The organism is Micromonospora sp. WMMD729 (genome assembly GCF_049315225.1).
In the GTDB taxonomy this organism is placed as follows: Bacteria; Actinomycetota; Actinomycetes; order Mycobacteriales; family Micromonosporaceae; genus Micromonospora.
In genome coordinates, this window is sequence record NZ_CP186059.1 from 6,177,945 (window position 1) to 6,293,287 (window position 115,343).

Sequence of the window (115,343 nt, forward strand, 5' to 3'; positions counted from 1 at the left end):
CACGGCCAGGTCCCGGTTGGGGTCGTAGACCACCACCTGGCCGTCGTACCGCTCCCCGCCCAGCTCCACGGCCACCGAACGGGTACCGGCGACCACGTGGGCGTTGGTCATCACCCGGTCGTCGGCGTACACGAAGCCGGAGCCCTCGATGCGGCGCGAACAGCTCGGCGCGGAGCCGAGCACCTTGACCACCGAACGCTGACCGTTGACCACCACCTGGGAGCCCGCCAGCGCCGGGTCGGGCGGCTCGACCTGCCGGGCCCGGGTGGGCGCGAGGCCACCGAAGACGTCCGGGAAACCGTCGGTGTCGACGGTGTCCTCCAACGCGGTCGAGAGCCGGTGTGCCTCCTCCGGCAGGATCCCGTTCACCACGCTGATCAGCGCGCTGTTGCGCACCGAGGCGGCGAGCCAGGGCACCGACGACGACCCGAGCGGTACGGCGACCAGCCAGGCCAGCAGGAGCACCGCGAACAGGGAGACGAAGGCGCCACCGATGTCGTCGACCCGCCGGCCCACGTCGCTGGTGATCGTCTTGCGGAGGTGCGACCCGAGCCAGCCGGCGAGCGCCTGCCCGATCACCGCCAGACCGAAGATCGCCACCAGTGAGATCAGCACCCGGGTGCCGGCGTCGACGAACTGTCGGGCGAACAGCGGCCCGAGTTGCAGGCCGAGCAGGAGACCCAGGAAGAAGCCGGACAGCGAGGTGATGCCGATGACAAAACCCTGGCGGTATCCGCTGATCGCGAACACGAGCATGAGCAGCAGCAGGACGAGATCCACGACGGACACGGGGTCCAGCGTACGGGCACCGCGCCCGGCGGATGACCATCGCTTGCGGAAGGTGACCGCGTGGTCAGCGCAGGGCGGTCTCGTCGACGTCGTCGGTGCCGGCCGAGGGAGCCGGCGTGGCACCGGTGGGCGGCAGGTCGACGAGCCGGCCCGGCGACCACGGGCGGGCCCAGCCACCCATCTCGAGCAGGGCCGCCAGCACCCCGGCGGTGAAGCCCCAGACGAGCATGCCGCGCGACGAGAACGCCGGTCCCACCCAGCCGCTGGGATGGCGGACCCGCAGCCGGTTGGCCGGGTCGACCAGTTCGCGGATCGGCAGGCGGGCCACGTGCGCCACCTCGGCGGGCTCCCGGGGGTGCACCGGATGCGGGTGGTGCCACCAGGCCAGCACCGGGGTGACCACGAAGTCGCTGACCGGTATCCACAGCTTCGGCAGCTCGGCCAGCACGGTCACGCTGGCCGGGTCGAGACCGACCTCCTCGTTGGCCTCGCGCAACGCGGTGGCGCGGGCGTCGGCGTCCTCCGGGTCGGCCGCTCCACCGGGAAAGGCCGGCTGGCCGGCGTGGTTACGCAGGGTGGCGGCCCGTTGCAGGATCAGCACGTCCGGCCCGGTGTCGGGCTGCTCGCCGAGCAGCACCAGCACGGCGCTCTCCCGGCCACCCTCGGCGGGGGTGGTGAGCCGGGTGAAGTCCTCGACGCGGGCCGTGCCCAGCCGGCTCAGCAGCGGGTCGATCCAGCCGGGAGGTCGACGGGTCACGCCGGCACCGCCACGCCCAGGTGCTCGCGCACCAGCGTGCTGAGCTGGGCGTCGTCGAGGGCCCCGGTGGCGTCGACGTGCCGGATCCGGCCCGCCGCGTCGACGAAGAGGGTCAGCGGGAAGGCGTTGCGCCGCAGCTCCCGTTGCAGCGCGTCGCCCTGGTCGACGAGGACCGGAAACCGTACGCCGAAGTCCTCGCCGATCGACTGGGCGCCGCTGCGGCTGTCCCGCGTGTTGACCCCGACCACCTGGAGCCGGCCGGCGGTCCGCTCACTGAGCCGCTGGAAGGCCGGCAGCTCCTTGCGGCACGGCCCGCACCAGGAGGCCCACACGTTGATCACGGCTGGCCCGGCCACGTCCCGCAGCGCGACCGGCGCACCGCCGGTGAAACAGGGCAGGGTCAATGCCGGTAGCTCCGGCCCACCCGCGGCGGGCGAGGCGGAGACGGCCCCGGGGCTGGGCGTCCCGGCCGTGGGGGCCGTGCTCAACGCGGCGCAGTCCCGGAAGGGCGACGGCCGTTCGGCGACGGCGGTCCGCTTGGGCGCGGGGTCGTCGGCCGGGTTGCCGGTGCAACCGGCGACGAACAGCGTGAGCGGCACGGCGAGCAGGGCGAGCCGCCGCGTGACGGCACCCGTGAGCAGGTGGTTCACGGCACCTCCGCGGCGACCGCCTGCGGCGGCACCAGCTCCGGGTCGACCCCGGCCGCCACGGCCAGCTCACGCGCCCGGGGACCCTTGAGCAGCTTGGCGGCGGCGGCCGGCTCGGTCGGCCCGGCGCCGTACGAGGGGCAGAGCTTCGCGAGCGTGCACGCCCCGCAGGCCGGTTTGCGGGCGTGGCAGACCCGCCGCCCGTGGAAGATGATCCGGTGCGACAGCATGGTCCAGTCGCGCTTGGGATACAGCGCGCCGATCGCGTGCTCGATCTTGACCGGGTCGGTCTCGGTGGTCAGCCGCCACCGGTGCACCAGTCGCTGGAAGTGCGTGTCGACGGTGATGCCGGGGACGTCGAAGGCGTTGCCGAGGATGACGTTGGCGGTCTTGCGGCCGATCCCGGGGAGCGTCACCAGGTCGGCGAGCCGGCCGGGGACCTGACCGTCGTACCGGTCGACGAGGGCCTGCCCGAGCTTGAGCAACGAGTCCGTCTTGTTGCGGTAGAACCCGGTGGGTCGGATCAGCTCCTCCATCTCGCCCCGGTCGGCACCGGCGTACGCGGCGGCGTCCGGGTAGCGGGCGAAGAGCTTCGGGGTGACCTCGTTGACCTTCTTGTCGGTGCACTGGGCCGACAGGATGGTGGCGACGGACAGCTCCAACGCGTTGGAGTGGTCCAGCTCGCAGTGCGCGTCGGGGTGCGTCTCGGTCAGCACCCGGCCGATCTTGCGGGCGCGGCGGGTGCGCCCGAGGTCGGTCTCGCTGGCGCCGGGAGGGCTACTGGTCACGACGGCCAGCCTACGTCGCACCCCGGACGTTCCTGCTCGGTCAACCGCCGGTCGGCGCGGTGATCCTGCCCTGCCCGTCGAACCGGGCCCCGGCCTTGGGGAAGTCGGTACGGCTCAGCTCGGTGACGAGCCCCAGGCCCCGGTCGTCCGGATCCATGGTCGGCTTGCCGGTCGAGTTCATGTACGTCGAGGTGAACGAGCCGCCGGCCCAGCTCCCGTCGGGCTTGAGCGACACCTTCAGCACCCCGCCCCAGCCCAGCCGCCCGGCGTTGCTCAGCGAGTTGCCGCCGCCGGCGAAGTTACCCAGGCTGTACGCGATCAGCCGCCCCTTGTAGAACTCCATGCCGCGCAGCACGTGCGGCCCGTGTCCGACGATCAGGTCCGCGCCCGCGTCGATCATGGCGTGCGAGAACTTGACCGGATCGCCCCGGTTCTCGCCCAGGAACAGCTCGGTGCCCGGCTTCACCCGGGTCTTGTCCGCTCCCTCACCGCCCATGTGCACCTGCACCACGACGAGGTCGGCCATGGTGGCCGCCTTGGCGACCACCGTCTTGGCCTTGGGGATGTCGACCAGGCTGTTGGACCAGACGTACGAGGAGAAGCCGACCACCGCGACCTTGACACCCTTGACGTCGACCACGGTGATCTCGTCCGGTGCGCCGGTGTGCTCCAGGTCGTACTTCTGCAACGCCCGCTGCGTGTTCTCGTAGCCCTTGGGCCCGTAGTCGTACCCGTGGTTGTTCGCCTGGTTGAGCACCCGGAAGCCAGCGTCGCGCAGGTGCGCCGCGTACTCGGGCGGGGCCCGGAACTGGAAGCAGCGGGTGGAGTTGGCCCCGCACTTGCCGGTGCCGGTGTCCACCGTCAGCGGCTCCTCCAGGTTGCCCATGACCAGGTCGGCCTTGAGCGCGGCGGTGACCGAGTCGAAGAATCCCTTCCCGCCGGCGGCGGGCAGCCGACCGGGCGCGTTGCCCATGATGATGTCGCCGGTCGCGGAGAGGGAGATGGCACCGCCCCCGTCGGCGGCCGTCGCGCCGCCGCTGGCCTTCGGGCCGGCCGTGTTCACGGGCGCGCCCGTGCCACCACCACCGGCGCCGGGTTGCCACGTCGGGGCCTCCCCGCTGTCGGCGCAGCCGGCCACGAGCAGGGCGGCCAGCAGCGCCGCCAGGCCGACGGCGACGCGGCGGAACGGGCGGGGCGCGGAAGGGGCGGTAGCGTACATCGCCCGCGACCCTACCGACCCCGAAACGCGCCGACGAGGGCCGATCGGTCGGAAGTTCAGCCGGTCAGCCGGTCTGACCAGGGCACGACCGGCCGTTCGCCGCCCGCGCGCACGGCGGCGTGCACGGCTCGGGCCAACGGGGCGCCCCACGTCGAGCGCGGTCCGCCGTACGCGGCCTCCGGCCCGTCCACCGGGCAGAGCACGGTGACCGCGTCGGTGGGCGTGCCCGTCCCCGGCAGTCCCAGCTCGCCGATGGCCTGGGTCTTCGCCTCGGTGGCGGTGGCGACGGCGTTGACGAGGGCCGAGTCGGCGAGCCGGGCCGGCACGTACACCACGATGTTGACCGTGCCCACCCGCTGGCTGAGCGCGCCCGCGGCCGGCGCGGCGGCGGGCACCGGCGTGCCGAGCCCGACGGTCGCCCAGGCCCGCACCCCGGTGTCCGTCCGGGTCACCACCTCGGTCACGTCGACGCCGGTCAGCAGACCCACCCCGGGCCCGTCCAGGGCCAGGTCCGCGGCGAGTGCGGCCAAGTGGGCGGCGGGGTCGTCCCGGTCGTACGACATGGGCACGGTCGCGTTCAGCACCCACCGCCGGAGGCCGACGCCGCCGCCCAGCGGGCCGCTGCTGGCCGCCCGCAGGGGGCCGTCGGCACGCCAGACGAGCAGCGGTACGGGCCGCCCGCCCTCGACGCGGCTGGTCAGAATCGGGTCCCTCAGCACGTCGGGCAGGTTACGCCCACCGATCAAGATTCCAGGGGCGACCTCTGATTCGTGCTCACGTGCGCCTAGACTTGGCGGCGCGCGAGGGGATCAGCGGACGGCGGCCCCGGCCGACGGACGGCACGCGCAACCGGAGGTGCGCGATGGATGAGGTACTGGCCCGCAGCGGGATCTTCCAGGGTGTGGACCCGGAAGCTGCCGAGGCGCTCGCCAAGGAGATGGAGACGATCGAGGTCCGCAAGGGCGAGATCGTCTTCAATGAGGGCGAGCCCGGTGACAGCCTCTATATCCTGCTGTCCGGGAAGATCAAGGTCGGCCGCCGGGCGGCGGACGGCCGGCAGAACCTGATCGCGGTGATGGGGCCGTCGGACATGGTCGGTGAGCTGTCGCTCTTCGACCCTGGTCCGCGTACGGCGACCGCCACCGCGGTGACCGACACCCGGCTGGTACGGCTGCGCAAGCAGGCGCTGCGCCCGTGGCTGAACAACCGGCCGGAGATCGCCGAGCAGCTGCTCCGCGTGCTCGCCCGGCGGTTGCGCCGGACCAACGACTCGCTCGCCGACCTGATCTTCACGGACGTGCCGGGCCGGGTCGCCAAGAACCTGCTCCAGATGGCTGGACGGTTCGGCACCCGCGACGGCGGCGTCCTGCGGGTGACCCACGACCTCACCCAGGAGGAGATCGCCCAGCTCGTCGGCGCCTCCCGGGAGACCGTCAACAAGGCCCTGGCCGACTTCGCCTCGCGCGGATGGCTGCGGCTGGACGGCAAGAGCATCATCATCCTGGACCCGGAGCGCCTGGCCCGTCGCGCCCGCGTCTGAGACATCGGTACGTCCCCGCCTCTCCGTCACCGACGGCGAGGCGGGAACGTCGTTGTCTGCCCGGGTTGTCTGCCCGGCGCAGAATCGCTGGCTCGGGGCGACTGTCGGGCCGAGAGTGGGGCAATGCTGAACCGGGTCGCCGTGCTCTCCGACATCCATGGCGTACTGCCCGCGCTAGAGGCCGTGCTGGCCGAGCCGGACGTCGCCGCCGCCGACCTCATCGTGCTGACCGGCGACATCGCGGCCGGTCCGCAGCCGGTCGAGGTGCTGGATCTGCTCGCCGACCTCGGTGACCGGGTCTGCTGGGTGGGCGGCAACTGTGAACGTGAGCTGGTCGAGGCCCGCGCGGGCCGACCCGCCTCGATCGAGGTGTCGAACTGGGCGGCCGGGCAACTCCGGGACGATCAGGTCGCCCGGCTGGCCGCGCTGCCCGCGACCGTGACGCTGGAGATCGACGGCCTGGGCCCGACACTGTTCTGCCACGCGACACCCCGAGACGACGAGGAGATGGTGCTCGTCGACTCGCGGATGGAGCGCTGGGCCGAGGTGTTCGCGGGTCTGCCGGCCGAGGTCCGCACGGTGGTCTGCGGCCACACCCACATGCCCTTCACCCGGCTGGTCGATCGCCGGCTGGTCGTCAACCCGGGCAGCGTCGGCATGCCGTACGGGGGCGCGGGCGCATGGTGGGCCCTTCTCGGACCGGGCGTCCAGCTGCGCCGCACTGCCTTCGACGTGGACGCGGCGTGCGCCCGGGTGGCGGCGGAATCGGGCTATCCGGACGCCGCCGCGTGGGCCGACGAGTACCTGCGCTCCCGCCACAGCGACGCCGACGCGCTCGCCGTCTTCGCTCCCCGAGACGGCCGCTGACCTGCACGGATCCGCCCAACGCGCACGCTTTGACCAGCCAGCCCTCGCCCCGGGGCACGGCCGGGCGGAAGTGGCGAGCAGGACCGCGGAGTAGGTGGCCGGGTCCTGTCGAGCTGCCCCGGATCTGGAGCAGACGATTCGGGACTCGACTCGCCGCCCCATTCCTGGGGCAGCTCGACAGGGCCCGAGGAGAGCAGGTGGGGCCGCCCGGCAGACCGCAAGGAGACCGGGTAAGGCCACCCGGCAGACCGCAAGGAGACCGGGCGGGGACGGCGCCGGGCCACTGCCCCGTCGTCCGGCCCATAAAAAGTCAGTCTTGACTGTTTGTTTCTCAGGCCACAGGCTGTTCGCGTGCCTCCCGCATCGACCCCCGCCGCATCGACCCCTGCGCCATCGACGCGTGTCCCCCAACAGGAGCGCAGTCGCGCCACCCAGGCCCGCCTGCTGGAAGCCACCGTCGACTGTCTCATCGAGCACGGGTGGTCGGGCACCACGACCACCGTGGTGGCCGCCCGGGCCGGCGTCTCGCGGGGCGCCCAGTTGCACCACTACCCCACGAAGGCCGCGCTGGTCACGGCCGCCGTGGCGCACCTGGCCGAACGCCGGGCCCAGGAGCTACGCACCGAGGCCGAGGCGTTGCCGGCCGGGCCGCAGCGCCTCGACCGGGTGATCGACCTGCTCGGCGTGGCGTTCACCGGTCCGCTTTTCGTGGCCGCGCTCGAACTGTGGGTGGCCGCCCGCACCGACCGCGAGCTGCGCGACGCCCTGGTGCCGTTGGAGGCGACCGTCGGCCGGGAGATGCACCGGCTCACCGTCGCGCTGCTCGGTGTCGACGAGCGCCGGCCCGGCGTCCGCGAGGCGGTGCAGGCCACCCTCGACCTGATGCGCGGGCTCGGGGTGGCCAACCTGCTCAGCGACGACTCGACCCGTCGTACCGCCCTGCTCGTCACCTGGAAACGCCAGCTCGCCACCCTGCTCACGCCCTGACCCCGGCCATCGGGGCCCGCACCGACCGGAGGCACCATGGTCGACCTCAGTGACCTGCTCACAGATCTGGCCGACGAGTCCGCCGACCTGGACGCGCTGGTCACGCCGCTGTCCGTGGCCGACTGGGCCCGCCCGACCCCGGCGGCAGGCTGGACCGTCGCGCACCAGATCGCCCACCTGGCCTGGACCGACCACATGGCGCTGCTGGCCGCCACCGACGCCGAGGCGTTCTACGCGACGGTGATCGCCGCGCCGGACGTGACCCGGCTGGTGGACGCCGGGGTCGACGAGTTCCTGGCGCCACCGGTCGACCTGCTGGCCCGCTGGCGGGCCGGCCGGGCCGCGCTCGCCGACGCGCTGGCCGCCGTTCCGGCCGGTGAGAAGGTGCCCTGGTACGGCACCCGGATGTCGGCCACCTCAATGGCCACCGCGCGGATGATGGAGACCTGGGCGCACGGTGAGGACGTGGCCGACGCCCTCGGTGTCGTCCGCCCGGCCACCGGCCGCCTCCGCCACGTGGCGCACCTCGGTGTGCGTACCCTCGGGCACGGGTTCACCGCCCACGGCCGTCCCGCGCCGGCGTCGCCGGTCCGGGTCGAGCTGGCCGCGCCCGACGGCGACACCTGGGCCTGGGGCCCGGCGGACGCCGCCGACCGGTTGAGCGGTCCGGCCCGGGACTTCTGTCTCCTGGTCACCCAGCGCCGGCACCGGGCGGACCTCGCCCTGCGGCCGACCGGCCCGGTCGCCGACGAATGGCTCGACGTGGCCCAGGCCTTCGCCGGGCCGCCGGGCGACGGCCGGACGCCGGCCGGCGGAAACGGGGTACGCCCGTGATCCGCATCGGCAACGCCTCCGGCTTCTACGGTGACCGGTTCACCGCCTGGCGGGAGATGCTCGACGGCGGCGAGCTGGACGTGCTGACCGGTGACTACCTGGCCGAGTTGACCATGCTGATCCTCGGTCGGGACCGGCTGCGCGACCCCGACCTGGGCTACGCGAAGACGTTCCTGCGCCAGGCGGAGACGTGCCTCGGCACGGCCCTCGACCGGGGGGTACGGCTCGTGACCAACGCCGGCGGACTGAACCCGGCCGGCCTGGCGGCCGCCATCGAGGCGCTCGCCGGGCGGCTGGGCCTGGCGGTGCGGGTCGGGTACGTCGAGGGCGACGCGCTCCCGCGAGCCGACGCGCTCACCGCGAACGCGTACCTGGGCGCGTTCGGGATCGCCGCCTGCCTCGACGCCGGGGCCGACGTGGTGGTGACCGGCCGGGTCACCGACGCGTCGCTGGTGGTAGGCCCGGCCATCGCACGCTACGGGTGGCGCCGGGACGACCTCGACGAGCTGGCCGGGGCGACCGTCGCAGGACACCTCGTGGAGTGCGGCGCGCAGGTCACCGGGGGTAACTTCAGCTTCTTCACCGAACTGCCCGACGGCGGGCACCGGCCCGGCTTCCCGATCGCCGAGGTGCACCCCGACGGTTCCGCCGTGCTCACCAAGCATCCGGGCACCGGTGGCGCGGTCACCGTGGAGACCGTCACCGCCCAACTGTTGTACGAGATCGGCGGGCCGGCGTACCTGGGGCCGGACGTGGTCACCCGCCTGGACACGGTGACCCTGCACCCCGACGGACCGGACCGGGTGCGGGTCTCGGGTGTACGGGGCACCCCGCCGCCGCCCACGCTCAAGGTGGGCGTCAACAACCTCGGCGGCTTCCGGAACTCGATGACGTTCGTCCTGTGCGGCCTCGACATCGAGGCGAAGGCCGCCCTGGTACGCGGGCAGATCGAGGAGGCGGTGGGCACGGACGGGCTGGAGTTCACCCTCGCCCGTACCGATCACCCGGACGCCGCGGACACCGAGGCGGCCAGCGCCCTGCTGCACGTACACCTGCGGGACAGCGACCGGACGCGGGCCGGGCGGGCCTTCTCGGCCGCCGCCGTGGAGCTGACGTTGGCCTCGTACCCGGGTTGCACGCTGACGACGCTGCCCGGCGACGCCACCCCGTACGGCGTCTTCACCGCCGACACCGTGCCGCAGGACGAGGTCGCCCAGGTGGCGGTCCTGCCCGGCGGCGAGCGGGTGCCGATCCCCCCGCCGATCCGCACGGCTCCCGTGACGCCGGACGAGACAGCCCCGGGTGGCGACGCGCCGGTCACCGGCCCGACCCGGCGCGGCGCGCTCGGTGAACTGGTCGGCGCGCGCTCCGGGGACAAGGGTGGGGACGCCAACCTCGGCGTCTGGGCGCGCTCCGAGGACGGGTACGCGTGGCTGCGCGCCTGGTTGACCGTCGAACGCCTGGCCGAGTTGCTGCCCGAGACGGCGGCGCTGACCGTCCGGCGGTACGAGCTGCCGAACCTGCGCGCGGTGAACTTCGTGATCGAGGGTCTGCTCGGGGCCGGGGTCGCCGCGTCCACCCGGTTCGATCCGCAGGCCAAGGCGCTGGGTGAGCTGCTCCGCGCACGGATCGTCGACCTGCCGGCGGAGGTTGCCCGATGAGCATCGTGGACACCCCGGAGCGCCGACAGCTCCGCGAGTTGACCCGCGCGTTCGTCACCCGGGAGGTGCTGCCGCACCTGGACGACTGGGAGCGGGCCGGCGAGGTTCCCCGGGCGCTGCACGCCACCGCCGCGAAGCTCGGCCTGCTCGGTATCGGCTTTCCCGAGTCGGTCGGCGGCAGCGGCGGCGACCTGCTCGACTCGATCATCGTCACCGAGGAACTGATCCGCGCCGGTGGGTCGTCCGGGCTGGTGGCGGCCCTGTTCACGCACGGCATCGCGCTGCCGCACATGGTCGCCGCGGCCGGTGCCCGTACCGGTGGATCGCTGGGTGGCCGGCTCACCGGCGTCCCGTCCCCGGGTGACGACGGCCTGATCGAGCGGTACGTCCGACCCACCCTGGCCGGCACGATGATCGGCGCCCTGGCGATCACCGAGCCGGACGGCGGTTCGGACGTGGCCGGCATCCGCACGACCGCCGTCCGGGACGGCGACCACTACGTGGTGAACGGGTCGAAGACCTACATCACCAGCGGTCACCGGGCCGACTTCGTGACCACCGCCGTGTGCACCGACTTCCCGGGCAGCGGCGCGCTGACCCTGCTCGTGATCGACAAGGACTCGCCGGGGTTCACCGTGGGACGCCGGTTGGAGAAGTTGGGCTGGCACTGCTCGGACACCGCCGAGCTGTCCTTCCTGGACGTGCGCGTGCCGGTGACCAACCGGATCGGCGCGGAGAACACCGGCTTCCTGGCGATCATGCAGCACTTCGCGGCCGAGCGGCTCTCGCTGGCGACCCAGGCGTACGCGACCGCGCAGCGCTGCGTGGAGCTGGCGATGCGCTGGTGCCGGGACCGGGAGACCTTCGGGCGTCCGCTGGTCGGCCGGCAGGTGGTCCGGCACCGGCTGGCCGAGATGCACACCCGGGCCGAGGCGGCCCGGTCGTACGTGCACGAGGTGGCCGCCCGGGTGGCGGCGGGCGAGCCCGTGGTGACCGAGGTGGCCATGGCGAAGAACGTGGCCGTGGCCGCCTGCGACCACGTCGTCGACCAGGCGCTGCAACTGCACGGCGGCTTCGGCTACCTGCGCGACGCCGAGGTGGAGCGGCACTACCGCGACGCGCGGATCCTCGGCATCGGCGGCGGCACCACCGAGATCATGAACGAGATCATCGCGAAGGGCATGGGCCTATGAGCATCCTGGACAGCGCGATCGACCCGACCGCGCCCGGGTACGCGGCGAACCGGGCGGCCCTGGTGGAGCGGCTGGCCGAGTTGGACGCCGCACTCGACCAGGCGCGGGCGGGCGGGGGCGAGAAGTACGTCTCGCGGCACCACGCGCGCGGCAAGCTGCTGCCCCGGGAGCGGATCGAGCTGCTCATCGACGCGGACAGCCCGTTCCTCGAACTGTCGCCGGTCGCCGCGTATGGCACGGACTTCCCGGTCGGCGCCAGCGTGGTCACCGGCATCGGCGTGGTCGAGGGCGTGGAGTGCCTGATCGTCGCCAACGATCCGACGGTACGCGGCGGCGCGGTCAACCCGTGGTCCCTCGCGAAGACCCGGCGGGCCGGCGAGATCGCCCTCGCCAACCGGTTGCCCATGGTCAACCTGGTCGAGTCGGCCGGGGCGGACCTGCCCACCCAGGCGGAGATCTTCATCCCCGGCGGTCGGGTGTTCCGGGACCTGACCCGGCTGTCGGCGGCCGGCATCCCCACGGTCAGCGTGGTCTTCGGCAACGCGACGGCCGGTGGCGCGTACGTGCCGGGGATGTCCGATCACGTGATCATGATTCGGGACCGGTCGCAGGTGTACCTGGCCGGGCCGCCGCTGGTGAAGATGGCGACCGGCGAGGTCACCGACGACGAGTCGCTGGGCGGCGCGGCGATGCACGCCGGCACGTCCGGGTTGGCGGACTACCTGGCCGAGGACGAGCGCGACGGCATCCGCCTGGCCCGTCAGTGCGTACGCCGGCTGAACTGGCGCAAGCAGGGTCCCGCGCCACGGACGGCGGTGCCGCAGCCGCCGAAGTACGACCCGGAAGAGCTGCTGGGTATCGTCAGCTCCGATCTGAAGGTGCCGTTCGACCCGCGTGCGGTGCTGGCCCGGATCCTGGACGGCAGTGACTTCGACGAGTTCAAGCCGGCGTACGGGGACTCGCTGGTCACCGGCTGGGGTGAGCTGCACGGCTATCCGGTGGGTGTGCTGGCCAACGCGCGCGGGGTGCTGTTCAGCGCGGAGGCGCAGAAGGCGGCCCAGTTCATCCAGCTCGCCAACGCCTCCGACACGCCGTTGGTCTTCCTGCAGAACACCACCGGCTACATGGTCGGCACCGAGTACGAGCAGCGCGGCATCATCAAGCACGGCGCCTTGATGATCAACGCGGTGTCCAACTCGACGGTGCCGCACCTCACGGTGAACCTCGGGGCCTCGTACGGGGCCGGCAACTACGGCATGTGCGGCCGGGCGTACGAGCCGAGGTTCCTGTTCACCTGGCCGAACGCCAAGTCGGCGGTGATGGGCCCGGCGCAGCTCGCCGGGGTGCTGTCGATCGTGGCCCGGCAGGCCGCCGCCGCCCGGGGGCGGGACTACGACGAGGAGTCCGACGCGGCGATGCGGATGATGGTCGAGCAGCAGATCGAGTCGCAGTCGGGCGCGCTGTTCCTCTCCGGCCGGCTCTACGACGACGGGGTGATCGATCCTCGGGACACGCGTACCGTCCTCGGGCTCTGCCTCTCGGCGATCCACAACGGACCGGTCAGGGGCGCCGACGGCTTCGGCGTCTTCCGGCACTGAAGGGCTGACATGATCACCAGACTTCTCGTGGCCAACCGGGGCGAGATCACCCGCCGGGTCTTCGCCACCTGCCGGGCGATGGGCGTACAGACCGTCGCCGTGCACTCGGACGCGGACGCCCACGCGCCCTTCGTCGCCGAGGCCGACCAGGCGGTGCGGCTGCCCGGGGACACGCCGGCCGAGACGTACCTGCGGGTGGATCTCATCCTGGACGCGGCCCGGCGCAGCGGCGCGGACGCCGTCCACCCCGGTTACGGGTTCCTCGCCGAGAACGCCGAGTTCGCGGCGGCGGTCGCCGACGCGGGCCTGACCTGGGTCGGCCCGCCGGCCAAGGTGATCGCCGCGATGGGCGACAAGCTGGCCGCGAAGGCGCTGCTCGCCGAGGCGGGCGTACCGATGCTGCCGAGTTGGACAGACGCCGACCAGGTCACCGACTTCCCGGTGCTGGTCAAGGCGTCCGCCGGCGGTGGCGGGCGGGGCATGCGGATCGTCCGGGACGCCACCGGGCTCGCCGAGGCCGTCGCCTCCGCGCGCCGCGAGGCCGCCGCGGCGTTCGGCGACGGCACGGTCTTCATCGAGCGGTACGTCGAGCGCGGCCGGCACGTCGAGGTGCAGATCCTCGGCGACACCCACGGAACCGTGCAGGTGCTCGGCGTCCGGGAGTGCTCGATCCAGCGCCGGCATCAGAAGATCATCGAAGAGGCGCCCGGTCTCGTGCCGGCCGAGGTGCGGGAACGGCTGCACGAGGCGGCCGAGGCCGCCGGGCGGGCGGTCGACTACGTGGGCGCGGGCACCGTCGAGTTCCTGCTGACGCCCGACGGGGCGGTCCACTTCCTGGAGATGAACACCCGACTCCAGGTGGAGCACCCCGTCACCGAACTGGTCACCCCGGACGGACTGGACCTGGTCCGGATGCAGCTGCTGGTGGCCGAGGGTGAGCCGCTGCCCGCGCAGCACCACGCCCCCGCCACCCGCGGCCACGCGATCGAGGTGCGGCTCTGTGCCGAGGAGCCGGCGCAGGACTGGCGGCCCGCCACCGGCACGCTGCACCGCTTCGACGTGCCCGGGGTGGACCGCGAGTTCGGCGGGGTCGACCGGTCCGGCCTGCGGCTCGACTCGGGTGTGGTGGCGGGCTCGGTGGTGGGCGTGCACTACGACTCGCTGCTCGCCAAGCTCATCGCCGTCGCGCCGACCCGCGCGGAGGCGATCCGCGCACTGGCCGGCGCGCTGGCCCGGGCCGAGATCCACGGCGTCACCACCAACCGGGATCTGCTGGTGCGGGTGCTGCGCAGCCCCGAGTTCGGAGCCGGCGAGATCGACACCGGCTTCCTGGACCGGCATCCGGAGGTCTTCGCCCCGCTGCTCCCCGCCGACCAACTTCCGGTCACCGCGCTCGCCGCCGCGCTGGCGGCTGCCGCACACCGACGGGCGAGCGCGCCGGTGCTCGCCGGGCTTCCGTCCGGCTGGCGCAACGTGCCGGCCGTTCCGCAGGTCACCCGGTTCGCCGGCCCGCAGGGCGAGCTGGAGGTCCGTTACCGACTGGACCGTACCGGCGGCCTCGCCGAGTGGTCCGTCGCGCACCACACCGTCGCGGACCACGGCGACCCGGGCGACACCGACGAGCGCCGCGCCGCCGGCCTACCCGGTGCCGCTGACGACAGCGCCGAGCGGCAGGTGGTCGAGCTGGTCGAGGCCACACCCGACCGGGTGGTGCTCGACGTCGACGGGGTGCGGCGGTCGTACCGCGTACACCGGGTGGGGTCGGAGTTCTTCGTGGACGGCCCGGACGGGGCGGCGAGCCTGGCCGAGCTGCCGCGTCTCCCCCTGCCGACGGCGGAGCTGGCCGCCGGGTCGCTGCTCGCGCCGCTGCCCGGCGCGGTGACCCGGGTGCACGTCGAGGTCGGCCAACGGGTCTCGGCCGGCGATCCGCTGCTCACCCTGGAAGCGATGAAGCTGGAACATCCCGTGCTCGCCCCGACCGACGGCGTGGTCACCGAGCTGCCGGTGCCGGCCGGCGGTCAGGTGCGCACGGGCGCCGTGCTGGCCGTTATCGGAAAGGACCACTGATGACCTTCGACCTCACCTCCGAACAGGACCAGTTGCGCGACGCGGTGCGGGCGCTCGGCCGCCGGTACGGGCACGGCTACTTCGTCGAGAAGGCGAAGGCCGGGGAACACACCACCGAGCTGTGGGCGGAGGCCGGCCGGCTGGGCTACCTGGGGGTCAACATCCCCACCGAGTACGGCGGCGGGGGCGGCGGCATCACCGAGCTGGCCATCGTCTGCGAGGAGCTGGCGGCGGCCGGCTGCCCGCTGCTGCTGCTGGTGGTCTCCCCCGCCATCGCGGCCACCGTGATCGCCCGGCACGGCACGGAGGAGCAACGCAAACGGCACCTGCCCGGTCTCGCCGACGGGTCGGCGAAGATCGTCTTCGCGATCACCGAGCCGGAGGCCGGTTCCAACTTCCACCGCCTCGGCACGGTGGCCCGCCGCGACGCTGACGACTGGGTGCTCAACGGCCGCAAGTGCTACATCTCCGGGGTCGACGAGGCCGGTCACGTGCTCGTGGTCGCGCGGACCGAGGACTCCGCCACCGGCAAGCTCAAGCCTGCCCTGTTCATCGTGCCGACCGACGCGGCCGGGCTGACCCGGTCCAAGCTGGACATGGAGATCGTGTCCCCGGAGAACCAGTTCCTGCTCTACCTCGACGACGTCCGGGTGCCCGCCGACGCGCTGGTCGGCGAGTCGCTGGACGCCGGGCTGCCGGCGCTGTTCAGCGGGCTGAACCCGGAACGGATCACGGTGGCCGCGATGGGCGCCGGCACCGGCCGGTACGCCATCGAACGGGCCAGCGAGTACACCGCCACCCGCAAGGTCTGGGGTGGCCGGAGCATCGGCTCGCACCAGGGGGTGTCGCACCCGCTAGCGCACGCGGCCGTGCAGGTGGAGCTGGCCCGCCTCATGATCCAGAAGGCGGCCACGCTGTACGACGCGGGCCGCGACCTGGAGGCCGGGGTGGCCGGGAACATGGCCAAGTACGCGGCCGGCGAGGCCGCCGCGCTCGCCGTGGACACCGCCGTGCAGGTTCTCGGCGGGGCCGGCATGACCACCGAGTACGGGGTGGCGACGCTGCTCGGCGCGGTACGGGCCGGCCGGATCGCCCCGGTCAGCCGGGAGATGATCCTCAACTTCGTGGCCCAGCACGTCCTGGGTCAGGAGAAGTCCTACTGAGTGGTGTCGCGGGGTCCGCCGGGCGCGCGGCAGGCGGCGTCGATGCGGTGCACCGGGCGGACGCGGCGGCCCAACCCCTCCAGCAGCGAGTCCTCGACGTGGAAGTCGTGGATGCGCAGCCGGTGCCGGGGCAACTCCTCCTCGCTCGGGCAGAGCACCTGCGCCCGGACCAGGCCGACGGGCACGTAGCGGACCCCACCCCGTTCCTGCAGGATCACCATGTTGACGTCGTCGGTGGTGACCACGTGCCCCCGTACGTCCTCGGTCGGACCGTTCTCGACGCCCACCGTGGTGACGGTGAGCGGCAGCACCGGTGTGCTGATCACCGGCAGCGCGGCCCAGACCAGCATGACCAGGACCGCCACCTCGGTCACCGACGCCAGGGGACGGATCACCATGCCGGGCAGCGGCCCGGCGATGAACAGCGCCAGCACCGGTGGAACCACCAGCAGCGCCAGCACCAACAGCTCGCCCTGCGCGCCGGCCTCGCGCAGCGTGGGCACCATCAGCCACCCGTACCCGGCGAGCAGCGCGACGAGCGCCAGCAACCGGGGTACGACCCATTCGTGCAACCGCTCCGGCCGGAGTTGGAACGCGGCCGCGAACGCCGGCAGCAGCAGCGGCAGGTAGAGCAGCGGCCAGGTGAGCAGGGCGAGCAGGAAGCTGGCCAGCACGAACCAGGCCGGGGTGAGGTCCGCCCAGCGGGCGAAGAGCGGGCGGCGTCGGGTGCCCGGCGGCAGGCGATCCACGCTCACCGCCAGCACCGCGCCGAGCGCGAAGACGGCGACCAGCCCGGTGGAGAGCAGTCGGGCGGCGGTGGTCAGGAAACCCGCCAGCAGGTTGACCGTCCCGACGTTCGCGACCAGCAACAGCGTGGTCTGTAGCTCGCCGCCCGCCTCCACGCCGAGCCGGAGCACCGAGAAGATCGCCGGTACGCCCACGACGGCGGTCCAGAACGACTGGCTGGCCCGTGCCCGCCGCTCCGCCGGGTCCCATCGTGCCGGCGCGACGTCGGCGACCTGCTCCGCGTCGGCTGCCGGTTCGGTGGGTTCGGCGCTCGGCGTCTCGTCGGCGTCGACCTCGACGTGGTCGGTCGGTACGGCCGCGCGCGGCGTCGGCACCGGGCCGTCGGCGCCCGTGTCACCGGTCGCCGTCCGCGCCGCGCTCACCGCCGGGGCGCCTTGTCGTCGAAGTCGACGAGCTTCGGAACCTCAAGCGGCTGCGGCTGACTCTTCTCGATCCGCAGCCACGGGCCCAGGGTCCGGTTGTACGCGGTCTGCCACGGACTGGACTGCCCGTCGCGCCCCTGCAGGTAGCTCTTCTGCAGGAAGAACGCGACCAGGTCCCGCAGGGCCGGGTCGCCGATCGGCACACCGATGCCCAACAGCTCACTCGTCCCGAAGGGCAGGTCGACGATCTCGAACTCCTTCGGGTACGTGGCGAGGAAGCCCGCGAGGATCGTCTCGTCCGAGCTGACGGCGTCGTACCGGCCGGCGCGAATGCCGTCCACGCAGTCCCAGACGTCCTTCACCACCAGTGCCTTGACCTGGCGCTTCTCCAACTCGACCTCGGTGGTCGAGCCACCGCTGGTGCAGATCTTGTACTTGGGGTTCCGCAGGTCCTCGATGGTGCGGATCTCATCCTTCAACCGGACCGGCACCAGCACCTCCTGGGTGGTGACGAAGTACGGGCCGGCGAAGCTGACCAGCTTCTTGCGCTCCTCCGTCATCGAGAAGCTGGACACCACCAGGTCGACGGTGCCGCCCTGCAGGTACGGAATCCGGTCCTCGGTGGCCACCGAGACGAACTCCAGCTGCTGCTCGCCCTGGTAGCCGAGGGAGGCGGCGATGTACCGGCCGATCTCGACGTCGAAGCCCACATGCTGGCCGTTCTGCAGGTCGCCCATCAGCGGCTCGTTGGTGGCGACACCGATGCGCAGCTTGGACTGGCCGTAGATGTGCGACTCGCGCATCTTCTCCTGCACGGACGGCAGGTCGGGCTCCTTGCGGCTGTCGCATCCGGCGGCAGCGGCCAGGGTGAGGGTCAGGGCAACCGCCAGCGTCGTCGCGACCGAGCGGAGCCGGGACTGCGGAGTGCGTACGTTCATGGGTGACCTCGCTGACGGAGCAGCCTGCGGAACACCGAGAGTAGCGACAGCGGTCCATTGCGTACGCATGCCGATCGGTCAGGTCGATCCAACCGTTCGATCAACGCCGATCGGCGTGGCGGATCGCCTCTGCGGTTGACAGCGAGCCGGGCGACGACATGCTGGAAGGGTGACTCGACTGTCCAGGATCGATGCGCGGATGGTGGCGGCGGTCGCGGCGCCGGGAGCCCTCGCGCTGCTGATCCTGCTGGTCGTCCTCCGCCGGCAGGACCTCGTCGGGGTGATTCTCGCGCTGCTGTGCGTGCTGCTGGTCATGGTCACCGCGGTCGCCGTGTCGGCCGCCCGTCAGCGTGACGAACCGGAGCCGGCGGAGCAGCCGCACCTGACCGGCCCGCCGGAGTTGATGCCGTACGGCATCGACGCGGACACTCTCGACGCGCTGGACAGTCGGGACGCGTTGCGTGCGGTGCGTGACCGGCGACGCACGCGCGGCGGGTTCAACGACCGGTGAGAGTGGGGGCGGTGAGCGCGTCGACGCCCCGTCCCGCCAGGCACCGGTAGACGCGGTCGACGTTGCCGTCGACGGGCGGCAGCACCGCCAGGTGCCAGCCGGTCGGCTCGGTGATCTCGGTGGTCAGCCGGAACGTGTCGTCGCTGCACACCTGCCGTACCTGCTCGGCGGCGATCACCTCGTCGTAGTCCGCGCCGACCAGCGGCACCGGCAGGATGCCCTCGGCGTACGTCTCCCAGGTGTGCCGGCCGTCGCAGGGGACCCGCGCCGCCTCCGCGCGTTGACCACGGATGCGCACCGGACCGAAGCACTCCAACTCGGGCAGGCAGCGGGCGCCACCGGGCAGTGCGCTCGGCGCTCCGGCGCCCGTGGCACAGCCGGGCAGTGGTCCGGTCGCCGGCGCCGCGACCCGGGTCACCGAGGGGGACGGGCCCGGTGGCCCGTCGCTGCTGGCCACCCATGCGCCGGTGGTGGCCGAGGCGGCGAGCGCCAGCACGCCGGCACCGCCGAGGAACCAGCGCCGCCGCCAGCGCCGGCCGCCGGGCACCCCGGGACGGGTGTCCTCGACCGAGGAACGAGGGCTCGGCTGGCCGGTGCCGTACAGGCCGGAGCGGGTCGAGCCGCCGCCGATCGGGGTGCCGCCGCCGATCGGGGCGCCACTCACCGGGGCGGTCGGCGCGCCGAATGGCAGGTTGGCGAGCAGTTCGTGCAGTTCGAGAGCGGAGGGTCGCTCATCCGGATCGTTCGCCATGCCGAGCCGCAGCACGTCGATCAGCTCGTCCGGCACCCCCGGCAGGGCGGGGATCGGCTGGTTGAACATCTCCAGCACGGTCACCAGGCTGGGGTTGCGCTCGGACTGCCACCGCGGCGGTCGGCCGTGCATCACCGCGTAGAGGGTGGCGCACAGCGCGTACACGTCGACGGCCGGCGACGGCGGGCTGTGGCTGAACATCTCCGGTGGCGCGTACGCCGGGGTGAGCACTTCCAGGGTGACCGAGGCGTCCCGGGCCTCGGCCAGCACGGCGAGCCCGAAGTCGGCCAGCACCGCCGAGTTGAAGTGCGAGTAGAGGATGTTCGCGGGCTTCACGTCCCGGTGCAGCACCCCGGCGCCGTGCGAGTGGGCCAACGCGTCCGCGATCTTGAGGCCGAGGTCGCGGGCCTCCACCGGGTCGAGCGGCGAGTTGCGCATCCGCTCGGCGTACGACCCGTCGCAGAGCTCCATGATCAGGTACGGGTGCTGGTCGACGGTGACGCCGACGTCGAAGAGGTCCACGACGTGCGGGTGGGACGACATCCGCCCGGCCGCCCGCGCCTCGCGCAGGAAACGGGCCTGGTCGCGTTCGCTGTCCAGGGTGCGGTTCTCGACCTTGACGGCGACCTCGCGGCCGACCGAGATCTGGGTGGCCTGGTAGACGGTGGCGTAACCGCCCCGGGCAAAGACCCGCAAATCAGTCAGACCGGGCACGATCGGCACCGGCAGGCCGCCGCTCGGGGTGTCGGTCACCGCTTGAAAATACCCAACCCTGCCGGTGGCTCAGCGCGCCGCGTCCGCCGAAGCGGTTGGCGCGGGGGCGGCGGGGACGGCCGGCGCGCCCCGGCGGGCGTCCACCCGCAGGCCGATCGCGGTGGCCACCGCGCCGAGCCCTTCCCACGCGGCCACACCGAAGAACCGCTCGGGAGCGATGTCGGCCAGCACGGCGATGGTGAACACGGTGAAGGTGACCAACCGGAACACCACCGTGAACCGGTAGAACGCCCGCCACTCGGTGACCGTCGCGAGCAGGTAGTAGACGCCCATGTTGAACGCCGCCATCGAGGACGCCAGCAGGAAGGTGCCGGTGTAGTCGCCGGGTGAACGCGTCGCCGGCACCTCGAAGCCGAGCATGCGCAACTGCGCCTCCGGCCAGAGGATGCCGACGGCGCCCATCACGAGCGCCAAGACGCCGAAGACCGCGATGGTCCAGCCGGCGACGGAACGCGGCAGCTTCATGGTGAGCCTCCCCCAGGCACGGCGACGGTCACCACTGTGGACCACCGCGCGGTGGTGACACGCTACGCCGCTCCCCGGGACAACCACATCCCCCCACTGCGTTGATCATGAAGTTATTGCCACCGACATCGGCGTGTCGGCGCAATAACTTCATGATCAACGGGCCGGGGCGGGGTGGGACCCCGTGGGGGCCAGGCGCTCTTGGAGGGCCTTGGCGGCTGCTCGTTCGCTGCGTTGTTCCGTCGCGTACGCCAGGCGGACGGCCTCGTCGGCGCAGGACCTGGCCTCGTCCGGGTAGCCGCAGGCCGCCAACGCCTCGGCGAGCACGCTCGCCGCGATCACCTGACTGCGCACGTCCTCGGCCGGGGCGGCGACCGCCCGTCGGGCCCAGTCCAGCGCCTGCTCCCGCTGACCGTGCGCGAGCAGCGCCGACGCGTACCGGGCCATGGTCTGGCGGCGGGACAACAGCAGGGAGGGCGCGGTCGCGGCGGCCGTCGCCACCGGGGCGAGCAACCCGACCGCGGTCGCCGGGTCACCGGCCGCCAGTCGGGCGGTGGCCAGCAGCACCCGGGGCGCGACCTGCGCCGGCGCCTGCGGGTTGTGCGGCTCGACGGCGGTCAGCACCGCCCGGGCCGCCTGCTCGGCGGTCTCGTGGTCGCCCATGTCCAGCGCCACGGAACCGCGCAGCGTGCCGGCCATCCCGGTGAGCAGCGGGTGGGACGTCTGTTCGGCGTACGCCAGCGCGTCGGTGAGCAGGTCGGCCGCGTGTTCCGGCTCGCCCAGTCCGCGCGCCACGACGGCCCGAACCACCAGCGCGAACCCGCGCCCCCAGTCGTCCGAGGCGGCGGCGAACTCGCGGTACGCACGGCGGGCCTCCCGGTCCGCCTCGGCCAGGTCGCCCAACTCCGCGGTGGCGAACGCCGCGACCGCGCGCAGCGTACCCACCGCCCACGCCTCGCCGACGCGTTCGCCGAAGGGCAGGAAGACCTGCGCCAGACGGCACGCCTCCCGCAGCCGGCCGGCCAGCAGCCGGGCGAACGCGGTGGTGCCGCGCAGCCACGCCCGCCCGTACGGGTCCTTCAGCTCGGCGAAGAGCCGGGCGGCCCGGCCGAGCACCGCGTCGGTGCCGGCGAAGTCACCGCGGGTGGTGGTCACCCACGCCAGGTTCTGGAGCGACCACGCCTGCCCGCGCCGGTCCTGCGCGGCGAGGCTGACCTGGTACGCGGCGGCCAGCCGGCTGCTCGCCTGGCCCAGCCGACCGGCCACGAAGTCAGCCATGCCGAGCCGGCGCATGGCGGACGCGCGCAGCGTGGGCAACCCTTCGGCGGTGGCCACCTGCAACGCCTCCTGCCAGGCGGCCTCCGCCCGACCCTGGTCGCCGAGGGTCTGCTGGGCCTGCCCGGCGAGCAGCAGGGCGCTGGCCCGGGTGGCGTCGTCCCCCGCGTTCGCGGCGATCTTCTCGGCGAAGGCCAGCGCGTCCCCCACCCGACCGATCTGCAACAGCGCGCGGGCGTGCACCACCCGGTCGCTCGCCGGTACCCCGTCGCGGGCCAGTTCGCTGGCGCGTTCGGCGTACTCGACGGCGAGGGCGGGCTCCCCGGCGGACAGCGACCGGCGGGCGGCCCGGCCGAGCGCGGCGATCCCGAGCGGGACCACGGTGCGGGCCGGCGCGTCCGGTCGTAGTTTCACCGCGTCGGCGAGGGTGGCGGCCCGCTGCACGTGGGCGGCGACGAAGTCGTCGCGGTCCTCCTCGGTGAAACCGCCCGTCGTGACACCCTCGGCCGGCGCGGCCCAGCGAGCCAGCGCGGCGTGCCGCTCGGCCAACTCCGCCTTGCTCACCCCGGCGTACGCGGCCTCCCGCATGAGCGGGGTGGCGAACGCGTAGCCGGAGCGGGTGCGGTGCAGCATGCGGCGTTGCAGCAACTCCTCGACGGCCCGGTCGAACTCGACGGCGACCACCGCGGACGGTCGCCCGTCCCGGCCGGCCCGCTGCTCGCGCAGCGCCTCCAGTGCGCCGGCCGGCACGGTGTCGCCGACCACGGCGGCGTCGCGCAGCACGGACCGGGCATCCGGGGGCAGCGCGTCGATCCGGGCGGCGAGCACGGCCGCGAGGTCCCGGGAGAGCAGCCGGCTGCCCAGCGAGCCGGGCACCAGCCGCCAACCGGACCCGTCCTGGTCCCGCGTGCCGGCGGCGGTGGTCAACGCGCCGCGCTCGATCAGCAGGGTGACCAGCTCGGCCAGGTAGAACGGGTTGCCCTGGGCGGTGGCGAGCAGCCGGTCGGCGTCGGCCGGCGGCAACTTCCCGCCACCGAGATAGCTGGTGAGCAGACGGGCGGCGTCGGCGCCGCGAAGTGGCGGCAGGGAGTGCACCTCGGCGTCCGCGACGCGGGTCAACGCGCCGGCGGTGCGGACCAGCTCGGGGCGGCCGAGCAGCAGGACGAGCACCGGGCCGGTGAGTCGGGACAGGGTCGACCCGAGCGCGCTGATGGTCTCGGCGGTCGCGTCGTGCAGGTCGTCCACCACGATCACCAGCGGCGCCTCCGAGGCGAGCCCGCTGAGCAGGTCGGCCACGGCGTTCGGCACCGCCTCGGCGTCGGCGGGCGCCGCTCCCGCGGCGCCCCACTCACCGTTGTCGGTGCCGCCGTGCACGGGCAGTTCGGCGTAGCCGAGCAGGGCGAGCAGTTGGTCGTTGGCGATCGGGGGCGTCTCGCCGGAGCGGGCCAGCCGCTGGGCGAGTCGACGTAGCCGTTCCTCGACGGCGGGCCGGGTCAGCGCGGTGGCCGCGTCGGTGGGGAGACCGACGGCGGCACGGACCAGGTCGGCCAGGGGCGCTAGTCGACGCCGCTCACCGAAGGCGGCGCAGCGCACCGAGAGCACCCGCGCGCCGGTGTGCGCCGCGTACCGGCCGGCACCCACGTCGTACCCGGCCGCGAGGCGTTCGACCTCGGCGGCGAACCGGGACTTGCCGATGCCCGCCTCGGCGGTCATCAGCAGCACCCGCGGGTCACCCTGGTCGATCACCTCGGCGAGTCGACCGGCGACCCGCCCGATCTCGGTCTCCCGGCCCACGTAGGGCGCCTCGTCACCGAGACCCGAGCGGGTGCCCGGCGCGTCCAGGAGGCCCAGCAGCTCGTACGCCTCGACCGGCTCCCGCTTGCCCTTGAGCCGCAGCGGGCGCAGCGCCCGCCAGGAGGCGACGTGCCGGGTGGCGGCGGCGGTACGCGCGCCCGCGTAGACCGCGCCGACGGCGGCGGCGTCGGCCAGCCGGGCGGCGGTGTTCACCGTGTCGCCGATGACCGTGTACTCGATGGCGGCCTGGATGCCCGCGATGACGTCGCCGGTGTTCAGCCCGACCCGCAGGCCCAGCGGCGCGCCACCGCCCCGCTCGTCGTCGAGCACCCGACGCACCGCCCGCTGCATCGACAGGGCGGCCCGCACGGCCCGTTCGGCGTCGTCCTCGTGCGCCACCGGAGCGCCGAAGACCGCCATGATCCCGTCGCCGGTCAGCTTGTCGACGTGCCCGCCGAAGGTCTTGACGGCACCGGCCAGGGCGGCGAGCACCCGATCGGTGACCGCGCCGACGCGTTCCGGGTCGAGGTCCTCCGACCAGGAGGTGAATTCGGAGAGGTCACCGAAGAGAACGGTGACGACCCGGCGCTCGGCCGCCGGCAACGTGGCGGCCGCCGGGAGCGCGGCACCACAGTTGTGGCAGAACCGTGCGCCGGGGACGGCGACGGTTCCGCACACCGGGCAGGTCACATGTGCTCCAACCCACTGACCCCCGGCGCAGATTCCCCGGTGTCGACGCCCAGATACTCCAACTGGGCACGGACCGACCATTCCGCCGCCCACCAGAGCGAGCGGTCCACGTCCGCGTAGACCGCCGCGACCACGTCGGCGGGCGTCCGGGCGCCCGCGTCGACCGCCGACCGGACCTGGTCGAGCCGGGCCCGCCGGTGGGCGAGGTAGAACTCGGCGGCGGCGGCGCAGTCGGCCAGCGCCGGGCCGTGGCCCGGCAGCGCCGCGATCCCGGTGTACGCGGAGAGCAGCTCGAGGCTGTTCAGGTAGTCGCCGAGGTGCCCGTCCGGGTGGGCGACCACGGTGGTGCCCCGGCCCAGGATGGTGTCGCCGGTGAGCACCACCCGCTCGTCGCCGTACTCGACGAGGAAGCAGACCGAGTCGGCCGTGTGGCCGGGGGTGTGCAGCAGGCGGATGCCGAGGGTCTCGTCGAGCGCGGTGTCGGCGCTCAGTGGCGTACCGCCGATGGTGTGTGCCGGGTCGGCGGCGAGGACCGGCGCACCGACCAGTTCACGCAGCCGGGCGGCGCCCTCGGTGTGGTCGGGGTGGCCGTGGGTGATGAGGATCAGGCCGATCGGACCGTGCTCGGCGATCCGCTTGAGGTGCCCCTCGTCGGCCGGCCCCGGGTCGACCACGACGGCGTACCCGGCACCCGGTGCGCGCAGCACCCAGGTGTTGGTCCCGTCGAGGGTCATCGGCCCCGGGTTGGGCGCGCGCAGCAACGAAACCCAGCTCGGCAGCTCGCCAGCCAACGCCGCCACGGCCCCCGTCACGTGCCCGCTCATGGCTGCGATCGTACGACCCCGCCCGCCACTCCCCGCGATCTTGCACTTCCTGCTGTTGCTTCATACCTGTTCACGGCATTCGTCGGGGCAGAAAGTGCAAGATCGCGGGGTTCAGAGCGGGGGTCAGGCGACCTCGACGATCAGTTCGATCTCCACCGGGGCGTCCAGGGGGAGTTCGGCCACGCCTACCGCGCTCCTCGCGTGACGGCCCGCTTCGCCGAAGACGGTGCCGAACAGGTCGGAGGCACCGTTGATCACGGCGGGCTGGCCGATGAACCCGGGGGCCGAAGCCACGAAGCCGGTCACCTTGACCACCTTGACCACGTTCTCCAGCCCGACCAGCGAGTCGACCGCCGCCAGCGCGTTGAGCGCGCACCGCTCGGCGAGATCCTTGGCCTGCTCGGCGGAGATCCCGGCGCCGACCTTGCCGGTCGCCAGGAGCTTGCCCTCGGCGATGGGCAACTGGCCGGAGACGTACACGTGCTGCCCGGACTGCACCGCCGGCACGTAGCTGGCCACCGGCGGCACCACGTCGGGCAGTTCGAGGCCCAGCTCGGCGAGCTTCGCGTGGGGACCGTTGCTCATCGGGTCACCTCGTTGTTCGCGATCGCGGAGCCTCGCCGGGCCGACGTCCCGGCGCTCACGCCTTGGGCCGCTTCAGGTACGCCACGAGCTGATCCGGGTTCGGGCCGGGGACCACGGCGACGAGTTCCCACCCGTCCTCACCCCAGTTGTCGAGGATCTGCTTGGTCGCGTGGACCAGCAGAGGGACCGTGGAATATTCCCACTTCTGCATCGCTGGAGGGCTCCCTCGTGGTGCGGATTTCGTCGAGGCACAGCCTACGGTCCGCTGGCCGGGCGAGGCGCGGGACGTTGCTCCGGCGTGGCCGGCACCTCGCCGCAGGGCCCCTCGTGGCCGTACCCCTGGGGGCAGCGCGAGCGGTCGGGCAGCAACAGGTCGCAGAAGACTCGGTGCCGGTTGTTCTGGTCGTCCGCGTTCGACACGGTTGTCTCGCCCGCGTCCAACTCCGGCAGGAAGCCCAACGACACCGCGACCCGCCCGGCCAGCGCGGTCGCCGACGCCAGGTCGGGCACCCGGATCGGCAGGTGGATGACGAAACCCGGCTCGTCGTCGTCCCGCAGCCGCTCGACCGGCCGGTGCGACGCCCGGACGCTCTCCGGCGGCTCCGGAACCCGACGGTACGACCGCTCGTTGATGGGCAGGTTGCCGACCAGCCCGCCGACCACCTCACCCACGGACCCGGGCCGCCGTTGCCGGTCGTTCGTCGGAAACTGGGTGCGAGGGATGTTGTCCGCATCGCGCATGAACTGCCTCCGGTCGTACCTCTCGGATCACGCTTCCGGTCCGGTTCACTCAACCGTTCCGGCCCCCGCACCGGGACGAAGGTAGGCCCGCGGAGGCGGTCTCGCCAACAGGGCGCGCACGATCAGTCACCCAGAGTCACATATGTGACAGAGTGGCGGCAGGAATCCCGACTGCCTCGGATGTCACCATGCGCTTCTCCGGGTCGAGAGGTGACGTACGGCGCGGTAGGGGCGACACCGAACCGCCGGCCGGCCGCTACCCTCTCGGTCGGACGGTCGCGCAGCGCCCGGCCGCCCGCTCGATCTCGCTCGGCGCCAGGGGTGGCGGCCGGGCGCCGCACCCCCGGGGGAACGAGATGACCCAACCGCCCAGCGGCGACCAGGCCGGCCCGCGCGCTCTTCCGCCGGCCCAGCCGGACCCCGCCGGCCAGCCCGAGGCCGCGGCCAGCCCCGCACCCTACGACCCGGCGTCCTCCGCCGGGGATCCCGGCGCGTCGTCCGCACCGGGTCAGCCGGTCATTCCCACCCAGCCCGGTCCGTCGACCCAGCCCGACCCGTCGACCCAGCCCGGCCAGCCGGCGCTGCCCCACCAGAGCGCCGCCGGGCCCGGTCAAGCCGCCCCCGGTGGACAGCCCGCCCTGCCCAGTCAGCCCGTCTCCGGTCAGCCCGTCTCCGCGCAGCCTGTTTCTGCTGGTCAGCTCGGGGCCGGAGCGTTCCCCGCGCAGCCCGGAACGCCCACCACGCCCGCCCCACCCGGTGGCGTGCCGCAGCCCGCAGGCCCGACCGACACGCCGCCGCCGGTCTCCCCGGCCGCGATCCCGCCGCCCCCGCCCGGCTATCCGCCGTACGCCGGCGCCGCCGAGCCGAAGAAGAAGCGCGGCCTGCTGATCGCGCTCATCGCGCTGGGCGTGATCATGGTGCTCTGCGTGGGCGGCGGCGTCGTGACGTTCCTGACCCTGCGCAACGCCGAGTCCGGCGAGGGCGCGAAGGAGCCGGCGGTCGCCGTCGACGAGTTCCTCACCGCCGTCTACAAGGACCGGGACGCCGGCAAGGCCGCGGACCACGTCTGCGCCGCCTCGCGCGACGACAAGAAGATCGCCGCCAAGGTGGCCGAGGTGGAGAAGTACGCCGCCTCCTACCAGAACCCCCGGTTCAAGTGGACCACCCCCAAGGTCGACAACCAGACCGGGGACCGGGCCACCGTCTCCACCCGGATCACCATGACCACGGCCGACGAGAAGGTGGCCGACCAGGACCTGCGCTTCACCGTGGTGCAGAAGACGGGTTGGTGGGTCTGCGAGGTCGCATGACCCGTCGCCCTGGATAGGCTCGACAGGTGCGTGCACCTGAGCGGCCGTCCGACCCGGCCGGTAGCGGATGGTCGGCCCGCCTCCACGTCGTGACCGGCAAGGGCGGCACCGGCAAGACCAGCGTGGCGGCGGCGCTGGCCCTGGCGCTGGCCGCCGGTGGTCGGCGCACCCTGCTGGTGGAGGTGGAGGGCCGGCAGGGCATCGCCCAGCTCTTCGGGCTCGACCCGCTGCCGTACGAGGAGCGGCACCTCACCGACGCGCCGGACGGCGGCGAGGTACGGGCGCTCGCGGTGGACGCCGAGGAGGCGCTGCTCGAGTACCTGGACATGTTCTACAAACTGGGGGCGGCGGGTCGGGCGCTGCGCAAGCTGGGGGCCATCGACTTCGCCACCACCATCGCTCCGGGCCTGCGGGACGTGCTGCTCACCGGCAAGGTGAAGGAGGCCACCACCCGCACCTCGGGGCAGCGGCGCGCGTACGACGCGGTGGTGCTGGACGCGCCGCCCACCGGTCGGATCGGTCGCTTCCTCAACGTGACGGCCGAGACGGCCCGGCTGGCCAAGGTCGGCCCGATCAAGACCCAGAGCGAGGGGGTCTCCGCGCTGCTGCGCTCCCCGATGACCGCCGTGCACGTGGTCACCCTGCTGGAGGAGATGCCGGTGCAGGAGACGGTGGATGCCATCGCCGACCTGACCGCCCTCGGCTTCGGCATCGGGAAGGTGATCGTCAACGGCGCCCGGCCCGCGCTGCCGGCCGGCCCGGCGGTCACCGCCGCGGACCTGCGGCGGGGTCTGGTCGCCGCGGGTCTGCCCGCCGACCGGGACATCGTGGCCGGGTTGCACGACGAGGCACGGGACCAGCTCATCCGGCGCGAACTGGAGGATTCTCTCCGCGCCGACCTGGTGGAGCTGGGGCTGCCGATGGTCGAGCTGCCGTTGCTGCCCGACGGGGTGGATCGGGCGGGCCTCGCGACCCTGGCCCAGGCCCTCGTCCGCGCCGATTGACTCACACCTGAGCTCAGCACGGGCGCATGGACCGACGCGGCCCGATACGCTCGATTGGTGCCTTCCGAAGACGCGGCGCCGCAGCTGGACGTCGACCAGATCCTCGCCGACCCGGGCGTACGGATCGTGGTGTGCTGCGGTGCCGGCGGGGTGGGTAAGACCACCACGGCCGCCGCCCTGGCGCTGCGGGCCGCCGAGCAGCACGGCCGCCGCACGGTGGTGCTCACCATCGACCCGGCCCGCCGGCTCGCCCAGTCGCTGGGCCTGACCGAGCTGGACAACACGCCCCGGCAGGTCAAGGGGATCGACGTCGAGTCCAGCGGCGGTGAGCTGCACGCCATGATGCTGGACATGAAGCGCACCTTCGACGACGTGGTGCTCCAGCACACCGATCCGGCGAAGGCCGCGGAGATCTTCGCGAACCCGTTCTACCAGGCCATGAGCTCGACGTTCGCCGGCACGCAGGAGTACATGGCGATGGAGAAGCTGGGCCAGTTGCACGCCCGGGGCGAGTGGGACCTGATCGTGGTGGACACCCCGCCGTCCCGCTCGGCGCTGGACTTCCTGGACGCGCCGGCCCGACTCTCGCGCTTCCTCGACGGCCGGATGCTGCGTCTGCTGCTGGCCCCGGCGCGCAGTGGTGGGCGGAGCATGTTCAGTCTGGTCACGGCGTCGTTCGGCATGTTCTCCAAGGTGGTGCAGAAGGTGCTCGGCGCGCAGCTGCTCACCGACCTGTCCGGCTTCGTGGCCGCGCTCGACTCGATGTTCGGCGGCTTCCGGCAGCGGGCCGAGCAGACGTACCGCATCCTGCAGGCGCGGGAGACGGCCTTCGTGCTGGTCGCGGCGCCCGAGCCGGACGCGGTCCGGGAGGCCGCCTACTTCGCCGGCCGGCTGCGCGAGGAGAAGATGCCGCTGGCCGGCCTGGTGCTCAACCGGGTGCACCGCCCGGTGGTTCCGGAGTTGGACGCCGAGCGGAGTCAGGCCGCCGCGGAGCGGCTGTCCGAGCTGGGTGGGCACGAGGGCGCCGCCGACGTGCTGCGGGCGCACGCGGCGCTGGCGCGTCAGGCGGTACGTGAGCAGCAGGTCGCCGCGCGGTTCACCGAGGCGTTCCCGGCGGTGCCGGCGGTGTCGGTGACGGCACAGCCCGCCGACGTGCACGACGTCGACGGGCTACGGACGATCGGCGCGGCGATCAGCCGGGCGTGACCGGCGTCAGTTTGCCGCGGTGACCAGGATCTTGTCCTTGCCGGCCTTGTCCTTGCTGTTCTTCTTCATCGCCGCCTCGAACATCTTGCGCCAGCTCGTCACCTGGGGGTGACGACGCAGCAACGCCCGGCGTTCGCGTTCGGTCATACCGCCCCACACACCGAACTCGATCCGGTTGTCCAGCGCGTCGGCCAGGCACTCGTACCGAACTGGGCAGCTCCGGCAGATCCGCTTGGCCACGTTCTGTTCGGCGCCCTGTACGAACAACGCGTCCGGGTCCCCGTTCTGACATGCCGCCAGTGACGGCCAGTCAGTGATCATGCCCATGTGTACTCGTCCCCCCTTGCAGTGCCTACCGACCTCGTTGCACGGCAGCCGGCAATTTCCCCCCGATCGCCCGGCTCGCCTTCCCCAAGGCGGCGCGGACGACATGTGGCGCTGTCGCCGCCATCATCATGCTCTGTAGTCGACCGATTACGCAACGTTGTCGGCGAAATCCATCATTCCGGACACTCCCGGCTTCCCGGGCTCTCGACCGCCGGTTACCCCGCCGAGGTCCACGAAAACGCTGCGCGGCCTCCACCGATCGGAGGAGACTCGCGCCAGTCACACGCAACCTCGTACCGGGGGTCATGCGTTTAGCACAACGAGGGCAGCGCGCGCAGGAAATGGGGAAAGACGCCCAGGCGCCCCTCGTTCCCTACTCGCGTACCATGCCGAGGTGACCTGGATGCGGAAACGTGACCACAATGTGCTGACCAACGCCGCATCGCTGCTCATATGTGGCCTGCTGGCCGGCGTGGTGGTCGCTGCGGCGGCCTTCCCCGCGGTGGCGATGTCCGGACTGGCGGCGAAGGCCGGCGCCGAGACATTCGGCAACCTGCCCACGGAGCTGACGGTGGCCCGCGCGCCACAGATCAGCTACCTGCTGGCGTCGGACGGCAAGACGCCGCTGGCGACGATGTACGACGAGAACCGCCGCGACGTGAAGCTCGCCGACATCTCGCCGTACATGATCAAGGCCATCATCGCGGCCGAGGATCACGACTTCTACAAGCACAACGGCGTCGACATCAACGGTGTCGCCCGCGCGTTCGTCAACAACCAGAACGAGGGCGCCGGCCGCCAGGGCGCCTCGACGCTGACCATGCAGTACGTCCGACTGGCGATCGCCTACTCGGCGACCCACCCGGCCGACGTCGTCGCGGCGACCGAGGACACCAGCGCCCGCAAGCTCCGCGAGATGCGACTGGCCCTGCAGGTCGACAAGGAGTTCTCCAAGGACGAGATCCTGACCCGCTACCTCAACCTCGCCTCGTTCGGCAACGGCGCGTACGGCATCTACGCCGCCAGCCAGGTCTACTTCGGCAAGCCGCCGAGCAAGCTGAAGATCGAGGAAGCGGCGCTGCTGGCCGGAATGGTCAAGGCCCCGACGACGAACGACCCGACCACCAAGAGCGGCTACCCGCTGGCGCTGGACCGGCGCAACTACGTCATCCAGAACATGGTCGACACCAAGGCGATCACCCAGCAGGAGGCTGACGCCGCCAAGGCGGTCAAGCTGAAGGTGCAGGACAAGCGCACCCCGAACGGCTGCGTCGCGACCAACGTCAACGAGTGGGGCTTCTTCTGCGACTACTTCTACCGCTGGTGGATGCAGCAGGAGACGTTCGGCTCGACGTCGTACGACCGTGAGCGGCGGCTCAAGAGCGGCGGTTACACCGTCGTCACGTCGATCGACGTCCAGGCGCAGAAGGGCGCGGACAAGGCGGTCCGCAAGGCCAAGAGCGTGAACAGCAAGGAAGCCGCCATGGTCGCCGTGGTCGAGCCGGGCACCGGCCGGGTGCGGGCGCTGGCGGTCAACCGGCAGTTCAAGCTGGACGACCCGAAGAACCCGAAGAACAAGATCTCCAGCGATCCGGCGAAGAGTAAGCGGGGCATCAAGGGCAACTACCCGGCGACGGTGAACCCGCTGCTCACCGGCGGCGACGGCATCGCCGGCTACCAGGCGGGCTCGACCTTCAAGATCTTCACGATCGTGGCGGCCCTGGAGAAGGGCATCCCGCTCAGCTACTCGATGAACGCGCCGCAGCAGTTCAAGTCGGAGTACATCATCGACAGCAGCAGCCCCGCGGCCTGCCCCGGCACCCACTTCTACTGCCCGACCAACTCCGGCAAGAAGGCCGGTGGCGTGCAGAACATGTGGACCGCGTTCGCCCAGTCGGTCAACACCTACTTCGTGCCGCTTCAGCAGCAGGTCGGCGCGGAGAACGTGGTCGACGTGGCCAAGCGGGCCGGCATCCAGTTCCGGGCCAGCAACGACGCCAAGTTCGCCGCCACCAAGGACGCGGCCCACCAGTGGGGTGCCTTCACCCTGGGCGTCTCCGCCACCACGCCGCTGGACCTGGCCAACGCGTACGCGACCCTCGCGGCGGACGGCAAGTACTGCGAGCCGATCCCGGTGCAGGAGATCCGCGACCCGGAGGGCAAGAAGCTGGACATCGCCAACCCGCGCTGCGAGAAGCGGTTCAGCACCGACGTGGCCCGCGCCGCCGTCGACGCCGCCCGCTGCCCGGTCGGCGACAACTCCAAGACCAGCAAGTGCGGCAGCAGCCGTACGGCCGCCGTGGTGAAGGGCATCGTCGACGCGCCGGTGGCCGGCAAGTCCGGCACCACCGACTCCGAGAAGACCGCCGCGCTGGTCGCGATGACCAAGCAGTACGCGGTGGCCGGCATCATGGCCGACCCGGACTGGCCGCAGACGAACGTCAAGATGAAGCACGCCGAGAAGGACGGCATCAACCCGCCGGTGTACGAGACGCTGCGGGACGCCATGAAGGGCAAACCGCGGATCAACTTCGAGCCCCCGGGCCAGAAGATCTCCGAGGGTGACCAGCGCAGCATTCCCGACGTGAAGTGCCAGCCGCTGGACACCGCGAAGTCCCGGATCAAGGGCGCCGGCTTCGAGCCGGTCGTCTCCGACGCGAAGGTGGCGTCCAACTGCCCGGCGGGCACCGCCGCCGGCACCAGCCCGGACGGGCGCACCATCAAGGGCGGTGTGGTCACCATCCAGGTCAGCACCGGCGCCGGCGGCACTCCGCCGGACAGCAACAAGCCGGGGCAGCCCGGCAACCCGCCCGGCCGACCCGGTAACCGTCCGGGCGGCTGAGCCGCAGCGACACACGCGAACGGGCGGGCACCCTCTCCGGGGGTGCCCGCCCGTACTCGTTGAGTCGAACCGGAGCCGCGTGGGTGGATCAGAGGCCGAGCTGTCGTCGTACCTCGGCAGCCACCCGACCGCCCTCGGCCTGGCCGGCCACCGCGGCCTGGGCCGCTTTCATGGCCGGGCCCATCTGGGCCTTGCCGGTGAAGCCGCCCGCGGCGAGCGCCCCCGAGACCAGCTCGGTCAGCTCGGCGTCCGAGAGCTGCTTGGGCAGGTAGCGGTCCAGCACCTCGCCCTCGGCGGTCTCCTTCGCGGCCTGCTCGGCGCGGCCCGCGTCGGCGAAGGCGGTGGCCGCCTCCCGGCGCTTCTTGGCCTCCTTGGTCAACACCGCGAGCACCTCGTCGTCGGTGAGCTCGCGCTTGGCCTTGCCGGCCACCTCGGCGTTGCCGACGGCGGCCAGGGCCATCCGCAGCGTGGAGGTCGTCAGCTCGTCGCGCGCCTTGAGCGCGGAACGCATGTCGGCGGTGAGGCGGTCCTTCAGCGTGCTCATGGACGGTCAAACTACCCTGAACGCCATGCGAAAGCGCACACTATTCCGCCTCGCCGCCGGAACCGCAGCGGTCGGAGCGACCACCCTCGCCTACGCGTCGCTCGTCGAGCGCAACCTGTTCACCCTGCGGCGGTACGACGTGCCGGTGCTGCCGGCCGACGCGGAGCCGCTGCGCGTGCTGCACCTGTCGGATCTGCACATGATGCCCAACCAGGCCCGCAAACAGCGCTGGGTGGCGTCGCTGGCCGCGCTGGACCCCGACCTGGTGGTGGTGACCGGCGACAACATGGCGCACCCCGAGGCGGTACCGGGCGTGCTGCGGGCGCTGCAACCGCTGCTGGACTATCCGGGCGCGTTCGTGTTCGGCTCCAACGACTACACCGGGCCGGTGCTGAAGAACCCGTTCACCTACTTCCGGCCCGACCGGGAGTACACCGAGGGCGTCGAGCTGCCCTACGAGGAGCTGCGCCAGGTTTTCACCGGCGCCGGCTGGGCGGACCTGAACAACGCCCGGACGAGCCTCAAGGCCGGCGGCCGGGAGCTGGACCTGGTCGGCGTCGACGATCCCCACATCGACCGGGACGACTACCCGTCCGTGTCGGGCCGGGTGGCCTCCACCGCCGACCTGTCCATCGCCGTGACGCACTCCCCCGAACCGCGGGTGCTCGACCAGATGGCCGCCGACGGCTTCGGCCTCCTGCTGGCCGGGCACACCCACGGCGGGCAGGTCTGCGTCCCCGGGTACGGGGCGCTGGTGACCAACTGCGGCCTGCCCCGCTCGATGGCGAGCGGACTGCACCGGTGGCCGGGCTCGGACTCCTGGCTGCACGTCTCCGCCGGCCTCGGCACCCACCCGACCGCCCCGATCCGCTTCGCCTGCCCACCCGAGGCGAGCATCCTCACCCTCATCCCGCGCTGAGGCTTGATCGACTCGACTTCCTGCAAACCGGCCCATCCGCCCGGGCCGGACACCGCACCTTCAAGGAAGGCGAGTCGATCGTCGTCGGGACGGGCCGGGCGGCGGGGGTACCGAGTTTGACCATCGGGGCGGGTGGGCTACTATTTGTCGGCACGCCTCGGGGTGTGGCGCAGCTTGGTAGCGCGCTTCGTTCGGGACGAAGAGGTCGTCGGTTCGAATCCGGCCACCCCGACCAGAGGTAAGAGGGCACATCCGATTGATCGGATGTGCCCTCTTCGCGTTGCCGGCCCAGGCCGGCCCGCCCGTCAGTCGTGCCGTTCGGTGCGTTCGATCTCGGCGAACGCGGCGGCCAGGTAGCCGTCCAGCGGCGCACCCGTCACCGCCAGCAGGTCGGCCACCAGCAGCGGGGCGTGCCCCGCCAGGGCGGACGCGTTCGGCGGCGCGTCGTCGCCCTCCGGGTCGTACACCCCGAGTGCGCCGGCCAGCAGGACGAGCACCACGTGCGGGTCGACCTCCGGACGCCAGCGTGTCGCGCCCTGCACGCAGCGGGTCAACACCTGGCGGACGTCGTCGCCGTCCAACCCGTCCGGGTGGCTCTCCTCCAGCAGGAGGCGGACCACCGTCCCGAGCACCAGCCCGGACCGCTCGTCGGTCGCCAGGTCGTCCACCGCCTCGTCGTACGCCTGCGCGTCGCGTTCCCGGGCGGCGGCGACGGCTGCGGTGGCGGTCACCGCGATGGCGCGGGCGGGCGCGGGGAGATGTCGCCAGGTGCTGGTCATCGGGCCAGCATCGCAGACCCGCCCGACACCGGCCGTCGCCGTGGCGTTGGTCACCGCGAGCCCGAACTCCGCCCAAAACGGTTCGCCTGACGTCACACCCAACGCACAGAATGCCGGACATGCTGCGCCGTGCTCTACCTCGCCGTCCAGAAGCCCGCCGGATCCTCGTCGGCACCGTGCTGTCGGCGATCGGGCGCGGCCTCACCCTGCCGTTCCTGTTCATCTACCTGACCGACGTACGCGGACTCACCGACGCCCGGGCCGGGCTCGTGATCGGCTGGTACGGCGCGGTCACCCTGGCCCTGTCGCCGCTGGGCGGGACGCTGATCGACCGGTTCGGCGCACGTCGGGTGGTGCTGCCGTGCCTGCTTATCGAGGCGGTCGGCACCGGTTCGCTGGCGCTTGTCGACTCGGCCGGCTCGGCCCTGCTGGTGATGACCGTGATCGCCGTCGGCAGCTCGGCGATCTGGTCCGGGCAGAACACCATCCTCGCCTCGCTGACCGACGACGGTGAGCGGCAACGCGTCTTCGGGCTGAACTTCGCCCTGCTCAACCTGGGCATCGGCATCGGTGGCATGACGTCCGGCGCGATCGTCGACACCACCCGCCTGGGCACCTTCCAGACGATCTACCTGCTGGACGCGGTGACCTACCTGCTGCCCGCGATCATCCTGCTCACCCTGCCCGGGGTGGGCCACCGGCTCGGCAGACGTGCGGGCGGCGACGAACCGTCGACCGGCGGTTACCTGACCGTGCTCCGCGACCGTCCGTTCCGACGGCTGGTGATCTTCGGCCTGATCCTCACCACCTGCGGATACGCGCAGATCGAGGTGGGCTTCGCCGCGTACGCGGTGCGGGTCGCCGAGGTGCACACCCGGGTGGTGGCGTGGGCGCTCGCCGCCAACACCGTGATGATCGTGCTCGCCCAACTGGTGGTGATCCGCCGGATCGAGGGACGCAGCCGTACCCGCGCGCTGGCCCTGGTGGGTGCCGTGTTCGCCACCGCCTGGCTGGTGCTCGGCGCGGCCGGCCTGACCAGCGGTGAGAACGCCCTGTTGGCCGCCGCGTGCGTGGTGGCCTGCTCGGCGATCTTCGGCTTCGGCGAGACGATGCTGTCACCGGTCATGCCCGCGTTGACCAACGCGCTGGCCACCGACGAGCTGCGCGGCCGGTACAACGCGATGAGTTCGATGATCTTCGGTATCAGCGGTGTCATCGGCCCGGTGACCGCCGGACCGTTGATCGGTGCCGCCGACGGGAAGGTCTGGGTGGCGACGGTGGTCGGCGGCTGCCTGGTCGCCTCCCTGGTCGCGCTCTCGCTGCGCCGGCTGCTCAGCGCCGGTCAGGACGGCCGGCTGACGCCAGTCCCCACCTCCCTCGACCCCACCCCCACCCCCGCCTGACACCCCACAAGCCCCGCGCCCGACAAGCCCGACGCGCGCGGCGCCCGACGTCCGGCGCCCCGCGTCCCGCGCCCGGCGTCCCGCGCCCGGCACCCGGCGCCCCGCGCCCCGCGCCCGGCGTCCGGGGCGCAAGATCCGCGCAAGTTCCCTGATGTTGCTGTCTCGGGGGCGCGGGAGGCAGCAACATCCCCGATGTTGCGCGGATCTTGCTCGCGGATCCGCCGATGCCGCAAGATCGCGCTCGATCCTGGATCGAGTGGCATCCGCGCGCCCGGAGGCCACTACTTCCAGGTTCGAGCGTGATCATGTGACCGCCAGCAACAGGGATGGGAACGCGTCGGGCCCCGGAGCGGGTGCTCCGGGGCCCGATCGTCGCGGGGTCGGCCGTCAGGCGGCGGGGACCTCGGCGGTGGTGCGGATGCGGTCGAGCGTCGGGGCGGAGACCGGCGACTGCGCGGTCAGGTACGCCACGAACGCGTCCAGGTCGATCTGGCCGGTGACCTGGTTGGTGCCGCCGGTGAGGGCGCTGAAGCCGTCGCCGCCGCCGGCCAGGAAGTTGTTCACCGTCACCCGGTAGGTGGCGGCGGTGTCGACGGCGGTGCCACCGATGGTGAGGCTGCCCCGGACCACGCGGGTGCCGGCGCACGGGTCGGCTGCGGTGCCGGTGGTGCCGGCCGGGTCGACCACGTAGCCGACGGTCGACGACGGGTACAGCGTCCGGCCGGTGACGAACTGCTGCTCCAGTACGCAGTAGAGCTGCGCACCGATCAGGTCGAGGGTCACCAGGTTGTTGGCGAACGGCTGCACCGTGAACGCCTCCTCGTAGGTGACCGGCCCGGCGTTGAGGTCGGCCCGGACACCGCCCGGGTTCATGAAGGCGGCCACCGCGTTCTGTTCGTCGTCGGTGGCGGCGAGCTGCGCGTCGGCGATCAGGTTGCCCAGCGGGGATTCACCAAGGGTCGTACCGAAGAGGGTTTCCTGGGTCTTGGTGATGGCCTCGGTGGTCTCGCCGACCTGGCGGTCGGCGACCGGGCCGAGCACGGTCTTGTAGCGGTCGATCAGGGCCGTCTGCTTCGGGTCCTTGGCGACGTCCCGGGTGACGACGACGTTGTTCGCGGCGGCGGAGACCACGTCACCGCTGCGGCGGTCGATCTTCAGGTCGATGTCGGTGACCAGGCGGCCGAACGAGCTGGCGCTGGTGACCAGCTTGCCGTTGATGTTGCAGTTGTACGCCTGGTGGGTGTGGCCGCTGACCACCACGTCGATCGACGGGTCCATCCGGTTGGCGATGTCCACGATGGGCCCGGTCATGCCGACGCAGTCGTTGATGCCGCCGGTCGCCGCCTGGGCGCCGCCCTCGTGCAGCAGCACGACGATGGCCTGTACGCCCTTGTGGCGCAACTCGCGGGCGTACCGGTTGGCGGTCTCCGCCTCGTCGGTGAAGGTGAGGCCGGCGACGCCCTGCTGGCTGACGATCTGCGGGGTGCCCTCCAGGGTCATCCCGATGAAGCCGACCTTGACGCCCTGCACCTTGTGGATCGCGTACGGCGCCATCAGCGGCTTGCCGGTCGCCGTCTTGAAGGCGTTGGCGGAGAGGTACTTGAAGCCCGCGCCCCGGTAGGGGGTGCCGTCGGCGCAGCCGTCCACCGGGTGGCAGCCGCCGTTCTGGATACGCAGCAGCTCGGCGGCGCCCTCGTCGAACTCGTGGTTGCCGACGCTGGCGTAGTCGAGACCGGCCATGCTCAGGGCCTCGATGGTCGGCTCGTCGTGGAACGCGGCGGAGAGCAGCGGGGACGCGCCGATCAGGTCGCCGGCGGCGACGGTGATGGTGTTCTTCTTCTTGGCGGCGGCGCGCAGCTCGGCCAGGTGGGTCGCAAGGTATTCGACACCGCCCGCGGTCTGCCCGGCGATGGTGCCGCTGGAGCCGCTCGGGGGTTCGAGGTTGCCGTGGAAGTCGTTGAGTGCCAGCAGGGTGACGTCGACCGGCTTCGGTCGCGCGTCTGCCTGCTCGGGGGTGGTGGCGACCGCGCCGAGCGCTGCCACCGCGAGCGCGGTCAGGCCGACAGCGGCCCGGCGCATCCCGGGAATGGACATGAAACTCCTCGTGAGAATCGGCGTACGGTGCCCGGCCTGTGGGTCGGCCGGGCCGCCGACCGACACCGTCGGAAGGGTCGGTCGCGGATAGGCGGCCGGTCGGGGATCGCCGCCCGCTCCGACAGCCTCTCATCCGGACGCCGGTCGGTCGAGTCGAGCAGACGGATCGCAACCGACGCGTCGGGAAGCCCGCCGGAGCTGCGCATACGCCCGTACTCGCCGCACGGCGACCGGCCGAACGGTCGATGACCGGTCGCGGAACATCGTCGATCCGATCGTCCAGAGAGGACGGGATCACCCGGTCCCGACGAGTGCCTCGGCGACCAGGGTCGTGACCCTGTCGCGCTTCCAACCGTCGATCACCCCGGGACGCCGCGCCAGGTAGTCGGCGATCCGTTCGGCCGGCCAGCCGTGCGACTCGTGCAGCCCTCGGGCGATCATGCCCAGGTAGGCCGGTGCCGGCGGCCGGTGCGGCACCGCGGACGCCGGTTCGGGTGCGGTGAAGGTGAGCATCGGCACGCCGGCACGGCGACCGGGGCAGACCAGGGTCTCGTAGCGGCCCGGGCCGAGCGTCGCCCGCCCGTGGGCGACGGCAGCGTCGATGGCCCCGCTTGTCCCGGGGAGCAGGTCGTCGGTGTCGCCCGTCGGGCGGTACATCTCCTGGGCGGCGATGTCGGTGAACTGCTCGACGGTCACCAGGTAGGCCCGCGCGGCGGCCGCGCCCGGCAGCTCCGGGTCGTAGAACGCCATACCGCCGGTCCACGCGCCGGACTCGCCGGCGAAGTAGATCCCGCCGGGCATCCACACCGGCGCCGATCGGCTCGGTGGGCGGTTGTCGCGGCAACCCGGGTACGTCCGCCGACCGCCGGGTGGGCAGCCACCGCCGATGTACCAGGCGAGCCGGGCGGCGTGCAAGTTCGACCCGTACGCGACGTACCAGACGAGCACGGCGACGGCCTTCAGAAGCCGCAGGTCTGCCCGGCCGAGTGGCTGACCTGCACGGTGTGCGTCACGCAGCCGTCCGGCCCGATCCGGTGCAGCAGGAACGCGGTCGGCTCGGCGACCCAGCCGATCACCTCGTCCGTGGCCATGGTGAGCGTGCTCTGCTTCCAGGTGCTGGGCGCCACGGTGAGGACCGTGCCCGCGTACCCCGTGGTCACCGTGCGGTGCAGGTGCCCGGCGGCGACCCGCACGACGTGCCGGTGCCGGCCGATCACCTCGGCCAGCGCGGGCCCGTCGGCGAGGCGGATGGCGTCCGCCGCGGGGATGCCGACCGCGACCGGCGGGTGGTGCAGACAGAGGATGGCGGGCACCTCCGGCCGGCCCGCGAGGACCCCGTCGAGCCAGCCGAGCTGTTCCTCGCCGAGTTGGCCCGCGTCGCTGCCCGGGACGAGGGAGTCGAGCACCACGATGGTCGCCGCCTCGTGGTCGACGTGGTAGTAGGCGGAGAAACCGCCGCCGAGCCAGGGCGTGCCGCCGAACGCGTCGAGCAGCGACTCGCGGTCGTCGTGGTTGCCGGTGGCCAGGTAGATCGGCAGTGGGAACCGCCCGATCAGTTCGCGCAGCGCCGCGTACTCGTCCGGTCGGCCGTGGTCGGCCAGGTCGCCGGTGATGACCACGCAGTCCGGTCGCGGGCGCAGGGCGAGCACCCGGCCGAGCGCCCGGTGCAGCCCGGCGGCGGGCTCGGCGGCGAGCAGCCCGGTGGTCAGGTGCGGGTCGCTGATCTGCGCGATGATCACGTGGCTGCCTCCTCCGCACCGGGACCTCCACGCTATCGTCCGCCGCCACTTCCCACAGGCCCGTCCACAGCCTGTGGATAGCACATGTGTACGAAGCTCGAAGCCCACTCCACGAACGTGAGTACGCTTGCTCCAGCCCCTTCCCTACCTGGAACGACGTGCGAGTGGATCATCAGCGAGTCATCCGTGACGTCACCGTCCGCCTGTCGATGGCGTCCAGCGCGCCGGAAGCCTGTCGGTGGACGGTCAGCGCACTGTCCCACCACACCCCGGCCACCATCTCGGTGCTGCTCGAGGCCCACGACCGGCTGCGCTGCGTGGCGGCGACCGGCGCGTGGCAGGTCTTCGCGACCGTACCGGCGCGTACCGGGATCGTCGGCCGGGTGTACGCCAGCGGCACCGCCGCCGTGATCCCGGACGTCGCCGTCGACCCGGACTACCTCCCGGTACGCCCCGACGTGACGACCGAACTGTGCGTTCCGGTATGCGACCCGGGCGGTCGGGTGATCGGCGTCCTGGACCTGCAGTGGACTGACCCGGTCGACCTGCGGCCGTGGCGGGAGACCGCGCAGCGGCTGGCGACCCGGCTCGGCGCACGGATCGCCGCCGTGGGTGGCCCGCCGTCCGAGAGCCGCAGCGAGAAGCTGCTCCGGCACGCCGCGGCGCTGTCCGCCGCCCCGACCGAGGCGGCCGTGGTCAGCGCGGCGACCGAGGCCGCCCGGGAGGTGTCCACCCTCTCCACCGCCGTGCTGCTGATCGGTGGTCAGCTCGGCGCGTCCCCGGCGACGCCGGGTGACCTGGAGACCCGGATCCGGACCGAACTGGCCGGCGCGGGCCCGGCCGCCCTGGACCGGATGGTCGAGCGGGCCCACCGGTACGGCGCCGGATACACGCTGGGCGAGGCCGGGCACCCGCCGACCGAGGACTACCGACCGTTGACCCGGGCGGGGGTACGCACGCTGGTCGCCGTACCGGTCGGGCCGGCGGACGCAGGCGGGGTGCTGCTGGTCGCCGACGAGCGCGCACTGCACCCGGACCCCACCACGGTCAGCCTGATGGAGTTGCTCGCCGGGCAGGCGTGGACCAGCCTGGACCGGCTGCGTACCCTCGCCCGGCTGCGGGAGCAGGCCAGCTCGGACCCGCTCACCGGACTGCGGCACACCGGCCCGTTCGGGCAGCGGATCGCGGCGGCCACCCCGGGGCGTACCGCCCTGCTGGCGATCGACGTGGACGGCTTCAAGACGGTCAACGACACATACGGGCACCAGGCCGGCGATCAGGTACTGGTCGGATTGGCCCGGGCACTGGAGGGCGCGCTGCGGCACGGCGACGAGCTGTACCGGATCGGCGGTGACGAGTTCGTCGCGGTGATCGAGGTGAGCCGCCCCGAGGAGGCGGTCCGGATCGCCGAACGGTTGGCCGAGGCGGCCCGCCGCACCGGCCGCACCATCAGCGTGGGCGTCGCGCTGCCGAGACCAGGCGAAACCCCCGACCGCACCCTCAAGAGAGCCGACCAGGCCCTCTACGCAGTAAAACGCCAAGGCCGAGACGGAGTCCACCTGGCGGCGGCCTAACCCCGCGCCCCCGCGCCCGCGCCCTCACGCCCTCACGATCCGCCGATCTTGCACTTTCGGTCGTCGTTTTGTCACCTTCGCACCTTATGCGGCGACAGAAAGTGCAAGATCGGCGCGCGCGAAGGGGGCGGCGCGCGAAGGGGGGAGAGGGGCGGGGCGGGTTAGGGGGTGCGGAACTCTTTGGCTAGGAGTTCGGCTATCTGGGCTGTGTTGAGGGCTGCGCCCTTGCGGAGGTTGTCGCCGGTGACGAAGAAGTCCAGGGCGCGCGGGTCGTCCAGGGCGCGGCGGATCCGGCCGACCCAGGACGGGTCGGTGCCGACGGCGTCGATCGGCATCGGGAACTCGCCCGCGGCCGGGTCGTCGACCAGGATCACGCCGGGCGCGTTGCGCAGCGCCTCGCGGGCGCCCTCGGCGTCGACCTCGGTGGCGAAGACCGCGTGCACGGCGACCGAGTGGGCAGTGACCACCGGCACCCGGACGCAGGTGGCGGACACCTTCAGGTCGGGCAGACCGAGGATCTTCCGCGACTCGTTGCGGATCTCCATCTCCTCCGACGACCAGCCGGCGTCGGCCGACGAGCCCGCCCAGGGCACCACGTTGAGCGCCAGTGGCGCCGGGAACGGGCCGAGGTCGTCGCCGACCGCCTGGCGGACGTCACCGGTACGCGAGCCGAGCGCCCGGTCCCCGGCGACCTTGGCGAGCTGGTCGTGCAGGATGTCCACGCCGGCCTGACCGGCGCCGGAGACCGCCTGGTAGGAGGCGAGCACCAGCTCCCGCAGGCCGTACTCGCGGTGCAGCGGAGCGACTGCGATGATCATCGCGAGGGTGGTGCAGTTGGCGTTGGCGATGATGCCCCGGGGCCGGTTGCGGACCTGCTCGGGGTTGATCTCCGGGACGACGAGCGGGACGTCCCGGTCCATCCGGAAGGCACCGGAGTTGTCCACCGCGATGGCGCCCCGCTCGACGGCGATCGGCGCCCACTCGGCGGAGACCGCGTCCGGCACGTCGAACATGGCCACGTCGACCCCGTCGAACGCCTCCGGGGTCAACGCCTGAACGACGATCTCCTCGCCCCGGCAGCGCACCCGCTTGCCGACCGACCGCTCGGAGGCGATGAGCCGGATCTCGCCCCAGACGTTGCGACGCCCGGTGAGCAGCTCGCACATCACGGTGCCGACGGCACCTGTCGCTCCGACCACGGCGAGGGTGGGCAGCGCCGTCATCGGCGCTACCTACCCGTCCCGGCGTAGACCACGGCTTCGGTGTCGCCGCCCAGCTCGAACTGGTCGTGGATGGCGCGTACCGCGGCGTCGAGGTCGGTGTCCCGGCAGACCACGGAGACCCGGATCTCGGAGGTGGAGATCATCTCGATGTTGACCCCGGCCGCGCCGAGCGCGGCGAAGAAGCCGGCGGCCACGCCGGGGTGCGAGCGCATGCCGGCGCCGATCAGCGACACCTTGCCGACGTGGTCGTCGTAGAGCAGGCCCTTGAACTTGACCGGCTCCTGGATCTTGCTGAGCGCGGCCATCGCGGTCGGGCCGTCGGCCTTGGGCAGGGTGAACGAGATGTCCGTGCGGCCGGTGCCCTCGGTGGAGACGTTCTGCACGATCATGTCGATGTTGATCTCGGCGCCGGCGACGGTGTCGAAGATCCGTGCGGCGGCACCCGGCTCGTCGGGCACCCCGACAATCGTGATCTTGGCCTCGCTGCGGTCGTGCGCGACCCCGGTGATCAGTGCCTGCTCCACGGAAAGGTCCTCCATCGATCCGGTGACCATCGTGCCGGTGTTGGTCGAGTATGACGAACGGACGTGGATCGGCAACCCCGCCCGGCGGGCGTACTCCACGCTACGCAGGTGCAGCACCTTCGCGCCGCACGCGGCCAGCTCGAGCATCTCCTCGTACGTGATGTCCTTGATGTGCCGGGCGTTGGGCACGATCCGCGGGTCGGCGGTGAAGATGCCGTCCACGTCGGTGTAGATCTCGCAGACGTCGGCGTGCAGGGCGGCGGCGAGCGCCACGGCGGTGGTGTCCGAACCGCCCCGACCCAGCGTGGTGACGTCCTTGGTGTCCTGCGAGACGCCCTGGAAGCCGGCCACGATGACCACCGAACCCTCGTCGAGCGCGCCCTTGAGCCGCCCCGGGGTGACGTCGATGATCCGGGCGCGGCCGTGCACCGACGTGGTGATCACGCCGGCCTGCGAGCCGGTGAACGAGCGGGCCTCGTACCCCAGGTTGTGGATGGCCATGGCCAGCAGGGCCATGGAGATCCGCTCCCCGGCGGTGAGCAGCATGTCCAGCTCGCGGCCCGGCGGCAGCGGGCTGACCTGGTTGGCCAGGTCGAGCAGCTCGTCGGTGGTGTCCCCCATCGCGGAGACCACCACCACCACGTCGTCGCCGGCCTTGCGGGCGGCGACGATGCGCTCGGCCACCCGCTTGATCCGCTCGGCGTTGGCGACGGAGGACCCGCCGTACTTCTGCACCACGAGTGCCACGACGGTGCACTCCCTCCCAGCGACCCTGAGCGTGCCGACGCCGCCGGAACCGGGGCCGGCGGCGCGTGTCAAACCCCTTGAGGGTATCCGGCGGGTCACGGCGGCGGGTCGGGTGATCCCACCATCCGGCCCGCGCGGCCGCCCGGCCGACGCGGTCGGCCAGGTCCGCGAGGGGCCGAGGGTACGCGGACAAGCCGCCCCGACACGCCGGGAGGCGACCGCTGTGCGCCGTTGCCCACCGGCGCTCCGCACCCACCAGAATGGGCCGGTGCCCGTCCTCAACCGTCCGTCCGGCCGCCTGCTCGGACTGCTCGTTCTCGCCCTGCCGGCAGCCCTGGTCGCCTGCGACAGCGCCCCGCCCCCGTCCCCGCCGCCGGCCGATCCCGGGCCGGTCCAGGTGGACGGCGCCCGGGACGAGCTGGCCGCCCTGGCCGCCGCCGCGCAGGATCGCCACCTGGTGGCGCAGTACGTGTTCGGCCGGAGCGGCCAAGCCGACCGCACCATCGTGTTCACCAGCGCGAACGACGGCAGTTGGCGGGTCGACGTACCGGGTGGGGCGCTCGGCGGCACCGCCGACGTCTCGCTGGCCGCCACGGCCGACGGCCTGTTCCAGTGCGCACTGCCCTCGACGGGCCACCCGGAGCCGGCGCGGTGCGTACGCCTCGGCGAGCGCGACGACGCCATTCCACGCAAGCTGGACCCCCGGATCCAGCACCCGCTCACCGACTGGTTGGACGTGCTGACCGACCGGCGCGCGCCGCTCGCGGTGGCCGTGGCGGCCACGCCCAAGGGCCTCACCGGCGCCTGTTACTCGGTCGACTCCACGTCCGCCTCGCTGAACGCGCCGCTGGACGTCGGCATCTACTGCTTCGATCCGGACGGCACGCCGACCGGGGTCCGGACCGGGGCGGGGACGCTCCGGCTGGCCGCCCCGCCGGGCGCGGCACCCCCCACGGTGCAGTTGGCCGGCCCGGTGGTGGACGGAGAGCCGCTCGGCACGGCGGCGCCGCCGACTTCCGACCCGTCGATCAGCCCGAGCGCGGGAACGTCCTGATCTTCGTACCGTTACGGGTGCTCTTGCCCACATTCGGACAGCCCACTTTCCCCCGAAAAAGCCCCATAGGGGACGATCGCCGTCATGGCTGACCTGACCCCGCTCCTCGCCTTCCGCTGGAGTCCCAGGGCCTTCGACCCGAGCGCCACCCTGACGTCGGCGGAGGCGGCTTCGCTGCTGGAGGCCGCGCGGTGGGCACCGTCGACGGACAACGGGCAGCCCTGGCGGTTCGCCCTCGGGCACCGCGACGACGAGAACTTCAAGCGCATCCTGATCAACCTCCCGGACGACGACCAGTGCTGGGCCCGACACGCCGCGACCCTGGTCGTCGGCGCGCACACCGGCGGCGACGCCGAGCGGGCCGCGTACGACCTCGGTCAGGCCATCGCCCACCTGACCCTCCAGGCCACCGCCCTCGGCCTGCACGTCCGCCAGCTCACCCGGTTCGACCGGGCGGGCCTCGCCACCGAACTCGACCTGCCCGGCGGCATCCGACCGCTGGTGGTCGCCGCGGTCGGGCGACTCGGCGACCCGTTCGCCCTGCCGGCCGAGCTGCGCGCCAGCGAGACCGGCCTACGGCACCGCCGCCCGGTCGCCGAGCTGTTGCTCGCCTGAGAACGTCGCCCAGCTGTTGCTGGCCTGAGAACTCAGCCGCCCCGGCTGGCGCGCAGCAGCACCGCCGCCGCGTCGGTGTTGCGGTAGAGGACGTGCCGGCCCTGTCGAGCGCGGTCGACCAGGCCGGCGGCGTGCAGCGCGGTCAGGTGCGCCGAGACGTTCCCGGCCGACATCCCGGTACGCCGGGCCAGATCGGTGGTGGTGGTCGCCGTGTCGAGCAGGTACAGCAGCGCCGCCCGGCCGGAGCCGACCACCCGGGCCAGCGGGTCGCCCGGTGGCGGCGCGGCCGTCTCCCAAAGCGTCCCGACCGCCCGGACCGGGTACGCGCCGACCGGCAGCGAATCCTCCAGCAGGTTCCACAGCACCCGGTGTTCGCTGAACACCGTCGGGTTCAGTGCCAACCCACGGTCCCGCAGGTCGAAGTCCCGCCCGAACGGGTCGTCGCTGATCACCCGGTCCCCGTGCCAGCGCAGGCTCGGGTGGAGCTGCTCGAAGAACCGACCGGCGCCGTTCTCGGCGAGCTGGGCGGCGCGGTAGGCCACGTCGGCGTCGAGCAGCGCCCGCATCCGCGGCCAGTCCGGGGCGATCGCCTCGTCGTACCAGACCCGCACCGCGTCGACGAGCTGCGGCAACAGCCCACGGGGGTCGGCGAGCAGCGCCTGCCCGAACGGGCTCAGCGGCCGGCGTGGGGTGGTCGCCAGCAGGTCCTGGACCACCACGGCCGGCGGTGTCGCGGCGATCTGGTCGAGCTGTTCGGCCATCTCCACGTTCGGTCGGGCCGCCGGGGTGAGGAAGTCGGGCAGCCAGCAACGCGGCCGGGCCAGCTCCACCAGCGGTCGGACCCGGGCGGCCACCTCGGGGCGACGCATCGTCACCCGGGCGCGGTCGATCCAGGGCAGGTGCACCGCGTGGTAGACGGGGCTGGCCAGCGCCCACATGCTCATCACCGTCTCGTTGACCGGTGACACGGCGAGCCGCACTCCCGCCACGTCGGCCAGGCTGAACCGCAACTCGGACACACACACCCCCGGGAGCAGGATTCGGTCCAGCCTAAAAGGCTCGACCGATCTCGTGGGGGGACGGTTCACTTCCCCGCCATGGGGGCCAGAGAGAGCATTCGTACCGCTGTCGAGAACGTCGTACCGCCGGCCGGGTTGACCCGCGCGCTGGCCGTGCAGGCCATGGTCTACGCCGTGGGCAGCGGCCTGTTCCACGCCGGCAGCGCCGTCTTCTTCACCCGGGCGCTGGGGCTCAGCGCCGCCCAGGTCGGCCTGGGCCTGTCCATCTCGGCGGGGGTGTCGTTGCTGGGCACCGTGCCGCTGGGCGGCCTCACCGACCGGTACGGGCCGCAGCGGGTGTGGGTGGTCGGACTGGTGCTGGAGGCGGCGCTCTTCGCGTCGTACCCGTTCGTGGGCGGCTTCGCGGGCTTCCTCGCCGTGGTGGTGGCGCTGGCGGCGGTATACGCGTCGACGGGCGTGGCCCGGCAGGTCTACTCGATCAACGCGCTCCCGCCCGCCGAACGGGTCACCGCGATGGCGTACCAGCGGTCGTCGTTGAACGTCGGCTTCGGGCTGGGCGCGGTGATCAGCGGCCTGGTGCTGGCCGTGGACACGATCGAGGCGTACCGGGCGATGGTCTGGTTCATCTCGGCGGTCTTCCTGATCACGGCCCTGTTCGTCCGGCGACTGCCCCGGCTGCCGCAGGTCACCCGACCCGAGGAGCCGATGAGCCGGCTCGCCGTGCTGCGGGACCGCCCGTTCATGGTGGTGTCCCTGCTCTCCGGGTTGCTCACCGCGCACCAGACGCTCTACCTGACGGTGCTGCCGCTCTGGATCCTCACCCACACCGACGCCCCGAAGACGCTGATCGCCGCCCTGGTGCTGCTCAACACGATCCTGATCGTGCTCCTCCAGGTACGCGTCAGCCGGGGCACCGACACCGCCTCGGGCGCGGCCCGGGCCTCCCGCCGCGGTGGCCTGCTGATCGCCCTGTCCTGCCTGGTCCTGCCGATCTCCGGGCTCACCCGGGGCCCGCTCACCGTCGTGGTGCTGGTGGCCGGCGCACTACTGCTGATCCTCGCCGAACTGATCGACTCGGCAGGCACCTGGGGGCTCGTCGCCGCCCTGCCGCCGGCCGCCCAGCGGGGCGCGTACGTGGGGGCGTTCGAGCTCGGCAGACAGGTGCAGTACCTGATCGCCCCGGCCGGGTTGACCGCGCTCGCCATCAGCACCGGCGGCTGGGGCTGGTTACCGACGGCAGCGATCTTCGCGCTGCTCGCGGCGGCGATCGTGCCCGCCGTGGGCTGGACCGAACGGACGCCGAGGCTGGGTTCCCAGGCCCCGGAGCCGACGATGACATTGATCCCATAGTCCGGACCAGCCTTTGCAGCCCTCGTTCCATCACGTAGGGTGACCTGGTCATGTGGCAGGCGCTTCTCCTCCTTAGCCGCCGCGACGAGGCCTGACCGGCCGGCACCTCGTCGCGGAGTCGCATCGCGCCGTCCAGCACATCTGAGTTTCCCCTCGGCACCGCCGCGCATCGTCGCCCGGCAATCCGCCGACACCTTCCGATCTGCTGACGCCACATGTTCCAGGGAGCACTCCGAGATGGCTCAACCTGTCACCGACGCCGAATCCGATCCGATCGCCCGGCAACGCCCCAGCCGGATGCCGTACCACCGCTACCAGCCCTACCAGGAGCAGTTCCGGGTCGACCTGCCGGACCGCACCTGGCCCACCCGTACCGTCGACGCCGCCCCGCGCTGGTGCGCGGTGGACCTGCGCGACGGCAACCAGGCGCTGATCGACCCGATGTCGCCCGAGCGCAAGCGGCGGATGTTCCAGCTGCTGGTGCAGATGGGCTACAAGGAGATCGAGGTCGGCTTCCCGTCGGCCAGCCAGACCGACTTCGACTTCGTCCGGCAGCTCATCGAGCAGGACATGATCCCGGACGACGTCACCATCCAGGTGCTCACGCAGTGCCGGGAGCACCTGATCGACCGGACGTTCGAGTCGCTGCGCGGCGCCAAGCGCGCGATCGTGCACTTCTACAACTCGACCTCGACCCTCCAGCGGCGGGTGGTCTTCGGCCTGGACCGCGACGGCATCGCCGACATCGCCACCACCGGCGCGCGGCTCTGCCAGAAGTACGCGGAGATCCACACCCCGGACACCGAGATCTTCTACGAGTACTCGCCGGAGTCGTACACGGGCACCGAGCTGGAGTACGCGCTGGAGGTGTGCAGCAAGGTCATCGACGTGATCGACCCGACGCCCGACCGTCCGCTGATCATCAACCTGCCGGCCACCGTCGAGATGGCCACCCCGAACGTGTACGCCGACTCGATCGAGTGGATGCACCGGCACCTGCCGCGCCGCGACAGCGTGGTGCTGAGCCTGCACCCGCACAACGACAGGGGCACCGGCGTGGCCGCCGCCGAGCTGGGCCTGCTGGCCGGTGCCGACCGCATCGAGGGATGCCTGTTCGGCAACGGCGAGCGCACCGGGAACGTCGACCTGGTGACGCTGGGGCTGAACATCTTCTCCCAGGGCATCGACCCGATGATCGACTTCTCGAACATCGACGAGATCCGCCGGGCCGTCGAGTACTGCAACCAACTGCCGGTGCACGAGCGCCACCCGTACGCGGGCGACCTGGTCTACACCGCCTTCTCCGGCTCCCACCAGGACGCCATCAAGAAGGGCTTCGACGCCCTGGCCGCCGACGCGAAGGCCGCCGGCGTACCGGTGGACGAGCACACCTGGGCGGTGCCGTACCTGCCGATCGACCCGAAGGACCTGGGCCGCACCTACGAGGCGGTCATCCGGGTCAACTCGCAGTCCGGCAAGGGCGGCGTCGCGTACATCATGAAGAGCGAGCACCAGCTCGACCTGCCTCGCCGGCTCCAGATCGAGTTCTCCGGCGTGGTGCAGCAGGTCACCGACCACGACGGCGGCGAGGTCGACCCGGCCGCCATGTGGGAGATCTTCGCGACGCACTACCTGTTGGACCACCAGCCCGACCCGGCGGTCCGGTTCGCCGGCTACACGATCGGCACCGCCGACGGCAAGGTCGAGATCGACGCCCAGGTGGGCGTGGGCGGCGAGCAGCGGTCCCTCGCCGCGGTCGGCAACGGTCCCATCGACGCGTACGTCAACGCGCTCCAGTCGATCGGCGTGGGCGTACGGGTGCTCGACTACCACGAGCACGCGCTCTCCTCCGGCGGTGACGCGCAGGCCGCCGCGTACGTGGAGTGCGAGGTGGACGGTCGGACGGTCTGGGGTGTCGGCACCGACGCCAACATCGTGACCGCCTCGATCAAGGCGGTCACCAGCGCGGTCAACCGCGCCCGCCGCTGACCCACGCGTCACGCCCCCGAAGGGCGGTTCTCCTTCGGGGGCGTGGCAGCGGGCATCGAGTGGCAGGGCTGCGACGGCGGTGCCTCGCGGGGTGGCCGGTGCACCAGCACGAGGGCCAGCACCGCGCCGGCCAGCAGCAGCCCCGCGCACCAGGCCAGCGCCCCCCGGAACGCGTCGGTCAATTCGGCCTTCTGCTCGTAGCCGCCGCCGGACAGCCCCACCAGCAGCGGCAGCGCGGCCACCGCCAGCAGGCTGCCGGCCCGGGACGCGGCGTTGTTGAAGCCGCTGGCGACCCCGGAGAACCGGTCCTGCACCGCCGCGAGCACCGACGCGGTCAGCGGCGCCACCACCAGGGTCAGTCCGAGGCCGAAGAGCAGCACTCCGGGCAACACGTCGGTCCAGTAGGACGCGCCGGGGCCGACCCCGCGCAGCAGCAGCAGGCCGACGGCGGCGATCACCGGCCCGACGGCCAACGGCAGCCGGGGACCGATCCGGGCCGACATCGCACCGGCCCGCGCCGAGCCGACGAGCAGCAGCACCGTCATCGGCAGCAGCGCGATCCCGGTCCGGAACGCCGACCACTCGACGACGTTCTGCAGATAGACGGCGAAGAAGAAGGTGAATCCGCCCAGCGCCGCGTAGACCACCACGGTGAAGACGTTCAGGACGGAGAAGAGCCGGCTGCTGAACAGGCCGGTGGGCAGCATCGCGGTGTCCCCGCGCCGCCGTTCGAGCAGCACGAAGGCCACCGTCGCCACCACACCGACAAGCGCGGCGATCAGCACCGGCGTCGAGGCGAAACCCCGCGCGGGCGCGTCGATCAGGGCGTACGTGATGCCGGCGAGCGCCAGCGCGCCGAGCACCGCCCCACCCACGTCGAAGTGGCGGCGGGCACGGTCCGGCCCGTGGGTGCGGGAGGCGTTCTCGTCGCGGCTCTCCGGCACCCAGCGCATGGCGGCCAGCACCACCAGTACGGCGATCGGCAGGTTGAGGAAGAAGATCCACCGCCAGGAGAGCGTGTCGATCAACCAGCCGCCGAGAAACGGGCCCAACGCCGTGGACACTCCGGACAGTCCGGCCCACGCGCCGATCGCCCGGCCCCGGTCGTCGGGGTGGAAGCTGGCCTGGAGCACCGAGAGCGAACCGGGCGTGAGCAGCGCTCCGCCCGCGCCCTGCACGATCCGGGCCACGATCAGGGTGCCGGTGCCCTGGGCCAGCCCGCACAGCACCGACGCGACGGTGAACCAGACCACTCCGATGAGGAACACCCGCCGCCGGCCGAAGCGGTCCCCGAGTGAGCCGCCGAGCAGGACGAACGCCGCGAGCGTCAACAGGTACCCGTTGATGGTCCACTGCAGATCGGCGACGTTGGCCCCGAGATCCTGACCGAGTTTCGGCAGCGCCACGTTGACGACCGTGGTGTCCAGGAAGACCATGCCGGAGGCGAGCACCGCGGCGAGCAGGGTTCCCCGGCCGGCGGCGGTGCCCATCCGCAGTGCGGGTGGCGGTACGGAGGCGGTCATCCCACCAATCTTGCTTGCACATTGTGGGAGACGCCACGAAACGCCGAAACCGTGCCCGGGTACTGTGCGCAAGCGCCGGGAGCCCGCAAGCTGGAGAGGTGTCGTCTGTGCGTACCAGATCAGGATCGCGTGCGTCGATCGCCGCGCTCGTCGCGGCGCTGGCGCTCGTCATGGCCGGCTGCGTCCCACCCGAGGAGGCGGAGACCACGCCGGCGCCGGGTGGCGGGGGCGGGAACGCCGTCGAACAGTTGGGCCAGCTGAGTGTCGCCACCGCTGGCTCGATGAAGGGCTACAGCCGGGAACGCTTCCCGCACTGGCGGGACACCGGCAAGAACTGCGACGTGCGGGACACCATCCTGCAACGCGACGGTAAGGACGTGAAGCTCTCCGGCTGCAACGTGGTCGGTGGTCGCTGGGAGAGCGTGTACGACGGCCGCAGCGCCACCGACCCCTCCGACGTGGACATCGACCACACGGTGCCGTTGGCCAACGCGTGGCGCTCGGGTGCCGACGAGTGGGACAACGCCAAGCGTGGTGACTTCGCCAACGACACCACACGTCCGCAGCTCATCGCGGTTTCCGCGTCCTCCAATCGGGCAAAGGGTGACCAGGATCCGTCCCAGTGGAAGCCGGCGAACCGGTCGTACTGGTGCCAGTACGCCAAGGACTGGGTGACGGTGAAGCACTACTGGAAGCTGACGGTGACCGCTGCCGAGAAGGCGGCCCTGACCGACATGCTGGAGGGCTGTTGATGAGCGAGGAACCGGCGACAGACGCCAAGGCGGACGCGGAAACGGCCCCGTCCGCCGCCGGGATGACCGCCGACGGCACCGGCGACACGCCGGCCGCCGTGCCGGGCGCCGGCATGGTCGCGGACTCGACCGGCGCGAGCGCCCCGCAGAGCCGGACCGCCGACATCGTGCCCGGCCCGGGTGGGGTGATGACCGACGAGGTCGGCGTCGTCACCGGTGATCTGACCCTGCGCACCGAGTACGCGGACGGCAAGGTCACCCTGCGGGTGCAGTACAAGGACGCGGACGAGTGGTACGCGGTGACCGGCGGATCGGCTGCGCTGGCCGATCCGGCGGGGCTGGACGCGGTGCACAGCGTCGCCGTCGGACTGCTGAACCGCCCGGAGGGCTGACCGCCGAGTACGCCCGTCGGGGGCCGTCCGTGACGGACGGCCCCCGACGACGTCACGGGGTGGGGATCAACTCGCCCGGCGGGTCGACCGGGCCGGTGCCCTCGGCCGGGCGGACCAGTTCCACCTCGACCTCGTGCGGCCGGATCCGACCTTCGGCGATGTCCTCGGCGAAGTGGCAGGCCACCCGGTGCCCGCCGACCACGTCCCGCAGCTCCGGTCGCTCGCTCGCGCAGCGGGTCGGCTGCGCCCAGGGGCACCGGGTGTGGAACCGGCAGCCCGACGGCGGGTTGCTCGGCGAGGGCAGATCGCCCGCGAGCAGGATGCGCTCGCGACGGTCCTCGACGACCGGGTCGGGCACCGGCACCGCGGACATCAGCGCCTTGGTGTACGGGTGCATCGGCTCGCGGTACAGGTCGTCGCTGGACGCCTCCTCGACCAGGCCGCCGAGGTACATCACGCCCACCGTGTCGGCGATGTGCCGGACCACCGCCAGGTCGTGCGCGATGATCAGGTACGTCAGGCCGCGCTCGTTCTGTAGATCCTCGAGCAGGTTGAGCACCTGCGCCTGGATCGACACGTCGAGCGCGGAGACCGGCTCGTCGGCGACGATCAGGTCCGGGTTGAGCACCAGGGCCCGGGCGATGCCGATGCGCTGGCGCTGACCGCCGGAGAACTCGTGCGGGTACTTGCTGAGGGCGGACGCGGGCAGGCCCACCGCCTCCAGCGTCTCGCGCAGTCGCCGGGAGGTCTCGGCCTTGTCGCCGGCCAGCCCGTGCGCCTTCAGACCCTCCACCAGCAGCGACTCCACCGACTGGCGCGGGTCGAGGCTGGACAGCGGGTCCTGGAAGATCATCTGCATCCGGCGGCGGGCGTGCCGCATCGCCTCGCCCTTGAGCGCGCGTACGTCGGTGCCGTCGAACACGATCTCGCCGTCGGTGGGCTCGACGAGCCGTAGGAGCCCTCGGCCCAGCGTCGACTTGCCGCAGCCGGACTCGCCGACCAGCCCGTACGTCTCGCCCTTGCGGATGCTCAGCGACACGCCGTCCACCGCGTACACGTACCCGACGGTCCGATCGAAGAGCAGGCCGCTCTTGATCGGGAAGTGGACCTTGACGTCGCGCAGCTCGATCAGGGCGGTGGTCTCGTCCAGCGCAGTGGTCTCGTCGGTCATCGGACCGCCACCTCCTCGGAGACGGGGTTGTTGCAGCGCAGGTCGCCGCCGGTGGCGGTGGGTTCGAGCGGCGGGGGCCCGTCCAGGCACGCGTCCACGACGTTGTCGCAGCGCGGCGCGAACGCGCACCCCTCGGCCCACGGAATGTTGTCGGCGACCGACCCGCGGATCGCGTGCAGCCGCTCGCCGCGCGGGGAGTCCAGTCGGGGCACCGAGTTGAGCAGCCCGTGGGTGTACGGGTGCCGGGCCTGCGCGAACAGCTCGTGCCGCCGCGACCGCTCGATCACCTTGCCGCCGTAGAGCACGTTCACCGTGTCGCAGAGCCCGGCCACCACGCCCAGGTCGTGCGTGATCATGATCAGTGCGGTGCCGGTCTCGTCGACCAACTGCTTGAGCAGGGTGAGGATCTGCGCCTGGATGGTCACGTCGAGCGCGGTGGTCGGCTCGTCGGCGATCAGCAGCCGGGGCTTGCAGGCCAGCGCGATGGCGATCAGGGCGCGCTGGCGCATACCGCCGGAGATCTGGTGCGGGTACTCGCTGAGGCGCCGCTGCGGGTCGGGGATGCCGACCGCGTCGAGCAGCTCCCGTGCCTCCCGCAGCGCCTGCTTGCGGTCCCGGCCCTGGTGGCGTTCCAGCACCTCGGCCACCTGCACACCGATCGGGATGACCGGGTTCAACGACGACAGCGGGTCCTGGAAGATCATGCCGATCTCCCGGCCGCGCCGGTCACGCATGTCGCTCGGGCGCAGCTTCAGCAGGTCGGCGCCGTCGAACAGCACCTCGCCGCTGACCTTGTTGCCGCGCTTGGGCAGCAGACCCATGATGGCCAGGCTGGTCACGCTCTTGCCGCAGCCGGACTCGCCGACCAGGCCGACGGTCTGCCCCGGCTCCACCGTGAAGCTGACGTTGTCGACGGCGGTGAACGGCCGCTCGCCCCGCCGCTGGAACACGACGCTCAGGTCACGCACGTCGAGCAGGCTCATCGGGTCACTTCCTCACTGCTGTGGTCCTTGCTGATCGGGCCCACCGCGATCACCGCCGGTTCTTCGGGTCGATCGCCTCGCGCATCGCCTCACCGAACAGGGTGAAGCCGAGCGCGACCACGATGATCGCCAACGCCGGGTAGTAGGCCAGTTCCGGGCGTACCTCGAAGTAGCGCACGCCGGCGTCGCCGAGCATCGCGCCCCACTCGGCCCGGTCCCGATCGGGGTCACCGAGGCCGAGAAAGGAGAGCGACGCGGCCTCGATGATCGCCACGGAGAGCGTCAGCGTCGCCTGCACGATCACCGCGGTCATGGCGTTGGGCAGCATGTGCCGCAGCACGATGCTGCGCTGCTTGACGCCCAGCGCCCGCGCGGCCAGCACGTGGTCGCTCTCCCGCTGGGCGAGCATCGAGCCGCGCAGCAGTCGGGCGAAAATGGGCACGTTGACGATGGCCACCGCCATGATGACCGTCCACTGGCTCGACTTGCTGGCCAGGGCGACCAGGGTGATCGCCAGCAGCAGGGCGGGCAGGGCCAGCATCACGTCGGTGATCCGCATGAGAATGTTGTCCACCCACCCACCGACGGCGCCGGCGATCGCGCCGAACAGCACGCCGATGGCGAGCCCGATGAGGGTGGCGAGGACGCCGACGAAGAGGGTCTGCCGGCTGCCGTAGACCAGGCGGGACAGCAGGTCCCGGCCCAACTCGTCGGAGCCGAGCGGGAAGCCGTCCATGGGTCCGGCGATGTTGTTGGGCGTGAGGAGGTCGGTCAGCTCGTCGAAGCGCCGCACCGGGTCGTGCGGGGCGATCAGCGGAGCGAAGATCGCCACCAGCACGAAGAGCACGATGATGGCGGCACCCACGATCGCCGCCGGGTTGCGGCGCAGCCGACGGAACGCGTCGCGGAACAGGCTCACGCCGCCGGGGGCGGCGGTGGCCTGGGCCAGTTCGTCCAGGCGAGCCTTCTTACGGTCACCGAGGCGGCTGCGGCCCGCGCCGGTCGCCCGCTCGTCCCCTGTGCGCGGAGCCGGGGTGCCAGCCTGCGTGGTTGGTTCGGTCATCGCACACGCACCCTCGGGTCGATGAAGGCGTAGGAGAGGTCCACCAGGAGATTGACCACCACGAAGACCAGTGCGGACAGCAGGATCAGCGCCTGGAGGATCGGGTAGTCGCGGCTGCCCGTGATCGAGTCGGTGATCAGCGTGCCGAGGCCACCCCAGTTGTAGACCTTCTCGGTGAGGACCGCGCCGGACAGCAGCGCGCCGGTCTGGAGACCGATGGTGGTGACCACCGGCAGGAGCGCGTTGCGCAGGATGTGCCGGCCCCGGACGGTCCGCTGCCGCAGACCCTTGGCCTCGGCGGTGCGGACGTAGTCCTCGTTGAGCACGTCCAGCACGCTGGCCCGGGTCATCCGGACGATGACCGCCAGCGGGATCGTGGCGAGCGTGAACGCCGGCAGGACCAGGTGCCAGAGCGCGTCGGCGGTGGCGTCGAACTCCCGGGTGAGCAGGCTGTCGAGGACGAAGAAGCCGGTGATGTTGGTGTTGTCCAACCCGATGCTGACCCGGCCGGACGGCGGGAACCAGTGGATGTTCTGGGTGAAGACGTCCTTGAGCAGGTAGCCCAGGAAGAAGATCGGGATCGAGATGCCGAGCAGCGTGCCCACCACCGTCAGGTGGTCGAGGAGCCGCCCGCGCCAGCGGGCCGCGAGATAACCCAGGGGGACGCCCAACCCGACCGCGATGAGCATCGCCGCGAGGGCGAGCTCCACGGTGGCCGGGAAGGCCCGGCCGATGACCTCGGTGACCGGGTCACCGGTACGGATCGAGTTGCCGAAGTCACCGGTGAGGATCCGCTGCATGAACTTGCCGTACTGCACGAGGATCGGCTGGTCGTAACCGAGTGCCTTGGTCAGCAGGGCGCGGGTCTCGGGGGTCGCCCGTTCACCGAGCAGCGCGTCGACCGGGCCACCGGGCAGGTTCCGCAACCAGACGAAGATCAGCGCTGACAGGGCTATCAGCGTCACCACCAGCTGTAGCAGGCGGCGGACTATCACTCGCAACATCTCTCACACACCAGAGTCTCGATGGTCGCGGAATCGGCCCGGGCGGAGGGAAAACCCCCAACCCGGGCCGATTCCGCCTACGGCGTCAGCCGATTGACGTCACTTCTTGAGGCTGACGGTGTTGAACCGCTCGTCAGTCAGCGGGCTGGCCTTCAGGCCCTCGACGTCCTTGGTGACGACGATCGCCGGCGGCGCGTGCCAGACCGGCACGGCCGGCAGCCACTTGGCGGCGATGTCCCGGTTGACCTGCTCCCAGGCGGCCTTCTTGCCGGCGTCGTCGACAGTGCCGTCGGCCTTGGCGATCGCGTCGAACATCTCGGTCATGCCCTGGTCGCCGAACTCGGCCTTGCCCCGGCCGAAGAACGTGCCGACGAAGTTGCCCGGGTCGTTGTAGTCGCCGGTCCAGCCGAGGATGTGCAGGTCGTGCTTGCCGAACGTCTGCACGTCGTCCTTGAAGCCGCCGTTCCACGGGCGGGGAACCCCGTTGACCTTGATACCGACGGCCTGGAGGTCGTTGGCCAGGATCGTGAAGATCTCCTGCGGGTTCGGCATGTACGGCCGGGAGACGTCCGGCGGGTAGTAGAAGTTCAGCGTCAGACCCTCGGCGCCGGCCTCCTTGAGGAGCTGCTTGGCCTTGTCCGGGTTGTACTCGTACTTCTGCACGTCCGGGGCGTAGCCGAGCACGGTGTCCGGCATGAACTCGTCAGCGACCTTGGCGCCGGTCGGGCCCTTGGTCTGGGCGAGCTGCTGGCGGTTGAGCGCGTAGGCGATCGCCTGCCGCACCCGCAGGTCCTTGAGCTTCGGGTTCTTCTGGTTGAGGCCCAGGTAGAGGATGTTGAACGCCGGGCGGGCCACGACCTGGAAGCCCTCGTCGGCGAGCGCCTTGGTGTCGGCGGGGGCCGGGAAGTCGATGCCGTGGACGGTACCGGCACGCAGTTCCTGCTTGCGGGTGTTCTCGTCCTTGATGATCTTGATGATCATCTTGTCGACCTTGGCCTTGTCACCGAAGTAGTCCGGGTTCCGGTTGAGGGTGATCTCGCCCTTGGTCTTGTCCCAGCCACCGAAGGTGAACGGGCCGGTGCCGACCGGGTGCTCGTTGGCGAACGCGCTGTACTCGAACGAGTCGCCGTTCTGCTTCACCGTGTTGGCGTCGTACTTCTTCAGCGCCTCGGGGCTCGCGATCGACAGCGAGGTCAGCGCGAAGGCGCCGGGGAACGCACCCTTGTACTTCTTGAGCGAGAGAACGGCGGTGCCGTCGTCCTTGGCCTCGCACTTGTCGTAGATCGACTCGCCCGCGCCCTCGGCCTCGTTCTTGGCGAAGCCGCCGAAGACGTCCATGTAATAGATCATGTTCGCCTGGGCCGCGGCGCCCTGCATGTTGTACCAGCGGTCGAAGTTGTAGCAGACCGCCGCCGCGTTGAAGGGGGTGCCGTCGTGGAACTTCACGCCCTGCCGCAGCTTGAAGGTCCAGACCTTACCGGTCGGGTCGTGCTCCCAGCTCTCGGCCAGGCCGCCGGTCAGCTCCGCCGTGCCCGGCTTGTGGCTCACCAGGGTGTCGAACATCTGCCGGACCGGCCGGAACGACTCACCGTCGTCATTGAAGATCGGATCGAAGTTCTTCGGGTCACCGGCACCCGCGAAGATGAAGGTGCCGCCGGTCTTGGCCTCGCCACTGTCGCCGCCACGCTCGCTCTCCGCGCAGCCGGCCGCGCCGACCGCCAGAGCGGCAACGGCCGCGATGGCCACAGCCGATTTGAGCCTTCTCGCCTGCATCTCTCACCTCTGTCATGCGCATGACCACGCCGAGCTGTGGCTCGGTCCGTGTGCGGGAGGCTATGACATGTAACACCGGGAGCGGAACGGCCGTCAGGCAATCGCTACCAAGCCGACACCTTGCGCAGACGTCTGACAGTCGACGACACGGCGAACACATCGAGCGACACATCGAACACGTTGACCGGGAGGTGACGGGACCGGCCACCGGCACGTCGATCCGCCGGCTCCGAAGGGCATCCGGAGGCGTCGATCAGGATGCGGGTGTCGGGCAGACCGCCAGCCGCTCGACGGCCGAGCCCGCCGTGGCCGTACCCAGGTCGTGGAAGGTCACCCGGTGGCAGGCGTTCACGTGACTCACTCCGAACACCACGCCGAAAGGGGCAGAACCGTACACGGTCACCACCAGGTCAGGCACCCGGCGGACCTCCCGCACCTCGACCGGGGTGCCCTCCGCGACCGCCGCCAACCGTTCGTCGGACGGCGTCGCGTCACCGGTGGCGACCACCGCCGCGCCGTACGCCTGGGCGTTCCGGGTCACCGCGGCTTCGGCCTCGGCCTCCTCGGCACGGGTGTCCGCGCCGATTCGCCGGCTCCCCACCTCGATCGCCACGAGGACGCCGGCGAAGGCCAGCGCCAGCACAGCCACCAGCACCGCCGGCGCCCAGGACCGCCCGTCCGAACGCCGCACCGCTACCTCCCCGGGTACGCCTGTGGGCCCGCGCTCGTCGCGCGGACCCACTCAGTTGTAGCCCACCGGTGACGATCCGTGGGGGGTCAGACGGCCCGGCGCCCCTCGAAGGCGCGACCGAGGGTGATCTCGTCTGCGTACTCGAGGTCACCGCCGACCGGCAGTCCGCTGGCCAGCCGGGTCACCGCGATCCCCATCGGCTTCACCATCAGCGCCAGGTAGGTGGCGGTCGCCTCGCCCTCGGTGTTCGGATCGGTGGCGAGGATCAACTCCCGCACCGCGCCGCCGCTCAACCGGGTCAACAGCTCACGGATGCGCAGATTGTCCGGGCCGATCCCTTCGAGGGGATTGATCGCGCCGCCGAGCACGTGGTAGCGGCCCCGGAACTCGCCGGTCCGCTCGATGGCCACCACGTCCTTGGGCTCCTCCACCACGCACAGCACCTCGTCGGTGCGACGCGGGTCGCGGCAGATCCGGCACTGCTCGGACTCGGCCACGTTGTAACAGGTCGTGCAGAAGCGCACCAGCTCCTTGACCTTGCGCAGCGCGCCGGCCAGCCGGTTGACGTCGGCCGGATCGGCCGAGAGGACGTGGAACGCGATCCGCTGGGCGCTCTTCGGGCCCACGCCCGGCAGTCGCCCCAGCTCGTCGATCAGGTCCTGGATGGCGCCTTCGTACATCTGCCGGCTCAGAAACCGGGCAGGCCGAGGCCGCCCATGCCGCCGGCGACCGGGCCCATCTTGCGCTCGGTCAACTCACGCGCCGCCTCGGCGGCGTTGTGCACGGCCGCCACCACCAGGTCTTCCAGCGTCTCCACGTCGTCCGGGTCGACGGCCTTCGGGTCGATCTTGATGGCCTTCAGCTCGCCCGCGCCGGACACCGTCGCGGTGACCAGCCCACCGCCGGCCGTGCCGGTCAGCTCGGCCTCGGCCAGCTCGGCCTGAGCGGCGGCGATCTGCTGCTGCATCTTCTGCGCCTGCTTCAGCATCTGCTGCATGTTCGGCTGTCCACCTGGGCGCACGGATGGCTCCTTCTCGCACTCGTCTGCTCGGCCGCCGACCAGCCTAGCCGCTGGGACCGACGCCGCCGTGTCCGGTGCGTCCGCCCACGCCGAGCGACGGAGGTACGGCTACCACCACCCCGAACCGGGCGTCTGGCGGTAGTGCGCCGGTACCCGCCGCACTGGTCTGCTCACGGTATGAGTCTCAACCGCAGTGGCCGCGTCGCCGCGCTGTGCTGGGCGGTGGCCGCACCGGTCTTCCTCGTGGCCAGTCTGGTCACCGGCCTGCGTTGGCGCGAGCCGACCTACAGTTGGGCCACCCACAACATCAGCGACCTCGGCAACGTGCACTGCGGGGTCTGGGACACCACCCGACCCCGCCTCGTCTGCTCGCCCTGGCATCCGCTGATGAACGCCGCGATGCTGGCCACCGCCGTCCTGCTCGCCGCCGGACTGCTGCTGACCTGGCGGCTCCTCGGCCGCGGCGGCGTGGTGCGCTCGGCGCAGATCCTGCTGCTGCTGGCCGCCGGCGGGTACGCCCTGGTCGCCCTTCATCCCGCCGACGTCGACGAGAACCGGCACGTCCTGGGCGCATTCCTGATCATGGTCGTGGGCAACGTCGGTCTGCTGCTCGCCGGGTTCGCGCCCCACTCCACGGTGCTCGGCCGCTGGCGACGACTCTCCCTCGCCGCCGGGCTCACCGCGCTGACCGGGACGGTACTGTTCGTCGCCCAGCAGGGCACCGGCATCGGGGTGGGCGGCATGGAACGCGTCGCCGTGCTGCCCTTCCCCCTGTGGGCCTGCTGCCTCGGCGTCCTGCTGGGCGAAGCGCCGGTTACCGCGCGTCCACCTCGTCGATCTTCTCGGCGCCGAAGGTCTCCCGCAGCAGCCGTACCGCCTGCTCCTCGCTCGACTCCCGGGCCGTCTTCTCGTCGATGACCTCGTCCAACGGCTCGTCGCCCGGGTCGAACCCCTCGTAGGTGGGCTTGGCCGCCGGCGGCGCGCCGCCCGGCCGCCCGCCCCGCACCGGTCCGTCGTAGTCCGGGTCGTAGGGAGGTTCGCCCGCCCATTCCGCGTCCGCGGTGGGCCGGCTCGCCGATGGGGTACGAGCACCGCGCCCCGCCGCCGCCGCGCGAGCCGCGGCGATGGCGCTGCTGACCGGTGCGCCACCGGCTGACGCCGGCTGCCGCGCCCCGGGCGTCGGGTTACCCCGCCCGCCCGGGTCACCACCGTTCGGAGTGGCACCGTTCGGATTGGCACCGTTCGTGGGGGTGCCGTTCGCGCCTGGACCGCCTCCGCTGCCCGTCGCGCCGCCGTTGCGGGCGGATGCGGTAATCGGGTCCGGTCCGGGCGGGACACCGCCGGGGCGGGCGGCCTCCGGCCACTCCTGGTCATCCGTCGCCTCGGTGCCCGGGGCACCGCCGCCCGGGCGCGCTGCCTCCGGCCAGTCGTCCTCCGGGTCGGCGACGGTGGTCGAGGTGGGCGCGGCCGATGGGCTGCTCGGCGAGACGGGAGCAGCTGCCGCAGTCGGCGGAGCGCTCGGACGGGGTGCTGCGGGCGGCGCGCTCGTCGGGCCGGGAGCGGCTGCCGCAGTGGGCGCGACGCTCGGGCCGGGTTCGACGGGCGGTGCGCTCGTCGGACTGGCGGCGGCCGCGTTCGGTGTGGCGGGTCGGGCCGGGGCGGCCGGCTGGGAGCGTGGCAGGCCGGACAGCGACGTGCCACCCCGCTCGCCGGCCACCTCGCAGCGGATCTGCCAGCGCCCGCCCAACTCCTCGTAGAGCGCGTCGGTAAGCACCGCCGCGTGATCGGCCATCATCTTGGCCAGCACGGAGGACTTGACGGTCAACACCAGCATGTCGCCGTCGAGTTCGCGGACCACCGCGTCGCGCATCAGGGCGGCGATCCGCTTGTTGGTCCGGTTGACCTTGCCCACCACGTCGGGCCAGACCCGGCGTACCGCGACCGCGTCCAGCGCGGGGGGCGGCGTGCCCGGGCGGGGCGGCGCGGGCGTCGCCGGGTCGGGCAGTACGGCCGACGGCGGGACCGCCCGACGCGGGGCCGGCGAGCCGGTACCCGGTCCGGCGGGCGAAACGGGCACGGCCTCGGACGTCGGGGCAGCGGCCGACGCGCCGGGCGACACCGGAATCGGCGAGTCCGCCGCCGAGGGTGCGTGCGTGCTTCGGGTGCCCGAATCGGCGGCGGCCGAGCCCGCAGCACCGGCACCCGAGACGGCAGCACCGGCAGCGCCCGAGGCGGCAGCGCGGGCGACACCCAGGGCGGCAGCGCGGGCGGCACCCGAGCCGGGAGCGGTCGCGGCGGTGGCACCGCCGGTGCCTGCGGCGTGCGGGGACGCCGTCGGGTCGACGTCCCACGGCGGGGCGGAGGTCGGGGCGGCGGCGGGCGCGGGGCTTGCGGCAGCCGGTACCGGGGGCGCCGACTGTGGGCGTACCCCCGGGGTGGTGGCGGGCGCGAAGCCGGCGGCGGCCGGCGGCGCGTCGGTGCCGGCGAGGGTGAGCCGGCGTTCCATGCGTTCGAGGCGCTGGAGCAGGCCGCCGGTGGAGTCGTCGACGCCGGGCAGCAGCATCCGGGCGCAGATCAGCTCCAGCAGCAGCCGGGGCGCGGTGGTGCCCCGCATCTCCACCAGGCCGTCGTGCACGATGTCGGCGCAGCGCGAGAGCGTTGCCGGGCCGAGCTGCGCGGCCTGGGCGGCCATCCGCTCGATCTGGTCGGCGGGGCCGTCGATGAGGCCCTTCGCGGCGGCGTCCGGCACCTGCTGGATCACGATCAGGTCGCGCAGCCGTTCCAGCAGGTCGGAGGCGAACCGGCGCGGGTCGTGCCCGGCCTCGGCCACCCGGTCGACGGTCGCGTACGCGGCCGCGCCGTCCCCGGCGGCCAGCGCGTCGCACATCTCGTCGATCAGCGCCGAGTCGGTGACGCCGAGCAGCGCGGCGGCCCGCGCGTAGCTGACCCCCTCCGGGCCGGCGCCGGCGATGAGCTGGTCGAGTACGGAGAGGCTGTCCCGGGCGCTGCCCCCGCCGGCGCGGACCACCAGCGGGAAGACCGCCGGCTCGACGGAGACGCCCTCGGCCTGGGTGAGCTGTTCGAGGTACGGGCGGAGAACCTTCGGCGGGATCAGCCGGAACGGATAGTGGTGGGTCCGCGAGCGGATCGTGCCGAGGACCTTCTCCGGCTCGGTGGTGGCGAAGATGAACTTGACGTACTCCGGGGGCTCCTCGACCAGCTTGAGCAGGGCGTTGAAGCCCTGGGTCGAGACCATGTGCGCCTCGTCGATCACGTAGATCTTGAAGCGGCTGTTGGCCGGCGCGAAGAAGGCGCGCTCGCGCAGCTCACGGGCATCGTCGACACCACCGTGGCTGGCCGCGTCGATCTCGATCACGTCGATCGAGCCCGCGCCGTCGGTGGCGAGCGAGCGGCACGACTCACACTTGCCGCACGGCTCCGGGGTGGGGCCCTGCTCACAGTTGAGCGAGCGGGCCAGGATCCGGGCGCTGGAGGTCTTGCCGCAGCCGCGCGGGCCGGAGAAGAGGTAGGCGTGGTTGAGCCGGCCGCTGCGCAGCGCCTGCGACAACGGCTCGGTGACGTGCTCCTGCCCGATGACCTCGGCGAAGGTACGTGGCCGGTACTTGCGGTACAGCGCCAGCGTCACTCGTCCCGCCTCCTCTCGACCGAGCCATTCTGCGCCGGTCGGGCGCGGGTGACCACCCACCCCGCCGCGCCGGCTCGGCCTCGCGCCTTGATCGACTCGGCTTCCTGGAAATCGGGGTGTCCGCATGCCCGGGATGCCCCGACATCACGCATGTCGAGTGGATCAAGGCGCGGAGACGAAAAGGCCTCCCGTGCACCCGGCAGAGCTCGCTTATCCTTGCTGCCTTCCGGCCCTGGGGAGGTTCACGAGATACCGCCGCACGGGAGGTGACGCCAACCCTACCCGACGGCTCGTCGATCTTCAGGGGGTGGTGGGGTGTCCCCGTTCACGGCGGCCTGTATCCTGGCTCGCGGAGGATTCGCCTAGAGGCCTAGGGCGCACGCTTGGAAAGCGTGTTGGGTTTACACCCTCACGAGTTCGAATCTCGTATCCTCCGCTCGCAGAGCATGATCGACGCCCGGCAGACCGATAACAGGTCGGCCGGGCGTTGTCGTTGTGGTCTCATCGATGCCGTGGCCGACGCGACGTGGCAGTGGGACGAGACCTTGTACGCCGGCAGCGCCCGGCACTACAGCGTCGGCCGATGGCCGTACCCACCCGCAATCGCCGAGGCCATCCGTACCGCGCTCGACCTGGACAGCACCGGCCGGCTCCTGGACGTGGGCTGCGGTCCCGGTTCATTGACGCTGCTGCTCGCGCCCCAGTTCGAGACGGCGGTCGGGGTGGACGCCGACCGGGACATGCTCGCCGAGGCGCAGCGCCGGGCCGGCGCGGCCGGGGTCACCAACGTCGAGTGGCGGCACCTGCGGGCCGAGGACCTGCCGGCCGACCTGGGTACGTTCCGGGTGGCCACGTTCGCGCAGTCGTACCACTGGATGGATCGACCGCTGGTAGCCCGCCGGGTCCGCGACATGCTCGCGCCCGACGGGGCCTGGGTCCACCTCAGCGCGAACACCCACCAGGGCGTGGCCGATGATGACCGACTGCCGTACCCGCGACCGCCCTGGACGCGGATCGACGAGTTGGTCGCGCGCTACCTGGGGCCCGTCCGCCGGGCCGGTCGGGGGTTGCGGCCCGCCGACACCCCGGCCGCGGAGGAGGACGTGATGCGGCACGCCGGTTATGCCGGTCCGCACCGGATCACCGTAGGGCAGGGCAACGTCGTGGAACGGTCGGTGGACGAGGTGACGTCGGCGGTGTTCTCGCTGTCCAGTTCGGCGCCGCACCTGTTCGGCGATCGGCTGCCCGCGTTCGAGGCGGACCTGCGCGAGCTGCTGACATCGGCGGCCCGGGACGGCCTGTTCGCCGAACGGCCACGCGACATCGAGATCGTGATCTGGCGACCCTGACGCCGCCCCTCACCCTCGGGCGCGGGTCCAGGAGAGGAAGCGGTCGGTGAGCCGGGACGGGTCCACCTCTGTGAGCTGCTCGCTGGCCTCGGTCAGGAGCGTCGCCAGGTAGACGGTCAGCGCCACCCGATCGCCCCGGTACTCGCCGAGCAGCCGGAGCTTCGCCGCCGAGCAGGGCCAGGCGATGCCGCAGGCCTGACATCGCCAGGTGGGTCGGGTCGGTAGGTGGTTCCGGTGGCGACGACGCGGCACGAGCGAGCCCTCCTTCGCTGGTGGAAGGGGTCGCCCCGCCTCCGCGTCGGGGCGACCCCGCGACTGACGTCGGCCGCCGGGCTGCTGCGCCTCCACCGGCCACGCCGTCTTTTGTGGACTCACAGTGCGGCGCGTCATCGGGCAGATACAGGGCGTAGCTATATGGTTCTCAGATATTCGAGACATCCGATGGAGGGGACCGTGAACGACGCGTTGCGGGTGGCGCTCAACGACAACGGGCACACCACCGAATCCCTCGCCGAGACCGTCGGCGTCGACCCGAAGACCGTTGCGCGCTGGTTGACCGAGGGCCGCATCCCGCATCCTCGGCACCGCCTGGCGGCAGCGGAAGCCCTCCACAAGGACGTGTCGGACATCTGGCCGGACACTGCGAGACGTCGTGACCCCATTTGGTTTCGTCCCTGGCAGGAAATCGAGCGCGAAGCGGTGTCCCTGCGGTCGTACGAATCGACCGTCCTGCCAGGGCTGCTGCAGACCGAGGCGTACGCCCGCGCGGTCCTCAGCGGCGCGGGCCTGATCCCCCGAAGCGAGATCGAGCGCCACCTCAGCGTCCGGCTCAACCGGCAGGGCGTGCTCAAACGGGACGACCCGCCGCAGTTCACGGCGGTCGTCGACGAGGCGATCCTGCGCCGGCCGGTGGGCGGCCGGTCGACCATGCACGAGCAGCTGCTGGCCCTGGTCACGGCCTGTGCGGAGCCGCACATCCGGGTGCACGTCGTGCCGACGACGGTCGGCGCGTACGCCGGACTCAACGGGCCGTTCGTGATCGCGCACAGCCACGACCACCGGGTCGCCGGCTACCTGGACAACCAACTCCAGGGACAAGTGGCTAGCGACCCGGACGACATCGCGGCCATGATGGCGGCATGGGAGAACGTGCGCGGCGAGGCGCTGTCGCACTCGCAGTCGGTCGAGCTGATGACGGAAGTGGCGGAATCATGGAGCTGAACGGCGCGCGGTGGCGCAAGAGCACCCGCAGCAGCGGCAATGGTGGCAACTGTGTCGAGGTCGCCGACAACCTGCCCGGCGTGGTCGGCGTACGGGATTCCAAGGACCCGACCGGTCCGGCGCTCGCCTTCGCGCCGGCCGCCTGGCGCGCGTTCGTCGGCCAGCTCAGCGCGAGCGCCTGACTCAGCGACGCCCGCCTGGCTGCCACGGGTGCACCTCCACGGAGGCGTACCTGTGCTGGGTCAGGATGGCGCGCGCCGCGTCCGGGCCTGACGCCTCGGCCAGCATCGCGGTGCCCAGCCAGGTGACGCCGTCGTCGGAGAGCAGCGGCCCGTACGCGATCAGGCGCTCCGGGTGGGGCGGCACCGCCAGGTCGACGCCTTCCCCCGCTCCGAGGGCCAGTACCAGGTAGCGGTTGTCCCCGGCCGGATCACCGGGAAAGTCCCACATGCTGCGTCCCAGCGTGTTGCGCCAGCGTCGGAGCAGCACGTCGCGGTACACGCCGGCCTGGTAGTTGGGCTCGTCGAACGCGAAGGCGCGGGCAGCTACGGGATCGGGCAGGTCGACGACGTGCAGACTGCCGCTGGGCGTCTCGCCGTCGTCGCCGAAGGTCGGCCCGCGGGCGATCATCTCGGCGGCGTACCGGTCCATGTAGGACCAGTGCGCCTCCAGCAGTTCGGCCCGCAGAGCGACCGAGTCGGGCCGGTCGCGGTGGAAGCACAGGAACTCCATGGCCGACAGTCTGCTCAAACGATGAGCCCGTTGGGGCCCTTGATCGACTCGAGTTCCTGAATTCCGTGGCGTCCCAGCCACTTCGACACCCCGGCTTTCATGAACCCGAGTCGATCACGCACCCCCACCGCGACGGTCGACCCCCGTCCGGGCAGAGCTGGTGACCACACCCGAACTCCGACCTCCAACGACCAACCACCCGACATGAGCGCCTGGTAGCGGCCGTCGGGAGGGGCCGGACCGCCGCCGGTCCGGCCCCTCCCGGGTACGCCCCGACGGCCGGTAGCGTGCCAGGCACGAGCGGCGGCCGGAACCGTCGTACACATGTTCTATCCACAGGCTGTGGACGGCGGAGGATCGATGGCGTACCAGCTCAGCGCGGTGGTCGCGGACGCGGACCTGCTCCGCGAGCACACCGCCGAGCTGGACCACGCCGTCCTCGGTGAGCTGCGCCAGGACTTCGCGCTGCTACCGGTCACCCCGCAGTTGGTGACCGAGCTGACCGGGTCGCTACCGGACTACGCGGCGGACGACCGCAGCGCCGAGCAGCCGTTCGACCTCGTGCTGTCGCCGCCGCTGGCCGCGTTGCTCGCCGCGTGGTCGCGGTCGGGGCCGGTGGCGTACCTGGAGGCGGAGTTCGGCGGCGGCGTGGGCCACCAGTCGGCGGCGGTGTGGCTCGGCGGGGAGCTGTCCTGGGGGCCACGCTTCGACGACGTCCTGGAAACCCCGCGCGAGGAGTGGCCGATCAACGCGGCGCTCAGCCGACTCGGCGTGGAGCGGGGTGCGTGGATCGATCCGTTCGCCGAGTTGGGGTTGCATCTGGAGCGGAACACCGCCGGCTGGTTGGCGCACGGGCGGCGTCGACTCAGCGCCGACTACTGGGACGAACTGATCGAACAGTGGGAAAACCAGTAATCCGCCGGCGGGCAGCAACCTGAACGGCCCCGGTCCGTTGGGGACTGGGGGATTCCATGAAATTGCGACAATTTGCTTTTATTGCCATGCTGCTGGCTGCTGCCTCGATCGCGGGCAGCGGTCCGCCACCCGCCGGACCGATGCCGGCGAACCGGCCCGCCGGCAACGTCGAGGTCATCGACCTGCACGGCCTGCGCAACATCGAGTTCGGCGACACCGAGGCCGAGCTGACCCGTCGGGGCATCCTGCGTACCGACCAGGACGCCTGCGGGCCGGTACTCACCGGCCACGACACGGTCAGCCCCGTCTTCGTCGAGGACAAACTGGTGCTGCTCTGGGTCGGCGATCCGATGCGAACACCGGAGGGCATAACGGCCGGCTCACCCGTCGAGGAGGTCTGGGACCGCTACGCGTCGGTCACCCGGCTGCCCGCTCCACAGGGGACGCACCGGCTCGACGGGCTGCTCGCCCGCAGCGGCGACCGCGCGTACCTGTTCCTGCACGACGGGCGCACGGTCCGGAAAACCATCGCCGGGTACGCCGACTGGGCGCGCCGCCTCTTCGACGAGGGCGCCGCCCCCTGCTGAACCACTCGGCGTCCACGTCAGACGGTCAGGCGGAGCCCACGTGCGCGGGCGGGCGCGCGCCGGACACGGCGGCGAACCCACCGAGCGCGATCTCCGCGGTCTGCCGCAGCTCGTCGCGGGAGACCCCGGCGGCGGCGTGGATCGCCTGCCCCTCGGTGACGCTCATGACGAAGCGGGCGAGCGCGGCCGGGTCGGCGTCGGCCGGCAGGTCACCTTCGGCGACGGCGCGGGCGAACCGGTCGGCGAGGGCCCGCTCACCGGCCAGCCGACTGGCGGCGAGGAACTCGGCGACCGGGGCGTTCACGCTGGAGCAGGCGGTGCCGCCCTGGATCGACAGGCAGCCGGCGGGACGGTCGGGCCTGGTCACGGCGAGCACGTTCTCCCGCAGCAGGGTGGCTACCACCTCGTACGCGGTGGTTTGGGCGATGGCGTGCCGCGCGTACCCCATGTCCTGGTCTGCGTAGCGGGCCACAGCCTTGCGGAACAACTCCTCCTTGCTGCCGAAGGCGGCGTAGAGGCTCGGCTTGTTGATGCCCATGGCGGCGGTGAGGTCGCTCATCGAGGCGCCCTCGTACCCCTGCCGCCAGAACACCTCGAGCGCGCGTTCCAGCGCCTCGTCGACGTCGAAGCCGCGTGGCCGCCCTCGTACCGGCATGGTCCTCCACCTCCGGCCACCCATCCTACCCACCGCGAAACCGATCGGTACAGAAATTTGCGGGCAGGCCAGATGGTTGCTACGTTCGTTCGGTACCGCTCGGTACAGAATCCTGTGGAGGAGAACGATAGTGGGACAGCTCGACGGCAAGACCGCTCTCGTCACCGGGGGCACCACCGGCATCGGCCTGGCCACCGCCCGCCGCTTCGCCGCCGAAGGCGCGTACGTCTTCGTCACCGGTCGCCGCAAGGGCCCGCTGGACGAGGCGGTGGCCAGCATCGGCGCCAACGCCACCGGCATCGTCAGCGATTCCGGCAAGCTCGACGACCTGGACCGGGTGATGCGGGCGATCGAGGAGCGCGGCGCAGGGCTGGACGTCCTGTTCGCCAACGCCGGCGGCGGCGAGTTCCGTCCGCTCGACGCGATCGACGCCGAGCACGTCGCCAACACCTTCGACACCAACATCTACGGCACCGTTTTCACCGTGCAGAAGGCCCTGCCCCTGCTCAACGAAGGTGCCTCGGTCGTGCTGACCGGCTCGACCTCGGCCGTCAGCGGCATCCCGGCGTTCAGCGTCTACGCCGCCTCCAAGGCCGCCATCCGCTCGTTCGGGCGCAGCTGGGCCGCCGAGCTGATGGACCGCAAGATCCGGGTCAACACCCTCATCCCCGGCTCCACCGAGACTCCCGGGCTCGCGGGCCTGGCACCCAGCGCCGCGGAGTCACCCGCTCTGCTCAAGAACATCGCGTCCACCGTGCCGATGGGTCGGCTGGCCCACCCGGACGAGATCGCGAACGCGGCGCTCTTCCTCGCCTCCGACCAGAGCAGCTTCATGACCGGTAGCGAGCTGTTCGTCGACGGCGGCGAAACGCAGCTCTGACGCGAGAACGCCCGGTCGATCCGCAGGGATCGCACCGGGCGTTCTCGTGTTTCACGAGCGGTGGCGGCGGGATTTGAACCCGCGGAGGGCGTAAACCCTCACACGCTTTCGAGGCGTGCTCCTTAGGCCACTCGGACACGCCACCGCCGACGAGGGTACAGGACCACAGGTTCGGACGCCGAACCGGTATCGCCGGAGCCGGCCTGGCAGGATCTTTGCCATGAGTACGCACATCGGCGCGAAGCCGGGCGAGATCGCCGAGCGGGTCCTGATGCCGGGTGACCCCCTGCGGGCCAAGTGGATCGCGGAGACCTACCTCGAGGGCGCGACCTGCTACTCGACGGTCCGGGGCATGCTGGGCTTCACCGGCCGCTGGAACGGCGTCGAGGTCTCCGTCCAGGGCTCCGGCATGGGCATGCCGTCCGCCTCCATCTACGCCCACGAGCTGATCAACGAGTACGGCGTGAAGACGCTGATCCGGGTCGGCTCCTGCGGTGCCCTCAGCACCGACCTGCAACTGCGTGACGTGGTCGCGGCGATCGGGTCGTCCACCGACTCGAACATGAACCGGATGCGCTTCGACGGTCTGATCGACTACGCCCCGGTGGCCGACTTCGGCCTGCTGCGTACCTCGGTCGAGGTGGCCGAGCGGCGCGGCATCGCGATGCACGTCGGACCGATCCTGGCGGCGGACGCCTTCTACACGGACCGGCCGGACCTCTACGACACGCTCGCCGACTACGGCGTGCTGGCGGTGGAGATGGAGTCGGCGGCGCTCTACACGATCGCGGCCCGGTTCAAGGCCCGGGCCCTGACCGTGCTGACCGTCAGCGACCACATCAAGACCGGCGAGAAGACCACGTCGGAGGAGCGGGAGCAGACCTTCAGCCAGATGGTGGAGATCGCGCTCGACACGATCATCGCCTGACCTTCCGGGGCGGCACACCGCGAAGAGCGTGATGACTGACAGGCATCTTGATGCCTCACAGTCATCACGCTCTTTCGCTCACGCCGGGCCACGCCGGGCCACGCCGCGCCACACCACGCCGGGCCGCGCGCCGCGCCACACCACGCCGGGCCGCGCGCTGCGCAACACCACGCCGGGCCGCACCGCGCCATGCCAGACCACGCCGCGCCACACAAGGCCGCCCGCCAAACCGGTCAGACGGCGGTGAGCGCCTCCGTCGGGGAGAGCCGGGCGGCGCGGACCGCCGGGTAGAGGCCGGCGAAGCCGCCGATGACCAGGGTCGCGCCCACCCCGCCGAGCATCGCCCAGGCCGGTACCACGGTCGGCCAGCCCTGGGACAACGCGTACCCGGCGGTGACCAGGATGCCCAGCAGCACCCCGCCGACCCCGCCGAGCGCGGAGAGCAGCAGCGACTCGGCGAGGAACTGGGTGCGTACCTGACCTCGGGTGGCCCCCAGCGATCGGCGCAGGCCGATCTCGGCCCGGCGTTCCAGCACCGAGATGACCATGGTGTTGGCCACGCCGACGCCACCGACGAGCAGGGCGACCGCGCCCAGGCCGAGGAGCAGCCCGGTGAAGGCGGCGTCGGTCGCCTCGGCGGCGGCCAGCGCGTCCGAGGGCCGGGACACCTCCACCTCGTTGGGCGCCTCCGGGTTGGCGGTCGCTCCGAGCGCCGACCGGACAGCCTCGACCTGGGACTCCTCGGCCCGGGTGTAGACGGTGGTCGGGTGGCCGTCGAAGCCCAGGTAGTCGCTCGCCGCGGACCAGCCGACCAGCGCCGACGCGTCCAGCTCCGGGGCGAGCGGCGCGGGAGCGAGGACGCCGACCACGGTGAACCACCGCCCGCCCAGCCACACCTGCACCTGCGGGTTGGCCTTGTCGACCCCGAGCCGGTGGGCGGCGGTCGCGCCGAGGACCACCGCCGGGTAGCGGGCGGTGGCCTCGTTGAGCCACGTTCCGCTGGTCACCTGCGCTCCGACGGTGCCGAGCAGGTCCAGCCGGGCCGCCCGGGTGGCGATCCCGCCCGTCTCGGCCGCCGGGATCCGGTCCGAGCGGTACACCTTGGCGTCGGAGACCTGGCCGGTCGCGGACACCTCGGTCACCGGGCCGATCCGCCCGATCATGGCCACCGACTCCTCGGGTAGCTGGGCGTCCGCGCCGAACAGGGTGTTGCCCGGTTCCACGGTGAGCAGGTTGGTGCCGAGCGCGTCGAGCGCCCGGTCCAACTCGGCCCGGGACGACGACGAGATGCCGACCACCGCGATCATCGCGGCGATGCCGATCGCGATGCCCAGCGCCGAGAGGAACGCCCGCAGTGGTCGGGTCCGCAGGCCCACCCCACCGACGCGCAGGACGTCCCCCGGTCCCATCCGGGCCGGGGTGAGCACCGCCATCAGCCGACCCCGCCCGTGGCGAGGAGCGAGTCGTGCCGTACCGCGCCGTCGCGCATCCGTACCTGCCGGGGCAGGCTGTCGGCGATCTCCCGATCGTGGGTGATCACCACGACGGTGGTGCCGGCCCGGTGCAGCTCGTGCAGCAGGTCCAGCACTCCGGCGCCGGAGGTCGAGTCGAGGTTGCCGGTCGGCTCGTCGGCGAGCAGCACGGCGGGCTCGCCCACCACCGCCCGGGCCACAGCCACCCGCTGCCGCTCCCCGCCGGAGAGCTCGTGCGGCCGGTGCCCGAGCCGGTGGCCCAGGCCGACCCGGACCAGCGCGGCCTCCGCGCGGTCGCGCCGCCTCCGCAGGGGTACGCCGGAGTAGAGCAACCCGTCCGCCACGTTGTCGACCACCGGGACGCCGGGGGCCAGGTGGAACTGCTGGAAGACGAAGCCGATGCGGGTGGCCCGCAACGCGGACAGCTCCCGGTCGGAGAGCGTCGCCGCGTCGTACCCGTCGATCCGGACGCTGCCCGACGAGGGCCGGTCGAGGGTGCCGATGAGGTGCAGCATCGTCGACTTGCCCGACCCGGACGGGCCGACGATCGCCACCAGCTCGCCATAGCCGATCCGCAACGACACGTCGTCCAACGCGACGACCCCGCCGGGGTAGCGCTTGCTGACCCGGTCCAGCACGATCACGTCGCCGGTCACGCCGGAACCACCACCCTCGTTCCCTCGGCGATCCCCTCGCCGGTGACCTCCACCCGCCCGTCGGCGAAGAGACCGGTGGTCACCGCCACGATCCGGCTGGTACCGCCGTCGACGACCTCGACGCCGTAGCCGCCCTCGGCGAGGGCCAGCAGCGCCGCCACCGGCACGGTGAGCACGTCCGCCCGTTCCGACGCGGTGAAGGTGACGTCGACGCTGGCCTGGTCGAAGCCGGCGAGGGCTTTCGGATCGGCCACCGCGACGGTCACCTCGATCTTCGTCTCCGCCTCCGCCGACTGGCCGTTGGCACCGGCCGTACCGGTCTGGATGACCGTCTCGACCGCGCTGACCGTGCCGTTCACCGCCCGGCCGTCCGGCAGCTTCACCCGGACCTTCGCGTCGCGCTTGGCCAGCCGCTGGTCGTCCACGTCCAACTCGACGGTGACCACCCGGCTGGTGCCGGTGTAGGTGAGCACCGCCTGGCCGGGCTGGGTGACCGCGCCGACGTCGACCTGGTGGCTCTCCACCCGGACCTCACCGTCGGCGTACACGACGCGCCCGGGCTCGACCCGGCCCGTCTCCGCCAGGCCGAGGTCGTCCTGCCACTCGCGGACCGCGTCGGCGGTCGCGCCGGTGTACTCGTCGTCGACCGTGAAGCCGTCGTACCCGAGCGCCGCGAGGTTCCGCTCGAACTGCTCGACGTCGGCGCCCTCCACGCCCGGGGCGAGCGTCCGGTACGCGGGCAGCCCGCCGTAGAGGAGTACCACCTCCGCGTTGTCGACCAGGTAGAGCGGCTTGCCCCGGCGTACCGTCGACCCGGTCGCCGGCAGCCCGGTGACCGTGCCGCTCAGCCTCGCCGTGGCGGTACGCGTGGTGCCGTACCCCAACTCGCCGTCGGCGGTCTCGGAGTCGGCGAGCGTCTGCCGGGTGATGGCGGCGGTGTCCGCCGGAGGACCGGCCTGGGCGGCGTCCCCGCCGGTCCCGCCGCCGAAGCCGACCGCGGCGACCACGCCCACGGCCGCGACCAGCAGCACGACCCCACCGACGAGGGCGGCCCGCAGGCGGGCGCGTCGGGCGGTGCCGGTCACCGGCCACCGCCGAACTGTGGCGCGTACTGCCGGCACTTCTCCATCGCGGCGCGCAGCGCCGGGTCACCGATGTCGAGTCCGTCGTCGCCCCTGGGGATCTGGATCCGCCCGTCGGCGTCCGGGTCCGGGAAGTTCGGGACGCCGTTCTCCCGCATGCACTTGGCCATGGTGCGCATCTGCTCGGCCTGCTCCGGGTTGAGCTGTGGGCCCTGCCCGCCGTTGGGCAGGTTGTCGCGGCACTTCTCCATGGCCGCCTCGACCTTCTGCGGGTCGGCGTCCCCGTCGAACCGGAACCCGGGGCGGCCACCCGGCTCCGGGTCGGGCATGTCCACCCCGTTCTCCCGCATGCATCGGGCGAACGCGAGTCGACGTTCCGAGTCGCCCGCCGGTGTGGCGCTCGCCGTGGTGCCGCCCTTCGCGCCGCCGGCGGTCGCGACCCCGCCACCGTCGTCCGCCGGGCCGCACCCGGCCATCGCCAGGGCGAGCAGGGCGGGGATCGCGAGCATCTGTCGCCGCATGGTGTCCGCCTCCGTCTTCCAGGTCCGGCGCGGATCGCCGGACGTTGTCGCCCAGTTCAGGGCAGCGGACGTATCCGGGGCGTAACCGTGCACGGTTATGCCGCCGTTACCCGACGGCGGGGACCATGGACGGGTGAGAGTGCTGGTGGTCGAGGACGAGAACGTGCTGGCGGACGCCATCGCCGAGTGGCTGCGCCGCGAGTCGTTCGCGGTCGACGTGGCGTACGACGGGGACGCCGCGTTGGAACGGCTCGGCGTCAACGAGTACGCCGTGGTGGTCCTGGACCGGGACCTGCCGGTGGTGCACGGCGACGACGTGTGCCGGGCGATCGTGGACGCGGGCGGGGAGACCCGGGTGTTGATGCTGACCGCCGCCGCGGCGGTCCGGGAGCGGGTGGCGGGCCTGGCGATCGGCGCGGACGACTACCTGACCAAGCCGTTCGCCCTGGTGGAGTTGTCGGCGCGGGTGCACGCGTTGACCCGTCGCGCCCGGCCGGCCGCACCGCCGACGTTGCGCCGCGCCGGGATCCACCTCGATCCGGCCCGGCACGAGGTACGCCGCGACGACCGGCATGTGGCGCTGTCCCGCAAGGAGTTCGCGGTGCTGGCCGAGTTGCTGCGCGCCGACGGTGCCGTGGTCTCCGCCGAGGACCTGCTGGAACGCGCCTGGGACGAGCACATCGACCCGTTCACCAACGTGGTCCGGGTCACCATGATGAAGCTGCGCCGCAAGCTCGGCGACCCACCGGTGATCGAGACGGTGCCGGGCGCGGGGTACCGGATCCGATGAAACGGCTGACGATCCGGGGCCGCCTCACCCTCATCTACGGTGGGCTCTTCCTGCTGGCCGGCGTGGTCCTGCTCGCCGTCACGTACGTGCTGGTGGACCAACGGATGGCCCAGCCGTTCGGGGTGAGCCTGCGGGACCTGCCCAAGGCCAGCCCTGTCACGCCCAGCGGGCAGAACGTCGACACCCTGCGCGCCTTGATACAGGAGGTGCAGGACGAGGCGAAGCGCAACGCGCTGGAGTCACTGCTCACCCAGGGCGGGATCGCGCTGATCGTGGTGTCGGCGGCGGCGATCGCGTTCGGCTGGTTGGTCGCTGGTCGGGCGTTGCAGCCGTTGCAGCAGATCACCGGCACCGCCCGGCGGATCGCCGGGGCGGACACCGCCGGTCGCGGTCTGCACGAGCGGATCGCGCTCGCCGGTCCCCGCGACGAGGTACGCGAACTCGCCGACACCTTCGACGAGATGCTGGAACGGTTGGACCGCTCCTTCGACGGGCAGCGCCGGTTCGTGGCGAACGCCTCGCACGAGCTGCGTACGCCGCTGGCGTTGAACCGCGCGCTCGTGGAGTTGGCGGTGACCCGGCCGGACGCGCCGGAGGAGACCCGGCGGTTGGGCGAGTCGCTGCTGGCGGTCAACGAGCGGCACGAACGGCTCATCGACGGGTTGCTGACCCTCGCCGACTCGGAGAACGAGCTGACCGAGCGTACGGCCGTCGACCTGGCGGAGGTCTGCGCGCACGTCATCGACCAGGCCGGTAAGCAGGCACCTGACCTGCCCGTACACCGGTCGCTCGCGCCGGCCCCGGCCAACGGCGACCCGGTGCTGTTGGAGCGGCTGACGTTCAACCTGGTGGAGAACGCGCTGCGGCACAACCTGGCCGCCGACGGGTGGGTCGAGGTGCGCACCGGGCTCGTCGGCGATCGGCCCACCCTCATGGTGACGAACACCGGCCCGGTGATCGCCGGCTACGACGTGGAGACGATGTTCCAGCCGTTCCGGCGGCTGTCCCGGGAGCGGGTGGCCGGTACGCGCGGTTTCGGGCTGGGGTTGTCGATCGTCCGGGCGGTGGCCCGGGCCCACGGCGGCACCGCCGAGGCGCACCCCCGCCCGGGCGGTGGCCTGGTCGTCACGGTCACCCTGCCGGCGGCCTGATCACCCGGGCGCTGAGGGGCAGCCTCAGCGGAAGAACGCCCGCAGGACGGCGGCGGTCTCGGCTTCCAGCACACCGCCGTACACCTCGGGGCGGTGGTTCAGCCGACGGTCGCGCAGCACGTCCCAGAGCGAGCCGGCCGCGCCGGTCTTGGGTTCCCAGGCGCCGAAGACGACGGTGGAGACCCGGGCCAGCACCAGCGCCCCCGCGCACATGGTGCACGGTTCCAGGGTGACCACGAGCGTGCAGCCGTCCAGCCGCCACTCGCCGGTCCGTTCCGCCCCCCGACGCAGGGCCAGCACCTCGGCGTGGGCGGTGGGGTCGCCGGTCAGTTCCCGCTCGTTGCGCCCGATCGCCAACTCGGCGCCGTCCGGGCCGTACAGCACCGCGCCCACGGGGATGTCGTCGACACCGCCCCCGGGAACAGCCGGGTCGGTGACGGCGACCTCCAGGGCCCGACGCATCCACAGCTCGTGCCGCTGCCGTCGCCCGATCCCCCCGGGTTCGGCCAGGCCCTCGCTCGCACCCGGTCCGGCGCGCCGCACCGCTCCGGGCGTGGGCTGGCCCGGCCGGATCGTCTCCAAGGCGGGGTCGGTGGCGTCGGCCGGCTCAGACCTCACGCAGCTCCTCGACCTCGTCGGCGCAGCCGAGCACCTCGCAGATCTCGGCGGTGACGTCCGCCGGCAGCATCCCCTCGTGGCCGCAGAGCGTCAGCAGCTTCTGCGCGGAGATGCCCAGGTTGGCGAGCAGGTCGGCGTCGCCCACCGGATCGGCCTCCGGGTCGACGGCGGGCTGCTCGCTCTCCTCGTCGCCGCTGGCGGCCGGGCGCGGCTCGTCGTCGCCGTCCAGCCCGGTCACCGACGTCTTCAGGTCACCGACCAGCAGTTGACCCAGCCGGGACTCCTCGGCGTACGCCGAGTCCGACCCGAAGACCCGCAGGTCCTCGCCCTCGTCGAGCCGCAGGATCACCAGGTACGCGTCGTCGGCCTCGACGAAGAGCAGCGAGACGTCGGCTTCCTGGTCGACGTCGCGCAGGCGGTCGGCGACCTCGTCGATGTCGGTGGCACCCCGTAGGTTGACCTCGGCGGCGGTCCAGCCACTGTCGTCACGCACCACGGCCGCAGCGAAGTACGACACGGTTCCCCCAAAAGCCCTCGGCACAGCGCCGACTCGTCAAGGGTGCACGTTAGCCGGTCGGGTCGGCAGGCGACCGGTCAACGCCCCGAGACGCCGGCCAAACCTGACAAAGTCGAGATCAGCCAGCTACCCGACGGCGGGTGGCGATGAGTTGGCGTAGACGCTCGGTGCGCTGTCGCTGCGGCCGGCTGCGCTGGCGTACCGCCCGTGCGCCCGCCAACTCGGCGAGCAACTGGAGGCGGCGGCGGTTGCGATCCGGGTCCTGCCGCGGGGTGGTCCAGGCCATAGTGCCGAGCGTGCCGAGTCTCGGCGGCCACGTCAAGACGGCGTTCGCTACGCAGCCAACCGGGCACGCGGCGCAGTCACCGAGGCTCTGATCCGGGCCGGTCGGGCGCGCTCACCACAGCGGCCAGTCACCGCTGGTGGCCCAGCGCACCGCCACCACGGCGGCGGCGATGCTCCAGCCGCCGGCGGTCACGATTGCCACGCCGGTGGCCACTCCCCGGTCGCCGTACCGCACCAGCACCAGGGCGGTCGCCCAGGCCAGCAGGCCGGCCACCACCGTCCACCACGCGTAGCTGGCCAGGTCGGTGCCGAGGAGCCCGAACAGCAGCAGCCAGGCGGCCGCCGCGCCGCCGCCGGAGGCGACACCGCCGCCGGTCACCGGGTGCGGTTCGCGGTAGGTCGGCCGGGCCGGTGGTCCGGCCGGGAAGAGCCCCGACGGGGTACGCGACACCGGCCGCGTCATACCCGGGTCCGGGTCGGGTCGGGCGATGCTCACCGGCTGCCCTCCCTCACGCGCGTCGCTCGTCCCCACGGTACCGGTCTGTCAGGATGACCGAATGCCCTCGCCCACGATCGGCCGCCGCGCGCGTCCGGCGTACCCGATCCTGCTGCTGCTCGCCCCGATGCTGGCCGCCGGCTGCGCGACCACCCGGCCAGGGGTGCCGCCGGACGCCGCCGCGCCGACGCCGCCGATGGTCTGGGCGACCGGTGAGCAGCCTGCGGCCCCGACGGCCGCGCCGACGCCAACCGGCCCGGCCAGCCCGACGCCGCCGTCGGCCAAGCCGTCGCCGAGCGCCACCCGCGCCGGGCTCCGGCATGTCTTTCCGGTACGCGCCGACAACGTGGACTACCACCCGACGCACGGGGCGTACCCGGCGACGGACCTCTTCGCCAACTGCGGTAAGCCGTTCGTGGCGGTGACCGACGGCACGGTGTTGGAGGTGAGTCGCGTCGACAGGTACTCCAAGAGCGGGCCGCAGGGCCCGGACAACGGCGGGCTGTCGGTGTCGCTGCTCGGTGACGACGGGGTGCGCTACTACGGCTCGCACCTGAGCGTCGTCTCGTCCGGGGTGGAGGCGGGGGTCCGGGTACGTGCTGGGCAGCAGCTCGGCAAGGTCGGCCGGACCGGCAACGCGAACAACGTCTGTCACGTGCACTTCGGAATCTCGCCGCCGTGCACCGGCAAGGACGGGTGGTGGATCCGGCGTGGGGTGCTCTGGCCGGCGCGCTACCTGGACTCGTGGCGGCGCGGCGGCAATCGGGAACCGGCCGCCGAGGTGACCGCGTGGCAGCGCCAACACGGCTGCCCGAAGGCGCCCTGACATGGCTGCCCGGGACCCGATCGCCGACCTGCGCCGGATCGCCTTCCTGTTGGAGCGGGCGAACGAGGCCACCTACCGCGTACGGGCGTTCCGGTCGGCGGCCACGGCGCTGGCCGGCCTGCCGGCGGCCGAGGTCGCCGACCGGACCGGCAACGGCACCCTCACCGAACTGGCCGGCGTCGGCGACGTGACGGCCCGCTGCGTGACGGAGTCGCTGGCCGGTGAGGAACCGGTCTATCTGCGCCGGCTGCTGGCGACCGAGGGCAGTGACCTGGATGCCGAGGCCACGGCGCTGCGCGCCGCCCTGAAGGGCGACTGCCACACCCACTCGGACTGGTCCGACGGCGGCTCGCCCATCGAGGAGATGGCGCTGGCCGCGGTCGAGTTGGGTCACGAGTACATGGTGTTGACCGACCACTCGCCGCGGCTCACCGTGGCCCGGGGGCTGACCGCGGCGCGGCTGCGCCGTCAGCTCGACCACGTGGCGCAGGTCAACGCGGCGCTGCCGGAGGGTTTCCGGATCCTCACCGGCATCGAGGTGGACATCCTCGCGGACGGCTCGCTCGACCAGGACGAGGAGTTGCTGGCCCGACTCGATGTGGTGGTCGGCTCGGTGCACAGCGGCCTGAAGGACGAGCGGTCGAAGATGACCCGGCGGATGGTGAAGGCGGTCGCCAACCCGCACCTGGACATCCTCGGCCACGTCACAGGTCGGATGGTGTCGTCCCGTCCGGCGGGGGTGACCGGTCCGGGTGACAAGGGACACCGGGCCCGGACCCGCCCGGAGAGCGACTTCGACGCGGACGCCGTCTTCGCCGCCTGCGCGGAACACGACACCGCGGTCGAGATCAACTCCCGGCCGGAGCGGCAGGACCCGCCGAAGCGGCTGATCCGCCGCGCCCTGGAGGCGGGTTGCCGCTTCGCGATCGACACGGACGCGCACGCCCCGGGGCAGCTCGACTGGCAGCGGTTCGGCTGCGAGCGGGCCGCGCGCTGCGGCGTCCCGGCCGACCGGGTGATCAACACCTGGTCGGCCGAGCAGCTCGTGGAGTGGACCCGCGACCGGGCCTGAGCGGTGACCCTGGTCGGCGCTGCGCCACCGGGCCTGACCGGCGGCGCGACGCGGGTCAGCGGCGGACGGGCTCGGCGGCGGGTGCGGCGGGCGCACCCACGCCGACGACCGGCCGTGGCGTCCGGCGGCCGAGCACACCCTGCGCGACCGCGACGCCGAGCAGCACGATGAGCGCTCCGACCGGCTGGTGCCAGTTGAGCCGCTCGTCGAGCACCACGGCGCCGATCAACACCGCGAAGATCGGGACCAGGTACGTGACGGTGGAGGCGGTGCTCGCGCCGGCCACCCGAATGTTGCGCATGTTGATGACGAAGGCGAGCCCGGTGCCGAGCGCACCGAGGGCCAGGACGCTGGCCACGACCTTCGCCGACAGCTCGGTGGGCAGCGGCGGCACGCCCGCGACGAACGGGGTGACGAGGGCGAGCTGCACGGCGGCGAGCAGCAACTGCGCCGTGGACAGGGACAGCCCGGAGTGCGCGGTGCCGGCGACGAACCGCTTCTGGTACGGGATGGCGACGCCGTAGCAGGCGGCCGCGCCGAAGCACATCAGCTGCCCGACGAAGTGCGCCCCACCGATGCCCTCCCAGACCCCTAGCACGACGAGCACGCCCACGAAGCCCAGCCCGAGGCCGATCGCTCGGCGGACGGTCAGCCGCTCGGTCCGGAACACCAACACCGCCAGCGGCAGCACGATCAGGGGCGTCGTCGCGTTCCAGATGCCGGCGAGCATCGACTCGACCCGTTGCTCGCCGTAACCGAAGAGGGTGAACGGCACGGCCACGCCGAACAGGGCGACGACGGCCAGGTGCGCCCACACCCGAGGCTCGCGGGGCAGTCGGTCGCGCAGCACCGCGAGGACGACCAGCAGGGTCAGCGCGCCGGCGAGGACGCGGTAGAGGGTCAGCTGCACGGGATGCAGCTCGGCCACGCCGACCTTGATGAACAGGAAGCTGGAACCCCAGATGGCGGCGAGGGCGAAGAAGCCCGGCAACCAGGCGCGCAGCGGGGCCCTGTCAGGAGCGATGTCGGTGTTCACCCCTGACACTCTGCCGGAGGGGTGCGACAAAGTCGTCCGACTTTCCGCTGCTTGGACACGACAAATGACATCGGCATCCCGACCGGGTGGTCACGTAGTGTCGCAGCGTGGGACGAATTGATGAAATCGCCAATCGCTACGTGGACAAGTGGGCGCCGTTGAGTCCGACCGGCGCGACCTACGTCGGCATCGCCGGCCATGACGACAAGCTCGACGACCTCTCACCCAACGGATACCGGGCACGCGCCGATCTGACCCGAGCGACGCTCGCCGAGCTGGAGGCGGCCGAACCGGACACCGAGGCGGAGCGCACCGCCAAGGAGGCCATGCAGGAACGACTCGGTCTGGACCTGGCCCGCTACGAGGCCGGCGAGACGACGAGCGAGGTCAGCGTGATCACCAGCGGGCTGCACGAGGTCCGCATGGTGTTCGACCTGATGCCGACCGCGACGGCCGACGAGCAGGCCAACATCGCCAAACGGCTCAACGGGCTCGCCGGCGCGCTGGAGGGCTACAAGACCACGCTGCGTGAGGCGCTCGCCAACGGGCAGGTCAGCTCGAAGGTACAGCTCGTCGAGGTGGCCAAGCAGTGCGACACCTGGACAGACCCGACCGGGGACAACTTCTTCCACGCCCTGGTCGAGCGGCTGGGCGCGGACGGCACCCTCGGCGCCGAACTGCGCCGGGGCGCGGCGGCGGCCACCGCGGCGACCGCCGAGTTCGGCCAGTTCCTGCGGGCCGAGCTGGCCCCGCACGGGCGCGACAAGCAGGCCGCCGGCCGGGAGCGCTACGAACTCGCCTCGCAGTACTTCCTCGGCGCGAAGGTCGACCTGGACGAGACGTACGCCTGGGGTTTCGCGGAGCTGGCCCGCCTGGAGGCGGAGATGCGGGTGGTGGCCGGACGCATCGCCGGCTCGGGTGCGACGGTCGACGAGGCGGTGGCCAAGCTCGACGCCGACCCGGCACGGACCATCCAGGGCAAGGAGGCGTTCCGCGACTGGATGCAGGCGCTCGCCGACAAGGCCATCGCCGAGCTGAACGGTACCCACTTCGACATCCCGGAGCAGGTCAGCCGGATCGAGTGCTGCCTCGCGCCGACCAGCGACGGGGCCATCTACTACACCGGGCCGAGCGAGGACTTCTCGCGCCCGGGCCGGATGTGGTGGGCGGTGCCGCAGGGCATCACCGACTTCTCCACCTGGCGGGAGGTGACGACGGTCTACCACGAGGGCGTGCCGGGGCATCACCTTCAGGTGGCCCAGACGGCCGTCCGCGCCGACCTGCTCAACCGCTGGCAGCGGCTGCTCTGCTGGGTCTCCGGGCACGGCGAGGGCTGGGCGCTCTACGCCGAGCGACTGATGGACGAGTTGGGTTACCTCCAGGACCCGGGCGACAAGCTGGGCATGCTCGACGGCCAGGCGATGCGCGCCGCCCGGGTGATCGTCGACATCGGCATGCATCTGGAGCTGGAGATCCCGAAGGACAACCCGTTCGGCTTCCACCCAGGCGAGCGGTGGACGCCCGAGCTGGGCTGGGAGTTCATGCGGGCGCACTGCCGGGTGCCGGACGAGAACCTGCGCTTCGAGCTGAACCGCTACCTGGGCTGGCCGGGGCAGGCGCCGTCGTACAAGGTGGGTGAGCGGATCTGGTTGCAGGCCCGCGAGGACGCCATGGCCCGCAAGGGCGCCGACTTCGACCTGCGGGAGTTCCACCGGCAGGCGTTGGACCTGGGCGCGCTGGGCCTCGACCCGCTGCGCAAGGCGCTGGCCCGACTCTAGGACAGCTGGCGAGCCTTGACGGCTCCGTCCGCCGGGGATACAACCAACTCCCGGCGGCGGAGCCGTCCTGTCGAGTCAGGGGTGTACGGGGTGAGTCCTCGGCTGCGTCGCGTCGCGATGTCGCTGCTCGGTGCGCTGCTGCTGGGCACTGTGGGTCTCAGCCTGGGCTCCTGGTTCGGCGGCCGGGGTGTCACGCCGCCCACCTACGCCGAGGCCCGGGATGTGGCGGGCGAGGTGCTGCCCGACGCGTCGCCGTCCGACTCGGATCGAGTCGTGCGCGGCTCTCGGTGGGGAGTCGGTTTCGCCGCCGACGACGTTGGCTCGGGACGGACAACCTTCTCGTACACCATCTCTGACGACTGCGCGCTCTCCCAACAGGCGGGGCAGAGCATCGCCGCGCAGGGGTGGCACGACGTACGCCGTACGAGGGGATACCTCTGCGACGACTGGTCGGCCACCCGGAACGGGCTGACCGTCACGCTCAAGCATTCGTGGAGCGGGGTGGAGCTTGTTGTCGGCCCGGAACCGCCGGCCGGGTATACGGCCCTGACGATCGCCGGCGCTCTTTCCGGTGCCGCGACAGGCACGATTCTGTTCTGGCTGGTGGCGCGGCGGCGGCCACCCGTACCCCTACTGGTCGGCACCCTCGTGACGGTCGGCCTGCTCCCGGGGGCCGCCCTCACCTGGGAGGTGCTGGTTGACGGCCCGGACCTGCGCACCGAGCCGGTCTGGCCCATCTGGCCGGCGCTCGCTCCCCTGCTGGTGCCGCTGTGGCTCGCGCTTCTGGGCCTGGGTCTTTACGGCCGCGGAGCACTCCCGTCCTCCCCAGGCAGCAACCGAACCGTGGTCTCCGTCACCGTGGCGTGGCTTCTGGGCGTCGTCGCGTCGATGGCCGCGCTGATCCTCCTGTTCCTGCTGGCGCAGCCCACCCGTGATGGGTGACCGGGTCGGGCCGTCTGTCCCTCAGCCGAGGGTCAACGCCAGTGCCGGTCGCGCCGTGAGGGTGTTGCTGGTGACGTACGCCAGGTCGATGACCGGGTCGGTGAACGTGATCGGGATGGGCGAGGTGACCGGCAGTCCGTCCGGCAGTGGCAGGTCGGGCGTCAGGGTGATCTTGATGCCGAGCAGCTTGCCGACGAACCGGGTGGCGTAGAAGGCCACGTTCCCGCTGACCGTCAGCCGGTCGGTCGCGTACCGCTGGTTACGCCCCTGCGGGCCGTCGGCGCGCAGCAGGAAGTCGTCGGTCACCGCCTCGCGCATGCTGAACTTCAGCACCTCGAGGGTGCCTTTCTCGGTCTGCAACTCGGTGATCCCGTCGAAGCGCAGCCCGGTCATGCGCACCGACGAGCCGGTGAGCTTGGACGGGGTCTGCGCCACCCGGGGCAGGTTCTCATCGGCGGCGATACGCGGCAACGGCTTGCCCGGCTCCACCGTGCCGGGTTTCGCCGTGCCCGGCGTGGTCGCACCCGGCTTCGTCGCGCCCGGGCGGCCGGGTCGGCCGGGGCTGGGGCAGGCCGTGGGCTGACCGGGGCGGATTGTCGGCGTGGCGGTCGGCTTCGCGGAGGGCGTGGGGCTGGTCGTGGGTGACGCGGCGTCGCGGCGGTGGCCGCCGGTGAGCAGGTCACCGATCCCGTCCAGGATGTCGGTGATGATGTTGCCGCCCTGCTGCGGGCTCGCGCTCGGCGTGAGCGTCGACGCGCCGGGGGTGGATGGCGCCGGCCGGGACGGGGTGGGGCAGACGGCCGCGGCGGAACGGACCGGTGCGGCCTGCACGGGCCGAGGCTGGGCGGCCAGGCCGGCGCTGGCGAGGCCGAGCACCGCCAGGACCACACCGAAGGTACGCGGATCGACGGTACGGCCGGGCCGCTCCGGGTCGGTGTCACCCTCGTGGTGCCCGCCAACGGGCTGCTCGACCGCAGCCGACCCGGTCGCGGACAGCTCGGTCGGGGATGACTCGGCAGCGGCCGGCGCGGTCCCGGCCGACTCGACCTCGACCGGCTCGGTCCCAGCCGATTCGGCCCCGGCCGACTCGACCTCGGCAGGCTCGGTCGCGTCGGCTGCCGGGCGGGTCGGCGTCCAGGCGAAGGCGAGCGCGCTGCCGACGATGCCGAGCAGCAGGCCGACGAAGAAGCCACCCAGGTTGAGCCCGATCAGCGCGTAGACCGCGGTGACCGCCGCGACGATCGAGTAGAACAGCCGCTGCCCCGGGGTGAACCAGAGCAGCAGGCCGCAGGTCACCAGGATGACCGGGATCAGCAGCGAGAGCAGTCCGGTGGCGCCGCTGTGGAAGCTCAGGCCGTTGAGGGTCATCCGGGTGGAGGCGAACATCTCCACACCGGCCAGGACGGTGAGCAGGCCGCCCCAGAACGGCCGACTCCGTCGCCAGCCACGGAACCTCCGCCACGCCTGGGCCACACTGCTCGGCCGGACATGGGACGGGTTGGCGGTTGTCACGTACTCCTCCTGGCGGAGCGGGGACGGGGGGTGGGGCGGGCCCGCAGCGCTCGGTCACCGCGGGCCGCGCTCAGCTCAGAAGCACTCCTTGCCCTTGGCGTCGTCGCCCACGTTCACCTTGAGCCGCAGTCCGACCAGGTTGAAGGTGGCCGCGGTGGTGTACCGCGACACCTGCTTGAGGTCGGTGATGGTGACGTGGTCGGCGTTCTGGCCGAACGAACCCCGCTGCGCCGTCGGGTTCAGGTCGGTGGCGTCTCGACCGATCTTGATGGTGGTAAAGGTCGCGTTGCCGTCGAGCGAGTCCATGGCGATCAGCAGGTCGTCCGCGTGGGCGGGCTGCTTGCCCTCGCCGGCGTTGATGGTGAGCACCACCGGCATGCCGGGCAGGTCGGCCCGGACGGACTGGCAGAGGTTGTAGAGGTCCGCGCTGCGGATCTCGGAGAGGGCGACGGGGTGCACCGCACCGCTCTTGCCGTCCTTGCCCTTCTCCTTCACGATGCCGCCGTACTGTTTGAAGCCGTCGCCCTCCAGGCGGTCCGCGCCGATCTTGAACGTCTGCCCGGAGACGGTGATGTCGGACGCGATCGCCCCGGTCGACATGCCGAAGAGGATGGCGCCGGCAGCAGCCGTGGCGGGCACCATCATGGCGGCGAACCGCCGCCACCGGACCCGACCCTGATTGTCCAAACGATCCTGCACGGGTTCCTCCTGTGGGTGGATGTGCGCGGCGGCCGTTCGAGGCGCGTACGCAGTGCCCGTCATCTATTACCGGCGGGTAACGATCGAGCCTGATCGTGCACCCGGCGCGGCACGGCTCACAACCCCCTGATTACTCGGCGGTAACACACGGTCGACCCAGAGGTAGACCGATGTCACGATGCGTTGGCGCTTGGGTCGTTGCGAAAACCCTTCAATCACCGCACATGCCACATAAGACGCCCTGTCTACCACTCAGGGTGACTAACGCATCGACGGATTACAATCAGGTAACGGATGTAAAGTTCCCAGGTCAGAGGGAGCCGTTCGGACGGCCGTCCCGATCCGAACATCCCCGCCGGCAGGACGCGGGATGCCCTAGGGTTTCGGCGTGAATCTGAACGACGTACGACGCGACTGGACCAAGCTGGGCGCCGAGGATCCGCTCTGGGCCGTGCTCGTTCAGCCCGGTAAGCGGGGCGGCCGGTGGGACGTCGAGGAGTTCCTGGCCACCGGTCGCGCCGACGTCGAGGAGACGACCGGATGGCTCGGCCAGCTCGGACTGCCCACCCGGTGGGAGCGGGTCCTGGACTTCGGCTGCGGCGCCGGCCGACTCTCCCAGGGCCTCGCCCCGTACGCCGACGAGGTCGTCGGCGTCGACATCGCGCCGTCCATGCTGGAGACCGCCCGCCGACTGGACCGAAGCACCGGGAACATCCGGTTCGTCCTCAACGACGCGCCGGACCTGAGCCAGTTCCCCGACGGCCACTTCGACTTGGTCTACAGCGCCCTGGTGTTGCAGCACCTGCCACGGCCCGCCATCGACGGCTACCTCGCCGAGTTCCTGCGCGTCCTGCGCCCGGGCGGGACCGCCGTCGTGGGGCTGCCCACCGAACCGGCCCGTACGGCCAAGGGGCTCATCTGGCAGGTCGCGCCGTTCCGCCTGATCAGCTGGGCACAGCGCCGCCTGCTCAACTATCCGGCGCCGATGAGCATGACCGCCGTACCGGACGCCGACATGGCGCGGCTGGTCGCCACGCACGGTGGACGGATCGTCGGGCAGCGGCCCGACCTGCCGTACACCGAAGACTGGGTGTGCACCCGGTACGCGGTGCGGCGCTCGTAGCAACCGCGACCCGAATCGGAGAAGGGCCGGCCGACCCGAAGGTCGGCCGGCCCGAAGGTCGGCGTGCGGTGGTGGTGCGGGTCGTTACGGCTCGCTGCGCTCCGCGGCGTGCCGCCCACCGGCCGGGACCGTGGGCTCCTCGACCGGCTCCGACGAGGCCTGCGACGGCAGGTCGGTCGTCGGACGGTCGTCGGCCGCCACCGGGGGCGTCGCGTCGGGCCGGCGACGAGTCGCGCGGACGATGAGGAACACACCGAGCAGGACCAGGACGAGACCGAGAGCGCCGAGGACGATCGGCACCACAGTGGTCAGCAGGTTGATCTGGTTGCGCGCATCCTTGGCAGCCTTGGCCTGCTGCTTCTGGGTGGCCTCGTCGAAGGCGAGGGTCGCGTCGATCATCTTGACCTTGTCGGCGCCGCCGGCGTCGCGCAGGGTCTGCGCCTGCTTCTCCTGGCCCTTCACGATGACGCCACTGTCGGGCTCCACCCACAGGGTGCGGGTGTTGGTGTAGAAGAGCCCGGCGCTCACCGTGGGCTCCGTCGAGCCGACGAGTCGGCCCGGCACGTCGATCTGCTTGATCTGGACCGGTTCGGCCGTCATCTCGAACCGGTAGACGGTCAGGCCCTGCAACTTCTCGGTGCCCATGTACTTGACCGGGTACGCCTTGCGGGCGGTGTTGTCGAAGTACTTGTAGGTCTTCTTCTCGGTGCCGAACGGGAAGGTGTAGGTCAGGCCCTCGTGCTTGAAGGGCGCGCCGTTGATGTCCTCTGCGCAGCAGGCCACCGCCTCCGCGGTCCGCCGGTCGAGGGCGACCCGGTCCGTGTTGACGGTGATCTCGTTCTTGGCGTCGTCGATGACCCGGACGCCGACGTTGAAGACAGCCCGGTCAGTGTTCCCGGCCTCCACGTCGCCCCGTACGGCGCGATGGGCCGTGAGGTTGACCCCGCTCCGCTCGGAGAGTGTCTTGAAGTCGAAGACGGTCGCGTTCTGAGCCGTCGACACCGTCACCGAACTCTGGTCCAGGGGCACCTTGACGAGAGCGGGCGCGACGGTCAGCGGCGTCGCCACCGCCCCGACGATCAGGAACGCGCCCGCCGCCACCAAGATGGCACCCGACGTAGGTCGCATGAAACTCCTCCCCTTGTAAAGCTCGACTGGTCGGCTGACAGTACATGACGGGACCGATTTCGGATATAGTCCGTCGCGCCCTTCAGGGACGTACCGACTCCGGTGGCACGCAGCCGTGGGGTCACCCCGCCAAATAGGATGTAGAGGAACTGTGAGCCGACCCGTCGAACCCGACGCGATCAACGGACGAGCGGGCGAGTCCGCGCCCAATATCGTCCGTTCGGATGGCTGGCTGCCCGCATTGGAAGGACTCCGCGCGGTCGCGGTGCTCGCGGTGGTCGTCCACCACGTCTCATTTCTCAGCGGATTGACCAACTCGTTCGCCCGTCCGGCTGCTGTGCTGGCCAGACTGGACGTCGGGGTGGCGATCTTCTTCGCCCTGTCGGGCTTCCTCCTCTACCGGCCATTCGTGCTCGCTGCCATTCACGGGCAGCCGTCACCCTCGGTTCGGAGATACCTCTGGCATCGCGGACTGCGCATTCTGCCCGGTTACTGGGCAATGGCGGTCGTCGCACTGGCGTGGCTCAACATCGATTATCTGAGGTCGGTCTGGGACTGGGCGATCCCCGTTCTGCTGGCACAGATTTATCAGCCATTGCGACTCCCGGTCGGGATGGAACAGACCTGGAGCCTGGCCACGGAGGCGAGTTTCTACCTGGCGCTGCCGGTGATAGCGGTGATCGCCCGCCGAATGGGCGGTCGGAACCCGCTTCAGCGAGCCCGACGTCACCTGACTCTCGGCGTCGTCCTCGTTCTCGCCGGCCTCACCTGGAACGCGTACGTCCACGGCCCCGACTCGCCACTACCGGGGCTCGCGGTGCTCTGGCTACCCGCCTTCCTCGACTGGTTCGGAGTCGGCATCATGCTGGCCGTGCTCGCCTCCTGGCCCGCGAACCGGACCTCGTCGGCGTTCCTCGGCGGTCTGAGCGGCGGCGACGCCGGGCGCGGCGACGAGGATCCGTGGTCCGCCACGCCGCGCGGACTCCGGGTCTTCACGTTCGCGCCGGGCACCTCGTGGCTCATCGCCGGCGCGCTGCTCTGGATCGCCAGTACGCCGATCGCCGGCCCACGCGGGGTCGATCCCGCCACCCCGGTCGAGTCGGTCATCGAGCACCTGGTGTTCCTGCTCATCGCCTGGTGCGTGATCGCCCCGCTCGTCGGCCCGGGTTCGGGCGGGGTGCCCCGCGCGCTGCTCGGTCAGCCGGTGGTCAGGTTCCTCGGTCGGATCTCCTACGGCATCTTCCTCTGGCACCTCCTCGCCCTCGAGGTCTGCTTCCGCCTGCTCGGCTTCACCCGGATGAACAGCTCGTTCTGGGTGCTCCTCGTGCTCACCCTGGCCCTGACCATCCCGGTCGCGACGGCCAGCTACCACCTCATCGAACGGCCGACGCAGCGGCTGCGGCGCCTCCTCGCGGGGCGGCGCGACCGGCACCGGCCCGGGACCGCCGAGACCGACCGCCTCGTCGGGGCGTCGCTGCCCGCGTCGCAGGGCGCGACGTCGGGCCCAACCGCGCAGCCGGCCCTCGCGGCGCGCCTCGAACCGTCCGCGCACCCGGCGGGACCGCAGCACGAGGGCGGCGATCGCGATGAGCAGCAGGCCGGTCGGAAGCACCACGAGTAGGTCCGCCAGCCGCTCCGACCCGACCCGGGGCAGCCACCACCGCTGGGTCCCGTACGCGCTCAGGCCCACCGCCGCCGGCACCCAGATCCAGCCCGGAGTGGGCATCCGGCGTCGGTGCAGCACGACGACCACGACCGCGCAGCCGAGCCCGACCAACCCTCCGAGCAGCGCCGGCACCGCCAGCGCGAGCACCGGCGCGGTCGGCATCGTCGTCGGCACCACCGGGTACGCCGGCCGGTGGCGGCGGGCGGGAAGCAGCGCCGCGACGACCAACAACAGCAGCAGTCCCCCGCCCAGGCGCAGGACGAGGGCGTACTGCTCACCGGGGGTGAAGATCAGCTCGACCCGGCCGGCGGCACCGGCCGGTACGAACCACGCCTGTTTCCACCCGTCGAGTCGGGTCGGCACCAGCCGGACACCGTCGAGGGTGGCCCGCCAGCCCGGGTTGGCGTTCTCCGGTACGACCAGGTAGCTGCCGCCACCCGCGCCGACGTCGATCGACCGGTGCTGGTCGTCCCAGCCGAGCACCGTCAGCGCCCGGCGGGGCGGCTCGGACACGGACCGCTGCGGCGGCTCACCGCTGAGGATCACGCTGTCGACCAGGAACCGGTCCGGGGGCGCGGCGACCTCGTTCGGGCCGGCGCGCAGCCCCACCCGGTCGTCGCCCGTCGTCGTCCGCTGTTTCGGGGCGGGAGCGCAGGCCCGGTACCGCAGCGGGCGCAGGTCCCGCAGGTCCCGCAGGCTGCCGGTGGCCGTCGTCGGCACCGTCACCCCGTTGATCACGATCGTCGGGCCGGCACCGCAGGGCAAGGTCACCGTACGGTCCAGGTCACGCGGCTGGTTGGCCTCGGGTACGCCGTCGACGTCCACCCCGCTGAGGCCCACGGGCAGCGGCTGTGGCTCGAAGAGCGCCGTCGTACGGTTGACCCGCGGCACCGTCGAGTTCACCGCCACCACGATGCTGCGCCCACGCAGTGCGGGGAAACGGGCGACACCGTCCGGGTCGACCGCCACCTCGCGGATGCCGTTGTCGCCGGTGATCCGCACCGTCCTGGGTGGCGCGGCGACGAGGGTCGACGCGAAGCGCAGCCGTACCCAGCTCACCTTCCGGATTCCGGCCCAGCGCAGCCGCACGGTGGGCTGCGGGTCGTCCGGGTCGGCCCACCAGGCCGTGCCGTCGTCCCCGTCGGACAGCGACCGGGACGAGGCGACCGGGTCGGCGAACCACGAACTCGACGTCGTGTAGGTCTCCCCGCCCAGCAGGTCGTCGTACGTGGCGAGCGCGGTGGCGGGAGTGGCGCGGGCCAGGCCGGTGAGCTGCGGGGTGGCGGCGGCCGGCAAGTCGAAGCGGCGGGTCACCAGGCCGGTCTCCTCGCCCTGCCGGATCAGGTCGGGGGCGCACAGGTAGCGACTGCCGACGAGGGCGCAGGCCGTCCGGTCCCCGGCCCTACGGGCGAGCGCGACGACCTCCGGGGCCCGGGCGGTGTCGGGCGACGCCGGCAGCCGCAGGTAGCGCTGCGGGCTCACCCCGGGCACCCGCAACTCCCGGATGCCCGCGCGCCGTCCGGGCGCGTCGAAGCCCGCGACGCCGTCGATGGTCACCCGCACCCAGGTGGTACGCCCCGACGGCAGCGCCAGCCGCAGCGGCTTCCGCCCGGCGTCGGTCACCGCGTGCACGTACGAACCACCCGCCGTGCTGATCTGGACCCGGGTCACCGGGTCACCGACCACCTCGTCGTCGACCACCTGTAACTCGACCGACCCGGCCTGGATCTTCTCGGTGAAGCGAACCTCCACCCACTGGCCGACGGGTTTGCGCGCACCGTCGGAGAGCCAGGCGGTGCCGCTGTCCCCGTCCACGGCGGAGAACGGCCCGGCGGAGGGGTCGCGCAGGCCGGCCGGGCCGGTGACGTCCGCCGCGCTGGTGGAGGCCCGCACGTCGGCGATTCCGGCGTACCCGGACGAGGTGAGGGACGACCGCCACTCCGGGTCGAGGATGTCCTGGGCCGGGCCGGCGGATTCGGGCTGTTCCTCGGCGGTCAGCGTCCGCGACGTGTTGCCCCGGACGAGTCCGAAGTCGACCTTCCGGTTGCGCAGGCTGTCGGCGAGGACGGTGCCTCCGGCGTCGTCCACCGGGGCGTCGCCGTCGAGGATCACCGGCCGGTCACCGAGCACTCCCGCGTCACTGAGGTCCAGCAGCGTCTCCGGAGCGCCGGCCAGGTTGAGCGGCTGCGCCGCGTCGGCCAGCGTGGCTCTGCTGGTCGGCCGGTCCACCTGGTAGATCTCCACCGCCGGGTACGGCTCGTGCAGCCCGTAGTCCCACGCCCCACCGAAGTCCGGCCGTACCCCGCTGTCGGGGCCGAACGTGGCGACCCGGAACAGCCCCGGGGCGCTGTTCAACGCGCGGTGCACGAGGACCGGCCAGGCGAAGCCGCCGACGGGTTGGCGAAGGTCGTTGCGGACGAGCAGGTACCGCACGCCGAGCCGACCGAGCACGTCCGCCAGTCCGGGGGAGGCGGTGCCGGCGGCGAGCCGCTCGTCGATCGCGGAGAGCAGTCGGGCGTTGCCCGCCGATCCGGCCGGCACCAGCGACCGCACCGCCCACGGCGAGTCCAGCAGGGGTTGGACGGGCTCGTCCAGCGAGCGCCCCCAGTTGTACTCGGCGAAGTTGCTCCCGGGTACGAGCAGCGTGGTGCCCGGGCCCGCGTGCTGGTCGAGCCAGGCGGTCGCCTGCCGCCAGTGTTGGGGCAGCGCCCAGAAACCACCGCCGGCCGCGAGGCCCGCGCTGCCCGCACCGCTGGCGACGGCGAGGAGCGCGATGGCGGTGACGCCCAGCGCCACCCGCCGGGGCGCCATGTTGGTGGGTCGGGTGAACCGGCGGATGAGCGCGATCCGGCCGACGGTGTCCAGCATGTGCGCGGTGGCCAGGGCCAGCGGCAGGCGGAGTACGACGTCGAACTTGTGCAGGTTGCGCAGCGCCGCGAGCGGGCCGTCGAGAGCCTCCCGTACGGTGGCGGCGAAGGCCGCACCGCCGTCCGACATGTTGCCGGCGGTCAGGGCCAACAGGCCGACCAGCGCGCTGACCAGCAGGAACCGTCGCTCCGGCAGGTCCCGGCGGGCCAGCCCGGCGAGGCCGACGCAGGCGATCAGGCCGGTGAGCACGACCATCCAGGACGCGGTGACGAGCATCCATCCGGAGCGCCACCAGGGCACCCCGTCCACGGCCAGGTAACCCACCCAGTGGGTGGCGCCCCGTACGGCCGCGGGGAGCGACGTCACGCTCGTGGTGACCGCCGCGGTCTCGGTGTACGGCAGGAACGGGAACCCGTAGCGCTGCATGAGCAGCAGCGGGACCAGCCACCAGAAGGTGGCCGCGACCATCGCCACCGTCCACGCGGCCAGCAGCCGGACCCGTCGCCACCCGGGCGCCCGGGTCGCTATGTAGAGGAACGCCGGCAGCACGGCGCAGGCGGCGGCGGCGCCGTTCGCCCCGCCCATGCAGACCACGGCCAGTCCGCTGAGTGCCGCCGCCCGTCGCAGCGAGCCACCCGCCGCCCCCTTGACCAGCGGCAGCAGCACCCACGGCGCGACGCAGTACGGCAGCAGCTCCAGCGAGACCGTGCCGACCAGAGTCAGCGCGCGGGGAGAGAGGGCGAACACCGCGCCGGCCACCAGCCGCGACGCCGGACCGCCCAGGTCCAGCGCGCGGGCCAGGCGCACCACCCCGGTGAGGGCCACGCAGAGCAGCGTCGCCATCCAGAGCCGTTGAACGAGCCAGGCCGGTAGGCCCACCGCCTCGCCGAGGAGGAAGAACGGGCCCATCGGGAAGAAGTAGCCGACGGCCTGGTTCTGGAGCGTGCCGAACTGCCAGTCCGCCGTCCACAGGTGGGTCGCCCGGGTCAGGAAGCCGCCCGGGTCCAGGGCCATGTCCAGCTTGGTGTCCGGCACGATGAGCCCGGGTTCCTGGGTGACACAGAGACCGATCAACGCGAGGCAGACCAGCAGCTCACGCAGCCGCCACACCGCCAGCGACACCGTCGCGGACGGTATGCCGGGGGCGCGGCGAGCGGTCGACCAGGCGGTCAGCACTGCCGTACCGGAACTCCGGTGAGCAGTTCGTCACCGCTGGCGTCCCGCTCGCTGACCTGCTCGGGTGCGACGCCCGCGTCGACGAGCACCTGCCGGACCGCCGCCGGATCGGCGGCCGGCACGACGATCCACAGGCCGCGCTCGTCGGCCGCGACGTGCCGGGTGTACGGCAGCAGGGGCGACACCCGGGCGAGGAGGTGCTCCGGCTGGTCCGTCCGGATCAGCAGGGACGCGTTACCCGCCGCCCACGGCACACGGCGCGGCGCGAGCAGGTCCCCGATGACCGCGCGGACCCGCCGGCCGGTGTCCGCCCAGCGGAAGCTGTCGCTCCACCGGCGACACTCGGCCGCCATCGCCTCGGCCTCGGCCGGTACGGCGAGGTGGTCCAGGGCCCGGTCGAGGCCGTCGGCCAGTCGGCTCGCCGGGTCGTCGCCCTCGTCGACCAGCCACCCGGTCCGGCCCGGCCGCACGGCGTCGCGCAGCCCGTCGACGTCGAAGGCGACGGTGGGCAGCCCGGCGGCGGCGGCCTCCACCACCACCAGACCCCAGCCCTCGCCCCACGAGCCGGAGACGTGCGACCACGCTGAGGCGAGCAGCGCGTCCCGCTCGGCGGAGGGCAGGTGTCCGTGCACCGTGACGATGTCGGCCAGCCCACGCTCGACGACCTGTTGGCGGATCAGCGCCACGTCCGGCCCACCACCGACCACGTCCAGGCGCAGGTCGGGTCGCCGGGACCGGAGTTGGCCGACGGCGTCCAGCACCAGGTCGACCCGCTTGTGCCGGGTGACCCGGCCGACGCAGACGACCCGGGGATTGGTGTCGCGGGCGGCCGGGTCGACGACGGGCGACGCCGACGCGTCCGCCCCGTTGGGTACCACCACCACCGGGCCGGGCCAGCGGAGCCGATCGCGGACGGCGGTGGCAGTCGACGGCGAGACGGCGAGCGTCACCCCTCGGCGGTAGACCCGTCGGGCGACCGGGCCCTCCAGCCACGCGCCGAAGCGACCGACGACCGGGCCGAAGTACAGCCGGAACTGACGGTCGTGCACGTGGTGGATCACGCAGACGACCGGCACGTCCCGGGGCAGGACCGCCGGGCTGAAGAACGGTATGCCGTTCTGGCAGTCCACGACGACGTCGAACTGTCGGCGACGTCGGGCGAGCCAGCCCAGCACCCGGGGGTAGATGGTCCACCGTCCACCCACCCGGACGATGCGGATGCCGTCGCGGGTCTCGTCGCCGGGCTGGCCGTCCGGACGCGCGGTGACGAAGGTGACCTCCGCTCCGGCGGTCACCAGGTCCCGCGCGACCTGCCAGGCGTAGACCTCCGCGCCACCCGCGTCCGGGTGCCACGGGTCCTTCCAGTTGAGCACCGCGATCCGCCGCCCCGCCACCACCGGCTCGGTGGTGGGCGACGCGGCGACCGGGACGTGGCCGACACTCACGGCCGCAATCCCACGGTGGCGGCGCCGCCGGCCACGTCGCCGCCGACCTGCCGGGCGACGACCGGCAACGGCATCGCGGGTACGACGTCGGGACGGCGCAGCCGCCAACTGATCTTCGCGACGTCCACGAAGCTCTGCCATCCGTGCCGGGCCGGGGAGAAGCGTGAGCCGGGCACGTCGACCCAGTTGACCGGGATCTCCACCAACCGGGCGCCGGCCCGTTCGGCGCGGCCCAGCACCTCGACGTCGAACGCGAACCCGCCGCAGCGCAGCGGCGCGAACGACCGGCGCGCGACGTCGTTGCGGAAGAACTTGAACCCGCACTGGGTCTCGCCCACGCCACGCACCACCTGCCGGACGGCGGCCCGGAACGCCACCGCGCCCCAGCGCCGGAGCACGCTGTGCCGCTCCTGCACCACCGACTCGGGGTGCGCCCGCGAACCGACCACCGCGTCGACGCCCTCGGCCAGGAGACTGAGCACCTGCCCGAGCGTGTCCGGCGCGGTGGCCAGGTCCGCGTCGCAGAAACCGACGTAACGCGCGTCGCTGGCCAGCACACCGGTGCGGACCGCGAAGCCCTTGCCCGGTTCCGCACACCAGAGCAGCCGGACGGGGACCGGGCCGCTCGGCGCGCCCGTCACCACCTCGGCGGTTCCGTCGGTGCTGGCGTTGTCCACCACGGTGACCCGGCAGGGCACCCCGAGGTCGGCCAGTGCCGCCCGAAGCAGGATCAGGGTGTCGGGCAGCCGGAGCGCCTCGTTGTACGCGGGCACCACGACGTCGAGTACGACCACATCTGACGACACGTCAGGAGGTAGGACCTCCATGACGGGCCGTCAGCGATCGCCGTAAACGATGATGGGCTGCTCCACGTTCGCAGGCTTCGTGTTGCTGTTCGTGATGGTCGACGTCCCGACCGATACGGCCAGAATGCCCAGCACGGCACCCACCGTCGCGGCGACGACCGCGATCAGGAGGGGATTGAAGGATGCCTTCATTGACGGTCCCTTCGACAAAAGTGACCGCACAGTAACATGCGTCGACGTCTCCCGGCGCGGTGCGAAAGGGTGATCAACACGGTGGCCCCGAGTACCGAATACCCCAACACCGGACCAATGCCGACACTCCCTGGCGAGCCGGCAGGACCGGCACCAGTCAGGCGGAGCAGGATCAGCGGCCCATCCCGACGGACCACGTCGGCCTCCGCGAAACGGCCCTCCACCTCGGCCGCGCCGGGTTGATCGGTCTGGATGAGCACGTACCGCACACCCAGTCGACGCAGTTCCGCCACCGGATCGCCCGGCGCCGCCAGCACCCGGGCCACCCGGTCCGCCGCGGGACTCTCGCCGCGGATCCGCTCCCGGCCGACCAGCACGTCCTGGTCGGCGATCACCGGTCGGCGAAAGGCGCGTGGGGCCGGGTCGAGAACCGGTACCTGCCCCGCCCAACCGTAGGCGCGAAACGACGCCCAGGGCAGCGAGACCAGCGCGCCACCGGCCGGATCCCGGTTCACCACCGCGCGTACCGCCGACCACTCGGGCGGGTATCGCACCGTCTCCAGTTGGCCGCCGAGCCCCCAGGCCAGGCCGGGCAGCAGCAGCACCGGAGCGACCAGCACCAGCGGGGCCAGCGGTCGGAGGCCCACCGCCACCAGCCACTCGACCACCATGCCCAGGCCAACGGCCTGCACCAGGGCCAGCGGGGCGAGCAGCCGGGTACCGTCCCGGACCGCGCCGGCCAGCGGAACGTGCTCGACGAGCGCGACCATCGCCTGCGCACCGACCGACCAGGCGGGCAGCAGGGCGATACCGGCGCCCAGGCCCGCACCGACGAGCAGGCCCCACCAGGCGGCCGACGGCCAACGGCGACGGGCCCGGGTGTACCCCCAGACCGCCGCCAGGGCGAGGGCCAGCGCGAGCAACGCGACCGGCCACCGGTCCCGCCCGACCGCGACGGCGTGCCGGCTCCAGACACCGCCGAGGGTGGCGACGCTGCCGAGCACGCCGAGTGGCGTGTCCGCGCGGACGGCGAAGGCGGCGACACCCCGCTCGTCCAGATCGACCGCGGCACCCCGGTTGGTCAGCGCCACCAGCCACGGCGCGGTGAGACCGGCGAGCGTCGCCGTTCCCGCCACCAACGCCCGCCAGCGCCGGGCCAGGGCCAACGCCGGCGCGCAGGAGAGCACCGCCGCCAGCACCAGCGCCGGACCACCCAGCACCACCGCCATCCCACCGGCGACGGCAGCACGCCGGCCCGGCCCGATGCCGCCCGGCGGTCGCAGCACCTGAAGCACCCAGGCGTATGCCCACGGCAGAGCGGCGTACCCGGCGACCACCGCCCACTGACCGAGGTGCAGCCGCCCGTACACCCAGGGGTTCCAGACGTACCCGAGCCCTGCCGCGATCCGGGCCAGCGGGTGGCTGACCGGGGCCAGCCGGGCGGCGCCCACACTGGCCAGCGCCAGCGCGCCGGCGAGCAGCACCTTCTCCGCCACGTCGGCGGGCAGCAGGTGCGCGAGGCCCACCGCGAGCAGTTCGCTGGGCACCGCCCGGGGCAGCTCGCCACCGTTGCCCCAGACCATCGCGCCGAACGGCGGGTCCGGCACGAACACCAGGTCGTACCGCAGGACGTAGCCCCGGCCCAGCACCGGCCCGAGGATCGCGAGGACCACCGCGACGCCGAGCACCGTCTCCGGCCACCACCGACGGAGTACCACCACAGCCCGCGACAGCGCTGGACGGGAACCCGGTGTTCCTCGGCGCACACGGACCCCCACAGACCTGGACGGGAAGCGGGCCCGATGTCGCTCCCGGGGCTTCGGACAGCACTCTAGGCACAGGGGGAGGACGGACGGTAGCTTGCCTTCCACGTCGAATGGCGACTCCGCGCCGACGACGCGACGTCCGGCGCGCACACCGCGCCCCGGCCACACCCCCACGAGGCGCGATGACAGACACGACGGCCGGCCCCGGCGCGGGCCGGCTCTCCGCGGCGGGCGCGGCGGTCGCCGGTGCCGCCATGGTGACGAACGGGCTGGCCTACCTCCTCCCGATGCTCGGCGCCCGACACCTGACGGCGGAGGGTCTGAGCGTCCTGGCGACCGGCGCGGCGCTCGTCGCGATCGCCGGCGTCGCGGGCGTGGGGCTGCAGATGGCGGTCGCGGTGCACCGGGCGCGGCATCCGGGCGCCCCGACGAACCGGGTCACCCTCGTCACCACCGCCGTCTCCGCCGGCGCGGTCCTCGTGGCCGCCCCGCTGATGGTGACCGCCCTCCGGCTGTCGCTGACGGTCGTGGCGCTGGTCGCGGGGACCACCGTCGCGGTCGTCCTGGCCGCACGATGGCTCGGCGAGCTACAGGGCGAACAGCGCTTCCTCCGTCTCGCCTGGGCGATGGGCGTGGTCGCCGCCGGTCGGTACGGCGGCATGATCGTCGCGCTGGTGCTCGGCGCCGACGTCGTCGACACCCTGGTGGCCGGCATGGTGACCGCGTACCTCGTGCTGCCCGCGCTGATCTGGATCGCCCGGCCGGCCCACCGGGCCACCCCGGGCGCGGACGGCGGTGTCGGCGGCGCGCTGCGGATCCGGCAGGTGGCCAGCGCCGGCACGGCGGCGCTGGCGATGCTCGCCGTGTCGTACGCCGATCTGATCTTCGCCCGGCAGTTGCTGTCCCCGGCGGACTCCGGCGCGTACGCCGTGGGCACCGTACTCACCAAGGGCGCCCTCTGGGCACCGCAGGTGATCGTGGTACTCGCCCTTCCCCGCCTGGCGGTCGGGGACAACCGTGTCCGCACCACCGTGCTCGCGATCGTCGCCGGCTGCGGCGTGGCGCTGGTCGCCGCCTCGGCCCTGGCCGGTGGCCTCGCGTTCCGGCTGGTGGGCGGCGAGGACTACGCCCCGCTGGGCGAGTACGCCCCGTTCTTCGCCGCCACCGGCGCGCTCTACGCGCTGGTCTTCGCGGCCGTCAACGCCAAGATCGCGGCCGGCGCGCGCTGGCCGTCCGCGCCGCTGTGGGTCGCCGCGGGCGTCCTGGCCGTCCTGACGATGGCCGTCGCCCCGCGCACCTTCCAGGGGATCATGTGGTGCGCCCTGGGCACCGCCGCGGCGACGGCGCTGGTGATGATCCTCAGCCTGCCGTCAACCACCCGGTCAACAGGTGATGATCGATCGAGTCCACCCGACCCAGCCGGCGACCTGCCGCGACCCGCTCCCGCAGTTCCTCCCGCGTGAACCAGCGCGCCTCCAGCAACTCCACACCGTCCACGCGTACCTCCTCGGAGGTCGCGGTGGCCCGGAAGCCCACCATCAACCCGGCGGGGAACGGCCACGCCTGCGACCCCTGGTACCTCACGTCGGTGACGGTGATCCCGGCCTCCTCGGCCATCTCCCGGCGGACCGCGTCCTCCAGGCTCTCGCCGACCTCCACGAAGCCCGCCAACGTCGAATAGGAGTCCTCCGCCGCGCCCGCGTGCCGGGCCAGCAGGCAGCGTCCGGGCGAGCCGGGCGCCTCCACCAGCACGATGATCGCCGGTTCGATGCGGGGGAACAGCAACCGACCACACTCCGCGCCGGAACAGGTCCGCAGGTGGCCGCCACCACCGGCCACGGCCACCGCACCGCACGCACCACAGTGCCGCTGGTGCCGGTGCCAGTGCAGCAACCCCCGGGCGTACGCCTGGGTCGCCGCGCCGGCCGGGTCGAGCCGCCCGACCAGCGCCCGTACGTCCACGGCCCGCGCCGCCCCCGCCATCTCGACGGCGGCGGGCTCAGCGAGCGCGGAGAGGTCCACGGCGAACACCGCGACGTCCCCGTCGAGCCCCAGGAAGACGGTCTCCGCGGCGGCCGACCGGACCAGTGACGCGCGCTCGGCCGTCAACCGGACCGGACCGTCCCCGTCGACGAGGCAACGGTCCCGCCACAGCGGCAGCACCACCGTCGCCGGGTCGGCGAGCAACGCGTCCAGTCGGGCCGGGTCGGTCCGTAACGGGCCCGCGCGGTCCAACCACCCGCCGCCGTACGCCAACACCCGCTCCGCAGCGTCCACCCCGCCACCGTGCCACGCCGGCCGCCCGGCGCGGGCACCGGCCCCACGTTCCCGCGACACGCCGGGCGACACTCGGTAGCAGCACCGGACGGGCGCAGCCCGCGCGGACGGCCGAGCATTGGTTACCGTGGTGTCCTCCGGGAGGGGAGACCTCCCGTGGCACCTGGCGAACGAGGTTGCAGTGACGCTGTACGGCGACAAACGTCCACCCGCCGACGACCGACCCACCGTGCAGGTCACGGCGGTCACCTGGCCGGACGACGAGCCGGAGGTGGTCACACCGGCCACGGCGACGACCACGGGCGAGGCGGACAACGGCGGTCGCCGTCCGCGCCGCACCCGGACGCTGCTCGCGGCGGGCGTAGCCGGTGGCGTGCTCGCCGCCGCGGCGGGTGCCGGCGCCTGGGCGTACGCCGGGGACGTGCCCCGGGGCACCAGCGTGCTCGGCACCGAGTTGGGCGGTCGCAGCCGTGACGCGGCCGACCGGGAGTTGCGGGCCGAGCTGGAACGGCGGGCGGCAGCCCTCGCCGCGCCCCTGCGGATCACGGTCGGGGAGCGCACCACCGAGATCGACCCGGCCGACGTGGGGCTCGCGGTCGACGTGGCGGCCACCGTCGCGGCAGCGGCGGAGGCCGACGCGCACCCGGTGAGTCGGCTGGTCGGTTCCCGTACCGTCGAACCGGTCGTCACCGTCGACGCGGCCCGCCTGGACGCGGCCCTGCGCACGGCGCTCGGCGACCAGATCCGGCCGATGACGATGCCGGCCATCACCTACCAGGGCACCACCCCCAAGGTGGTACGCCCCAAGCCCGGCCTCGCCCTCGACCCGCAGCGCTCGGCCGACGCCGTCCGGACCGGCTGGCTGGCCGGCACCCCGGTCACCGTGCCACTGGTCGAGAGCCAGCCGGCGACCTCGGCCGAGGAGGTGGACCGGCTGGTCGCCGAGCTGGCCAAGCCGGCCGTCTCCGCGCCGGTCACCCTGCGCACCGACCGGGGCTCGGTGCAGGTGCCGCCGGCGGTCATCGCGAAGAGCCTCCGGTTCACCGCCGACAAGGCCGGCAAGCTGAGCCCGACGGTGGACGTCAAGCGGCTGCGGGCGGCCCTCGGCGACGACCTGAACGCGATCGAGGTGCCGCCGAAGGACGCGACGGTGACCATCGCCGGCGGCCGTCCCACGGTCACCGACGGGCGGGCCGGGCAGCAGCTCGACACCGCCACCCTGGGCCGTGACCTGCTGGCGGTGCTGCCGAGGTCCGACGGGCGGGAGGTGACCGGGGAACTCAAGGAGACGCCACCGGAGCTGACCACGGAGAAGCTGGCCGGTCTGGGCATCAAGGAACGGGTGTCCACCTTCACCACCCGGTTCACCGGCGGCATGTCGTCACCGCGCAGCCAGAACATCGCCACCATCGCCAAGAAGGTGGACGGCACGGTGGTGCTGCCGGGCAAGACGTTCTCCCTGAACGGGCACACCGGCGAACGGGGTTACGCCCAGGGCTACCGGGACGCCCCGGTCATCCTGGACGGCAAGCTGGTGCCCGGCGTCGGGGGTGGCACGTCGCAGTTCACGACGACCCTCTTCAACGCCACCTACTACGCCGGCCTCGAGGACGTCGAGCACAAGCCGCACTCGTACTGGTTCGACAGGTACCCGGCCGTCATCGAGTCGACCATCTTCTGGCCGAACCTGGACTTCAAGTTCCGCAACAACACCGAGTACGGCCTGCTCATCGACACGTCGTACACGTCGAGTTCGGTGACCGTCTCCATTTGGAGCACGAAGATCTACGACAGCGTCAAGACCGAGTACGGCCCCCGTCGCAACATCACCAAGCCGAAGCTCATCCACCTCGAACCCGGTCCGACGTGCATCCCCAGCAACGGCATCAACGGCTTCACCCAGGACGCCTTCCGGGTCATCAAGAAGGGCGGCGTGGTGGTCAAGCGGGAGAAGTTCAGCTGGCGGTACGACGCCGAGCCGCGCTACGTCTGTGGTCCCAAGCCCTCCTGAGCCTGCCCGTCGGTGTCGTCGGCCGACGACCTCGGCGCCATCCGCTCCTCCTGGACGCGGATCTCCACGCGGTAGCGCGTCGCGGCCGGATGCCACATCTCCTCGAACGGCCCCATGACCTCGCCACCGACACCGCGGCGGCGACCACGCACACCCAGCCACCACAGCGCGGCCAACACGGCAGCCACAGCACAGCCGAAGACGAGAAGAATCAGCGCGTCCCCCACACACCGACCCTAGGCCCAAAACGAACCACCAACACCACCCCACTGCCCACCGGAACCCCCGCAAGGCCCGCCAGCCCCCCGCGTTGCCCTCCCCGCCGGCTCCCCAACGGGTTGATCATGAAGTTATTGCCACCGACATCGGCGTGTCACGGCAATAACTCCATGATCACCCGCGGATCGCGCAGTGCGAGACGCGCGGACGCGAGGATGGGGCCGGCGCGGGTTGAAGGGCCCGCACGGTTTTGGGCGGGAATGCAGAAAAGGCCACCCCAACGGGGGTGGCCTTTTCTGGAAGATTGTCCGGCGGTGTCCTACTCTCCCACACCCTCACGAGTGCAGTACCATCGGCGCTGGAGGGCTTAGCTTCCGGGTTCGGAATGTAACCGGGCGTTTCCCCTCCGCCATGACCGCCGTAACTCTATGAACATATCAACCAACCCGGCACAACACTCACGGGTGGGTGTTTGTTCAGAGTTGCACAGTGGACGCGTAGCAGCTTAGTAGTCAAGTCCTCGGCCTATTAGTACCGGTCAACTGAACCCGTTACCGGGCTTACATTTCCGGCCTATCAACCCAGTCGTCTAGCTGGGGGCCTTACCCCACCAAAGGTGGGTGGGATACCTCATCTTGAAGCAGGCTTCCCGCTTAGATGCTTTCAGCGGTTATCCCTTCCGAACGTAGCTAACCAGCCGTGCCCCTGGCGGGACAACTGGCACACCAGAGGTTCGTCCGTCCCGGTCCTCTCGTACTAGGGACAGCCCTTCTCAAGTATCCTACGCGCACGGCGGATAGGGACCGAACTGTCTCACGACGTTCTAAACCCAGCTCGCGTACCGCTTTAATGGGCGAACAGCCCAACCCTTGGGACCTGCTACAGCCCCAGGATGCGACGAGCCGACATCGAGGTGCCAAACCATCCCGTCGATATGGACTCTTGGGGAAGATCAGCCTGTTATCCCCGGGGTACCTTTTATCCGTTGAGCGACACCGCTTCCACTCGCAAGTGCCGGATCACTAGTCCCGACTTTCGTCCCTGCTCGACCTGTCAGTCTCACAGTCAAGCTCCCTTGTGTACTTGCACTCAACACCTGATTGCCAACCAGGCTGAGGGAACCTTTGGGCGCCTCCGTTACCCTTTAGGAGGCAACCGCCCCAGTTAAACTACCCACCAGACACTGTCCCTGAACCGGATAACGGTCCGAAGTTAGATACCCAAATCAACCAGAGTGGTATTTCAAGATTGCCTCCACCCATACTGGCGTATGAGCTTCACCGGCTCCCACCTATCCTACACAAGCTAACTCAAGTACCAATGTCAAGCTATAGTAAAGGTCCCGGGGTCTTTCCGTCCTGCCGCGCGTAACGAGCATCTTTACTCGTACTGCAATTTCGCCGGGCCTGTGGTTGAGACAGTGGGGAAGTCGTTACGCCATTCGTGCAGGTCGGAACTTACCCGACAAGGAATTTCGCTACCTTAGGATGGTTATAGTTACCACCGCCGTTTACTGGCGCTTAAGTTCTCCGCTTCGCCCCAAAAGAGCTAACAGGTCCCCTTAACGTTCCAGCACCGGGCAGGCGTCAGTCCATATACATCGAATTACTTCTTCGCATGGACCTGTGTTTTTAGTAAACAGTCGCTTCCCCCTGCTCTCTGCGGCCATACAACGCTCCACCCGCGCGGGGCTTCACGTCTCCGGCCCCCCTTCTCCCTAAGTTACGGGGGCAATTTGCCGAGTTCCTTAACCACAGTTCGCCCGATCGCCTCGGTATTCTCTACCTGACCACCTGTGTCGGTTTGGGGTACGGGCCGCTAAGAACTCGCTAGAGGCTTTTCTCGGCAGCATAGGATCACTGACTTCACCTGAATCGGCTCGGCATCACGTCTCAGCCTCCATGCGCCACGGATTTGCCTATGGCACGGCCTACACGCTTACCCCGGCACAACCACCGGCCGGGCTCAGCTACCTTCCTGCGTCACCCCATCGCTTGACTACTACCCGCCAGGTTCCCACGCTCCCCACCATCCGTCCGAAGACATCAGCTGGTTCGGGTGGTTAGCACAACGAGGTTCATCAGGGACGCTCTTTCGCGGGTACGGGAATATCAACCCGTTGTCCATCGACTACGCCTCTCGGCCTCGCCTTAGGTCCCGACTCACCCAGGGCGGATTAGCCTGGCCCTGGAACCCTTGGTCATCCGGCGGAAGGGTTTCTCACCCTTCTTTCGCTACTCATGCCTGCATTCTCACTCGTGCCGCGTCCACAACTGGGTCACCCCGCTGCTTCACCCCCGGCACGACGCTCCCCTACCCATCCACACACCTGCACGGCACATCAAGGCGCCGCGAAGTAAAAATGTGAATGCCACAGCTTCGGCGGTGTGCTTGAGCCCCGCTACATTGTCGGCGCGGAACCACTTGACCAGTGAGCTATTACGCACTCTTTAAAGGGTGGCTGCTTCTAAGCCAACCTCCTGGTTGTCTATGCGACCCCACATCCTTTTCCACTTAGCACACGCTTAGGGGCCTTAGCTGGTGATCTGGGCTGTTTCCCTCTCGACTACGAAGCTTATCCCCCGCAGTCTCACTGCCGCGCTCTCACTTACCGGCATTCGGAGTTTGGCTGATTTCGGTAAGCTTGTGGGCCCCCTAGACCATCCAGTGCTCTACCTCCGGCAAGAAACACGCGACGCTGCACCTAAATGCATTTCGGGGAGAACCAGCTATCACGGAGTTTGATTGGCCTTTCACCCCTAACCACAGGTCATCCCCCAACTTTTCAACGTTGGTGGGTTCGGCCCTCCACGCGGTCTTACCCGCGCTTCAGCCTGCCCATGGCTAGATCACTCCGCTTCGGGTCTAGAGCATGCGACTACGATCGCCCTATTCAGACTCGCTTTCGCTACGGCTCCCCCACACGGGTTAACCTCGCCACATGCCACTAACTCGCAGGCTCATTCTTCAAAAGGCACGCCGTCACCCCGCAAGGCTCCGACGGATTGTAGGCGAACGGTTTCAGGTACTATTTCACTCCCCTCCCGGGGTACTTTTCACCATTCCCTCACGGTACTCGTCCGCTATCGGTCACCAGGAAGTATTTAGGCTTACCAGGTGGTCCTGGCAGATTCACGGCAGATTTCAGGGGTCCGCCGCTACTCGGGAACACCCACAGAAGACCAGCCACTTTCACCTACCGGACTATCACCGCCTACGGTTGGCTTTTCCACACCATTCGGCTAGCAGCTGGCTTTATAACTCCTCGAGCGCATGTCAGTACACTCAGCGGGGTCCCACAACCCCGACCACGCAACCCCTGACAGGTATCACACGCAGCCGGTTTAGCCTCAATCCGCTTTCGCTCGCCACTACTCACGGAATCACTAAATTGTTTTCTCTTCCTACGGGTACTGAGATGTTTCACTTCCCCGCGTTCCCTCCACACACCCTATGTGTTCAGGTGTGGGTGACACCACATGACTGGTGCCAGGTTTCCCCATTCGGACACCCTGGGATCACAGCTCGGTTGACAGCTCCCCCAGGCCTATCGCGGCCTCCCACGTCCTTCATCGGCTCCTGGTGCCAAGGCATCCACCGTTCGCCCTTGACAACTTGACCACAAAGATGCTCGCGTCCACTGTGCAATTCTCAACAAACAACCAACCCACAACCCACAAGCCCCACACCAACATCACCACCGTGACCGGTATGCGAGGCCAGGCCATGCCTGGCGCCAACCCGAGGACTCTCACCTCGAGCAACGGCTCTGAAAGACAACCACCGGTTGTTCTTTCAGGACCCAACAGGGTGCTAACGCCAGACCCCAGCCGCATCACATCCGTCGTTCCTGCACTCGAAAGAGCGTGTACTAGACATCCGAGACCGTTGCCGGCATCCAACTTGCCAGTGTCTCCGCCATTGAGCACCCCGACCCGACATTCGCGGGCCGCGGGCTCCATACCGGCTTTCACCGGATGGTGCTCCTTAGAAAGGAGGTGATCCAGCCGCACCTTCCGGTACGGCTACCTTGTTACGACTTCGTCCCAATCGCCAGCCCCACCTTCGACGGCTCCCTCCACAAGGGTTGGGCCACCGGCTTCGGGTGTTGCCGACTTTCGTGACGTGACGGGCGGTGTGTACAAGGCCCGGGAACGTATTCACCGCAGCGTTGCTGATCTGCGATTACTAGCGACTCCGACTTCACGGGGTCGAGTTGCAGACCCCGATCCGAACTGAGACCGGCTTTTTGGGATTCGCTCCACCTCACGGTATCGCAGCCCATTGTACCGGCCATTGTAGCATGCGTGAAGCCCTGGACATAAGGGGCATGATGACTTGACGTCATCCCCACCTTCCTCCGAGTTGACCCCGGCAGTCTTCGATGAGTCCCCGCCATAACGCGCTGGCAACATCGAACGAGGGTTGCGCTCGTTGCGGGACTTAACCCAACATCTCACGACACGAGCTGACGACAGCCATGCACCACCTGTGACCGCCCCCGAAGGACCCCCCATCTCTGGAGGTTTTGCGGCCATGTCAAACCCAGGTAAGGTTCTTCGCGTTGCATCGAATTAATCCGCATGCTCCGCCGCTTGTGCGGGCCCCCGTCAATTCCTTTGAGTTTTAGCCTTGCGGCCGTACTCCCCAGGCGGGGCGCTTAATGCGTTAGCTGCGGCACAGGGAACCGGAGAGGCCCCCCACACCTAGCGCCCAACGTTTACAGCGTGGACTACCAGGGTATCTAATCCTGTTCGCTCCCCACGCTTTCGCTCCTCAGCGTCAGTATCGGCCCAGAGACCCGCCTTCGCCACCGGTGTTCCTCCTGATATCTGCGCATTTCACCGCTACACCAGGAATTCCAGTCTCCCCTACCGAACTCTAGCCTGCCCGTATCGACCGCAGGCTTGGGGTTGAGCCCCAAGTTTTCACGGTCGACGCGACAAGCCGCCTACGAGCTCTTTACGCCCAATAAATCCGGACAACGCTCGCGCCCTACGTCTTACCGCGGCTGCTGGCACGTAGTTGGCCGGCGCTTCTTCTGCAGGTACCGTCACTTCCGCTTCGTCCCTGCTGAAAGAGGTTTACAACCCGAAGGCCGTCATCCCTCACGCGGCGTCGCTGCATCAGGCTTCCGCCCATTGTGCAATATTCCCCACTGCTGCCTCCCGTAGGAGTCTGGGCCGTGTCTCAGTCCCAGTGTGGCCGGTCGCCCTCTCAGGCCGGCTACCCGTCGTCGCCTTGGTAGGCCATCACCCCACCAACAAGCTGATAGGCCGCGAGCCCATCCCAAGCCGAAAAACTTTCCACCCCCAGCCATGCGGCCAGAAGTAATATTCGGTATTAGCCCCCGTTTCCGAGGGTTATCCCAAAGCTTGGGGCAGGTTGCTCACGTGTTACTCACCCGTTCGCCGCTCGAGTACCCCGAAGGGCCTTTCCGCTCGACTTGCATGTGTTAAGCACGCCGCCAGCGTTCGTCCTGAGCCAGGATCAAACTCTCCAACAAAAAATTAGTTGAACAGCAAACCCTGACAACAAAATGTTGCCAAAGGAATCCCAACCAGCCAAACCAAAGGCCTGACCAGTCCGGGGTATAAATCATAATTGGCACTGGCTTTACAAGCACCCTGTTGAGTTCTCAAAGAACAACCACACACCGATCAACGACCCACATCCGTGGGCCCCATCCCGGGGCTTTTCGTTCCGCGTGTCCGCCGCTCTCGCGCCGGGCACTTTTACTACGTTACCTCACCGTCTCGGCCGTGTCAAACCGGTGTGTCCCGGTCTGTCGTGCTTCGTGCGGGTTGGTCCCGACGTACTCACGCAGCAGCGAACCACTGCGTCAGGTCGTCGGATTTGGCAGAACCGGCCGCTGCGGTCTCCCACAGTCGCGCCCGGTGCCCTGCCGGTCGTAAACCTTACCCGGTCGGTTTCGCCGCACCAAATCCGCCTCCCGGCAGATCGGCTGAGCACCGCCCGAACCGCGCCTCCAGGAGCGAACCCCTGTCTGGCCCGGCTGCCGGCCCGGTTCGTGGCCTCCGGACTTTCGTCCCGTTTGCCCCGTTCCGCGCTGGCAGAGAGAAAGTTACGCGTCCGTGGGTTTGATCGTCAAATCGGGGGGTAGCGTCCCGCGTCACACTCCCGCCCCGATACGTGTTTCCGCAGCTCAGGGTTTTCCACTGCGCCGGGCGGCCAGCCAGCCACGGACGCCGAGCACGCCGGCCGTCGTACCGATGGCCAGCGACGCGGCGATCAGGAGCGCGTGTACCCACAGGAAGCTGGTCGGTGCGCCCTCGCCCACCGTGGCCGACGCCCACGACCGTGGGTCCTGCCAGATGGCGACCGCGAACCTCGGCCAGATCACCCAGGTCCAGACGCCGACCCCGACCAGGAAGGCGGACCATCCCCGCGACAACACCATGACTGCCGAGTATGTCAGCGGACCTGCCCACCGCCGATCCGGACGCCGATGGCCGTCCTGAAGGAGCAGGCCCCTCGTTTCCGGCGTCGGCGGGCTGGGCACTGAGTCGGGGGACAGGCGATGCCGTCCCCCGGAGGTGACCCGTGCAACCCTCGATCTTCAATCCCTGGGCCTGGCGCGATCCGTCGGCCCTGGCCGGCGGATACACCGAGACCACCCCCTCGACCGGCCCCTCTCAGGAGCCGGACGGCGGGCACGACGGCCCGGACGCTCCCGGTCCCGGTACCCCGGTCGACCTCGTCGGCTACCAGGTGCAGGCCCGCGACGGACGGATCGGCACGATCGACGAGGCCAGCGACGAGGCGGATGCCGGGCACCTGGTGGTGGACACCGGACCGTGGATCCTCGGCCGGAAGGTGCTGGTGCCGGCGGGCACGGTGGAGCGGGTCGACCACCTGGACCGCGTCGTACACGTCGACCGGACCCGGCAGGAGATCAAGGATGCGCCGCCATTCGACCCGGGCTCGTTCGATCCGGAGTACCGGGACCGCGTCGGCAGGTACTACGCGGACTTGCACGTGCCACCCCCGGGATCGGCCCCACGGGTAATCTGAGCTCGTGGTCCGGACGGGCAGTTGCGTAACGGAGGCGGTCGACGTGGTCGACGCGGTCGCCCGCGGTGCCCTGCCCACGTCCCCGACCAGCTCCGGCGACGGCCGTGAGCAACTTCTGGACGTACTCCGTGCCGGCGGTCTGCGGTACCGCGCCGGCGCGCGATGGCGGACGGCTCGCTGAGCCCTGTTCTCCGCTGACCGAGGGGGCGACTCCGCCCCGCTCGGCGCGCGCCCACGCGTGACCCACCTTCCCGCACGAAAGGCACACCGCCATGTCCCTCGCCCGCATGCTCACCGGCGACCGGCCCACCGGCCGCCTGCACCTCGGCCACTACGTCGGCAGCATCGCCAACCGGGTGCGGCTGCACCAGCGCTACGAGAGCTTCTTCATCATCGCGGACCTGCACATGCTCACCACCCGCAACCGGCGGGAGGACATCGACCAGGTTTCCGGTAACGCCCGCGAGATGGTCACCGACATCCTCGCCGCCGGCGTGGATCCGTCCCGGGCCACGTTCTACCTCCAGTCGGCGATTCCCGAGGTCGGCGACCTGAACACCCTCCTGCAGAACCTGGTGACCGTGCCCCGCCTGGAACGGGTGCCGTCGCTCAAGGACATGGCCCGGGACGCCGGCAAGGAGGAGATGCCGTACGGGCTGCTCGGGTACCCGGTGCTCCAGGCCGCGGACATCCTCTGCGTGAAGGGCGAGGTGGTCCCGGTCGGCCGGGACAACGCCGCGCACGTCGAGGTGACCCGGGAGATCGCCCGCCGGTTCAACCACCTGTACGGGCCGGTCTTCCCGGTGCCCGAGCTGATCCCGGCCGACAACCCCAGCCTGGTGGGCACCGACGGCGTCGCCAAGATGAGCAAGAGCCGGGGAAACACCATCGCGCTGTCCGACGACACGGCCACCGTGCGTCGGAAGGTGCGCGGGATGTACACCGACCCGAACCGGGTACGGGCGGACGTGCCGGGAACGGTGGAGGGCAACCCGGTCTTCGCGTACCACGAGGTGTTCAACCCGGACCGTGCCGAGGTGGCCGACCTGGCCCGGCGTTACCGGGCCGGGCAGGTCGGTGACGTCGAGGTCAAGGAGCGGCTGGTCGAGGCGCTGGAGACGTTCCTGACGCCGATCCGGGAGCGGCGGGCGGCGATCGAGGCCGACCGGGGGCTCGTCGACCGGCTGATCGTCGAGGGCACCGAGCGGACCCGGCAGGAGGTACGGCAGACCGTGACGGAGGTACGGCGGGCGATGGGGCTGACCGGGACGTACCAACAGGTGCGCCGGCGGGCCGAGCGGACCCGGCGCCGGACGGAAGCGCCGGCCTGACCCGGTCGTCTCGGGTCTTCCCGTTGGGACGGGGAGACCCGAGACGGTCCACCGAGGGCGCAGAATGCCAGGATGAGGGGTATTCGTCCGGTGGTGGCGGCCGTCGCGCATCGGACGACGATGTTCGAGATCTTCTTCGACCTGGTCTTCGTCTTCGCGCTCACCCGGGTCATCGCGTTCATGGCGCAGCCGCCGACCGCGCTGCTCACGCTGGCCCAGGGACTGCTCCTGCTCCTGCTGCTGCTCTACTCCTGGGGGCCGTACACCTGGGTGGGCAACCTCGTCCGCGCGGACGTCGGTGTGGTCCGCGGCGCGACCCTGGTCGCGATGGCGGCTATCTTCGTGGCCGCGCTGGTGTTGCCGGACGCGTGGCGACAGGGTCCGGGCCTCCTCGACGCGCCGCTGATGCTCGCGCTCGCGTACGTGGTCGTCCGGGCGGTGCAGCTCGTGATCCTCGCCTGGGTGAGCGTGACGATCCCGTCGCTGCGCCCGACGCTGCGCTCCTTCAGCGTGCCCGTGGTGCTGGCGTGGTTTCCACTGGTCGGCGGGGCGCTGCTGGGCGGGACCGCCCAGACCGCGCTCTGGACGGCCGCGCTCCTGGTGGACATCGGCGGCGCGCGGCTCGCGTCCACCTTCCACCCCTGGCAACTGCGCAGCGTGGACCACTTCACCGAGCGGTACGGCCTGGTGCTCATCATCGCCCTCGGCGAGTCGCTGATCTCCGCCGGCGCGGGGCCACGGACGATGGCGCCGGTCGGCGCGGCGGTGGCGGCCGCGCTACTCGGCCTCGTCAGCACGATCTGCCTGTGGTGGCTCTACTTCGACCGGCTGGCGCCCGCCGCGCGGCAGGCCATCAGCGACGTGCCGGACGAGCGACGCGCCGACGTGGCCGGCGACGCGTACGGCATCGGGCACTCTCCGCTGATCGTCGGCGCCATCTACTTCGCGCTCGGTATCGAGGAGGTGATCGGTCGGCTCTCCGAGGAGCCCTCCGACACGGGCCCGTTGGGCTGGGAGGCCGCGGGCGCCCTCTACGGGGGCGTGACCGCCTACCTGCTCAGCAGGCTGGCGCTCCGGCGGCTGACGGTACGCGCCGTGCATCCGACACAGGTCGTCGCGGCGCTGCTGCCACTGGCCCTGCTGCCGGTCGGCCGTACCCTCGCGCCGTTGACCGCGCTCGGTGTGCTGACCCTCTTCCTGATCGCGGTGACCTGGTACGAACGGCGGTTCGACCGGCGTGACGCACGGATCGACTCGGCGCGAGCGACGCGTCCCTGACGATTCGGAGATTGTGCGGGCGCCGTGTCGATATGCCCGGCGCACCTGCGCCGCCGGCTGGCATCCGTCACGGGTGACTGAGCACGATCGCTGTACCCTTCCCCGGTGACCCTGCCTCTGCCGCCCGGTGAGTTCGCCGCGTACCTGTTCGACTGCGACGGCACCATCGTCGACTCGATGCCGCTGCACTACGTGGCCTGGCAGCGGGCCCTCGACGAGTGGGGCTGCGAGTTCCCGGAGGACCTGTTCTACGCCTGGGGCGGTCGGCCGACCGCCGACATCATCGTGGCCCTGAACGAGCGCCACGGGCTGGCGATGCCGGTGGAGACCGTCGTCGAGAACCGCGAGCGCATCTTCCAGGAGTTGTTGCCGCAGGTCACCGCCGTGCCCGAGGTGGTCGCGCACATCCACGAGGCGCACCGCCGGGTGCCGTTCGCGGTCGTCTCCGGCAGCACCCGGGCCGCGGTCACCGCCTCGTTGCAGGCGCTCGACCTGCTGGACCGGTTCGATGTGCTGGTCTGCGCCGAGGACTACACGCGGGCCAAGCCCGACCCGGAGGCGTTCCTGCTGGCGGCCCGGCAGCTCGGCGTGGCCCCGGAGTCCTGCCTGGTCTTCGAGGACACCGACCTGGGCATCCGGGCCGCGACGGCGGCCGGCATGGCGTCGGTACGCGTGCCGCAGCAGCGCACCGCCTGACCCTCAGGCGACGGTCAGCAGGAGCTTTCCGGCGTACGACGTCGTCAGGCGCTGGTGCGCCTCTCGCACCTTGCCCAACGGGAACTTCTCGGCGACGTGCACCACGAACGGGCCGGCCTCGATGAGTTCGTTGAGCCGCCGCAACTGTCCCGGGTCGGAGACGCCGTCGTACGCCCGAACCGTCATGCCGGGGCGCTCGCTCGGCTCCGGCCGCACCCCGTGGGCGTACGCCACGACCCCGCCGTCGGACAGTGTCTCGGTGAGTCGGTCCAGGGTGTCGCCCCCGGCCATCGCCAGGATGCCGGCCACCCCCTGCGGGGCCGCGTCCCGGATCGTCGTGAGCAACTCGTCGAGGTCGCCGTGGCCGTCCACGGACACGTCGGCGCCGAGCCGGGTCACCAGCGCCACGCCCTCCGCGCCGGAGGCCACCGCGATCACGTTGAGGCCCTGCCGCTTGGCCAACTGCACGGCCAGGTGGCCCTGACCGCCGCTCGCGCCGAAGATCAGGAGCCAGGCGCCGGCCGGCAGGCTGAGGGTGTCCAGGCCGGCCAGCGCGGTCAACGCGTCGGTGGACATCGCGCCGGCGTGCTCGGCGGGTACGCCGTCGGGCAGCTTCGCGGCGTACTCGGCCTTGACGACCGCGTACTCGGCGTAGAAGCCGCCCTTGGGTCGGGTGGTGGCGGAGACGTAGACCTGGT

General features: G+C 71.5%; 102 protein-coding genes, 3 tRNA genes, 3 rRNA genes, 1 other RNA gene and 1 pseudogene (2 of these 110 cut by a window edge). 47 read left to right on the forward strand and 63 right to left on the reverse strand.

Annotated features, from left to right (window positions below):
- The 6 genes from ACN263_RS28450 to ACN263_RS28475 form a co-directional block, all read right to left on the reverse strand.
- A protein-coding gene (locus ACN263_RS28450; protein WP_422737302.1) for a MarP family serine protease crosses the window boundary here: on the reverse strand, positions 1-789 show its 5' portion. It extends 390 nt beyond the left edge of the window; only the first 789 of its 1,179 coding nucleotides appear in the window; the start codon lies at positions 787-789; the stop codon falls past the left edge of the window.
- Between the two features lie 64 nt (positions 790-853).
- Entirely contained in the window at positions 854-1,546 is a 693-nt protein-coding gene (locus ACN263_RS28455; RefSeq protein ID WP_422737303.1) for an NUDIX hydrolase, read from the reverse strand.
- Positions 1,543-2,187 (reverse strand): TlpA family protein disulfide reductase, encoded by a 645-nt coding sequence (locus ACN263_RS28460; RefSeq protein WP_422740852.1) that lies wholly within the window; start codon positions 2,185-2,187, stop codon positions 1,543-1,545. Before ACN263_RS28460 ends, ACN263_RS28455 begins: the two co-directional genes overlap by 4 nt.
- A gap of 5 nt (positions 2,188-2,192) precedes the next feature.
- The gene (gene nth / locus ACN263_RS28465) at positions 2,193-2,981 is read right to left on the reverse strand and encodes an endonuclease III (RefSeq protein WP_422737304.1); all 789 of its coding nucleotides are present in this window, start codon (positions 2,979-2,981) and stop codon (positions 2,193-2,195) included.
- A gap of 40 nt (positions 2,982-3,021) precedes the next feature.
- Positions 3,022-4,200 carry a CapA family protein gene (locus ACN263_RS28470; RefSeq protein ID WP_422737305.1) on the reverse strand — a complete coding sequence of 393 codons (1,179 nt, stop codon included), beginning with the start codon at positions 4,198-4,200 and terminating at the stop codon, positions 3,022-3,024.
- A 56-nt stretch (positions 4,201-4,256) separates the two neighbouring features.
- Positions 4,257-4,919 carry an adenosylcobinamide amidohydrolase gene (locus ACN263_RS28475; RefSeq protein ID WP_422737306.1) on the reverse strand — a complete coding sequence of 221 codons (663 nt, stop codon included), beginning with the start codon at positions 4,917-4,919 and terminating at the stop codon, positions 4,257-4,259.
- 143 nt (positions 4,920-5,062) lie between these two features.
- Here ACN263_RS28475 and ACN263_RS28480 point away from each other — a divergent pair, with 143 nt between their 5' ends.
- The 9 genes from ACN263_RS28480 (at position 5,063) to ACN263_RS28520 (ending at position 16,110) form a co-directional block, all read left to right on the forward strand.
- Positions 5,063-5,740: a Crp/Fnr family transcriptional regulator gene (locus ACN263_RS28480; protein ID WP_007466162.1), complete on the forward strand. Its 678-nt coding sequence runs from the start codon at positions 5,063-5,065 to the stop codon at positions 5,738-5,740.
- Positions 5,741-5,863: 123 nt separating this feature from the next.
- Positions 5,864-6,607: a metallophosphoesterase family protein gene (locus tag ACN263_RS28485; protein ID WP_422737307.1), complete on the forward strand. Its 744-nt coding sequence runs from the start codon at positions 5,864-5,866 to the stop codon at positions 6,605-6,607.
- Positions 6,608-6,958: 351 nt separating this feature from the next.
- Positions 6,959-7,594 (forward strand): TetR/AcrR family transcriptional regulator, encoded by a 636-nt coding sequence (locus ACN263_RS28490; protein WP_422737308.1) that lies wholly within the window; start codon positions 6,959-6,961, stop codon positions 7,592-7,594.
- 36 nt (positions 7,595-7,630) lie between these two features.
- Positions 7,631-8,428 carry a TIGR03084 family metal-binding protein gene (locus ACN263_RS28495; protein ID WP_422737309.1) on the forward strand — a complete coding sequence of 266 codons (798 nt, stop codon included), beginning with the start codon at positions 7,631-7,633 and terminating at the stop codon, positions 8,426-8,428.
- A gap of 56 nt (positions 8,429-8,484) precedes the next feature.
- Positions 8,485-10,089 carry an acyclic terpene utilization AtuA family protein gene (locus tag ACN263_RS28500; protein WP_422740853.1) on the forward strand — a complete coding sequence of 535 codons (1,605 nt, stop codon included), beginning with the start codon at positions 8,485-8,487 and terminating at the stop codon, positions 10,087-10,089.
- Entirely contained in the window at positions 10,086-11,282 is a 1,197-nt protein-coding gene (locus tag ACN263_RS28505) for an acyl-CoA dehydrogenase family protein (RefSeq protein WP_422737310.1), read from the forward strand. The genes ACN263_RS28500 and ACN263_RS28505 overlap by 4 nt, the downstream gene beginning before the upstream one ends.
- Positions 11,279-12,880 carry an acyl-CoA carboxylase subunit beta gene (locus ACN263_RS28510; protein ID WP_422737311.1) on the forward strand — a complete coding sequence of 534 codons (1,602 nt, stop codon included), beginning with the start codon at positions 11,279-11,281 and terminating at the stop codon, positions 12,878-12,880. Before ACN263_RS28505 ends, ACN263_RS28510 begins: the two co-directional genes overlap by 4 nt.
- Positions 12,881-12,889: 9 nt before the next feature.
- Positions 12,890-14,947, forward strand: a complete 2,058-nt coding sequence (locus tag ACN263_RS28515; protein ID WP_422737312.1) for a biotin carboxylase N-terminal domain-containing protein — start codon at positions 12,890-12,892, stop codon at positions 14,945-14,947.
- The gene (locus tag ACN263_RS28520) at positions 14,947-16,110 is read left to right on the forward strand and encodes an acyl-CoA dehydrogenase family protein (protein WP_422737313.1); all 1,164 of its coding nucleotides are present in this window, start codon (positions 14,947-14,949) and stop codon (positions 16,108-16,110) included. The genes ACN263_RS28515 and ACN263_RS28520 overlap by 1 nt, the downstream gene beginning before the upstream one ends.
- Here the strand turns inward: ACN263_RS28520 and ACN263_RS28525 are convergent.
- Positions 16,104-17,279 (reverse strand): hypothetical protein, encoded by a 1,176-nt coding sequence (locus tag ACN263_RS28525; protein WP_422737314.1) that lies wholly within the window; start codon positions 17,277-17,279, stop codon positions 16,104-16,106. The genes ACN263_RS28520 and ACN263_RS28525 overlap by 7 nt on opposite strands.
- Positions 17,276-18,217 (reverse strand): transporter substrate-binding domain-containing protein, encoded by a 942-nt coding sequence (locus ACN263_RS28530; protein WP_422737315.1) that lies wholly within the window; start codon positions 18,215-18,217, stop codon positions 17,276-17,278. Before ACN263_RS28530 ends, ACN263_RS28525 begins: the two co-directional genes overlap by 4 nt.
- 169 nt (positions 18,218-18,386) lie before the next feature.
- Between ACN263_RS28530 and ACN263_RS28535 the strand changes: the two genes are divergently transcribed.
- On the forward strand, positions 18,387-18,728 hold the full coding sequence (locus tag ACN263_RS28535; RefSeq protein WP_422737316.1) for a hypothetical protein: 342 nt from the start codon (positions 18,387-18,389) through the stop codon (positions 18,726-18,728).
- On the opposite strand, the gene ACN263_RS28540 is transcribed toward ACN263_RS28535, so the two are convergent.
- From ACN263_RS28540 to ACN263_RS28570, 7 genes are all read right to left on the reverse strand, one after another.
- Positions 18,715-20,232: a serine/threonine-protein kinase gene (locus ACN263_RS28540; RefSeq protein WP_422737317.1), complete on the reverse strand. Its 1,518-nt coding sequence runs from the start codon at positions 20,230-20,232 to the stop codon at positions 18,715-18,717. The genes ACN263_RS28535 and ACN263_RS28540 overlap by 14 nt on opposite strands.
- 30 nt (positions 20,233-20,262) lie before the next feature.
- Complete coding sequence (locus ACN263_RS28545; RefSeq protein ID WP_422737318.1) at positions 20,263-20,718, reverse strand: hypothetical protein; 456 nt, start codon at positions 20,716-20,718, stop codon at positions 20,263-20,265.
- Positions 20,719-20,874: 156 nt separating this feature from the next.
- Positions 20,875-24,477: an adenylate/guanylate cyclase domain-containing protein gene (locus ACN263_RS28550; RefSeq protein WP_422737319.1), complete on the reverse strand. Its 3,603-nt coding sequence runs from the start codon at positions 24,475-24,477 to the stop codon at positions 20,875-20,877.
- Positions 24,474-25,301, reverse strand: a complete 828-nt coding sequence (locus ACN263_RS28555) for an MBL fold metallo-hydrolase (RefSeq protein ID WP_422737320.1) — start codon at positions 25,299-25,301, stop codon at positions 24,474-24,476. The genes ACN263_RS28550 and ACN263_RS28555 overlap by 4 nt, the downstream gene beginning before the upstream one ends.
- A 123-nt stretch (positions 25,302-25,424) precedes the next feature.
- Entirely contained in the window at positions 25,425-25,886 is a 462-nt protein-coding gene (locus tag ACN263_RS28560) for a RidA family protein (RefSeq protein ID WP_422737321.1), read from the reverse strand.
- A gap of 55 nt (positions 25,887-25,941) precedes the next feature.
- Positions 25,942-26,097 (reverse strand): DUF4177 domain-containing protein, encoded by a 156-nt coding sequence (locus ACN263_RS28565; RefSeq protein WP_007466198.1) that lies wholly within the window; start codon positions 26,095-26,097, stop codon positions 25,942-25,944.
- 44 nt (positions 26,098-26,141) lie between these two features.
- Positions 26,142-26,627 (reverse strand): hypothetical protein, encoded by a 486-nt coding sequence (locus ACN263_RS28570; protein WP_422737322.1) that lies wholly within the window; start codon positions 26,625-26,627, stop codon positions 26,142-26,144.
- Positions 26,628-27,388: 761 nt separating this feature from the next.
- On the opposite strand from ACN263_RS28570, the gene ACN263_RS28575 reads away from it, so the two are divergent.
- Genes ACN263_RS28575 through ACN263_RS28585 form a run of 3 tightly spaced genes read left to right on the forward strand, consistent with a single transcriptional unit; the run spans position 27,389 to position 30,147 of the window.
- Positions 27,389-27,937, forward strand: coding sequence for a hypothetical protein (locus tag ACN263_RS28575; RefSeq protein ID WP_422740854.1), 549 nt, complete (start codon positions 27,389-27,391; stop codon positions 27,935-27,937).
- Positions 27,938-27,963: 26 nt separating this feature from the next.
- Positions 27,964-28,941: an ArsA-related P-loop ATPase gene (locus ACN263_RS28580; RefSeq protein ID WP_422737323.1), complete on the forward strand. Its 978-nt coding sequence runs from the start codon at positions 27,964-27,966 to the stop codon at positions 28,939-28,941.
- Between the two features lie 54 nt (positions 28,942-28,995).
- Positions 28,996-30,147: an ArsA family ATPase gene (locus tag ACN263_RS28585; protein WP_422737324.1), complete on the forward strand. Its 1,152-nt coding sequence runs from the start codon at positions 28,996-28,998 to the stop codon at positions 30,145-30,147.
- Positions 30,148-30,153: 6 nt separating this feature from the next.
- On the opposite strand, the gene ACN263_RS28590 is transcribed toward ACN263_RS28585, so the two are convergent.
- Positions 30,154-30,474 (reverse strand): WhiB family transcriptional regulator, encoded by a 321-nt coding sequence (locus ACN263_RS28590; protein ID WP_130405437.1) that lies wholly within the window; start codon positions 30,472-30,474, stop codon positions 30,154-30,156.
- A gap of 403 nt (positions 30,475-30,877) precedes the next feature.
- On the opposite strand from ACN263_RS28590, the gene ACN263_RS28595 reads away from it, so the two are divergent.
- Positions 30,878-33,316, forward strand: a complete 2,439-nt coding sequence (locus ACN263_RS28595) for a penicillin-binding protein (protein ID WP_422737325.1) — start codon at positions 30,878-30,880, stop codon at positions 33,314-33,316.
- An 88-nt stretch (positions 33,317-33,404) separates the two neighbouring features.
- On the opposite strand, the gene ACN263_RS28600 is transcribed toward ACN263_RS28595, so the two are convergent.
- The gene (locus ACN263_RS28600; RefSeq protein ID WP_422737326.1) at positions 33,405-33,860 is read right to left on the reverse strand and encodes a GatB/YqeY domain-containing protein; all 456 of its coding nucleotides are present in this window, start codon (positions 33,858-33,860) and stop codon (positions 33,405-33,407) included.
- Positions 33,861-33,885: 25 nt separating this feature from the next.
- Between ACN263_RS28600 and ACN263_RS28605 the strand changes: the two genes are divergently transcribed.
- Positions 33,886-34,779: a metallophosphoesterase gene (locus tag ACN263_RS28605; protein ID WP_422737327.1), complete on the forward strand. Its 894-nt coding sequence runs from the start codon at positions 33,886-33,888 to the stop codon at positions 34,777-34,779.
- A gap of 158 nt (positions 34,780-34,937) precedes the next feature.
- Positions 34,938-35,014: transfer RNA gene (locus ACN263_RS28610), tRNA-Pro, on the forward strand.
- A gap of 70 nt (positions 35,015-35,084) precedes the next feature.
- Here ACN263_RS28610 and ACN263_RS28615 read toward each other — a convergent pair.
- Positions 35,085-35,558, reverse strand: coding sequence for a hypothetical protein (locus ACN263_RS28615; RefSeq protein WP_422737328.1), 474 nt, complete (start codon positions 35,556-35,558; stop codon positions 35,085-35,087).
- A 119-nt stretch (positions 35,559-35,677) separates the two neighbouring features.
- Between ACN263_RS28615 and ACN263_RS28620 the strand changes: the two genes are divergently transcribed.
- Positions 35,678-36,961, forward strand: coding sequence for an MFS transporter (locus ACN263_RS28620; RefSeq protein WP_422737329.1), 1,284 nt, complete (start codon positions 35,678-35,680; stop codon positions 36,959-36,961).
- 387 nt (positions 36,962-37,348) lie between these two features.
- Here the strand turns inward: ACN263_RS28620 and ACN263_RS28625 are convergent, their stop codons facing one another.
- The 3 genes from ACN263_RS28625 to ACN263_RS28635 all read right to left on the reverse strand — a co-directional run bounded on the left by ACN263_RS28625 (position 37,349) and on the right by ACN263_RS28635 (position 40,794).
- The gene (locus ACN263_RS28625; RefSeq protein ID WP_422737330.1) at positions 37,349-39,055 is read right to left on the reverse strand and encodes a bifunctional metallophosphatase/5'-nucleotidase; all 1,707 of its coding nucleotides are present in this window, start codon (positions 39,053-39,055) and stop codon (positions 37,349-37,351) included.
- Between the two features lie 294 nt (positions 39,056-39,349).
- On the reverse strand, positions 39,350-40,003 hold the full coding sequence (locus tag ACN263_RS28630; protein ID WP_422737331.1) for a histone deacetylase: 654 nt from the start codon (positions 40,001-40,003) through the stop codon (positions 39,350-39,352).
- An 11-nt stretch (positions 40,004-40,014) separates the two neighbouring features.
- Complete coding sequence (locus ACN263_RS28635; protein ID WP_422737332.1) at positions 40,015-40,794, reverse strand: phosphodiesterase; 780 nt, start codon at positions 40,792-40,794, stop codon at positions 40,015-40,017.
- 164 nt (positions 40,795-40,958) lie between these two features.
- On the opposite strand from ACN263_RS28635, the gene ACN263_RS28640 reads away from it, so the two are divergent.
- Entirely contained in the window at positions 40,959-42,368 is a 1,410-nt protein-coding gene (locus tag ACN263_RS28640; RefSeq protein WP_422737333.1) for a diguanylate cyclase, read from the forward strand.
- A 161-nt stretch (positions 42,369-42,529) separates the two neighbouring features.
- Here ACN263_RS28640 and ACN263_RS28645 read toward each other — a convergent pair whose 3' ends face one another.
- A complete protein-coding gene (locus ACN263_RS28645; RefSeq protein ID WP_422737334.1) occupies positions 42,530-43,591 on the reverse strand; it encodes an aspartate-semialdehyde dehydrogenase in 1,062 nt (353 codons plus the stop codon).
- 5 nt (positions 43,592-43,596) lie between these two features.
- On the reverse strand, positions 43,597-44,862 hold the full coding sequence (locus ACN263_RS28650) for an aspartate kinase (protein ID WP_354856481.1): 1,266 nt from the start codon (positions 44,860-44,862) through the stop codon (positions 43,597-43,599).
- Positions 44,863-45,130: 268 nt separating this feature from the next.
- On the opposite strand from ACN263_RS28650, the gene ACN263_RS28655 reads away from it, so the two are divergent.
- Both ACN263_RS28655 and ACN263_RS28660 read left to right on the forward strand, forming a co-directional pair.
- Entirely contained in the window at positions 45,131-45,916 is a 786-nt protein-coding gene (locus ACN263_RS28655; protein WP_422737335.1) for a hypothetical protein, read from the forward strand.
- An 84-nt stretch (positions 45,917-46,000) separates the two neighbouring features.
- The gene (locus ACN263_RS28660; RefSeq protein ID WP_422737336.1) at positions 46,001-46,531 is read left to right on the forward strand and encodes a nitroreductase family protein; all 531 of its coding nucleotides are present in this window, start codon (positions 46,001-46,003) and stop codon (positions 46,529-46,531) included.
- 32 nt (positions 46,532-46,563) lie between these two features.
- On the opposite strand, the gene ACN263_RS28665 is transcribed toward ACN263_RS28660, so the two are convergent.
- Positions 46,564-47,550, reverse strand: coding sequence for a MarR family transcriptional regulator (locus ACN263_RS28665; RefSeq protein ID WP_422737337.1), 987 nt, complete (start codon positions 47,548-47,550; stop codon positions 46,564-46,566).
- A 78-nt stretch (positions 47,551-47,628) separates the two neighbouring features.
- Between ACN263_RS28665 and ACN263_RS28670 the strand changes: the two genes are divergently transcribed.
- Positions 47,629-48,900 (forward strand): MFS transporter, encoded by a 1,272-nt coding sequence (locus ACN263_RS28670; protein WP_422737338.1) that lies wholly within the window; start codon positions 47,629-47,631, stop codon positions 48,898-48,900.
- Positions 48,901-49,137: 237 nt separating this feature from the next.
- A complete protein-coding gene (gene leuA / locus ACN263_RS28675; RefSeq protein WP_422737339.1) occupies positions 49,138-50,889 on the forward strand; it encodes a 2-isopropylmalate synthase in 1,752 nt (583 codons plus the stop codon).
- Positions 50,890-50,897: 8 nt separating this feature from the next.
- Here leuA and ACN263_RS28680 read toward each other — a convergent pair whose 3' ends face one another.
- Positions 50,898-52,412 carry an MFS transporter gene (locus tag ACN263_RS28680; RefSeq protein ID WP_422737340.1) on the reverse strand — a complete coding sequence of 505 codons (1,515 nt, stop codon included), beginning with the start codon at positions 52,410-52,412 and terminating at the stop codon, positions 50,898-50,900.
- A 170-nt stretch (positions 52,413-52,582) separates the two neighbouring features.
- Here ACN263_RS28680 and ACN263_RS28685 point away from each other — a divergent pair, with 170 nt between their 5' ends.
- A complete protein-coding gene (locus tag ACN263_RS28685) occupies positions 52,583-53,164 on the forward strand; it encodes an HNH endonuclease family protein (RefSeq protein ID WP_422740855.1) in 582 nt (193 codons plus the stop codon).
- A complete protein-coding gene (locus ACN263_RS28690) occupies positions 53,164-53,556 on the forward strand; it encodes a hypothetical protein (protein WP_421473622.1) in 393 nt (130 codons plus the stop codon). The genes ACN263_RS28685 and ACN263_RS28690 overlap by 1 nt, the downstream gene beginning before the upstream one ends.
- Positions 53,557-53,608: 52 nt before the next feature.
- Here the strand turns inward: ACN263_RS28690 and ACN263_RS28695 are convergent, their stop codons facing one another.
- From ACN263_RS28695 to ACN263_RS28730, 8 genes are all read right to left on the reverse strand, one after another.
- On the reverse strand, positions 53,609-54,706 hold the full coding sequence (locus ACN263_RS28695) for an ABC transporter ATP-binding protein (RefSeq protein WP_422740856.1): 1,098 nt from the start codon (positions 54,704-54,706) through the stop codon (positions 53,609-53,611).
- Positions 54,707-54,723: 17 nt separating this feature from the next.
- Positions 54,724-55,710 (reverse strand): ABC transporter ATP-binding protein, encoded by a 987-nt coding sequence (locus ACN263_RS28700; protein ID WP_422737341.1) that lies wholly within the window; start codon positions 55,708-55,710, stop codon positions 54,724-54,726.
- A 49-nt stretch (positions 55,711-55,759) separates the two neighbouring features.
- On the reverse strand, positions 55,760-56,773 hold the full coding sequence (locus ACN263_RS28705; RefSeq protein WP_422737342.1) for an ABC transporter permease: 1,014 nt from the start codon (positions 56,771-56,773) through the stop codon (positions 55,760-55,762).
- Positions 56,770-57,777, reverse strand: a complete 1,008-nt coding sequence (locus ACN263_RS28710; RefSeq protein WP_422737343.1) for an ABC transporter permease — start codon at positions 57,775-57,777, stop codon at positions 56,770-56,772. The genes ACN263_RS28705 and ACN263_RS28710 overlap by 4 nt, the downstream gene beginning before the upstream one ends.
- Positions 57,778-57,876: 99 nt before the next feature.
- A complete protein-coding gene (locus tag ACN263_RS28715) occupies positions 57,877-59,550 on the reverse strand; it encodes an ABC transporter substrate-binding protein (protein ID WP_422737344.1) in 1,674 nt (557 codons plus the stop codon).
- Positions 59,551-59,803: 253 nt separating this feature from the next.
- Positions 59,804-60,241 carry a hypothetical protein gene (locus tag ACN263_RS28720; RefSeq protein WP_422737345.1) on the reverse strand — a complete coding sequence of 146 codons (438 nt, stop codon included), beginning with the start codon at positions 60,239-60,241 and terminating at the stop codon, positions 59,804-59,806.
- Between the two features lie 86 nt (positions 60,242-60,327).
- The gene (recR, locus tag ACN263_RS28725) at positions 60,328-60,921 is read right to left on the reverse strand and encodes a recombination mediator RecR (protein ID WP_355052561.1); all 594 of its coding nucleotides are present in this window, start codon (positions 60,919-60,921) and stop codon (positions 60,328-60,330) included.
- 8 nt (positions 60,922-60,929) lie between these two features.
- Positions 60,930-61,238, reverse strand: a complete 309-nt coding sequence (locus ACN263_RS28730) for a YbaB/EbfC family nucleoid-associated protein (protein WP_238433593.1) — start codon at positions 61,236-61,238, stop codon at positions 60,930-60,932.
- Between the two features lie 201 nt (positions 61,239-61,439).
- On the opposite strand from ACN263_RS28730, the gene ACN263_RS28735 reads away from it, so the two are divergent.
- The gene (locus ACN263_RS28735; protein ID WP_422737346.1) at positions 61,440-62,180 is read left to right on the forward strand and encodes a DUF998 domain-containing protein; all 741 of its coding nucleotides are present in this window, start codon (positions 61,440-61,442) and stop codon (positions 62,178-62,180) included.
- On the opposite strand, the gene ACN263_RS28740 is transcribed toward ACN263_RS28735, so the two are convergent.
- Both ACN263_RS28740 and ffs read right to left on the reverse strand, forming a co-directional pair.
- A complete protein-coding gene (locus ACN263_RS28740; RefSeq protein ID WP_422737347.1) occupies positions 62,077-64,908 on the reverse strand; it encodes a DNA polymerase III subunit gamma and tau in 2,832 nt (943 codons plus the stop codon). The genes ACN263_RS28735 and ACN263_RS28740 overlap by 104 nt on opposite strands.
- Before the next feature lie 179 nt (positions 64,909-65,087).
- An RNA gene (ffs, locus tag ACN263_RS28745) (signal recognition particle sRNA small type) lies at positions 65,088-65,177 on the reverse strand.
- A gap of 82 nt (positions 65,178-65,259) precedes the next feature.
- Here ffs and ACN263_RS28750 point away from each other — a divergent pair.
- Together ACN263_RS28750 and ACN263_RS28755 are read left to right on the forward strand one after the other, a co-directional pair.
- A tRNA-Ser gene (locus tag ACN263_RS28750) sits at positions 65,260-65,344 on the forward strand.
- Between the two features lie 76 nt (positions 65,345-65,420).
- Positions 65,421-66,257 (forward strand): class I SAM-dependent methyltransferase, encoded by an 837-nt coding sequence (locus ACN263_RS28755; RefSeq protein ID WP_422737348.1) that lies wholly within the window; start codon positions 65,421-65,423, stop codon positions 66,255-66,257.
- Positions 66,258-66,266: 9 nt separating this feature from the next.
- On the opposite strand, the gene ACN263_RS28760 is transcribed toward ACN263_RS28755, so the two are convergent.
- Entirely contained in the window at positions 66,267-66,509 is a 243-nt protein-coding gene (locus ACN263_RS28760; protein ID WP_422737349.1) for a flavin reductase, read from the reverse strand.
- Between the two features lie 201 nt (positions 66,510-66,710).
- Here ACN263_RS28760 and ACN263_RS28765 point away from each other — a divergent pair, with 201 nt between their 5' ends.
- Both ACN263_RS28765 and ACN263_RS28770 read left to right on the forward strand, forming a co-directional pair.
- Positions 66,711-67,478, forward strand: coding sequence for a helix-turn-helix domain-containing protein (locus ACN263_RS28765; RefSeq protein WP_422737350.1), 768 nt, complete (start codon positions 66,711-66,713; stop codon positions 67,476-67,478).
- Entirely contained in the window at positions 67,469-67,660 is a 192-nt protein-coding gene (locus tag ACN263_RS28770; protein WP_422737351.1) for a DUF397 domain-containing protein, read from the forward strand. The genes ACN263_RS28765 and ACN263_RS28770 overlap by 10 nt, the downstream gene beginning before the upstream one ends.
- A 1-nt stretch (position 67,661) precedes the next feature.
- Here ACN263_RS28770 and ACN263_RS28775 read toward each other — a convergent pair whose 3' ends face one another.
- Positions 67,662-68,210: a YciI family protein gene (locus tag ACN263_RS28775; RefSeq protein WP_422737352.1), complete on the reverse strand. Its 549-nt coding sequence runs from the start codon at positions 68,208-68,210 to the stop codon at positions 67,662-67,664.
- Between the two features lie 360 nt (positions 68,211-68,570).
- Here ACN263_RS28775 and ACN263_RS28780 point away from each other — a divergent pair, with 360 nt between their 5' ends.
- Positions 68,571-69,125, forward strand: coding sequence for a hypothetical protein (locus ACN263_RS28780; protein WP_422740857.1), 555 nt, complete (start codon positions 68,571-68,573; stop codon positions 69,123-69,125).
- A 92-nt stretch (positions 69,126-69,217) separates the two neighbouring features.
- Entirely contained in the window at positions 69,218-69,712 is a 495-nt protein-coding gene (locus ACN263_RS28785) for a hypothetical protein (RefSeq protein WP_422740858.1), read from the forward strand.
- 25 nt (positions 69,713-69,737) lie between these two features.
- Here the strand turns inward: ACN263_RS28785 and ACN263_RS28790 are convergent, their stop codons facing one another.
- Entirely contained in the window at positions 69,738-70,367 is a 630-nt protein-coding gene (locus ACN263_RS28790) for a TetR/AcrR family transcriptional regulator (RefSeq protein WP_422737353.1), read from the reverse strand.
- 130 nt (positions 70,368-70,497) lie between these two features.
- Between ACN263_RS28790 and ACN263_RS28795 the strand changes: the two genes are divergently transcribed.
- Positions 70,498-71,247, forward strand: a complete 750-nt coding sequence (locus ACN263_RS28795; RefSeq protein WP_422737354.1) for an SDR family oxidoreductase — start codon at positions 70,498-70,500, stop codon at positions 71,245-71,247.
- A gap of 58 nt (positions 71,248-71,305) precedes the next feature.
- Here the strand turns inward: ACN263_RS28795 and ACN263_RS28800 are convergent.
- Positions 71,306-71,392, reverse strand: a tRNA-Ser gene (locus tag ACN263_RS28800).
- Positions 71,393-71,467: 75 nt separating this feature from the next.
- Between ACN263_RS28800 and deoD the strand changes: the two genes are divergently transcribed.
- Positions 71,468-72,175, forward strand: coding sequence for a purine-nucleoside phosphorylase (gene deoD / locus ACN263_RS28805; RefSeq protein WP_151491018.1), 708 nt, complete (start codon positions 71,468-71,470; stop codon positions 72,173-72,175).
- A 233-nt stretch (positions 72,176-72,408) separates the two neighbouring features.
- On the opposite strand, the gene ACN263_RS28810 is transcribed toward deoD, so the two are convergent.
- The 4 genes from ACN263_RS28810 to ACN263_RS28825 are packed head-to-tail and all read right to left on the reverse strand — an operon-like array spanning position 72,409 to position 75,894.
- Positions 72,409-73,608 carry an ABC transporter permease gene (locus ACN263_RS28810; protein ID WP_422737355.1) on the reverse strand — a complete coding sequence of 400 codons (1,200 nt, stop codon included), beginning with the start codon at positions 73,606-73,608 and terminating at the stop codon, positions 72,409-72,411.
- Positions 73,608-74,291 (reverse strand): ABC transporter ATP-binding protein, encoded by a 684-nt coding sequence (locus ACN263_RS28815; RefSeq protein WP_422740859.1) that lies wholly within the window; start codon positions 74,289-74,291, stop codon positions 73,608-73,610. Before ACN263_RS28815 ends, ACN263_RS28810 begins: the two co-directional genes overlap by 1 nt.
- An 8-nt stretch (positions 74,292-74,299) precedes the next feature.
- A complete protein-coding gene (locus ACN263_RS28820; protein WP_422737356.1) occupies positions 74,300-75,388 on the reverse strand; it encodes an efflux RND transporter periplasmic adaptor subunit in 1,089 nt (362 codons plus the stop codon).
- Positions 75,385-75,894, reverse strand: a complete 510-nt coding sequence (locus tag ACN263_RS28825; protein WP_422737357.1) for a hypothetical protein — start codon at positions 75,892-75,894, stop codon at positions 75,385-75,387. The genes ACN263_RS28820 and ACN263_RS28825 overlap by 4 nt, the downstream gene beginning before the upstream one ends.
- A 145-nt stretch (positions 75,895-76,039) precedes the next feature.
- Between ACN263_RS28825 and ACN263_RS28830 the strand changes: the two genes are divergently transcribed.
- The gene (locus ACN263_RS28830) at positions 76,040-76,696 is read left to right on the forward strand and encodes a response regulator transcription factor (protein ID WP_422737358.1); all 657 of its coding nucleotides are present in this window, start codon (positions 76,040-76,042) and stop codon (positions 76,694-76,696) included.
- Positions 76,693-77,847, forward strand: a complete 1,155-nt coding sequence (locus tag ACN263_RS28835) for a sensor histidine kinase (protein WP_422737359.1) — start codon at positions 76,693-76,695, stop codon at positions 77,845-77,847. The genes ACN263_RS28830 and ACN263_RS28835 overlap by 4 nt, the downstream gene beginning before the upstream one ends.
- Positions 77,848-77,871: 24 nt before the next feature.
- On the opposite strand, the gene ACN263_RS28840 is transcribed toward ACN263_RS28835, so the two are convergent.
- The 4 genes from ACN263_RS28840 to ACN263_RS28855 all read right to left on the reverse strand — a co-directional run bounded on the left by ACN263_RS28840 (position 77,872) and on the right by ACN263_RS28855 (position 79,730).
- Positions 77,872-78,390, reverse strand: a complete 519-nt coding sequence (locus ACN263_RS28840; RefSeq protein ID WP_422740860.1) for a nucleoside deaminase — start codon at positions 78,388-78,390, stop codon at positions 77,872-77,874.
- Positions 78,391-78,454: 64 nt separating this feature from the next.
- The gene (locus ACN263_RS28845) at positions 78,455-78,982 is read right to left on the reverse strand and encodes a tRNA adenosine deaminase-associated protein (RefSeq protein WP_422737360.1); all 528 of its coding nucleotides are present in this window, start codon (positions 78,980-78,982) and stop codon (positions 78,455-78,457) included.
- 118 nt (positions 78,983-79,100) lie between these two features.
- Complete coding sequence (locus ACN263_RS28850) at positions 79,101-79,268, reverse strand: hypothetical protein (RefSeq protein ID WP_167626078.1); 168 nt, start codon at positions 79,266-79,268, stop codon at positions 79,101-79,103.
- A 111-nt stretch (positions 79,269-79,379) separates the two neighbouring features.
- Positions 79,380-79,730: a hypothetical protein gene (locus ACN263_RS28855; RefSeq protein WP_422740861.1), complete on the reverse strand. Its 351-nt coding sequence runs from the start codon at positions 79,728-79,730 to the stop codon at positions 79,380-79,382.
- Positions 79,731-79,959: 229 nt separating this feature from the next.
- Here ACN263_RS28855 and ACN263_RS28860 point away from each other — a divergent pair, with 229 nt between their 5' ends.
- Positions 79,960-80,589 carry a M23 family metallopeptidase gene (locus ACN263_RS28860; RefSeq protein ID WP_422740862.1) on the forward strand — a complete coding sequence of 210 codons (630 nt, stop codon included), beginning with the start codon at positions 79,960-79,962 and terminating at the stop codon, positions 80,587-80,589.
- A gap of 1 nt (position 80,590) precedes the next feature.
- Positions 80,591-81,661: a PHP domain-containing protein gene (locus ACN263_RS28865; RefSeq protein ID WP_422737361.1), complete on the forward strand. Its 1,071-nt coding sequence runs from the start codon at positions 80,591-80,593 to the stop codon at positions 81,659-81,661.
- A 55-nt stretch (positions 81,662-81,716) separates the two neighbouring features.
- On the opposite strand, the gene ACN263_RS28870 is transcribed toward ACN263_RS28865, so the two are convergent.
- A complete protein-coding gene (locus tag ACN263_RS28870) occupies positions 81,717-82,697 on the reverse strand; it encodes a DMT family transporter (RefSeq protein WP_422737362.1) in 981 nt (326 codons plus the stop codon).
- A 107-nt stretch (positions 82,698-82,804) separates the two neighbouring features.
- On the opposite strand from ACN263_RS28870, the gene ACN263_RS28875 reads away from it, so the two are divergent.
- Positions 82,805-84,475: a DUF885 domain-containing protein gene (locus ACN263_RS28875; protein WP_422737363.1), complete on the forward strand. Its 1,671-nt coding sequence runs from the start codon at positions 82,805-82,807 to the stop codon at positions 84,473-84,475.
- A 90-nt stretch (positions 84,476-84,565) separates the two neighbouring features.
- The gene (locus ACN263_RS28880) at positions 84,566-85,417 is read left to right on the forward strand and encodes a hypothetical protein (protein ID WP_422737364.1); all 852 of its coding nucleotides are present in this window, start codon (positions 84,566-84,568) and stop codon (positions 85,415-85,417) included.
- A 21-nt stretch (positions 85,418-85,438) separates the two neighbouring features.
- On the opposite strand, the gene ACN263_RS28885 is transcribed toward ACN263_RS28880, so the two are convergent.
- Both ACN263_RS28885 and ACN263_RS28890 read right to left on the reverse strand, forming a co-directional pair.
- Positions 85,439-86,929 carry a DUF6114 domain-containing protein gene (locus ACN263_RS28885; protein ID WP_422737365.1) on the reverse strand — a complete coding sequence of 497 codons (1,491 nt, stop codon included), beginning with the start codon at positions 86,927-86,929 and terminating at the stop codon, positions 85,439-85,441.
- Positions 86,930-87,004: 75 nt separating this feature from the next.
- Positions 87,005-87,628 carry a DUF6230 family protein gene (locus ACN263_RS28890; RefSeq protein ID WP_422737366.1) on the reverse strand — a complete coding sequence of 208 codons (624 nt, stop codon included), beginning with the start codon at positions 87,626-87,628 and terminating at the stop codon, positions 87,005-87,007.
- Positions 87,629-88,016: 388 nt separating this feature from the next.
- Here ACN263_RS28890 and ACN263_RS28895 point away from each other — a divergent pair, with 388 nt between their 5' ends.
- A complete protein-coding gene (locus ACN263_RS28895; RefSeq protein WP_422737367.1) occupies positions 88,017-88,751 on the forward strand; it encodes a class I SAM-dependent methyltransferase in 735 nt (244 codons plus the stop codon).
- A gap of 84 nt (positions 88,752-88,835) precedes the next feature.
- On the opposite strand, the gene ACN263_RS28900 is transcribed toward ACN263_RS28895, so the two are convergent.
- On the reverse strand, positions 88,836-89,879 hold the full coding sequence (locus ACN263_RS28900) for a DUF3068 domain-containing protein (protein ID WP_422737368.1): 1,044 nt from the start codon (positions 89,877-89,879) through the stop codon (positions 88,836-88,838).
- A gap of 274 nt (positions 89,880-90,153) precedes the next feature.
- On the opposite strand from ACN263_RS28900, the gene ACN263_RS28905 reads away from it, so the two are divergent.
- Positions 90,154-91,500, forward strand: a complete 1,347-nt coding sequence (locus ACN263_RS28905) for an acyltransferase family protein (protein ID WP_422740863.1) — start codon at positions 90,154-90,156, stop codon at positions 91,498-91,500.
- Between the two features lie 867 nt (positions 91,501-92,367).
- Here the strand turns inward: ACN263_RS28905 and ACN263_RS28910 are convergent.
- The 5 genes and pseudogenes from ACN263_RS28910 to ACN263_RS28930 form a co-directional block, all read right to left on the reverse strand.
- Positions 92,368-95,589, reverse strand: a pseudogene (locus ACN263_RS28910) (DUF3367 domain-containing protein); the annotation flags it as partial.
- A complete protein-coding gene (locus ACN263_RS28915) occupies positions 95,583-97,034 on the reverse strand; it encodes a glycosyltransferase family 4 protein (RefSeq protein ID WP_422737369.1) in 1,452 nt (483 codons plus the stop codon). The gene ACN263_RS28915 and the pseudogene ACN263_RS28910, both read right to left, overlap by 7 nt.
- Positions 97,031-97,840 carry a glycosyltransferase gene (locus tag ACN263_RS28920; RefSeq protein ID WP_422737370.1) on the reverse strand — a complete coding sequence of 270 codons (810 nt, stop codon included), beginning with the start codon at positions 97,838-97,840 and terminating at the stop codon, positions 97,031-97,033. Before ACN263_RS28920 ends, ACN263_RS28915 begins: the two co-directional genes overlap by 4 nt.
- A gap of 30 nt (positions 97,841-97,870) precedes the next feature.
- On the reverse strand, positions 97,871-98,032 hold the full coding sequence (locus tag ACN263_RS28925; RefSeq protein ID WP_422737371.1) for a hypothetical protein: 162 nt from the start codon (positions 98,030-98,032) through the stop codon (positions 97,871-97,873).
- A complete protein-coding gene (locus tag ACN263_RS28930; RefSeq protein WP_422737372.1) occupies positions 98,029-99,753 on the reverse strand; it encodes a hypothetical protein in 1,725 nt (574 codons plus the stop codon). Before ACN263_RS28930 ends, ACN263_RS28925 begins: the two co-directional genes overlap by 4 nt.
- Positions 99,754-99,980: 227 nt before the next feature.
- Here ACN263_RS28930 and ACN263_RS28935 point away from each other — a divergent pair, with 227 nt between their 5' ends.
- Positions 99,981-101,261, forward strand: a complete 1,281-nt coding sequence (locus ACN263_RS28935; protein WP_422737373.1) for a polysaccharide biosynthesis protein — start codon at positions 99,981-99,983, stop codon at positions 101,259-101,261.
- Here ACN263_RS28935 and nudC read toward each other — a convergent pair.
- The gene (gene nudC / locus ACN263_RS28940; protein ID WP_422737374.1) at positions 101,158-102,075 is read right to left on the reverse strand and encodes an NAD(+) diphosphatase; all 918 of its coding nucleotides are present in this window, start codon (positions 102,073-102,075) and stop codon (positions 101,158-101,160) included. The genes ACN263_RS28935 and nudC overlap by 104 nt on opposite strands.
- 181 nt (positions 102,076-102,256) lie before the next feature.
- Here nudC and ACN263_RS28945 point away from each other — a divergent pair, with 181 nt between their 5' ends.
- The gene (locus ACN263_RS28945) at positions 102,257-104,086 is read left to right on the forward strand and encodes a VanW family protein (RefSeq protein WP_422737375.1); all 1,830 of its coding nucleotides are present in this window, start codon (positions 102,257-102,259) and stop codon (positions 104,084-104,086) included.
- Here the strand turns inward: ACN263_RS28945 and ACN263_RS28950 are convergent.
- From ACN263_RS28950 to ACN263_RS28970, 5 genes are all read right to left on the reverse strand, one after another.
- On the reverse strand, positions 104,059-104,313 hold the full coding sequence (locus ACN263_RS28950) for a hypothetical protein (protein WP_422737376.1): 255 nt from the start codon (positions 104,311-104,313) through the stop codon (positions 104,059-104,061). The genes ACN263_RS28945 and ACN263_RS28950 overlap by 28 nt on opposite strands.
- 298 nt (positions 104,314-104,611) lie before the next feature.
- Positions 104,612-104,728, reverse strand: a 5S ribosomal RNA gene (gene rrf, locus ACN263_RS28955).
- Positions 104,729-104,813: 85 nt separating this feature from the next.
- A 23S ribosomal RNA gene (locus tag ACN263_RS28960) occupies positions 104,814-107,926 on the reverse strand.
- A gap of 370 nt (positions 107,927-108,296) precedes the next feature.
- Positions 108,297-109,811, reverse strand: a 16S ribosomal RNA gene (locus tag ACN263_RS28965).
- Together the 16S, 23S and 5S rRNA genes form the textbook arrangement of a ribosomal RNA operon.
- Positions 109,812-110,471: 660 nt before the next feature.
- On the reverse strand, positions 110,472-110,726 hold the full coding sequence (locus tag ACN263_RS28970; RefSeq protein WP_422737377.1) for an SCO4848 family membrane protein: 255 nt from the start codon (positions 110,724-110,726) through the stop codon (positions 110,472-110,474).
- A gap of 143 nt (positions 110,727-110,869) precedes the next feature.
- On the opposite strand from ACN263_RS28970, the gene ACN263_RS28975 reads away from it, so the two are divergent.
- The 4 genes from ACN263_RS28975 (at position 110,870) to ACN263_RS28990 (ending at position 114,645) form a co-directional block, all read left to right on the forward strand.
- Positions 110,870-111,340 (forward strand): PRC-barrel domain-containing protein, encoded by a 471-nt coding sequence (locus ACN263_RS28975; RefSeq protein ID WP_422737378.1) that lies wholly within the window; start codon positions 110,870-110,872, stop codon positions 111,338-111,340.
- Positions 111,341-111,612: 272 nt separating this feature from the next.
- On the forward strand, positions 111,613-112,671 hold the full coding sequence (trpS, locus tag ACN263_RS28980; protein WP_422737379.1) for a tryptophan--tRNA ligase: 1,059 nt from the start codon (positions 111,613-111,615) through the stop codon (positions 112,669-112,671).
- Between the two features lie 72 nt (positions 112,672-112,743).
- Complete coding sequence (locus tag ACN263_RS28985; protein WP_422737380.1) at positions 112,744-113,949, forward strand: low temperature requirement protein A; 1,206 nt, start codon at positions 112,744-112,746, stop codon at positions 113,947-113,949.
- A 105-nt stretch (positions 113,950-114,054) separates the two neighbouring features.
- Positions 114,055-114,645, forward strand: coding sequence for an HAD family hydrolase (locus ACN263_RS28990; protein WP_422737381.1), 591 nt, complete (start codon positions 114,055-114,057; stop codon positions 114,643-114,645).
- Positions 114,646-114,648: 3 nt separating this feature from the next.
- Here ACN263_RS28990 and ACN263_RS28995 read toward each other — a convergent pair whose 3' ends face one another.
- Positions 114,649-115,343 carry the 3' portion of a quinone oxidoreductase family protein gene (locus tag ACN263_RS28995; protein WP_422737382.1) on the reverse strand. 277 nt of this gene lie beyond the right edge of the window, so only the last 695 of its 972 coding nucleotides appear in the window; its start codon lies off the right edge, out of view; its stop codon occupies positions 114,649-114,651.

Bases quoted from the DNA above. Each gene is read 5' to 3' on its own strand.
- ACN263_RS28690 (WP_421473622.1), top strand. From the start codon at position 53,164: ATGAGCGAGGAACCGGCGACAGACGCCAAGGCGGACGCGGAAACGGCC.
- ACN263_RS28685 (WP_422740855.1), top strand. From the start codon at position 52,583: ATGGCCGGCTGCGTCCCACCCGAGGAGGCGGAGACCACGCCGGCGCCG.
- ACN263_RS28710 (WP_422737343.1), bottom strand. From the start codon at position 57,777: ATGTTGCGAGTGATAGTCCGCCGCCTGCTACAGCTGGTGGTGACGCTG.
- ACN263_RS28900 (WP_422737368.1), bottom strand. From the start codon at position 89,879: ATGCGACCTACGTCGGGTGCCATCTTGGTGGCGGCGGGCGCGTTCCTG.
- ACN263_RS28925 (WP_422737371.1), bottom strand. From the start codon at position 98,032: ATGAAGGCATCCTTCAATCCCCTCCTGATCGCGGTCGTCGCCGCGACG.
- ACN263_RS28775 (WP_422737352.1), bottom strand. From the start codon at position 68,210: ATGGAGTTCCTGTGCTTCCACCGCGACCGGCCCGACTCGGTCGCTCTG.
- ACN263_RS28735 (WP_422737346.1), top strand. From the start codon at position 61,440: ATGAGTCTCAACCGCAGTGGCCGCGTCGCCGCGCTGTGCTGGGCGGTG.
- ACN263_RS28935 (WP_422737373.1), top strand. From the start codon at position 99,981: ATGACAGACACGACGGCCGGCCCCGGCGCGGGCCGGCTCTCCGCGGCG.
- ACN263_RS28825 (WP_422737357.1), bottom strand. From the start codon at position 75,894: ATGCTCGCGATCCCCGCCCTGCTCGCCCTGGCGATGGCCGGGTGCGGC.
- ACN263_RS28645 (WP_422737334.1), bottom strand. From the start codon at position 43,591: ATGACGGCGCTGCCCACCCTCGCCGTGGTCGGAGCGACAGGTGCCGTC.
- ACN263_RS28855 (WP_422740861.1), bottom strand. From the start codon at position 79,730: ATGACGCGGCCGGTGTCGCGTACCCCGTCGGGGCTCTTCCCGGCCGGA.
- ACN263_RS28615 (WP_422737328.1), bottom strand. From the start codon at position 35,558: ATGACCAGCACCTGGCGACATCTCCCCGCGCCCGCCCGCGCCATCGCG.
- leuA (WP_422737339.1), top strand. From the start codon at position 49,138: ATGGCTCAACCTGTCACCGACGCCGAATCCGATCCGATCGCCCGGCAA.
- ACN263_RS28670 (WP_422737338.1), top strand. From the start codon at position 47,629: ATGGGGGCCAGAGAGAGCATTCGTACCGCTGTCGAGAACGTCGTACCG.
- ACN263_RS28625 (WP_422737330.1), bottom strand. From the start codon at position 39,055: ATGTCCATTCCCGGGATGCGCCGGGCCGCTGTCGGCCTGACCGCGCTC.
- ACN263_RS28780 (WP_422740857.1), top strand. From the start codon at position 68,571: ATGGCGTACCAGCTCAGCGCGGTGGTCGCGGACGCGGACCTGCTCCGC.
- ACN263_RS28545 (WP_422737318.1), bottom strand. From the start codon at position 20,718: ATGAAGCTGCCGCGTTCCGTCGCCGGCTGGACCATCGCGGTCTTCGGC.
- ACN263_RS28790 (WP_422737353.1), bottom strand. From the start codon at position 70,367: ATGCCGGTACGAGGGCGGCCACGCGGCTTCGACGTCGACGAGGCGCTG.
- ACN263_RS28850 (WP_167626078.1), bottom strand. From the start codon at position 79,268: ATGGCCTGGACCACCCCGCGGCAGGACCCGGATCGCAACCGCCGCCGC.
- ACN263_RS28770 (WP_422737351.1), top strand. From the start codon at position 67,469: ATGGAGCTGAACGGCGCGCGGTGGCGCAAGAGCACCCGCAGCAGCGGC.
- ACN263_RS28810 (WP_422737355.1), bottom strand. From the start codon at position 73,608: ATGGCGGTGCTCACCCCGGCCCGGATGGGACCGGGGGACGTCCTGCGC.
- trpS (WP_422737379.1), top strand. From the start codon at position 111,613: ATGTCCCTCGCCCGCATGCTCACCGGCGACCGGCCCACCGGCCGCCTG.
- ACN263_RS28660 (WP_422737336.1), top strand. From the start codon at position 46,001: ATGGCTGACCTGACCCCGCTCCTCGCCTTCCGCTGGAGTCCCAGGGCC.
- ACN263_RS28555 (WP_422737320.1), bottom strand. From the start codon at position 25,301: ATGAGCGGGCACGTGACGGGGGCCGTGGCGGCGTTGGCTGGCGAGCTG.
- ACN263_RS28620 (WP_422737329.1), top strand. From the start codon at position 35,678: ATGCTGCGCCGTGCTCTACCTCGCCGTCCAGAAGCCCGCCGGATCCTC.
- ACN263_RS28510 (WP_422737311.1), top strand. From the start codon at position 11,279: ATGAGCATCCTGGACAGCGCGATCGACCCGACCGCGCCCGGGTACGCG.
- ACN263_RS28970 (WP_422737377.1), bottom strand. From the start codon at position 110,726: ATGGTGTTGTCGCGGGGATGGTCCGCCTTCCTGGTCGGGGTCGGCGTC.
- recR (WP_355052561.1), bottom strand. From the start codon at position 60,921: ATGTACGAAGGCGCCATCCAGGACCTGATCGACGAGCTGGGGCGACTG.
- ACN263_RS28595 (WP_422737325.1), top strand. From the start codon at position 30,878: ATGCGGAAACGTGACCACAATGTGCTGACCAACGCCGCATCGCTGCTC.
- ACN263_RS28865 (WP_422737361.1), top strand. From the start codon at position 80,591: ATGGCTGCCCGGGACCCGATCGCCGACCTGCGCCGGATCGCCTTCCTG.
- ACN263_RS28495 (WP_422737309.1), top strand. From the start codon at position 7,631: ATGGTCGACCTCAGTGACCTGCTCACAGATCTGGCCGACGAGTCCGCC.
- ACN263_RS28520 (WP_422737313.1), top strand. From the start codon at position 14,947: ATGACCTTCGACCTCACCTCCGAACAGGACCAGTTGCGCGACGCGGTG.
- ACN263_RS28680 (WP_422737340.1), bottom strand. From the start codon at position 52,412: ATGACCGCCTCCGTACCGCCACCCGCACTGCGGATGGGCACCGCCGCC.
- ACN263_RS28485 (WP_422737307.1), top strand. From the start codon at position 5,864: ATGCTGAACCGGGTCGCCGTGCTCTCCGACATCCATGGCGTACTGCCC.
- ACN263_RS28565 (WP_007466198.1), bottom strand. From the start codon at position 26,097: ATGCAGAAGTGGGAATATTCCACGGTCCCTCTGCTGGTCCACGCGACC.
- ACN263_RS28560 (WP_422737321.1), bottom strand. From the start codon at position 25,886: ATGAGCAACGGTCCCCACGCGAAGCTCGCCGAGCTGGGCCTCGAACTG.
- ACN263_RS28570 (WP_422737322.1), bottom strand. From the start codon at position 26,627: ATGCGCGATGCGGACAACATCCCTCGCACCCAGTTTCCGACGAACGAC.
- ACN263_RS28600 (WP_422737326.1), bottom strand. From the start codon at position 33,860: ATGAGCACGCTGAAGGACCGCCTCACCGCCGACATGCGTTCCGCGCTC.
- ACN263_RS28705 (WP_422737342.1), bottom strand. From the start codon at position 56,773: ATGACCGAACCAACCACGCAGGCTGGCACCCCGGCTCCGCGCACAGGG.
- deoD (WP_151491018.1), top strand. From the start codon at position 71,468: ATGAGTACGCACATCGGCGCGAAGCCGGGCGAGATCGCCGAGCGGGTC.
- ACN263_RS28860 (WP_422740862.1), top strand. From the start codon at position 79,960: ATGGTCTGGGCGACCGGTGAGCAGCCTGCGGCCCCGACGGCCGCGCCG.
- ACN263_RS28470 (WP_422737305.1), bottom strand. From the start codon at position 4,200: ATGTACGCTACCGCCCCTTCCGCGCCCCGCCCGTTCCGCCGCGTCGCC.
- ACN263_RS28700 (WP_422737341.1), bottom strand. From the start codon at position 55,710: ATGAGCCTGCTCGACGTGCGTGACCTGAGCGTCGTGTTCCAGCGGCGG.
- ACN263_RS28715 (WP_422737344.1), bottom strand. From the start codon at position 59,550: ATGCAGGCGAGAAGGCTCAAATCGGCTGTGGCCATCGCGGCCGTTGCC.
- ACN263_RS28730 (WP_238433593.1), bottom strand. From the start codon at position 61,238: ATGCAGCAGATGCTGAAGCAGGCGCAGAAGATGCAGCAGCAGATCGCC.
- ACN263_RS28505 (WP_422737310.1), top strand. From the start codon at position 10,086: ATGAGCATCGTGGACACCCCGGAGCGCCGACAGCTCCGCGAGTTGACC.
- ACN263_RS28480 (WP_007466162.1), top strand. From the start codon at position 5,063: ATGGATGAGGTACTGGCCCGCAGCGGGATCTTCCAGGGTGTGGACCCG.
- ACN263_RS28835 (WP_422737359.1), top strand. From the start codon at position 76,693: ATGAAACGGCTGACGATCCGGGGCCGCCTCACCCTCATCTACGGTGGG.
- ACN263_RS28500 (WP_422740853.1), top strand. From the start codon at position 8,485: ATGCTCGACGGCGGCGAGCTGGACGTGCTGACCGGTGACTACCTGGCC.
- ACN263_RS28605 (WP_422737327.1), top strand. From the start codon at position 33,886: ATGCGAAAGCGCACACTATTCCGCCTCGCCGCCGGAACCGCAGCGGTC.
- ACN263_RS28530 (WP_422737315.1), bottom strand. From the start codon at position 18,217: ATGAACGTACGCACTCCGCAGTCCCGGCTCCGCTCGGTCGCGACGACG.
- ACN263_RS28515 (WP_422737312.1), top strand. From the start codon at position 12,890: ATGATCACCAGACTTCTCGTGGCCAACCGGGGCGAGATCACCCGCCGG.
- ACN263_RS28590 (WP_130405437.1), bottom strand. From the start codon at position 30,474: ATGGGCATGATCACTGACTGGCCGTCACTGGCGGCATGTCAGAACGGG.
- ACN263_RS28985 (WP_422737380.1), top strand. From the start codon at position 112,744: ATGAGGGGTATTCGTCCGGTGGTGGCGGCCGTCGCGCATCGGACGACG.